Annotated in this window: 107 protein-coding genes and 4 pseudogenes (1 of these 111 running past the window's edge); 61 read left to right on the forward strand and 50 right to left on the reverse strand. The window is 39.7% G+C overall.

Annotated features, from left to right (window positions below; genetic code table 11):
- Positions 1-421: 421 nt before the first annotated feature.
- Complete coding sequence (locus tag PN471_RS15830; protein WP_193892857.1) at positions 422-1,099, reverse strand: response regulator transcription factor; 678 nt, start codon at positions 1,097-1,099, stop codon at positions 422-424.
- Positions 1,100-2,116: 1,017 nt separating this feature from the next.
- Here PN471_RS15830 and groES point away from each other — a divergent pair.
- Complete coding sequence (gene groES, locus PN471_RS15835) at positions 2,117-2,428, forward strand: co-chaperone GroES (RefSeq protein WP_271777672.1); 312 nt, start codon at positions 2,117-2,119, stop codon at positions 2,426-2,428.
- A gap of 102 nt (positions 2,429-2,530) precedes the next feature.
- Positions 2,531-4,168 carry a chaperonin GroEL gene (gene groL / locus PN471_RS15840; protein WP_271777673.1) on the forward strand — a complete coding sequence of 546 codons (1,638 nt, stop codon included), beginning with the start codon at positions 2,531-2,533 and terminating at the stop codon, positions 4,166-4,168.
- A 420-nt stretch (positions 4,169-4,588) separates the two neighbouring features.
- Here the strand turns inward: groL and PN471_RS15845 are convergent, their stop codons facing one another.
- From PN471_RS15845 to rph, 3 genes are all read right to left on the reverse strand, one after another.
- Positions 4,589-5,440, reverse strand: coding sequence for an alpha/beta fold hydrolase (locus PN471_RS15845; protein ID WP_271777674.1), 852 nt, complete (start codon positions 5,438-5,440; stop codon positions 4,589-4,591).
- A gap of 116 nt (positions 5,441-5,556) precedes the next feature.
- Complete coding sequence (locus PN471_RS15850; RefSeq protein WP_271777675.1) at positions 5,557-6,330, reverse strand: MlaE family lipid ABC transporter permease subunit; 774 nt, start codon at positions 6,328-6,330, stop codon at positions 5,557-5,559.
- 46 nt (positions 6,331-6,376) lie between these two features.
- The gene (gene rph, locus PN471_RS15855) at positions 6,377-7,120 is read right to left on the reverse strand and encodes a ribonuclease PH (RefSeq protein WP_271777676.1); all 744 of its coding nucleotides are present in this window, start codon (positions 7,118-7,120) and stop codon (positions 6,377-6,379) included.
- Between the two features lie 130 nt (positions 7,121-7,250).
- Here rph and PN471_RS15860 point away from each other — a divergent pair, with 130 nt between their 5' ends.
- From PN471_RS15860 to cobW, 6 genes are all read left to right on the forward strand, one after another.
- On the forward strand, positions 7,251-7,787 hold the full coding sequence (locus tag PN471_RS15860; RefSeq protein WP_271777677.1) for a P-loop NTPase family protein: 537 nt from the start codon (positions 7,251-7,253) through the stop codon (positions 7,785-7,787).
- 44 nt (positions 7,788-7,831) lie between these two features.
- Positions 7,832-8,413 (forward strand): dCTP deaminase, encoded by a 582-nt coding sequence (dcd, locus tag PN471_RS15865; RefSeq protein WP_442867161.1) that lies wholly within the window; start codon positions 7,832-7,834, stop codon positions 8,411-8,413.
- A 302-nt stretch (positions 8,414-8,715) separates the two neighbouring features.
- A complete protein-coding gene (locus PN471_RS15870) occupies positions 8,716-9,063 on the forward strand; it encodes a hypothetical protein (RefSeq protein ID WP_271777678.1) in 348 nt (115 codons plus the stop codon).
- Positions 9,056-9,448, forward strand: coding sequence for a hypothetical protein (locus PN471_RS15875; RefSeq protein ID WP_271777789.1), 393 nt, complete (start codon positions 9,056-9,058; stop codon positions 9,446-9,448). The genes PN471_RS15870 and PN471_RS15875 overlap by 8 nt, the downstream gene beginning before the upstream one ends.
- Before the next feature lie 80 nt (positions 9,449-9,528).
- The gene (locus PN471_RS15880) at positions 9,529-9,909 is read left to right on the forward strand and encodes a hypothetical protein (RefSeq protein WP_271777679.1); all 381 of its coding nucleotides are present in this window, start codon (positions 9,529-9,531) and stop codon (positions 9,907-9,909) included.
- A 50-nt stretch (positions 9,910-9,959) separates the two neighbouring features.
- Positions 9,960-11,021 carry a cobalamin biosynthesis protein CobW gene (gene cobW, locus PN471_RS15885; RefSeq protein ID WP_271777680.1) on the forward strand — a complete coding sequence of 354 codons (1,062 nt, stop codon included), beginning with the start codon at positions 9,960-9,962 and terminating at the stop codon, positions 11,019-11,021.
- 305 nt (positions 11,022-11,326) lie between these two features.
- Here the strand turns inward: cobW and aspS are convergent, their stop codons facing one another.
- Positions 11,327-13,114 (reverse strand): aspartate--tRNA ligase, encoded by a 1,788-nt coding sequence (gene aspS, locus PN471_RS15890; protein ID WP_271777681.1) that lies wholly within the window; start codon positions 13,112-13,114, stop codon positions 11,327-11,329.
- A 160-nt stretch (positions 13,115-13,274) separates the two neighbouring features.
- Positions 13,275-13,631, reverse strand: a complete 357-nt coding sequence (patD, locus tag PN471_RS15895; RefSeq protein WP_271777682.1) for a heterocyst frequency control protein PatD — start codon at positions 13,629-13,631, stop codon at positions 13,275-13,277.
- 291 nt (positions 13,632-13,922) lie between these two features.
- On the opposite strand from patD, the gene PN471_RS15900 reads away from it, so the two are divergent.
- Complete coding sequence (locus PN471_RS15900; RefSeq protein ID WP_271777683.1) at positions 13,923-16,196, forward strand: RelA/SpoT family protein; 2,274 nt, start codon at positions 13,923-13,925, stop codon at positions 16,194-16,196.
- A gap of 89 nt (positions 16,197-16,285) precedes the next feature.
- On the opposite strand, the gene PN471_RS15905 is transcribed toward PN471_RS15900, so the two are convergent.
- Together PN471_RS15905 and PN471_RS15910 are read right to left on the reverse strand one after the other, a co-directional pair.
- On the reverse strand, positions 16,286-17,644 hold the full coding sequence (locus PN471_RS15905) for a cysteine desulfurase-like protein (RefSeq protein WP_271777684.1): 1,359 nt from the start codon (positions 17,642-17,644) through the stop codon (positions 16,286-16,288).
- Positions 17,645-17,754: 110 nt separating this feature from the next.
- Positions 17,755-18,645, reverse strand: a complete 891-nt coding sequence (locus PN471_RS15910; RefSeq protein WP_271777685.1) for an ATP adenylyltransferase family protein — start codon at positions 18,643-18,645, stop codon at positions 17,755-17,757.
- Positions 18,646-19,089: 444 nt separating this feature from the next.
- On the opposite strand from PN471_RS15910, the gene PN471_RS15915 reads away from it, so the two are divergent.
- Entirely contained in the window at positions 19,090-19,701 is a 612-nt protein-coding gene (locus PN471_RS15915) for a Uma2 family endonuclease (RefSeq protein ID WP_271777686.1), read from the forward strand.
- Positions 19,702-19,766: 65 nt separating this feature from the next.
- Here the strand turns inward: PN471_RS15915 and PN471_RS15920 are convergent, their stop codons facing one another.
- Positions 19,767-20,270 carry a pentapeptide repeat-containing protein gene (locus tag PN471_RS15920; RefSeq protein WP_193893887.1) on the reverse strand — a complete coding sequence of 168 codons (504 nt, stop codon included), beginning with the start codon at positions 20,268-20,270 and terminating at the stop codon, positions 19,767-19,769.
- A 14-nt stretch (positions 20,271-20,284) separates the two neighbouring features.
- Here PN471_RS15920 and PN471_RS15925 point away from each other — a divergent pair, with 14 nt between their 5' ends.
- Positions 20,285-20,725 (forward strand): YraN family protein, encoded by a 441-nt coding sequence (locus PN471_RS15925; RefSeq protein WP_271777687.1) that lies wholly within the window; start codon positions 20,285-20,287, stop codon positions 20,723-20,725.
- Positions 20,726-20,777: 52 nt separating this feature from the next.
- On the opposite strand, the gene PN471_RS15930 is transcribed toward PN471_RS15925, so the two are convergent.
- Entirely contained in the window at positions 20,778-21,167 is a 390-nt protein-coding gene (locus tag PN471_RS15930) for a hypothetical protein (protein ID WP_193894038.1), read from the reverse strand.
- A gap of 162 nt (positions 21,168-21,329) precedes the next feature.
- Between PN471_RS15930 and queA the strand changes: the two genes are divergently transcribed.
- Positions 21,330-22,466, forward strand: coding sequence for a tRNA preQ1(34) S-adenosylmethionine ribosyltransferase-isomerase QueA (gene queA, locus PN471_RS15935; RefSeq protein WP_271777688.1), 1,137 nt, complete (start codon positions 21,330-21,332; stop codon positions 22,464-22,466).
- Positions 22,467-22,532: 66 nt separating this feature from the next.
- Entirely contained in the window at positions 22,533-23,663 is a 1,131-nt protein-coding gene (locus PN471_RS15940; RefSeq protein ID WP_271777689.1) for a tetratricopeptide repeat protein, read from the forward strand.
- A gap of 54 nt (positions 23,664-23,717) precedes the next feature.
- Here PN471_RS15940 and PN471_RS15945 read toward each other — a convergent pair whose 3' ends face one another.
- Positions 23,718-24,413: a potassium channel family protein gene (locus PN471_RS15945; RefSeq protein WP_027402359.1), complete on the reverse strand. Its 696-nt coding sequence runs from the start codon at positions 24,411-24,413 to the stop codon at positions 23,718-23,720.
- Between the two features lie 142 nt (positions 24,414-24,555).
- Between PN471_RS15945 and PN471_RS15950 the strand changes: the two are divergent.
- The 7 genes and pseudogenes from PN471_RS15950 (at position 24,556) to thyD (ending at position 32,680) form a co-directional block, all read left to right on the forward strand.
- A pseudogene (locus PN471_RS15950) lies at positions 24,556-25,029 on the forward strand (hypothetical protein).
- An 84-nt stretch (positions 25,030-25,113) separates the two neighbouring features.
- A complete protein-coding gene (locus PN471_RS15955) occupies positions 25,114-25,809 on the forward strand; it encodes a Uma2 family endonuclease (RefSeq protein ID WP_271777690.1) in 696 nt (231 codons plus the stop codon).
- A gap of 158 nt (positions 25,810-25,967) precedes the next feature.
- Positions 25,968-27,494: a CPBP family intramembrane glutamic endopeptidase gene (locus PN471_RS15960; protein WP_271777691.1), complete on the forward strand. Its 1,527-nt coding sequence runs from the start codon at positions 25,968-25,970 to the stop codon at positions 27,492-27,494.
- A gap of 481 nt (positions 27,495-27,975) precedes the next feature.
- The gene (locus tag PN471_RS15965) at positions 27,976-28,251 is read left to right on the forward strand and encodes a TM2 domain-containing protein (RefSeq protein ID WP_271777692.1); all 276 of its coding nucleotides are present in this window, start codon (positions 27,976-27,978) and stop codon (positions 28,249-28,251) included.
- Positions 28,252-28,760: 509 nt separating this feature from the next.
- Positions 28,761-31,178, forward strand: coding sequence for a heavy metal translocating P-type ATPase (locus tag PN471_RS15970; RefSeq protein ID WP_271777693.1), 2,418 nt, complete (start codon positions 28,761-28,763; stop codon positions 31,176-31,178).
- A 96-nt stretch (positions 31,179-31,274) separates the two neighbouring features.
- Positions 31,275-31,703 (forward strand): FHA domain-containing protein, encoded by a 429-nt coding sequence (locus PN471_RS15975; RefSeq protein ID WP_193896857.1) that lies wholly within the window; start codon positions 31,275-31,277, stop codon positions 31,701-31,703.
- 56 nt (positions 31,704-31,759) lie between these two features.
- Positions 31,760-32,680, forward strand: coding sequence for a thylakoid membrane protein ThyD (gene thyD / locus PN471_RS15980; protein WP_271777694.1), 921 nt, complete (start codon positions 31,760-31,762; stop codon positions 32,678-32,680).
- A gap of 380 nt (positions 32,681-33,060) precedes the next feature.
- Here thyD and PN471_RS15985 read toward each other — a convergent pair whose 3' ends face one another.
- Together PN471_RS15985 and PN471_RS15990 are read right to left on the reverse strand one after the other, a co-directional pair.
- Positions 33,061-33,282, reverse strand: coding sequence for a type II toxin-antitoxin system HicB family antitoxin (locus tag PN471_RS15985; RefSeq protein ID WP_193896828.1), 222 nt, complete (start codon positions 33,280-33,282; stop codon positions 33,061-33,063).
- Between the two features lie 5 nt (positions 33,283-33,287).
- Positions 33,288-33,503 (reverse strand): type II toxin-antitoxin system HicA family toxin, encoded by a 216-nt coding sequence (locus PN471_RS15990; protein WP_271777695.1) that lies wholly within the window; start codon positions 33,501-33,503, stop codon positions 33,288-33,290.
- A 255-nt stretch (positions 33,504-33,758) separates the two neighbouring features.
- Between PN471_RS15990 and PN471_RS15995 the strand changes: the two genes are divergently transcribed.
- Positions 33,759-34,940, forward strand: coding sequence for an aldo/keto reductase (locus tag PN471_RS15995; protein ID WP_271777696.1), 1,182 nt, complete (start codon positions 33,759-33,761; stop codon positions 34,938-34,940).
- A gap of 37 nt (positions 34,941-34,977) precedes the next feature.
- Here the strand turns inward: PN471_RS15995 and PN471_RS16000 are convergent, their stop codons facing one another.
- The 3 genes from PN471_RS16000 to PN471_RS16010 all read right to left on the reverse strand — a co-directional run bounded on the left by PN471_RS16000 (position 34,978) and on the right by PN471_RS16010 (position 38,694).
- Positions 34,978-36,045 (reverse strand): PstS family phosphate ABC transporter substrate-binding protein, encoded by a 1,068-nt coding sequence (locus PN471_RS16000; protein WP_271777697.1) that lies wholly within the window; start codon positions 36,043-36,045, stop codon positions 34,978-34,980.
- 64 nt (positions 36,046-36,109) lie between these two features.
- Complete coding sequence (locus tag PN471_RS16005) at positions 36,110-37,474, reverse strand: serine/threonine-protein kinase (RefSeq protein ID WP_271777698.1); 1,365 nt, start codon at positions 37,472-37,474, stop codon at positions 36,110-36,112.
- 203 nt (positions 37,475-37,677) lie between these two features.
- Complete coding sequence (locus tag PN471_RS16010) at positions 37,678-38,694, reverse strand: LysR family transcriptional regulator (RefSeq protein WP_271777699.1); 1,017 nt, start codon at positions 38,692-38,694, stop codon at positions 37,678-37,680.
- 167 nt (positions 38,695-38,861) lie between these two features.
- Between PN471_RS16010 and PN471_RS16015 the strand changes: the two genes are divergently transcribed.
- The 8 genes from PN471_RS16015 to dcm all read left to right on the forward strand — a co-directional run bounded on the left by PN471_RS16015 (position 38,862) and on the right by dcm (position 46,729).
- Positions 38,862-39,578, forward strand: coding sequence for an NnrU family protein (locus PN471_RS16015; protein ID WP_271777700.1), 717 nt, complete (start codon positions 38,862-38,864; stop codon positions 39,576-39,578).
- A gap of 576 nt (positions 39,579-40,154) precedes the next feature.
- Positions 40,155-40,535, forward strand: a complete 381-nt coding sequence (locus tag PN471_RS16020) for a thioredoxin family protein (RefSeq protein WP_193896818.1) — start codon at positions 40,155-40,157, stop codon at positions 40,533-40,535.
- Between the two features lie 388 nt (positions 40,536-40,923).
- Complete coding sequence (locus tag PN471_RS16025) at positions 40,924-43,008, forward strand: NAD(P)H-quinone oxidoreductase subunit 5 (protein ID WP_271777701.1); 2,085 nt, start codon at positions 40,924-40,926, stop codon at positions 43,006-43,008.
- A gap of 376 nt (positions 43,009-43,384) precedes the next feature.
- Complete coding sequence (locus PN471_RS16030) at positions 43,385-43,699, forward strand: hypothetical protein (RefSeq protein WP_271777702.1); 315 nt, start codon at positions 43,385-43,387, stop codon at positions 43,697-43,699.
- Between the two features lie 174 nt (positions 43,700-43,873).
- A complete protein-coding gene (locus PN471_RS16035; protein WP_271777703.1) occupies positions 43,874-44,113 on the forward strand; it encodes a hypothetical protein in 240 nt (79 codons plus the stop codon).
- Entirely contained in the window at positions 44,110-44,301 is a 192-nt protein-coding gene (locus PN471_RS16040; RefSeq protein WP_271777704.1) for a putative toxin-antitoxin system toxin component, PIN family, read from the forward strand. The genes PN471_RS16035 and PN471_RS16040 overlap by 4 nt, the downstream gene beginning before the upstream one ends.
- Positions 44,302-44,358: 57 nt before the next feature.
- Complete coding sequence (locus tag PN471_RS16045; protein ID WP_271777705.1) at positions 44,359-45,633, forward strand: hypothetical protein; 1,275 nt, start codon at positions 44,359-44,361, stop codon at positions 45,631-45,633.
- Positions 45,602-46,729 (forward strand): DNA (cytosine-5-)-methyltransferase, encoded by a 1,128-nt coding sequence (gene dcm, locus PN471_RS16050; RefSeq protein WP_271777706.1) that lies wholly within the window; start codon positions 45,602-45,604, stop codon positions 46,727-46,729. The genes PN471_RS16045 and dcm overlap by 32 nt, the downstream gene beginning before the upstream one ends.
- A gap of 47 nt (positions 46,730-46,776) precedes the next feature.
- Here the strand turns inward: dcm and PN471_RS16055 are convergent.
- The 3 genes and pseudogenes from PN471_RS16055 to PN471_RS16065 form a co-directional block, all read right to left on the reverse strand.
- Positions 46,777-46,944 (reverse strand): annotated as a pseudogene (locus PN471_RS16055) (element excision factor XisI family protein); the annotation flags it as partial.
- A 330-nt stretch (positions 46,945-47,274) separates the two neighbouring features.
- The gene (locus PN471_RS16060; protein ID WP_271777707.1) at positions 47,275-47,853 is read right to left on the reverse strand and encodes a hypothetical protein; all 579 of its coding nucleotides are present in this window, start codon (positions 47,851-47,853) and stop codon (positions 47,275-47,277) included.
- A gap of 668 nt (positions 47,854-48,521) precedes the next feature.
- Positions 48,522-49,241 carry a Crp/Fnr family transcriptional regulator gene (locus PN471_RS16065; RefSeq protein WP_027401051.1) on the reverse strand — a complete coding sequence of 240 codons (720 nt, stop codon included), beginning with the start codon at positions 49,239-49,241 and terminating at the stop codon, positions 48,522-48,524.
- Between the two features lie 372 nt (positions 49,242-49,613).
- On the opposite strand from PN471_RS16065, the gene PN471_RS16070 reads away from it, so the two are divergent.
- Positions 49,614-50,426 (forward strand): DALR anticodon-binding domain-containing protein, encoded by an 813-nt coding sequence (locus PN471_RS16070; RefSeq protein ID WP_271777708.1) that lies wholly within the window; start codon positions 49,614-49,616, stop codon positions 50,424-50,426.
- Positions 50,427-50,649: 223 nt separating this feature from the next.
- On the opposite strand, the gene PN471_RS16075 is transcribed toward PN471_RS16070, so the two are convergent.
- From PN471_RS16075 to PN471_RS16095, 5 genes are all read right to left on the reverse strand, one after another.
- Positions 50,650-51,492 carry a Cof-type HAD-IIB family hydrolase gene (locus tag PN471_RS16075; protein WP_271777709.1) on the reverse strand — a complete coding sequence of 281 codons (843 nt, stop codon included), beginning with the start codon at positions 51,490-51,492 and terminating at the stop codon, positions 50,650-50,652.
- 289 nt (positions 51,493-51,781) lie between these two features.
- Positions 51,782-52,381, reverse strand: a complete 600-nt coding sequence (locus PN471_RS16080) for a Uma2 family endonuclease (RefSeq protein WP_193896794.1) — start codon at positions 52,379-52,381, stop codon at positions 51,782-51,784.
- Positions 52,382-52,747: 366 nt separating this feature from the next.
- Positions 52,748-53,878 (reverse strand): CO2 hydration protein, encoded by a 1,131-nt coding sequence (locus tag PN471_RS16085; protein WP_271777710.1) that lies wholly within the window; start codon positions 53,876-53,878, stop codon positions 52,748-52,750.
- A 77-nt stretch (positions 53,879-53,955) separates the two neighbouring features.
- On the reverse strand, positions 53,956-55,452 hold the full coding sequence (locus PN471_RS16090) for an NADH-quinone oxidoreductase subunit M (protein WP_271777711.1): 1,497 nt from the start codon (positions 55,450-55,452) through the stop codon (positions 53,956-53,958).
- Positions 55,453-55,502: 50 nt separating this feature from the next.
- Positions 55,503-57,359: an NAD(P)H-quinone oxidoreductase subunit F gene (locus tag PN471_RS16095; protein ID WP_271777712.1), complete on the reverse strand. Its 1,857-nt coding sequence runs from the start codon at positions 57,357-57,359 to the stop codon at positions 55,503-55,505.
- 658 nt (positions 57,360-58,017) lie between these two features.
- On the opposite strand from PN471_RS16095, the gene PN471_RS16100 reads away from it, so the two are divergent.
- The 7 genes and pseudogenes from PN471_RS16100 to moaA all read left to right on the forward strand — a co-directional run bounded on the left by PN471_RS16100 (position 58,018) and on the right by moaA (position 64,032).
- Positions 58,018-58,326, forward strand: coding sequence for a carbon dioxide-concentrating mechanism protein CcmK (locus PN471_RS16100; protein ID WP_027401081.1), 309 nt, complete (start codon positions 58,018-58,020; stop codon positions 58,324-58,326).
- A 93-nt stretch (positions 58,327-58,419) separates the two neighbouring features.
- Entirely contained in the window at positions 58,420-58,764 is a 345-nt protein-coding gene (locus PN471_RS16105; protein ID WP_015080435.1) for a carbon dioxide-concentrating mechanism protein CcmK, read from the forward strand.
- A 6-nt stretch (positions 58,765-58,770) separates the two neighbouring features.
- Positions 58,771-59,076, forward strand: a complete 306-nt coding sequence (locus PN471_RS16110) for a EutN/CcmL family microcompartment protein (RefSeq protein WP_015080436.1) — start codon at positions 58,771-58,773, stop codon at positions 59,074-59,076.
- 157 nt (positions 59,077-59,233) lie between these two features.
- On the forward strand, positions 59,234-60,895 hold the full coding sequence (locus PN471_RS16115; protein ID WP_271777713.1) for a ribulose bisphosphate carboxylase small subunit: 1,662 nt from the start codon (positions 59,234-59,236) through the stop codon (positions 60,893-60,895).
- Between the two features lie 151 nt (positions 60,896-61,046).
- The gene (locus tag PN471_RS16120; RefSeq protein ID WP_271777714.1) at positions 61,047-61,856 is read left to right on the forward strand and encodes a transferase; all 810 of its coding nucleotides are present in this window, start codon (positions 61,047-61,049) and stop codon (positions 61,854-61,856) included.
- A gap of 100 nt (positions 61,857-61,956) precedes the next feature.
- Entirely contained in the window at positions 61,957-62,742 is a 786-nt protein-coding gene (locus tag PN471_RS16125; protein ID WP_271777715.1) for a BMC domain-containing protein, read from the forward strand.
- A 303-nt stretch (positions 62,743-63,045) separates the two neighbouring features.
- Positions 63,046-64,032, forward strand: a pseudogene (moaA, locus tag PN471_RS16130) (GTP 3',8-cyclase MoaA).
- 181 nt (positions 64,033-64,213) lie between these two features.
- Here the strand turns inward: moaA and rpsD are convergent.
- Positions 64,214-64,822 carry a 30S ribosomal protein S4 gene (gene rpsD, locus PN471_RS16135; protein ID WP_096668263.1) on the reverse strand — a complete coding sequence of 203 codons (609 nt, stop codon included), beginning with the start codon at positions 64,820-64,822 and terminating at the stop codon, positions 64,214-64,216.
- A gap of 325 nt (positions 64,823-65,147) precedes the next feature.
- Here rpsD and PN471_RS16140 point away from each other — a divergent pair, with 325 nt between their 5' ends.
- Complete coding sequence (locus PN471_RS16140) at positions 65,148-65,639, forward strand: hypothetical protein (RefSeq protein ID WP_271777716.1); 492 nt, start codon at positions 65,148-65,150, stop codon at positions 65,637-65,639.
- Positions 65,640-65,733: 94 nt separating this feature from the next.
- Here PN471_RS16140 and hetR read toward each other — a convergent pair whose 3' ends face one another.
- From hetR to PN471_RS16155, 3 genes are all read right to left on the reverse strand, one after another.
- Positions 65,734-66,633, reverse strand: a complete 900-nt coding sequence (hetR, locus tag PN471_RS16145) for a heterocyst differentiation master regulator HetR (protein WP_271777717.1) — start codon at positions 66,631-66,633, stop codon at positions 65,734-65,736.
- Between the two features lie 468 nt (positions 66,634-67,101).
- Complete coding sequence (locus tag PN471_RS16150; RefSeq protein WP_271777718.1) at positions 67,102-69,285, reverse strand: DMT family transporter; 2,184 nt, start codon at positions 69,283-69,285, stop codon at positions 67,102-67,104.
- Positions 69,286-69,784: 499 nt separating this feature from the next.
- Positions 69,785-71,041: an inorganic phosphate transporter gene (locus tag PN471_RS16155; RefSeq protein WP_271777719.1), complete on the reverse strand. Its 1,257-nt coding sequence runs from the start codon at positions 71,039-71,041 to the stop codon at positions 69,785-69,787.
- A 136-nt stretch (positions 71,042-71,177) separates the two neighbouring features.
- On the opposite strand from PN471_RS16155, the gene PN471_RS16160 reads away from it, so the two are divergent.
- Positions 71,178-72,239 (forward strand): class I SAM-dependent methyltransferase, encoded by a 1,062-nt coding sequence (locus tag PN471_RS16160; protein ID WP_271777720.1) that lies wholly within the window; start codon positions 71,178-71,180, stop codon positions 72,237-72,239.
- 515 nt (positions 72,240-72,754) lie between these two features.
- On the opposite strand, the gene patX is transcribed toward PN471_RS16160, so the two are convergent.
- From patX to queC, 3 genes are all read right to left on the reverse strand, one after another.
- The gene (gene patX / locus PN471_RS16165) at positions 72,755-72,991 is read right to left on the reverse strand and encodes a heterocyst-inhibiting protein PatX (RefSeq protein WP_228039358.1); all 237 of its coding nucleotides are present in this window, start codon (positions 72,989-72,991) and stop codon (positions 72,755-72,757) included.
- A gap of 107 nt (positions 72,992-73,098) precedes the next feature.
- Positions 73,099-74,886 carry an FAD-dependent oxidoreductase gene (locus tag PN471_RS16170; protein ID WP_271777721.1) on the reverse strand — a complete coding sequence of 596 codons (1,788 nt, stop codon included), beginning with the start codon at positions 74,884-74,886 and terminating at the stop codon, positions 73,099-73,101.
- 229 nt (positions 74,887-75,115) lie between these two features.
- A complete protein-coding gene (gene queC / locus PN471_RS16175; protein ID WP_271777722.1) occupies positions 75,116-75,811 on the reverse strand; it encodes a 7-cyano-7-deazaguanine synthase QueC in 696 nt (231 codons plus the stop codon).
- A 573-nt stretch (positions 75,812-76,384) separates the two neighbouring features.
- Here queC and PN471_RS16180 point away from each other — a divergent pair.
- The 3 genes from PN471_RS16180 to PN471_RS16190 all read left to right on the forward strand — a co-directional run bounded on the left by PN471_RS16180 (position 76,385) and on the right by PN471_RS16190 (position 79,372).
- A complete protein-coding gene (locus tag PN471_RS16180; RefSeq protein ID WP_271777723.1) occupies positions 76,385-77,467 on the forward strand; it encodes a Gfo/Idh/MocA family protein in 1,083 nt (360 codons plus the stop codon).
- A gap of 292 nt (positions 77,468-77,759) precedes the next feature.
- The gene (locus PN471_RS16185; RefSeq protein WP_271777724.1) at positions 77,760-78,905 is read left to right on the forward strand and encodes a ParM/StbA family protein; all 1,146 of its coding nucleotides are present in this window, start codon (positions 77,760-77,762) and stop codon (positions 78,903-78,905) included.
- 5 nt (positions 78,906-78,910) lie between these two features.
- Complete coding sequence (locus PN471_RS16190) at positions 78,911-79,372, forward strand: plasmid segregation centromere-binding protein ParR (protein ID WP_271777725.1); 462 nt, start codon at positions 78,911-78,913, stop codon at positions 79,370-79,372.
- Positions 79,373-79,559: 187 nt separating this feature from the next.
- On the opposite strand, the gene PN471_RS16195 is transcribed toward PN471_RS16190, so the two are convergent.
- The 6 genes from PN471_RS16195 to PN471_RS16220 all read right to left on the reverse strand — a co-directional run bounded on the left by PN471_RS16195 (position 79,560) and on the right by PN471_RS16220 (position 83,169).
- On the reverse strand, positions 79,560-79,793 hold the full coding sequence (locus tag PN471_RS16195; RefSeq protein ID WP_271777726.1) for a hypothetical protein: 234 nt from the start codon (positions 79,791-79,793) through the stop codon (positions 79,560-79,562).
- A 340-nt stretch (positions 79,794-80,133) separates the two neighbouring features.
- Entirely contained in the window at positions 80,134-80,586 is a 453-nt protein-coding gene (locus PN471_RS23500) for a CsbD family protein (RefSeq protein WP_442867162.1), read from the reverse strand.
- Between the two features lie 45 nt (positions 80,587-80,631).
- Entirely contained in the window at positions 80,632-81,102 is a 471-nt protein-coding gene (locus PN471_RS16205; RefSeq protein WP_271777727.1) for a BON domain-containing protein, read from the reverse strand.
- Between the two features lie 14 nt (positions 81,103-81,116).
- Positions 81,117-81,737, reverse strand: coding sequence for a general stress protein (locus PN471_RS16210; protein ID WP_193895130.1), 621 nt, complete (start codon positions 81,735-81,737; stop codon positions 81,117-81,119).
- Positions 81,738-82,043: 306 nt separating this feature from the next.
- Positions 82,044-82,226, reverse strand: a complete 183-nt coding sequence (locus PN471_RS16215; protein ID WP_271777728.1) for a CsbD family protein — start codon at positions 82,224-82,226, stop codon at positions 82,044-82,046.
- A gap of 43 nt (positions 82,227-82,269) precedes the next feature.
- Entirely contained in the window at positions 82,270-83,169 is a 900-nt protein-coding gene (locus tag PN471_RS16220; protein WP_271777729.1) for a DUF2382 domain-containing protein, read from the reverse strand.
- Positions 83,170-83,662: 493 nt separating this feature from the next.
- Between PN471_RS16220 and PN471_RS16225 the strand changes: the two genes are divergently transcribed.
- The 4 genes from PN471_RS16225 (at position 83,663) to PN471_RS16240 (ending at position 87,447) form a co-directional block, all read left to right on the forward strand.
- Positions 83,663-84,349 carry a hypothetical protein gene (locus tag PN471_RS16225; RefSeq protein WP_271777730.1) on the forward strand — a complete coding sequence of 229 codons (687 nt, stop codon included), beginning with the start codon at positions 83,663-83,665 and terminating at the stop codon, positions 84,347-84,349.
- A gap of 128 nt (positions 84,350-84,477) precedes the next feature.
- The gene (locus PN471_RS16230) at positions 84,478-86,229 is read left to right on the forward strand and encodes an ABC transporter ATP-binding protein (protein WP_271777731.1); all 1,752 of its coding nucleotides are present in this window, start codon (positions 84,478-84,480) and stop codon (positions 86,227-86,229) included.
- Between the two features lie 66 nt (positions 86,230-86,295).
- A complete protein-coding gene (locus tag PN471_RS16235; RefSeq protein ID WP_271777732.1) occupies positions 86,296-86,967 on the forward strand; it encodes a HupE/UreJ family protein in 672 nt (223 codons plus the stop codon).
- Positions 86,968-87,153: 186 nt separating this feature from the next.
- The gene (locus tag PN471_RS16240) at positions 87,154-87,447 is read left to right on the forward strand and encodes a hypothetical protein (protein WP_015083427.1); all 294 of its coding nucleotides are present in this window, start codon (positions 87,154-87,156) and stop codon (positions 87,445-87,447) included.
- Positions 87,448-87,565: 118 nt separating this feature from the next.
- Here PN471_RS16240 and surE (PN471_RS16245) read toward each other — a convergent pair whose 3' ends face one another.
- Together surE (PN471_RS16245) and PN471_RS16250 are read right to left on the reverse strand one after the other, a co-directional pair.
- Positions 87,566-88,246, reverse strand: a complete 681-nt coding sequence (surE, locus tag PN471_RS16245) for a 5'/3'-nucleotidase SurE (RefSeq protein WP_271777733.1) — start codon at positions 88,244-88,246, stop codon at positions 87,566-87,568.
- 111 nt (positions 88,247-88,357) lie between these two features.
- Complete coding sequence (locus tag PN471_RS16250; RefSeq protein ID WP_193895141.1) at positions 88,358-88,936, reverse strand: TIGR04376 family protein; 579 nt, start codon at positions 88,934-88,936, stop codon at positions 88,358-88,360.
- Positions 88,937-89,137: 201 nt separating this feature from the next.
- On the opposite strand from PN471_RS16250, the gene PN471_RS16255 reads away from it, so the two are divergent.
- Positions 89,138-90,019 (forward strand): aspartoacylase, encoded by an 882-nt coding sequence (locus tag PN471_RS16255; protein WP_271777734.1) that lies wholly within the window; start codon positions 89,138-89,140, stop codon positions 90,017-90,019.
- Here PN471_RS16255 and PN471_RS16260 read toward each other — a convergent pair.
- Together PN471_RS16260 and PN471_RS16265 are read right to left on the reverse strand one after the other, a co-directional pair.
- Entirely contained in the window at positions 90,002-91,111 is a 1,110-nt protein-coding gene (locus PN471_RS16260; RefSeq protein ID WP_271777735.1) for a glycosyltransferase family 4 protein, read from the reverse strand. The genes PN471_RS16255 and PN471_RS16260 overlap by 18 nt on opposite strands.
- A 63-nt stretch (positions 91,112-91,174) precedes the next feature.
- Complete coding sequence (locus PN471_RS16265; protein WP_271777736.1) at positions 91,175-91,957, reverse strand: PIG-L deacetylase family protein; 783 nt, start codon at positions 91,955-91,957, stop codon at positions 91,175-91,177.
- Positions 91,958-92,605: 648 nt separating this feature from the next.
- On the opposite strand from PN471_RS16265, the gene PN471_RS16270 reads away from it, so the two are divergent.
- The 4 genes from PN471_RS16270 (at position 92,606) to PN471_RS16285 (ending at position 95,661) form a co-directional block, all read left to right on the forward strand.
- Positions 92,606-94,399, forward strand: a complete 1,794-nt coding sequence (locus PN471_RS16270; RefSeq protein WP_193895148.1) for a WD40 repeat domain-containing protein — start codon at positions 92,606-92,608, stop codon at positions 94,397-94,399.
- Positions 94,400-94,595: 196 nt separating this feature from the next.
- Positions 94,596-94,877: a YiaA/YiaB family inner membrane protein gene (locus tag PN471_RS16275; RefSeq protein ID WP_271777737.1), complete on the forward strand. Its 282-nt coding sequence runs from the start codon at positions 94,596-94,598 to the stop codon at positions 94,875-94,877.
- A gap of 54 nt (positions 94,878-94,931) precedes the next feature.
- On the forward strand, positions 94,932-95,054 hold the full coding sequence (locus PN471_RS16280; RefSeq protein WP_271777738.1) for a hypothetical protein: 123 nt from the start codon (positions 94,932-94,934) through the stop codon (positions 95,052-95,054).
- A gap of 43 nt (positions 95,055-95,097) precedes the next feature.
- Positions 95,098-95,661, forward strand: a complete 564-nt coding sequence (locus PN471_RS16285; protein WP_271777739.1) for a Uma2 family endonuclease — start codon at positions 95,098-95,100, stop codon at positions 95,659-95,661.
- 156 nt (positions 95,662-95,817) lie between these two features.
- On the opposite strand, the gene pheS is transcribed toward PN471_RS16285, so the two are convergent.
- Complete coding sequence (pheS, locus tag PN471_RS16290; protein ID WP_271777740.1) at positions 95,818-96,810, reverse strand: phenylalanine--tRNA ligase subunit alpha; 993 nt, start codon at positions 96,808-96,810, stop codon at positions 95,818-95,820.
- Positions 96,811-96,933: 123 nt separating this feature from the next.
- Between pheS and surE (PN471_RS16295) the strand changes: the two genes are divergently transcribed.
- The 6 genes and pseudogenes from surE (PN471_RS16295) to PN471_RS16320 all read left to right on the forward strand — a co-directional run bounded on the left by surE (PN471_RS16295) (position 96,934) and on the right by PN471_RS16320 (position 100,690).
- Positions 96,934-97,731 carry a 5'/3'-nucleotidase SurE gene (surE, locus tag PN471_RS16295; RefSeq protein WP_271777741.1) on the forward strand — a complete coding sequence of 266 codons (798 nt, stop codon included), beginning with the start codon at positions 96,934-96,936 and terminating at the stop codon, positions 97,729-97,731.
- Between the two features lie 197 nt (positions 97,732-97,928).
- The gene (locus PN471_RS16300) at positions 97,929-98,798 is read left to right on the forward strand and encodes an MBL fold metallo-hydrolase (RefSeq protein WP_271777742.1); all 870 of its coding nucleotides are present in this window, start codon (positions 97,929-97,931) and stop codon (positions 98,796-98,798) included.
- Positions 98,789-98,899, forward strand: a pseudogene (locus tag PN471_RS16305) (Lin0512 family protein); the annotation flags it as partial. The gene PN471_RS16300 and the pseudogene PN471_RS16305, both read left to right, overlap by 10 nt.
- 119 nt (positions 98,900-99,018) lie before the next feature.
- The gene (locus PN471_RS16310) at positions 99,019-99,357 is read left to right on the forward strand and encodes a hypothetical protein (protein ID WP_271777743.1); all 339 of its coding nucleotides are present in this window, start codon (positions 99,019-99,021) and stop codon (positions 99,355-99,357) included.
- Between the two features lie 75 nt (positions 99,358-99,432).
- On the forward strand, positions 99,433-99,957 hold the full coding sequence (locus PN471_RS16315; RefSeq protein WP_271777744.1) for a hypothetical protein: 525 nt from the start codon (positions 99,433-99,435) through the stop codon (positions 99,955-99,957).
- Positions 99,958-100,009: 52 nt separating this feature from the next.
- Entirely contained in the window at positions 100,010-100,690 is a 681-nt protein-coding gene (locus PN471_RS16320) for an SDR family oxidoreductase (protein WP_271777745.1), read from the forward strand.
- A gap of 44 nt (positions 100,691-100,734) precedes the next feature.
- On the opposite strand, the gene PN471_RS16325 is transcribed toward PN471_RS16320, so the two are convergent.
- From PN471_RS16325 to PN471_RS16360, 8 genes are all read right to left on the reverse strand, one after another.
- The gene (locus PN471_RS16325) at positions 100,735-102,573 is read right to left on the reverse strand and encodes a bifunctional serine/threonine-protein kinase/formylglycine-generating enzyme family protein (protein WP_271777746.1); all 1,839 of its coding nucleotides are present in this window, start codon (positions 102,571-102,573) and stop codon (positions 100,735-100,737) included.
- Between the two features lie 503 nt (positions 102,574-103,076).
- Positions 103,077-103,808, reverse strand: coding sequence for a Uma2 family endonuclease (locus PN471_RS16330; protein ID WP_271777747.1), 732 nt, complete (start codon positions 103,806-103,808; stop codon positions 103,077-103,079).
- Positions 103,809-103,916: 108 nt separating this feature from the next.
- Positions 103,917-105,560 carry an acetolactate synthase large subunit gene (locus tag PN471_RS16335; RefSeq protein WP_271777748.1) on the reverse strand — a complete coding sequence of 548 codons (1,644 nt, stop codon included), beginning with the start codon at positions 105,558-105,560 and terminating at the stop codon, positions 103,917-103,919.
- A gap of 72 nt (positions 105,561-105,632) precedes the next feature.
- Positions 105,633-107,000 carry an NAD-dependent succinate-semialdehyde dehydrogenase gene (locus PN471_RS16340; RefSeq protein ID WP_271777749.1) on the reverse strand — a complete coding sequence of 456 codons (1,368 nt, stop codon included), beginning with the start codon at positions 106,998-107,000 and terminating at the stop codon, positions 105,633-105,635.
- A gap of 231 nt (positions 107,001-107,231) precedes the next feature.
- Positions 107,232-108,860, reverse strand: coding sequence for an adenylate/guanylate cyclase domain-containing protein (locus PN471_RS16345; RefSeq protein ID WP_271777750.1), 1,629 nt, complete (start codon positions 108,858-108,860; stop codon positions 107,232-107,234).
- 181 nt (positions 108,861-109,041) lie between these two features.
- Positions 109,042-109,923, reverse strand: coding sequence for a ribosome biogenesis GTPase YlqF (gene ylqF, locus PN471_RS16350; RefSeq protein WP_271777751.1), 882 nt, complete (start codon positions 109,921-109,923; stop codon positions 109,042-109,044).
- A 124-nt stretch (positions 109,924-110,047) separates the two neighbouring features.
- The gene (locus PN471_RS16355) at positions 110,048-110,455 is read right to left on the reverse strand and encodes a VOC family protein (protein WP_271777752.1); all 408 of its coding nucleotides are present in this window, start codon (positions 110,453-110,455) and stop codon (positions 110,048-110,050) included.
- A 158-nt stretch (positions 110,456-110,613) separates the two neighbouring features.
- Positions 110,614-111,210 carry a glyoxalase-like domain protein gene (locus PN471_RS16360; RefSeq protein ID WP_193898297.1) on the reverse strand — a complete coding sequence of 199 codons (597 nt, stop codon included), beginning with the start codon at positions 111,208-111,210 and terminating at the stop codon, positions 110,614-110,616.
- Between the two features lie 186 nt (positions 111,211-111,396).
- On the opposite strand from PN471_RS16360, the gene PN471_RS16365 reads away from it, so the two are divergent.
- The 4 genes from PN471_RS16365 to PN471_RS16380 form a co-directional block, all read left to right on the forward strand.
- Positions 111,397-112,026, forward strand: a complete 630-nt coding sequence (locus tag PN471_RS16365; RefSeq protein ID WP_271777753.1) for a sigma factor-like helix-turn-helix DNA-binding protein — start codon at positions 111,397-111,399, stop codon at positions 112,024-112,026.
- A 270-nt stretch (positions 112,027-112,296) separates the two neighbouring features.
- The gene (locus PN471_RS16370) at positions 112,297-113,367 is read left to right on the forward strand and encodes a tetratricopeptide repeat protein (protein ID WP_271777754.1); all 1,071 of its coding nucleotides are present in this window, start codon (positions 112,297-112,299) and stop codon (positions 113,365-113,367) included.
- Positions 113,368-113,603: 236 nt separating this feature from the next.
- A complete protein-coding gene (locus tag PN471_RS16375) occupies positions 113,604-115,073 on the forward strand; it encodes an efflux RND transporter periplasmic adaptor subunit (RefSeq protein WP_271777755.1) in 1,470 nt (489 codons plus the stop codon).
- 21 nt (positions 115,074-115,094) lie between these two features.
- Positions 115,095-115,343 carry the 5' end (the start) of an ABC transporter permease gene (locus tag PN471_RS16380; protein WP_271777756.1) on the forward strand. 969 nt of this gene lie beyond the right edge of the window, so 249 of the gene's 1,218 nt are visible here — the first part of the coding sequence; the start codon lies at positions 115,095-115,097; the stop codon falls past the right edge of the window.

A 115,343-nucleotide genomic window follows, 5' to 3' on the forward strand; every position in this document is an offset into this window, starting at 1 on the left:
ATGGTCGTTTGGGGATTTGAGATCGGCGAACTGCTTGCAGCAGCGCTTCGCTATCGCCACCTAAGATTTCGACGATTTTGTATCAAAATTATCATCAAAGGTATTCAAAAATCCGAAATTACCGATTGTGACACTGGGGGGTGCGGAATGTTTATAAGAATATATCTTAATTAATACAAAAAAACCGAGAGTTGAATGTTTCCGCCGCAATCAAGATGGATTTTGGGTATTACAGTCTTATGTAGGAGAAGAAACTTCATTTCAATTACACAGCATTAGCTTTGCGGGAACAATGAGACAACTTTATGAAGATGTAGATTTTCCGCAGCCAGCGTAATTTTCCCCAATCCACAATCAGAAATTTTGGACTTTAGACTTTAGATAAATCATCCAAAATCCAAAATCCAAAATCTAAAATTGTTTAAGCCATTTGATTTTCAATCGCCCAACGTGCTAATTCAGTACGGTTGTGGAGATTGGTTTTGCCCAACATATTGGACACATGGCTTTCAACAGTTCGCTGACTGACATTTAATTCTTCAGCGATTTCGCGGTTCGCTAAACCCCTAGCGACGAACTGGACTACTTTCAGTTCCGTTGGGGTTAACTGGACATCGAAAGGAACTTGGATACGACCGCCGCTGTCCCCGCCCTTGGTTTGATGTTCTTTCCAACGCACAGTTTGCTTGAGTGAGGATTCCACTTGGGCGACGAGTTCTTCAGGTTCAAAGGGCTTGATCATATATACGTCAGCGCCTTTATTTAACCCCTTAACTCGGTCTGCACTTTGACCTTTAGCGGAGAGGAAAAGAACGGGAATCCAACTAGTTCGTTCAGTCTTGCGGACTTCTTCGACAAAAGTGTATCCGTCCATTTCCGGCATCATCACGTCACAGATGATCATATCTGGAACTTCAGTTTCGAGAAGATCCAGAGCTTCTCTACCATTTGCAGCCGTGATGACTTCGTAGCCCCGGAACTCTAAGTAATCCTTCACCAGCAAGATGAGGTTAGGGTCATCATCAATAAGTAGAAGTCGTTTGTGGTCTTTCATGCTGGGTTCTTTCATAACAGTGGCACTTCTCGCACTTCGATCCATTAAGGTATTGATATAGTTATCCTGTATGGTGGATGACTTCAGATGTTGTCTTTTTTCCCACTTAACTTACTTTAACTCCCCGAAGTCTTAAAAGTGTTAGTTACTTTCAACGGACTTGCGAGTGAATGGAAAAAGTCTAGTAAGGATACGTATAGCAGTAGTCTTTATAATGCGCTATTATAGATCCATTTGAAAGTTGCAGGCTAAAAACCCTGATAAAATTATTGTCCTTGTGAATCACAAGTCAGTATTTTTTCAAGATGACCCTAGCTCGAAACTCGCCCGCGCTTTCATTGGTACACCGCTGCTTTACTTATCCTTCGGATGTTCAGCCTCCATTTGGAGGTAGAAAATCAACCGGGGAATGTTTTGGCCAAGCACGGTTAAAAATATAAATTTCTTCACCATACTCGTTACCAATCTACTGGTCTTTGGATGACCTACTCTAATGACTTCTGGATTTAATTGGCGATACCAGACCCCATCTAGGTAAACTACTATTATCGTTCTAGAACAACAAACACGCAAGTTTTTGACTTGGGCTGTGAAGATGCCTATGGAATAACTATGTGTTAACTGATGGGTTTGATCGCTCTCCCAGTCCTTGTTAACAGCATTACCAAGTTCTAGACTAGCCGATTTGTAACAGAATTGAGCATTTATCTGTTTTTTGAATGGGTAATTGGTAATGTTACCTATTACCTGTTCCCTTATCCCTAGTAGTTTTAGGGATGAGACGACTGTTTGTGGATCATTGTGATGTTACTCATTGAGTAGATCCCTGATTACAGTTCTATAACAATTTCCCAGGTTTGCAAATAAAGTTGTCCATATCAAAATATTCATTACTTACGCAACAAACCCTGACAACTAAAATAATTGGATATTTGCACTTAAGTGTCGCCACCCTCATCTTAGTTCGGAAACCCGTACACAAGCCATGATTGCTATTGTGTCCTAGATAAAGCTAAATTAGCACTCATGAGTCGAGAGTGCTAATTTAGCAAAAAATTTTGTATGGCAGCTGTATCTCTGAGCGTTTCCACCGTTAAACCCCTGGGCGATCGCGTTTTCATCAAAGTGAGCGCCCCCCAAGAAAAAACCGCAGGCGGTTTGTATTTGCCCGATAATGCCCAGGAAAAACCCCAAGTAGGCGAAATCGCCGCTGTTGGTCCTGGCAAGCGCAATGACGACGGAACTCGTCAAACAATGGATATTAATGTTGGCGATAAAGTGTTGTACTCCAAGTACGCTGGCACTGATATCAAGTTGGGTACAGATGAGTATGTACTCCTTTCGGAAAAAGACATTTTGGCGATCGTTAGCTAATTGGTGATAGGTAATGGGTAAAGACCTTTCCTAATTACCTGTTCACCACTCACCAACTCTTCGCCAAATTTAATTAATTTACTACCGGGATTTAGACTTATTATGGCAAAGCGCATTATTTACAACGAAAACGCCCGTCGCGCTCTAGAGCGTGGTATTGATATTCTCGCTGAAGCTGTAGCTGTTACCCTTGGTCCAAAGGGTCGTAACGTGGTTCTAGAGAAGAAATTCGGCGCACCACAAATCGTCAATGATGGTGTCACCATCGCTAAAGAAATTGAATTAGAAGACCACATCGAAAATACCGGTGTAGCTCTAATTCGTCAAGCTGCTTCTAAAACTAACGACGCTGCTGGTGATGGTACAACCACAGCTACCGTTTTGGCTCACGCGATCGTTAAGGAAGGCTTGCGGAACGTTGCTGCTGGTGCTAATGCGATCTTATTAAAGCGCGGTATTGATAAAGCATCGGCGTTTTTAGTCGAAAAAATTGCTGAACACGCTCGCCCTGTAGAAGATTCTAAGGCGATCGCTCAAGTTGCGGCAATTTCCGCTGGTAACGACGAAGAAGTCGGTAGCATGATTGCTCAAGCTATGGACAAGGTGGGTAAAGAAGGCGTAATTTCCCTAGAAGAAGGGAAGTCTATGACCACCGAATTGGAAATCACCGAAGGGATGCGCTTTGATAAGGGTTATATTTCCCCTTACTTCGCTACTGACGCAGAACGGATGGAAACCGTTTTCGATGAGCCTTTCATCTTGTTAACTGACAAGAAGATTGCTTTAGTCCAAGATTTAGTTCCTGTCCTCGAACAAGTAGCTCGTTCCGGTCGTCCTTTGGTAATTATCGCTGAAGACATCGAAAAAGAAGCTCTAGCAACCTTGGTAGTTAACCGTTTACGCGGTGTTCTGAACGTGGCTGCTGTGAAAGCTCCTGGTTTTGGCGATCGCCGTAAAGCTATGCTAGAAGATATCGCTGTCTTAACTGGTGGTCAACTCATCACCGAAGACGCTGGTTTGAAACTAGATACCACCAAGCTAGAAAGCTTAGGTAAAGCTCGTCGCATCACGATCACCAAAGACAGCACCACCATTGTGGCTGAAGGTAATGAAGCTAGTGTGAAGGCTCGTTGCGAACAAATCCGTCGTCAAATGGAAGAAACCGAATCTTCCTACGACAAAGAAAAACTCCAAGAGCGTTTGGCTAAATTGTCCGGTGGTGTAGCTGTAGTTAAAGTTGGTGCAGCTACCGAAACCGAAATGAAGGACAAGAAACTACGCTTGGAAGATGCTATCAACGCTACCAAGGCTGCTGTAGAAGAAGGTATTGTTCCCGGTGGTGGTACAACCTTGGCTCACCTCGCTCCTCAATTGGAAGTTTGGGCGCACAGCCACCTCAAAGATGAAGAGTTGACAGGTGCTTTAATCGTCGCTCGGGCTTTACCTGCTCCTCTGAAGAGAATTGCCGAAAACGCCGGTCAAAACGGCGCGGTAATTGCTGAAAGAGTGAAAGAGAAGGATTTCAACATTGGTTTCAATGCTTCTACCAACGAATTCGTTGATATGTTAGAAGCTGGTATTGTTGACCCCGCTAAGGTAACTCGTTCTGCACTACAAAATGCTGCTTCTATCGCTGGTATGGTGTTAACAACAGAATGTATCGTTGTTGACAAGCCAGAACCTAAAGATGGCGCTCCTGCTGCTGGCGCTGGTATGGGTGGCGGGGATTACGACTACTAAAATCTTTTCGTAGTTTTCCTAGTTTAAATAATGGCTGCTTCCGCAAGGGGGCGGCTGTTTTTTTTGCACGCAGAGGCGCAGAGGCGCGGAGAGAATATTGAGTTTCAATTCAACTTATATCCCACATTCCGCACCCCAAACTGTCACAGATCAAAAAAGCCCTTAGAGGATGTTTGAAAACTCATGATTGCTGTATCAAATGTTTTACCCCTCCCTAACCCTCCCCCTGTAAAGGGGAGGGAACTGGATTTTCTTGTTTCCCCCCAAAGCATTGGGGGGATTAAGGGGGGGTAAAATGTGATCAAAATTACGGGATACCACTTTTAAAACATCCTCTAATGTATTGACTTTACTATCCTTCTTCTTAAAAATACTTAAACAAAAGAAGGATAGCAGAGAACAAGAAATACTGGTTGATATTTAATTCGATTGGGAACGCCGGACAAATGGGAGTAAATCTTGTAAAATCACTTGATGATAATGTTCTTGGGGATAATGTCCGACATTATTAAGTTTGATTATTTCCCCATTGGGTACAGATTTTACAAAAGTTTCCGCCATATCTACAGATAACCAAGGATCAATCATACCCCATTGGACTAAAATAGGTTGTTGCCATTCTTTAAACCCATTTTCTATTTCTAGCATGGCTTTTTCTAGTTGGAAATTGCGAATTGTTGCTAGGAGACTTCTTCCAGGGGCAGAACTTTTCAAAAAGGGTTTTCTATAAATGTCTAAATCTTCATCTTCAATGCGGTAACGACTTCCACCTTCTAGGGTTCTATCAACTAATAAAGGATCTTGGGTAATCATATCTCCCGCAAAAGGTAAACCCATTTGTTTGATCTTCCAAGGTAATTTTGCTGCTGGAGAAATGGGTGTATTTAAAATAGCAATATTAGCAACTTTGTCAGGATAACGTAAGGCATATTGTAAGCCAACCGAACCTAAAAAACCTTGGACAACTAGGGAAAACTTTTCTAATTCTAAAGCTTGAACAAATCCTGCTAAAGCTGTGATAAATGCGTCGGGAGTATAAGCAAAATCCTGTTTTTCTGGTGTACCGGAAAATCCACAACCAATCCAGTCAGGTGCGATCGCTCTATTTCCCTGTGCTGCTAAACTAGGTATAATATTTCTCCAACTATAACTTTGAGCAACTATCCCGTGTAAAAATAACACAGGAATTAAATCAGTTCTCCCAATTGGTTCAGCTTCTCGATAAAACCATTCTAGAGAATCTACTGTAATTTTATGTTCTTGAATTGACACGCTATTTTCCTATTGACGACGGCAACAATACCAGACAAATGCTAATATCATCATCCTATAAATAGGTGATAGGTGAACAAATCCCATAACTACATATGTCTTTAGACCGGGGAGTGTCAAAGCAAAGGTTTCTCAAACAGTACCAAGGCTAAGATAAAATCCATAATGAAAATTGCCACCCAAGTAGTTACCACAGCAGTTGTCGCTGATTCTCCCACTTCCTTTGCGCCTCCTTGAGTTGTTAGCCCCCAACTACAGCCATTAACCGATACTATAGCCCCAAAAATCCACCCCTTGAGTAAAATAATTAAAATATCTGATGGTAATAAAAAATTTCTCACTGATTCTAAAAATGTTTCAGGACTAACCTGATAAAACTGCATAGCCGCAAAAGCACCACCCATAACACCTGTAACTACAGCAAAAATCATCATTACAGGCATCATTAAACAGCAAGCAATGACTCTGGGTAGGACAAGATAATCAACAGGGTCTGTTCTGAGCATATATAAAGCGTCAATTTGCTCTGTTACCCGCATTGCTCCTAATTCCGCTGCAAAAGCTGAACCTACTTGTCCGGCGATAATACTAGCAGTTAAAATTGGTGCTAGTTCTCGACAAAATGCTAAAGCAAATGCACCGCCAACGGTATCTACAGCCCCGAATCTGACTAATTCCCTAGCGGTTTGAATCGTGAAAATCATCCCCGCAAAACCGTTGACTAATAATACTGGAGGGAGGGAAGCAGGTCCTGTTGTCACTGTATGTTCTAATATCTTGCGATAGTAAGTTTTTCCGCGCAGGAAATGCAGTAAAATTTGACCGAACAACAGAAATACTGACAAACAGCGAATTATCCAAGATTGTTCTAAATTTCTTTTTGGTTGCAAGTTTACGGCCACTAATTAAATTTTTTTACCAGGAAATTATGAAAATTTAAGTTGCTACAAATAGAGTATTCCAATCACTAATAGCATTTCTTTGAGCAGTTAATAATTCCTGGATACCTTGTTCCGAAAAATCTAACATTTGATTCAATTGCTGACGACTAAAACTTCCCGCTTCCGCTGTTCCCTGAACTTCAACAATGTCCATTTTATGGTTCATGACTACGTTGAAATCCACATCTGCGGCTACATCTTCAACATAGTTAAGATCCAAAAATGGTTCACCCTGCAACAAACCTACAGAAACTGCTGCTATTTGTCCACATAAAGGCGATCGCTCAATAACCCCCTGGTGCAATAATTGAGAAATAGCATGAGCCAAAGCCACAAAACCCCCAGTAATTGCCATTGTCCTCGTTCCTGCGTCAGCTTGCAGCACATCTGTATCCACAGTCAATGTTAGTTCTCCCAGTGCCTCAAAATCCAAGGCAGCCCTTAAACTCCGCCCAATTAAACGTTGAATTTCCTGAGTTCTCCCCGACAATTTTATCAATTCCCGTTCCTGGCGTTTCTGGGTAGCAGAAGGCAACATTCTATATTCAGCAGTCAACCAACCCTTCCCACCACCAGTCAAAAATTTAGGCACTCCTTCCGCCACACTAACCGTACACAGAACCTGAGTATCACCAGACTTCGCTAAAACAGAACCAGGGGCAAACCGAGTGAAATTAGGATAAAAACTATGGGGACGGAGTTCACCAGGGGTTCTCCCGTCAGGACGTTGCCAAGTCATGGAAATTGCCTTTTGAATTTTTGCCTACAGCCTTTAGATTACCCCATGATGACAAAGGAATAAGGCTGCTTTACTAATAAATACTGCTGTATAATAACTATATGTTTTGCTATTAGCAAAAATTTGCATTATGGTTGCCCAACTAGAAACCCCAGGTCTAAATTCAACCCTCAGCTTACCATATTCCGTAGAAGGACTGGTACAAGTTTTTACTAGTTCCCAGCGAAGCTTTTTTACCAGTGTCATGGCACAAGCGCTGAGAATTGCCGGACAAGGTACACCAGTATTAATAGTCCAATTCCTCAAAGGTGGGATTCGTCAAGGACATGAACGACCTACCCAAATGGGACAACATTTAGATTGGATTCGCTGTGATTTACTCCGTTATATTGATAATTCCGAATTGGACGCAGCAGAAAGTCAAGCTTTGCAACAACTTTGGCAACATACCCAAAAGGTAGTTAATGAAGGTAAGTATTCTTTATTGCTATTAGATGAGTTGAGTTTAGCGATTAGTTTCGGTTTAATTCCAGAGACTGAGGTTTTAGAGTTTCTGTCTCACCGTCCCCCTCATGTTGATATTATCCTCACAGGTTCTCAGATGCCCCAGTCTCTTTTAGATGTAGCAGACCAAATTACAGAAATTCGTCGCAGTCATCAACCTTAAGTATTAAGATATCTTAGTAAGTTGGTTGAATTATCTGAGAACCTGTGATTAAAAACGACATCTGGATCACCGAAATGGCTCGAAAAGGCATGATTTCGCCTTTTGAGTCGAGTTTAATTCGTCATTCTGAAGAACTACCCGTAATTTCATTTGGACTTAGTAGCTTTGGCTATGATATCCGACTATCAGCAGAAGATTTCCGTATTTTCAAACATATTCCCGGAACTGTGGTAGATCCTAAGCATTTTAATCCTGAAAACTTGGAAGCAACAAAACTCCATCAAGATGCTAATGGCAGCTACTTCATCCTGCCAGCACACTCCTATGGACTAGGGGTTGCACTTGAAAAGCTAGAAATACCCGATAATATTACAGTGATTTGCATAGGAAAAAGCACTTATGCGCGTTGTGGTATAATTGCAAATGTAACTCCTGCTGAAGCTGCTTGGCGCGGTTATTTGACTTTAGAATTATCTAATGCCTCAAGTGCTGACTGTCGTATTTATGCCAATGAAGGAATAGTGCAGTTAATGTTTTTAGAAGGAGCGCCATGTGGTGTTAGTTATGAATCACGTCAGGGTAAATATCAAGACCAATTAGGTGTTGTCACACTGGCTAGAGTTTAAATGTAAAACATAAACTATCATTTTGCTTTCTCTACATTTTCTTTGGGAAGGTTTTGTACTCCCTGTTGCTGTAGAGGCTGTACAATTTGGACTACAGTTAAAACTATAGATTTCCTGCCAAACCACCTGCTTTCTCATACTCTTCTCTATCATCCACCACTGTTTTATTACTACCGTCCAATATAAATGGAATAACACTCATAAGTTTTACAATGTCTGAAATACTGCGAACTAATTATACAATAAATTATCTGTTTCAACCTCATCATTACTTGAATCTTACATTATATACTTAAAGAAGTATGTCAGAAAAAGAACCAAGTCTAGACCCATTTCTAATACAGCTATTGGAAGGGTATACTTTAACAGAGGTGGCTGAGATTGAAAAATATATGATTGAGTGGGATGCTGCTACATATAGCAGTGTTGCTCAGAGTATATTAGATCATGCTGAGAGAAAACAAACTGACCCTTTAAAGTATTTACGTAAAGCTTATAATTTTAATAAAAGAGGAGCAGTCAGAGTTCCAAAAACTGGATATCGTGGAGATAGTTCAGCAGTATATCGTAAAGGTAATGAATATCTGATTGTCAGACCAGACAAATATGGTGGCGAAAAGATAGTTACTTATGGAGTTAATGATGACTGAAGCCGTTTTAGATCAGCAAGAAGTGACAAAGAGAAACATTAGTCAATTATTGTCACAATTGACTAATACCTATCAAAATACACGCAGTGAAAGAAAGGAAATTGTTATTCAGTTTCCTCCAGATAATGAAGAGTTTTCACTATTAGAAGAAATTGAACTTTTAACAGTAAATTTAAGAGGTTATGCTAGTCAAATCGCAGCTACAGGTCAAATAATTAATAAAGAGCAGGTGATTTCTCAATTACAAGCAATGCGAGTTTTTAGTGTTTCCCCAATTGGTCAATTCTACTTTAGCAATAATGGCAATTATGAACAAATAAAAAATTATATTAGGATGTTGGATTACTTGCGGTTACTATTGTTAGAATATCTGCAATCTCTTTAAAATTTGAAAATCAAGTTATATTCTTTTTTAACCCAAATTCCGCACCCACACTGTCACGTTCTTTGAACGGAGATGATATTATGAGTCGCTCCCGAATTATTCAGCCTGGTCAAAGTTATACTTTTAGTAAATACTTTGAGTTACCATTTTCTCCAGAAGATATTTTGGCCGAACTTGGTTGTGGTTATCAACGTGAAAGGCTAAAATTACCAACGACAGAATCAACACCTCGCTATATTAAAGAATTACACCGAGTAATTGAACGTAACCTCCAACGAGTTAAATTATTAAGTGAAGATGCTCGTAAACAAGCAATTATAGCGCCGATTCTTTTAGAAGTTTGTGAAATTACAGAAACTCAATTGAATATTGAATATCCTATTAGTGTCAGTGACCAATTAAAAGGTAGTTTAGACTATTACTCTATTTCACGGTATTTGAGTCACCAATTACCCCTGTGAACGGTTACGGTAATATATGGTAAAATTGAATTCAAAACTACACACAAAACATGGCTACAAAAATCCCCGTTACTGTCATCACAGGCTTCTTAGGAAGCGGTAAAACCAGCATTATCCGTCACCTCCTCCAAAACAACCAAGGACGACGCATAGCAGTATTAGTCAACGAATTTGGCGAACTGGGGATAGACGGTGAATTATTGAAATCCTGTCAAATTTGCCCCGAAGATGAAATAGAAGCAAATCCAGAAACCCCAAGTAATAACAATATATTTGAACTGACAAACGGCTGTTTATGCTGCACCGTTCAAGAGGAATTTTACCCGACAATGCGGGAGTTAATTAAACGCCGAGATAGTATTGATTATATTATCATTGAAACCTCTGGTTTAGCATTACCAAAACCCTTAGTTAAAGCCTTTCGTTGGCAAGAAATCCGCAATGCAGCTACAGTAGATGCAGTAATTACAGTAGTAGATTGTGCCGCTGTTGCTGCGGGAACATTTGCCAGTGATTTAGATGCGATCGCAGCCCAACGTCAAGAAGATGATAGTCTAGAACATGAAACACCATTACAAGAATTGTTTGAAGATCAACTTGCTTGCGCTGATTTAGTAATTTTGAATAAAACTGATTTAGTTGATGCCCAAACACAAGCACAAGTTCTAGAATTAGTCAAGAAAGAACTACCTAGAGTTGTGAAAATTGTCTCTAGTGATTATGGTAAATTAGACCCATCTATATTCTTAGGATTTGCAGCCGCAGTAGAAGATAATTTAGATGATCGTCCTAGTCACCATGATACAGAAGAAGAACATGATCATGATGATGAAATAAATTCAACTCACGTGATTTTAGACCGGACATTTGACCCCGAAAAGCTACAAGCAACATTAGAAAAACTGGCACAAGAACAGGAAATTTACAGAATTAAAGGTTTTGTGGCTGTTGCTGATAAACCCATGCGGTTAGTTATGCAAGGTGTGGGTAATAGATTTGATAAATTTTATGATCGTCCTTGGAAACCAGAAGAAGCAAAACAAACCAGTTTAGTTTTTATCGGTCGTAATTTACAATCTTCAGCAATAGAATCTCAATTAGTAGCTTTGTAATTGCGACCAGAGAAGCAACTGACTTAATAGCTAGAAACCGGACGTTTAATGGTAGTGCTTGAATGTTTCTACATTCATAAACATTATATCTGTTTGGGGTGGTAATTGATAATTTTTCTGGGGGGGAATATTGGTAGAGCGATCGCATCATCAAAGTTAAAGCAAAGTTGTTAATTTACATGAGCCATAAAAGGACAGAAGGTACTGCTGAATGTGGGTCAAAAAATTGTGTATGGGAAATTTATCAACCAAAATTAAACCCCCTACTAAAACTTAGCAGAGGGAATAATATAACATTGAATTACTTAAACCTTCGGTTTAAAAGTGGAAGCAACGTGCAACTCCTTCAATTGTTTTACGTCCACATTTGCGGGAGCATCTGTTAACAAACAACGAGCTTGTTGAGTCTTAGGAAAAGCGATTACATCACGAATTGATTCCTCTCCAGACAACAACATTACAAAACGATCTACACCGTAAGCAATACCACCATGGGGAGGAGTACCATATTCAAAAGCCTCCAACAAAAAGCCAAATTTGCTTTGTGCTTCTTCCGTTGATAAACCAATAGCTGAAAACACCTGTTCTTGAACTTCTCGCTGATAAATTCGCAGACTTCCCCCACCAACTTCAAACCCATTTAAAACTAAATCATAAGCTTGAGCGCGGGCGGTTTTCAAATCGCTGATATCCTCAGGATGGGGGGCTGTAAATGGGTGGTGTAATGCTTCCAGACGTTTTTCATCTGCATTCCATTCAAACATGGGGAATTCTGTCACCCAGAGGAAGTTAATTTTGTCTTTTGCAATTAACTTAAATTCCTTAGCCACAAATTGACGAATTCTGTCTAAAGTTTTATTCACAGTCGACCTATCAGCCGCCCCAAATAATAACAGATGTCCAGCTTTTGCGCCTGTTCTTGTTAATATTTCTTGCTTTTGTTCCGGTGTCAAATTATCTTTAATTGCGCCAATGGTGTCAATTTCGCCATTTTCCCGGACACGAATATAAGCTAATCCTTTCGCACCTGCTTCTGCGGCTTCTCGGAAAATATCACCACCTGGTTTAATGCGAACATTAGAAATTGCATCGTTACCGTTAGGAATGGGCAGAATTTTGACGATACCACCGTTAGAAATTGCCTCTCGAAAAACTTTAAAACCGGAATCTTTTAAAACGTCAGAAACATCAACTAATTCTAAACCGTAGCGGGTATCAGGCTTATCACTTCCATAACGGTTCATAGCTTCCGCGTAGGGAAGACGAGGAAAAGGACGATGTAAATCAATTCCTTTCACAGTTTTGAAAATATGACAAACTAACTTTTCGTTGAGTTCAATAATTTCATCTTCAGACATGAAACTCATTTCCATGTCTAATTGGGTAAACTCCGGTTGTCTATCGGCGCGTAGATCTTCATCCCGAAAACATCGCGCTACTTGATAGTATCTATCCATTCCCGATACCATCAATAATTGTTTGAAAAGTTGGGGAGATTGCGGTAAAGCAAACCATTCACCTTCATTCACTCGACTGGGAAGAATATAATCTCTCGCACCTTCAGGAGTCGAACGGGTGAGAACTGGGGTTTCGATTTCGATAAAACCTTCTAAGTCTTCCAGGTAGCGCCGCATGGCTCTGATGACTTGATGACGCAATTGCATATTTTGCGCCATGCGTTCCCGTCGTAAATCCAAATAACGATATTTTAACCGCAAATCTTCTCTGACTGTTTCCGTGTCTGCGGTGGAAACTTGGAAAGGTAACTGTTTGCGGACGGCGTTGAGTAGTTCTATTTTATCCGCGTAGATTTCCACTTCGCCTGTAGGAAGTCGAGGATTTAGGGATTCTGGGGGACGTTGGGTAACTCTACCGGTGATTGCTACAACGTATTCATTTCGCAGTGAGTTAGCCTGTTCGTAGGAGTCTGGGGTGCGCTGGGGGTCGCTGACGATTTGGACAATACCAGAGCGATCGCGCAAGTCTAAGAATATCACACCACCGTGATCGCGGCGACGGTCTACCCATCCGTAAAAGGTAACAGTTTCACCAATATGTTCTTTTCGGAGTTCGCCGCAATAGTGAGTTCGCATAGTTATTAGTTCTTTGGTTCCGGGCTAGGTTGGGTAAATGTCAAGGCTTTCCCATTATCTAGTATCAACAGTCATTGTAGTAGTTTTAGTTGAAGAAAAATCAGTTATTTTCGCCTTGGCGGTTAGAAAGCGCCTCCGCGTCTGTGCGTGAAACAAATTCCTACTTTGATTCCTGCGATTTCCTAGGCTGGGTAATAGCTTGAGAATACCCAATTAAAGTATTAATGCGTTCTTCAATAGTTTTTAACCTAGCTTGTAATGTTGTTGATTGCTTTGCTCCTTGGAGAAATATCATATCTACTTCCAATAGTCGCAACTGCTTACTTATTTCAGTTTTATAGGATTGTTCTCGTGAATTAGTATCAACCAAAGGAACAATTTGCTGGCTAAAAAACGCCTGTAACTTGGCTAAATGTGGACGTAACTCCCCCGCACTGAGTTTACCTGCTGTTACATTAGTCCGAAACTCATCTAGAAATGTTGCCAATTCCTGATATTTATCACAATTAAAAGACATCTGTTGCTAGTTAAGATAGTATTAATGTCAAGAAAATTTTCTTATATCCCCAAGCTTTCCATTGTTCCTGTTCAAAATCACAGGTCTCAAATCTTATTTTGAGGCTTGGTTTACCGTCAATAGGTTTTTGATTATGTTTGAAACAAACCTACAATGGATGATGACCACAGGCAATTAGGACATCATCTCTCCAACCTTGTCTTTAAACCTTCAGTCAACAGCATCTATTTATAGAAATGCTGTCATTTTTGCTTATCTCTTAACCTATCCACAAATTACCTTTTTTATTTTATGAGTAGTGTAGCCGTCAAACCCCCTGTTGATGTTGTTCTCCCCGATTGGCTTAACAAATGTTTAATCGCACCGCCAGCGCCTATCCTTACAGAGGAAGAAGACCGAACGTATAACGGTAATGCCTTAATTTGTCGGGCTTTTCAGTTTGCATATCAACTACATGGTGGTCAAATTCGCAAATCGGGAGAACCTTATATTGCCCATCCTGTTGCTGTAGCGGAAATACTCCGTGAATTAGGTGGTAGTCCTGCCATGATAGCAGCCGGGTTACTTCATGATGTAGTGGAAGATACAGAAGTTACAGTTGAAGATATAGAAGCACGGTTTGGTCCAGAAGTCAGACTCTTGGTAGAAGGTGTTACCAAGCTGTCGAAAATTAATTTTACTAGCAAAACCGAAAGTCAGGCGGAAAATTTCCGGCGAATGTTTTTGGCTATGGCACAAGATATTCGGGTGATTGTGGTGAAACTGGCGGACCGTTTGCATAATATGCGGACTCTCCAATATATGTCAGATGCTAGTCGTCAACGCAGCGCCCAGGAAACGCGAGATATTTTTGCCCCTTTGGCGAATCGCTTAGGGATTTGGCAAATTAAGTGGGAATTAGAGGATTTAGCATTTAAATATTTAGAACCAGATGCTTATCGAGAAACTCAGAAATGTGTGGCGGAAAAACGCACGGCACGGGAAGAAAAGTTACTCAAAGCTACGGATACTTTGCGCCGTCGGTTACTCAAAGCGGGAATTAATTGTTTAGAAATTAGCGGTCGTCCTAAACACCTTTATAGCATTTATCAAAAAATGCAGCGGCAGCAGAAGGAATTTCATGAAATTTACGATTTGGCGGCGCTGCGAATTATTGTCCAAACTAATGAAGAATGCTATCGGGCTTTAGCTGTTGTTCATGATTCTTTTCGTCCTATTCCTGGTAGATTTAAGGATTACATTGGCTTGCCGAAACCAAACCATTATCAGTCTTTGCATACGGGGGTAATTGGCTTGACTGGCCGCCCGTTGGAGGTGCAAATTCGGACTTTGGAAATGCACCATATCGCCGAGTACGGAATTGCTGCCCATTGGAAGTATAAAGAAACTGGGGGTTCTGAAAATACTCCTGTGACAAGCACTGATGAAAAGTTTACTTGGTTAAGGCAGTTGCTAGATTGGCAAAGTGATTTAAAAGATGCTCAGGAATACTTAGATAGTGTTAAGGATAATCTATTTGAAGATGATGTTTATGTCTTCACCCCAAAGGGGGATGTTGTTCCTTTAAGTCCTGGTTCTACAAGTATTGATTTTGCTTATCGGATTCATACGGAAGTGGGAAACCACTGTGCGGGGGCGCGAGTTAATGGGCGGATTGTGCCTTTGTCAACGCGATTGCATAATGGCGATATTGTGGATATTATTACTCAAAAGAATTGTCATCCTAGTTTGGATTGGTTAAATTTTGTTAGCACTTCAGCGGCGAAGTATCGAATTAAACAGTGGTACAAGCGATCGCGCCGGGAAGAAAATATCGCCAGAGGACGGGATTTATTAGAGAAGGAATTGGGGAAAACTGGTTTTGAGAGTTTGCTTAAATCAGATGCTATGCACACTGTCGCGGAAAGATGTAATTATCATAGTGTGGAAGATTTACTCGCTGGTTTGGGTTATGGGGAAATTACCTCGAATTTAGTGCTGAACCGTTGGCGAGAAGTTGTCAAAGCTAGACAACCGGTGAGTGATGTTGTCCCATTTATCCCCAAAGAACCAGCGCCAAAATCCTCGCGGGATACATCACTAATTACTTCCCGTGCTAGTGATTCCCCGATTATTGGTATGGAGGGTTTGGTTCATCATATCGCTGGCTGTTGTACGCCCATTCCCGGTGAAGCAATTGTGGGTGTGGTGACAAGAGGAAGGGGAATTTCTATCCATCGCCAAAGCTGTCATAATGTAGATCCTGTTGAATATGAGCGTTTAGTACCGGTGCGCTGGAATTCGGCTATGGAAAACCGTGGCCGTCCTCATACTTATCCGGTTAATGTGCAAATTGAAGCTATGGACAGGGTGGGAGTATTGAAAGATGTACTATCACGCTTGAGTGATCAGGGTATCAATGTTCGTCATGCTCAAGTGAAAACTTCTCTGGGACAACCTGCGTTAATGGATTTGGGAATTGATGTCCGCGATTGTTCTCAGTTGGAACATTTATTTGTGCAACTCAAGAAAATGAGTGATATTCTCAATATTCGTCGTGTTTGTGAGGCGGAGGATTGCGGTTAGTGGGGGATTACAGCTATTTTCATTAGCTCACGCAAAGGCGCAAAGGCGCAAAGAAGAAAATATATGAAAATGGCTGTGATTTAAGGTTGTTACGCGATTTCATTGAGGGTTTGTAGAAGTTGATCTATTTCTGCGGCTGTGTTGTAATGGGCTAGTCCTATTCTTAATAGGCCGCCTGATGTTTCTACGCCCAATTTTTCGGTGAGGTTGGTTGCATAGAAGTTTCCGTACCAAGCGAATATTCCCTGTTCTCCTAATATTTTGGCTATGGTTGCTGGTGTTTTTCCTGTTATGCGGATAGAAACTGTGGGTGTGCGCCATGTAAATTGGCTGGGTTCGGTAATTCCATAGAGGCTTAAACCGGGGATTTTTAATAATCCTGAAATCAATTTTTTACTTAATTCTCTTTCGTATTGTTGAATGGCTGACATGGCTGCTAATAATGCGGCTCGACGACTATGATAAGCTGATGCTAATTCGTGGTTTGGTTGTTCTGTTTCAGTTAAGAATCGAGGACAATGGAAGGTGGTTAAGCCTTCTCTATCGGCTTCTATTAAGGAGGAAAGTAATTCGTTATCTAAGGTTGGGGATACATGACAACCTAATTTTGCTAAATAATTAATTGCTGCTACTAATCCGGCTAAACCTTCATGATTTAATGTTCCTGTTTCCCATCTGGAAGGGACTTCTTCTGATGCGGGTTTAACTTTATAAGGGGAAAATTTGGTTAAATGTTCTCTTTTTCCGTAGAGGATTCCTACATGAGGCGCGAAGAATTTGTAGGCGGAACAGGCGAGAAAATCACAGTCTAAATGATGAACGTTTATCGGTGCATGGGGGGCATAATGGACGGCATCAACATATACTAAAGCCCCAAATTTATGGGCGAGTTTGACTATTTTGGCAATATCATTAATTGTGCCAACGGCGTTGGAAGCGTAAGTTACTGCTACTAGTTTGGTGCGGGAATTTATCTTTTTTTCTAAATCGGTTATATCTAATGTACAGTCGGCAATATTAATATCAACTGTCCGAATAATTACACCCTTTTCTTCTAAAGCATACCAAGGAGAAATGTTGGCTGCATGGTCTAGGTCTGTAACAATGATTTCATCACCGGGTTGGAGTTCTCTACCGATAGCGCGACTCACGGAGAAGGTGAGGGTGGTCATATTTGCGCCAAATACTACTTCATCATGATCACATCCCAGGAAGTCAGCGATCGCCGCCCTGGCAGAAATAATCAAGGCATCGGTTCGCATACTGGTAGCAAAAGCACCGTGGGCGTTAGCATTTGACCTGACTAAATAATCACTAATTGCGTCTAATACTCCACCGGGTACTTGTGTTCCCCCAGGTCCATCAAAGAAAATCGCTGGTTTTCCGTTGATTGTTTGTGTGAGTGCGGGAAACTGGGAACGAATCCATTTTATGTCTAAAGATTCCATGATTTTTCCTCTTTTTGATGATTTTTGTTTCGCGCTAGGACGGATTAGATCCCCGACTTCTTATATTAATTCATAATTTGCTCAGACGATAAAAAAGAAGTCGGGGATCTTCATTTTTTTTGTAGAGGAAAAGCAACATTATTTAAAAGGTTAATAGGGCTAATATTTTTTAATAGTTGCATTTGTTGTTGGTTTTTGACTAATAATGCCCCTGCAAACCCCAATGAGTTCACAGAAATTTCTGCAAATTCTTCAAATTGTCGGGGAACAATTAACATCCATTCTCGCGTTATTAAGAGATTATATGCTCCTGATTGCTTATGATTTTCTAGGGGTTTAATTCCCAAAGTTTGTAGTAATGTATGATATTTTTTGTAGGTTATTTCAGCACTTTCTCCCAAGTTAATTTCGGTGAAAGCGTGTACAAAGGTAAATTCTGGGATAGTTCCCAGGGAATTATCTAATTTTGCAGCTTTTACAAGTGGTGAAATGGGAATATCTGTTTCTGCAAAAGGGACAATTTGTAAATGTTTATGTGGTTGACTCGCACCGGCAAGTTTACCACCGTTATAAAATACTAACCCATTAAATTCTGCTAAACAAGCCCACATAGCTGTAAAATCTTCTAGGGTAAGTAGGCTTTCCTGTGGTTCAAAAGCGCGGGTAATTATCAAAAAGTGATAATCAACAACATTGAATTTATTTAAAATACAAACGTGAGTAGGAGAGATATCCGCCACAAATAAAGCTTCTTCATAAGGTAAAAAAGGATTAAATTCTTTACCAGTTTTAGAGGGTGTTTGATTTTGTTTTTCTTGATCAGCTTTTTTGCGATTGATATTTTCTAAAATTCTGACAACAAACTTGATTCCATCTTGTTCAAAAATTTCCACTTCTGTGGGAATAGATTTTAAAGCTCCAGATTTTAAAGCCAGTTCGGTGGTTTTTTTGAGATTTGTCCATAATGTACCGGGTTTAAGTCGGATTTCCTGCTGGTGCATATTTTATAGGATATAACTAACAATTTTATATCATAAATTGGTTACATGAAATCAATAATTTCGGCTCTACCGTTCCCTTTATGTAAACATTTATTGTACTTTGGGTTGACGCAAGAAAACCAAAAAAATCTTACTATCTTAAAGCCAATGTTGGATTTTACTTCATTCAACCCAACCTACAAAAATTAAATTAATATTCTTTTCCATAAGAGGTTGTTTTAAAAGTGGTATCCCCCTTTCCCTTGTGAAGGGGGGATACAATAAAAATCTAGTTCCCTCCCCTTTATAAGGGGAGGACTAGGGAGGGGTAAAATATTTGATACAGCAATTATGACTTTTTAAACACCCTCCAAGGGGAGTATTAGAACCAAAATTTCCTGTAATATCAGATTTCTATATAGTATAATTAAAATCAGCAAATTATCACCATTCAAGAGGTGAATCATGGTTCAAACCTTAACCAAATCAGTCAGCTTTGAGGAGTTTATCCAATCCTATCCAGAAACAGGATCACGTTATGAATTACACAATGGAGAAATTGTAGAAATGAACCCACCAGTAGGAGATCATGAATTCGTAATTGGTTTTTTAGCCCGTAAGATATCAGGAGAATTAGATAGAATTAATCTTTCTTACCTCATACCTAAAACAACATTAATCAAAACACCAAAATCTGAATCTGCCTATTCACCTGATATTTTATTACTTAATCCTGCTAACTTACCTAATGAACCTTTATGGAAAAAAGAATCAACCATTACTCAAGCCGCTTCAGTTCCTTTAGTAATAGAAATTGTTAGTAGTAATTGGCAAACAGATTATACTCATAAAACCAATGATTATGAATCAATGGGTATTCCTGAATATTGGATAGTTGATTATGGTGCTTTCGGTGGTAAAAGATTTATTGGTAATCCTAAACAACCAACTATTTCTATTTATTCTTTACTTGATGATGAATACATAGTTAATCAATTTAGAGGTGATGATTTAATTATATCGCCATTATTTCCAGAACTCAAATTAACACTTTCACAAATTTTACAAAATATATAAATACTGTAAGCGTCGTCAGCGTCAGATCCCCGACTTCTCAAAGAAGTCGGGGATCTGATCTGAATCTAAGAACAATATAAAGTATCTCTTGTCTCCCTTCCTGTCACGGGATTAGTACCTTTTGCTACGTTACATAGTTTCTTTTGTTCATCTCGACGCAGTAGGACATCAGTAAAATCTGCACCCTCTATTATAGCACCATCAAATCTGGCACTAGCCGCAAATGCTCCTTCTAAAATGGCGTTGGTTAAATCGGCTTTAATTAACCGCGCTGAATCAAGTGTAGCATTAGTTAGGTCTGCTCCCTGTAAATTTGCTGATTCTAAATTGGCGGCGAAAAAACTCACTCCTCTTAAGTTAGAGTGACTGAAATTACTGTAGCGAAGATTTGCTTTAGTAAAACTAGAATCTGTTAAATCACGTCCCGAAAAATCAGCACTGATAAGAATTTCTTTGTTATATTCCAGTGCTACAGCAGAAGGGACAAAAGTTGCTAAGGCTGTGGTGGAAATCATCACCCAAAGTAATAAACTGAGTATACTGATCCAATTGGGATGCTTAGTATTCATGGTATTGTTAATTAATGGCTAATCCTTCTCCATTTAATTATGCAGATATTGGTAACATAGGTGAAGACCTGGTAGCCAAATGGTTACAATCTACAGGTTGGGAAGTTTTGCAGCGGCGCTTTTGTTGTCGTTGGGGGGAAATTGATATTATCGCTGAATATCAAGACACAATGCTGGCGTTTGTTGAAGTGAAAACCCGGAGTTCTGGTAATTGGGATGAAGGGGGAAAAAATGCCATTAATCCCCAAAAACAGGCAAAAATCTGGCGGACGGCGGAAATATTTTTAGCTGAATATCCACAAAAAGCCGATTATGCTTGTCGCTTTGATGTGGCACTTGTTCATTATCAATTACAAAGTAAAAGGACTATTGGCAAAGAATCTTTAGAGCGTTTATCTATATCTGGATATGAATTTAAGCTGCTACAATATATTGAGGCAGCTTTTGAACAGTAATAATCATGATTGCAAAATTATTTTTACTTTGCGATACTTAATTGAGAATTGTTTAAGCAAGTGTTTCTGGACAGTAGCCTAAACCGCGAACAAATTGTTGTCTAAATGCTTCAATTTCTTCTCTTTCCGGGCTACCATGAGAAACAACTGCTACTTGGTAACGACGCATTACGTCTATGGGTGTTTGTCCAGATTCTAAACTCCAAAATGCCATTTGGACTCTCATTGGTGGCTGATAGCTAATTCCCAATTCACTCAAGAAAGCTCGAAAATCACCATCTTGTTGATCTGAGACTGTTTCTTTGAGTTTAATTCTGACTACCCAACCATCAATTTGATGAATCACGCTCACAAAGGACACGGGAAGTTGCGGTCTACCATGTAAGTATTGAACGATTCTCAGAGTGAGGGTGGCATTGCCTAGATAGTATAAGTATTCCATCATCATGTTATGGGATTAAATTTAGTTCTACATATCTATCTTCGTTAATAGGGTGGGGTTCTGGGTAGGGTAAAAGCACCCGTTGTTCTATGGGGAGATTTACCCAATCTGGGCAGGGGGCAGGGAGAAATAATTTTCCCAATTACCAATTACTTGATGAATATGAAGCGACAAATAATACAAGATAAAGCGAAAACACAAAATGTTAATTTAGATTGTTCGTTGTCTAGTTATGACTACGAACTTCCACCAGAACTAATCGCCCAAAACCCTGCTGTTCCTAGAGATAGTTCTAAGTTATTGGTGATAAATTCTCCCGAAACGGCTAAGACTATACCACCTCTACATCACATTTTCCGTGATTTGTCGGAATTGCTGAAAGCGGGTGATCTATTGATTATGAATAATACAAAGGTAATTCCCGCTCGGCTATATGGCTGTAAGGATACAGGTGCGGGGGTGGAGGTGTTGCTGTTGGAGGAACGAGGGCATAATTGCTGGTTGGCTTTGGTGAAGCCTGGAAAGCGCTTTAAGGTGGGTAGTGAGATTATTTTTACAGCGGGAGGAGATGGGAATAAACAGGAATTGAGGGCGACAGTTGTTGAGTCAGATCTAGAAACTGGGGGGCGATTATTACAGTTTGATTTGCCCCCAGCAGTGCCTTTAGTGCAGGTGTTAGGGAAGTTTGGACAGATTCCCCTACCTCCTTATATTACGGCTTCTACTGCGGCTGATGAACAGTATCAGACGGTGTATGCGGCTGAACAGGGAGCGATCGCCGCCCCAACGGCAGGATTACATTTTACACCGGAATTATTAGAAAAGTTGCGTAGTAATGGCATTAATCAGGCTTTTATTACTCTCCATGTTGGTATCGGTACTTTCCGCCCAGTGGAAGTAGAAGATGTCACTACCCACGCCATGCACGAAGAATGGATTGAAGTTCCTGCTGATACCGTTGAGCAAATTCGGGCTACTCAGGCTGCTGGGGGACGAATTATTGCGGTAGGGACAACGGCGGTAAGAGCTTTGGAAGGTGCGGCACAATCTGGGGATTTACAGCCCTTTGTCGGGAAGACAAATTTGTTTATTTATCCGGGGTATAAATGGCAGGTTGTGGAGGGGTTAATCACCAATTTTCATTTACCCCGTTCTAGTCTATTGATGCTGGTTAGTGCTTTAATTGGTAGAGAAAGATTATTGGATCTTTACCAGCAAGCAATTAGTTCTGAATACCGCTTCTACTCTTTCGGTGATGCTATGTTAATCTTACCAGAAGGGAAAAGTATTCAATTATGAATTTTTAATGAAGTGATGGATAATCTAATTTAGATTAGATTCAGTATAACTAAAGGGTAGTAAGCCATGTATCAAAAATGTCATAAATATCCGTCTTTTAACATAGCTAAGGCTACATATAAGCAAGTTTTAATGAGTATCCTTTCTACTTCTTCTGCATTCTTAATCTTGACTTTACCTGCAATTATTAATTTTCCCAACAGTCAGGTATCAGCAGCAGAAGTTGTTTCCCAAGATTTAGAAGCAGCGATATCTTTTCAACAGGGAGTAACATTTTATGGTCGTCAAGATTTTCAAGGTTCAGAAATGGCTTTTCGTAAAGCCTTAGAACGAGATCCTAATATTGGTGCAGCCCGAAATTATTTAGGGAATATTCTTTTACAACAAAATCACTTAGATCTAGCTATCCAAGAATTTGGAGAAGCCATTAGATTAAATCCTAATTTGGGATCAGCTTATTATAATTTGGGTGTAGCTTTACAAAAACAGGGACAAAAAGAAGCCGCTATTACAGCTTATCGTCAAGCTTTAGTGGTAACTCCCACATTAGCTGATGCCCATTATAACTTGGGAGTTTTATTTTATGAGCAAGATCAGCGTCAAGATGCTATTTCTGCTTATGAACAAGCAATTAATTTAGATAGAAATCATGAAAATGCTTATTTCAACTTAGCAATTGTTCAACAACAAGAAGGTCAAGTAGAATCGGCGATTTCCGCCTATCGGGAAGTTCTAAAAATAGATCCGGAAAATTCTGTAGCCTACAATAATTTAGGTAGTCTTTTAGTAAATCAAGGTAAAATTGCTGAAGCAATTAATATTTATAAAGCAGCAATTCTGCAAAATCCTAAAAACACCTCTGCTCACTATAACTTAGGAGTAGCTTTATATAATCAAGGTGTTTTTCAGGAATCCGCTCAAGCATTAAGACGCGCTCGTCAACAGTATATAACACAAGGAAATACTGAGCAAGTTGCCAAAACTGAACAAATCATCCAGCAAATTACCCAAATTTTAGCACCCAAAAAACCGCCTGTAAATCAACCCGGTAGCGCAACAGCAGTTACTACTCCACCAGTTGAACAAGCGCCCGCAAATCTTCCCCCGGTTGAAGACTTACCTGCAAATACTTCGACAACTGAGAAAACTACTTTACCGAATTCGACACCAGATAAACAAATCACAAATCCAAAATAATTAGTCATTGGTCATTGGTCATTGAGGAAATTATTATTCCCTATTCCCTATTCCCTATATTGGTAAACGATTAATATCTTTATTACAACCAATTACTACCATTGCAGAACCTTTTTCTAAACGTTTAGTTGGCTCGGGATTAATGATAAATTTACCATCATGACTGACAGCCAACATATTTAAACCGTAGCGGTTACGCAGTTGCAGTTCAGCAATAGTTTTCCCATGAAATTCATCAGGGACAATTAACTCCACAATACTGTTATCTGGGTCAAGATCAAATCTTTCTAAAATTCCCGGTTTAGTGAGTGTTCGTGCTAAAGCACAACCAGCTTCATATTCAGGAAATACTACATGATCTGCGCCCACTCGTTGTAATAATTTGCGGTGAACTTCACTAGAGGCTTTTGCAACTACGTGAGGTACACCACCTTCTTTCACATTTAAGGTAGTAATAATACTTTCCTGAACGTAGTTACCAATGGCGACAATAACGGTATCAAATTCAAAAATTCCGGCTTCTTTCAGGGCTGCTGATTCAGTTGAATCGAGTTGCAAAGCATGACCAACAATTTCTTCGTTCAATGCTTCGGAAACCCGTTTTTCATCAACATCTGTAGCTAATACTTGATAACCTAAATTATGCAGTGTTGAACAGACAGAACGACCAAAACGACCTAACCCAATGACAGCAAATTGGTGGTTATCTTTACGTAAACTGCGAAGAAATTTTAAGGATGAAAGGTTCATAATTGGTGATTGGTGATTGGTGATTGGTAATTGGTAATTGGTAATTGGTGATTGGTAATTCGTATACTAAATACGGAATGAATAATTCATGTCCATAATGTAGTTAATTCTGATACTACTAAATAAACAACCTGAATCAGCTATGCAAATAACTAACAGCGAAATCCAAAGTATGCGGGAATTAATGCCTGATTATACCCCCGGACTGGAAGCAATGGATCATTTAGAAAAGCACAATGGCGATATGGAAACGGCTTTTCAAGATTTATGGCAAGAAAAAAATGGTCAAGCTATGATGGGAGGAGATAAGTCACTTTTACAAATCACCCTCAAAGCCTTGCGAAATGAACTTTGTGGTCATGACGGGTTTCGTGGCCAAATCAAAGAATACACCAAAAATCCTGGCAGTTCTCCTTTACTTACAGGTGTAATAGTTTCCTTAGTAGGTTTAGCTTCATCTAGTGGTTTACCTCTTGATCCGGCGATAGCGTAAGCGCTGACCGAAGGTATCGCCACTGTGATAGTTTTATATATCCTGAAAATAGGGGTAAATATCTTTTGCGATTACACAGAACCACCGGCTGCTAGTGGTGGAACTTTACCCCCAGCCAAATAATTTATGATGTAGGGGTGGGGTTTCCCCGCCCTTCATGGGGTTTTCTCTACTGATTGTGTAAATTAATTCTTGGAGGTATAGCAAATGGTAATGCAACGGCCACAAACTAACCCAACTTCTCAAATTCTACCATTAGAAAATGGCGATCGCTTATCACGCCATCAATTTGAACGTCGTTATGCTGAAAGTCTCGATATTAAAAAAGCTGAATTAATCGAAGGAGTAGTTTACGTGGCTTCACCTTTACGCTTTCAACGTCATGCAGAACCCCATGCTAAATTGATGATTTGGTTAGGAAATTATCAAATTCATACCCCCGGAATTAAATTAGGAATAGAACCTACCATCAGATTAGATCAAGATAATGAACCTCAACCCGATGGAGTTTTATTAATTGATGAAAGTTTGGGTGGAAAATCTCGAATTACCGATGATGATTATATTGAAGGCGCACCGGAATTAGTCGCGGAAATTGCCGCCAGCAGTGCAGCTTATGATTTATATGATAAGAAAAAAGCCTATAAACGTAACGGCATTCAAGAATATATTGTTTGGCAGAGTTTAGAAAATAAATTAGATTGGTTTGGGTTATATGACAGTGAATATATATTACTGCAACCTGATACAGAGGGAATTATTAAAAGTCAAGTTATGCCCGGATTATGGTTATCTGTAACGGCATTATTAGCAGGAGATATGGTTAAGGTTTTAGAAGTATTGCAAACAGGATTAAATTCACCAGAACACACAGAATTTTTACAGCGTTTATCAGGTTTGTGATATAATTTAAGTCAAATATTCGTAACCGTTCAGGGGGGGTAGAAGAGCGATAGATCTAATCTAAGCTACTTTTTTTAAATTTTAATTCCATCCTGTGGTACTGGCTTATAATTACCAAGGGGCTGATGCTCCTGTACTTATAAGTCCAAGGGGGATAGATGACAATTAAACGGTTGCTGTTAATTGGGCTAACTTTGTTAGCGATAATGTTGTCAGGGTTGTCTTTATTAAGTAGCTGGCAAAAACCTCAGTTCCAGAGTCGTCTAGAATTGTACCAAACGAATATTGTCTTACAAGCCCAAGCATGGCAACCACAAGACAGTAGCGACGAAAGTATTCAAACACTTCAAGAATCCATTCTCGGCGCTAATCCTCAGATGAGTGCGACAAAGCAATATCGGGAAGCGAGTGAATCTGTCAAAACTAGTTTAGAGGCAACTAAGAAAAAATTAGCAACCCTGCAATCTTCAGCAGCTACTCTAGTTTCCGCAGCAGGAAAAAGTTTACAAAAATCTATCCAACAACAAGAAAAATTATTGGCAGAAGTAGATTTGCGACTGGGAATTTTACAAGCACAGCAACAGGAAACAGACAACGCTATTAAAACTTGGAATCAATTACAGCAATCATCGAATATCAATTCTAAATATCAAGAAACTGCTCAAGTATTAAGTGGAATGTGGAGTCAACCCCCTCGTTTATTTCCCAAAGCTGAACAACTAATTCAACAAAATTTAGATGGTTGGTTTCGTTCTACGGCCTTAGAACAATTGTATCAACTCCAACAACGTCAAGAAGCCCTAGCAGCCCTGAAAATTGCCCAACAAGCAGCGGCAACCCAAGCATTGTTAAAATTAGCGGTAATTGCGACTATCCCTACCTTAACAGCTTTTTTAGGGTTAATTCTGCTGATTTCCTTATTGGTTCAAAGATTTCTTAAAGGTCGAGAATCCATATTAGCAACAAATGGCGGTTTAGTTTGGTCTACTCCTTGGAATTGGGAAATAATTATTCAAGTTTTTGTCCTCGGATTTTTCTTAATGGGACAATTATTTATCCCCGAATTATTATCTATTTTGCCTATTCCTCGTGGTACAGGAAATGCCAGAATTGAAGCTTCTGTGGTTTTAATTAGTTATATGTTAGTGGCTTTTGGTTCTTTGTCAGTTCTATATTTTTCCATTAGGCGTTTTTTCCCCCTTCCTGACAACTGGTTTCGCTTCAATTTCTTCAGTAATTGGTTTTTGTGGGGATTCGGTGGCTATTGTACGGCTTTACCGATTGTGGTAGTAGTATCACTGATTAATCAGAAATTGTGGCAGGGACAGGGTGGCAGTAATCCACTTTTACAAATGGCACTAGAAAGCCGGGATAATACGGCATTGGGGATATTTTTCTTTACCGCAGCTATAGCTGCACCATTGTTTGAGGAGTTTCTATTTCGAGGGTTTTTATTACCATCTCTAACTCGTTATACTTCGGTTTGGGGGGCAATTTTCATCAGTAGTTTGTTATTTGCGGCTGCTCACCTGAGTTTATCAGAAATACTCCCGCTGACAGCATTAGGAATGGTACTAGGAATAGTTTACACGCGATCGCGCAATTTACTTTCTTCTATGCTTCTCCATAGTCTCTGGAACAGTGGCACGTTAATCAGTTTGTTTCTTTTAGGTGGCAATAATTAAGTTAGGGAACAGGGAATAGGGAATAGGTAATCGTTTTGATCCTAACTTCTCAGCTAAATAGTTGGAAAAAATTAATTGCACATTTTAAAAATCCCTAAACCAATTAATTGTGTAGGGGCAAACCCCCTGTGGTTGCCCCAAATATCGGGGTAGAAGGGCGCTACCCCTACATTAAATCCAAATCTTTTATCTAGTTAATTTTGCTTGCCTACTTCTTAAAAAAATCTTCCGGATTTGACAATAATAGATATGTAGACAAATCAATAGTGTTGGATATTTACTGATTTCAAGGTTAATTATTACCTAAAATTTAGTGAGTATTCAGCACAATATTTTTCTGATAATTTTGTTATGTTTGAACAAAAAATTTAGTATTTTGATGATTGCTTGTTATAAGCATCTTATCATCATTTAATTCATATATAGGATTACCAATAAATAATTATTACCAATTACCAATCACTAAGGAGTATCGCTCAATATGACTAATATCAACCCATCTCACACTATGAAACAACTGTTAGCTGGTTATGCTGGAATTATTTTTGGTGGATTTGGGCTACATAAATTTATTCTTGGTTATACTTTAGAAGGTTTTATTATGTTAATAGTTTCTGTTATTGGTGGTTCTTTTTCCTATGGATTTACACTAATAGTTATGCAGCTTGTTGGTTTAATTGAAGCTATGATTTACTTAAATAAATCTCATGAAGAATTTGTTAATACCTACTTTGTGAATAAGCAAGGTTGGTTTTAGAAAGTTTGTCATGTCCAATTAATATGCAGTTTCTCAAATATGTTTCTTAAATATAAACAGATGCACTTCCTTGTCTTGCTAATAATGAGTACGGGATATTTTAGTATAGTATCAGACTGGGACATTAATTATTTCTGTAAAAGCCTAATTTTGATGTTACCAGTACAATTAACTGCTGTAATTTACACGGCTAAAATTAAACTATGATTTTTGTAATTTGGATATGAGTTTTAGTCTCACGCAAAGGCGCAAAGACGCAAAGGTAAGAGTTTTAAGAACAGGGAACAAATTGGTGTGTACTTCATTAGACTGGGAAACGCTATATCAATTCAATTCTTGCTGATAGCTGTTCGCTGACGGCTGAGGGTGAGAGTGATTTAGATGATTTTGGGGGGTTGGGGAAACTTAATATTGTTCACTTGGTGAAAGTGACAGATTTCGCTTAACCTCAAAGTAGAGACGCTGGTTATTAAGCGTTAAACTAACAAAAGCGAACCTCAAAACTAGCCATGCAACTGATCCCAAAATCTGAAATACTTATAGAATCTGTACCCCCCACAAAAATACTTAACTCAGAGAAAATTATTTTGGATGTTGGGGGGATGAAGTGCGCTGGATGTGTGAATGCGGTGGAAAAACAGCTTATTCAGCATTCGGGAGTGAAAAGCGTTTGTGTTAATCTGGCAACGGAAGTTGCAGTCGTAGAGGTAGAAATTGGTACTGTAGATGTAGAGGCGTTGGTTCAGGGATTAACGGCTACAGGGTTTCCTAGCCAATTACGGACGGCTAAAGGTACTGGTGATAAATCTGCAATCCCGAATCCAGAAGCAAGACAACGCCAGGAAATGCAGGGGATAGTTAGACAGTTAGGAATTGCTGGTTTATTACTGCTTTTATCAGGAATTGGTCATTTTGGCAATATTGGATCTGTTATTTTTCCGTTTTTAAATGATATCTGGTTTCATTGTGGATTGGCGACGATCGCTATTATGATTCCTGGTAGACCAATTTTAGTGGAAGGTTGGCTAGGTTGGCGACGGGGTGCGGCGAATATGAATACTCTCATTGGCTTGGGAACGCTAACAGCCTATATTGCAAGTTTAGTGGCGTTATTGTTTCCCCAAATGGGTTGGGAATGCTTTTTTGATGAACCTGTGATGATGTTGGGTTTTATTCTGTTGGGGAGGACTCTAGAAAAACAGGCTAGAGGACGGGCTGCTAAAGCATTTCGCCAATTGTTGGCTTTAGCCCCCCAAACAGCCCGGTTAATTATTAACCCAGAACCGGAAAAATTGATTGCTGGGGCCAATATTATGGAAATTCCAGCGGAACAGGTGCGTGTGGGTGAATGGTTGCAAGTGTTACCAGGGGATAAAATTCCGGTAGATGGTGAGGTGCGGTTTGGACAAACTACCATAGATGAGGCGATGCTGACAGGGGAAGTAGTACCTGTGATGAAGCAACCGGGAGATGCTGTGACTGGGGGAACTTTAAATCAATTGGGAGCGATCGCTATTCAAGCTACCCGCACCGGTGATGATACAATTCTAGCCCAAATTGTGGCTTTGGTAGAAGCTGCCCAAACTCGCAAAGCCCCGGTCCAAAAATTAGCTGATACGGTGGCTGGGTATTTTACCTATGGTGTCTTAACTGCGGCTGGTTTAACCTTCCTATTTTGGTATTTATTGGGAACTCACCTCTGGCCAGATGTTACCATGTCCGGGGCGATGGCAATGGCTCATAATATGGGACATGATTCCCAAAATTTAGTCCCGCATACTCAATATTCTGCCCTGTTAATTAGTTTAAAATTAGCGATCGCTGTCATGGTAGTTGCTTGTCCCTGTGCTTTAGGATTAGCTACCCCGACAGCGATTTTAGTAGGAACGGGTATGGGTGCAGAACGGGGACTATTAATCAAAGGTGGGGACGTTTTAGAAAAGGTCCATAAACTAGACACGGTAGTTTTTGATAAAACCGGAACTCTCACCACAGGTAAACCCACCGTCACTGATTGTATTGTTATTGAAGAATCAACTTTACCATCATCCCTCATTCAACTAGCCGCCGCCGTAGAAAGTGGGACTTATCACCCCCTAGCTACAGCCATTCAGCAAGAAGCCAAAACCAGAGAGTTAATCATCCCTCATGCGGTAGACTTCCACACCGAACCAGGTATGGGCGTATCCGCTGTCGTCGAGGGCAAAAAAGTGCTTTTAGGTAACTGGGAATGGTTTCATCACCACCAAATCAAGATTCATGAAACAGCCCAACAACAGGGACAAAGACTAGCCTCAGCAGGAAAAACCGTCATTGGTGTGGCGGTAGATGGAACATTAACCGGATTAATTGCCGTTAGTGATACCCTGAGACCAGATGCGAAAACCGCAGTGGATAAACTCCGCCAAATGGGTTTGCGCGTCATGCTCCTCAGTGGTGATAGATTAGAAGCAGTGCAGGCGATCGCTCAACAACTAGGAATCGCCAACACCGACATCATGGCAGGTATCCCCCCAGCCCAAAAAGCTGCCACCATTCAATCTCTTCAATGTGGGAAAATCAACACATTTGTTGCTATGGTAGGAGACGGCATCAATGATGCTCCGGCCTTATCACAGGCTGATGTTGGTATCGCCCTACATTCGGGAACAGATGTCGCTATGGAAACAGCGGAAATTATTTTAATGCGAAATTCCCTGACCGATGTTGTAAAGGCGATTCAGCTAAGTCGAGCCACTTTTAACACCATCCGTCAGAATTTATTTTGGGCTTTTGCCTATAATACGATAGGTATTCCCCTCGCGGCTGGTATATTATTACCTGTCTGCGGTTTCGTTCTAGGACCCGCCAGCGCAGCAGCATTAATGGCTTTTAGCTCCGTTAGTGTTGTTACCAACTCAATTTTATTAAGGAGGTTTGTCCCCTAGCAGTACAAAGTCAAAGTTATAGCACGAGTCAGGAGTCAGGAGAAAACCTCTTTGGTAACAAAAGTGTGACTGTTAATTGATGGGACAATCATGGCAATGGAAGCAGCAAAAAATGAAAACCATCTACTGATTATTGAAGATGACCAAGGACGGAAAGAATTTTTTTTGGAAAACCCCGTTTATTCTATTGGTAGAGATCGAGATTGCAATATCCGTCTATTCTCCCAGTTTGTTTCCCGTTATCATGCCACATTAGTAAGATTACCGCGCCCCAATAGTCAACGCTATTATTATCGAATTGTAGATGGTGATGCCAAAGGAAAACCCAGTTCTAATGGTTTAATGATCAACGGGCGAAAAATTACCGCTCATAACCTCCGCAATGAAGATGAAGTTATTTTCGCGCCTCAAGTTCGTGCTATCTATTATCTGCTGCAAAATACAGAGATTTTTTCCTCAACAGATGCGATTGAGTACGACATTACATTAATCAATCCTGGCATGACTGAAGATTCAGAAGCTTGACAGAATCTTGATTTAATTCCCATTTTTCAGTAGACAACAAACAACACACGGTATCAATGAAAATAGCAATTAGTGGTGCAACAGGATTTGTGGGTAGTCGGTTAGTAGAAAGACTACACACGGAAGGTCATAGAATTTTGGTATTAACCCGCAATCCTACCTTTGCTCAAAAGGTATTTCCCTCCCCAGCATTTCCTAACTTAGAAATTATTGCCTATACTCCTACTGTATCCGGCACTTGGCAAGATGCTATAGCTGGTTGCAAGGGAGTCGTGAATTTGGCAGGAGAACCCATTGCTGAGGGACGTTGGACACCAGAACGCAAGCAGGAAATCCTCAACACCCGCAAACTGGGAACACAAAAAATTGTCGAAGCTATAGCTAAAGCCAATCCTCGCCCCAGTATCCTCGTCAACACTTCGGCTATTGGTTACTACGGAACTAGTGAAACGGCCAGTTTTAATGAAGATAGCGCCTCTGGTAACGACTTTCTCTCTCAAGTCTGTCGAGAATGGGAACAGGAAGCTACTAAGGTAAAAGATACCAGTGTGCGGTTAGTAATTTTACGCTTTGGGATTGTTTTGGGCAATGGTGGCGCTTTAGGGAAAATGATCACCCCCTTTAAACTCTTTGCCGGTGGACCTATTGGTAGTGGTCAACAGTGGTTTTCCTGGATTCACTTAGATGATATTGTCGGTTTAATTATCCAATCTCTAACTAAATCAACAATGGAGGGAGTATATAATGCCACTGCCCCTCAACCAGTCCGTATGAATGATTTAAGTACAACTATGGGTAACGTCATGAATCGTCCCTCTTGGTTGCCTGTGCCGGGATTTGCCATAGAAGCTATATTAGGAGATGGGGCAAAGGTAGTTTTAGAAGGACAAAAAGTGTTACCCAAACGCACTTTAGAGTCAGGTTTTGAGTATCAATATCCGAATTTGCAATCAGCATTAACGCAGATTCTCACCTAATTCTTAGTTGATATAGCGGTATGCACTTGAATGAGATACAGAATTTACCTAAAAAACCTAAGTAGGGTGGTATTGCCTACCCTGTTCTGACCTACCCGATAGGGAGGTGATGAGATGAATACGCGTGAGTGAAGAATTGACCAACGAGCAAAATTGAGCATAGCGAAATCAGCAATATTGGTCAATGAGGAACGAACACTTTTTTTGTTTTTCTCGTGGTAGGTGTAACCCAAATTAAGTGCTGAAAAGCAGCCTATTACAAAAGTTAAAAATTATCTCCAAAAGTCACTAGGACATAGGGCTTTAAAGCTCAGTTAATGTCTTCAAAGAAGAGTCCCTCAGAAGCCCACACTCACCTGCAAGGGAGTGTGTGGAGTATGTCACGAAGCAATTTGTAGTGTGTTTGGTTGAGGGATAGATTCACCTTCTATTTTCCAAGCTTCTAAGTACATTTCAATTACTTCCTCACCGTTATCAATTGCTTGTTGACGGGTTTTGCCATGAGTGCAGGGCATGATCACAAGATGACTAAATTCTGGAATAGTTACTAAGAAAAGCTGATCTTCATCTGACCATTGAACAATCATACTGTATTGATTCATAAGTCCTAATTCTCCCCTAACTCTTTTAGTTCAGCTAATAACTTTCCTAATTGCTTTTCTAGGTAGGTTGGCACATCATCCCCATCTTTACCTGGAATTGTTAGTGTTTTTCTAATCAAAGGATGTCTCCATCTCTCATGACTGCCTTTCCCTCGTTTTGGTAGATATACAAACCCTTTTTGTTTAATCTCAGCGTTTAATTCCCGAATTTTTCTGGGCATTAATTTTGCCTACTTCTTTGTCCTTATAATTTTATATGAATATGGGACTTACGCGCTATACAAATTAGACATGATCTGCATCAACCGAAATTAATCATTTCCAGCTTTGTTAGTAGGGTGCGTCAGATGGAAAAATATGGCTAATGGTAGTAAAATTATTGGGTCTAACGCACCGTAGAAGCAACGAAAAAACGGAACATATACTTAGTAAAGTTTGTCAACAAGTAAGTCCTAAGATAGTTTAAAAATTCACAAATGCTATACAAACGTTTTGGTCGGACAGAATTACAAATGCCCGTTTTCTCCTGCGGGGGAATGCGCTATCAATATAAATGGCAGGATGTCACACCGGAGGAAATTCCCACAGATAATCAAGAAAATCTAGAAGCTGTAATTCGTCGTTCCGTAGAATTGGGAATTAATCATATTGAAACTGCACGGGGTTATGGAACATCAGAAATGCAGTTGGGAAAAATTCTGCCTCAGTTTCCCCGTGAAAACTTAATAGTGCAAACGAAAGTTTCTCCTGTTGCAGACCCTCAAAAATTTCGCCAAACCTTTGAAAAATCTTTGGCTTATCTTCAGTTAGATTATGTTGATTTATTTGGGTTACATGGCATTAATAATGCGGAAACTTGGGATTATAGTATTCGTGAAGGTGGTTGTTTAGAGGTAGTAAGACAGTTACAGTCTGAAGGTAAAATTAAATTTATTGGCTTTTCTACTCATGGTTCCATAGATATAATTTTGCAAGCAATTAATAGTAATCAATTTGATTATGTGAATTTGCATTGGTACTATATTAACCAATGGAATTGGGCTGCTATTGAAGCTGCAAATAAATTAGATATGGGTGTATTTATTATTAGTCCTTCTAATAAAGGTGGGTTATTATATCAACCTTCCCAAAAGTTAGTTGATTTGTGTGCGCCTTTGAGTCCAATGGTGTTTAATGATTTATTTTGTTTGAGTCGTCCTCAAGTGCATACTTTGAGTATAGGGGCAGCAAAACCAACTGATTTTAATGAGCATTTAAAGACTTTGCCATTGTTAGATAATGCGGCAGAAATTTTACCACCAATTATTTCTAGATTGGAATCGGAAGCGGTCAATATTTTAGGAGAAGATTGGGTAAAAACCTGGGAAACGAATCTACCAACTTGGGAAGAAACGCCAGGAGAAATAAATATACGGGTGATTTTGTGGCTGTTGAATTTGGCTTTGGCTTATGACATGATTGACTATGGGAAAATGCGCTACAATCTCTTAGGACAGGCTAATCATTGGTTTCCTGGTAATCGGGCTGATAAGTTAGGTGAATTAGATTTAAGAGAATGTCTTGTTAATAGTCCCCAATCTGAAAAAATTATTCAGATGTTAACGAAAGCCCAGGATATATTAGGAAGTGCAGAGATAAAGCGTTTATCTCAGCAGTAGGGAACAGTGAACAGATGACTTTTATAGCGGACGCTAATTATTTGATTCTGACAAATCCGGCTTTTTCAATCAGTTCTTGTCCTTGAGGTGTTACTAACCAATTAGCGTAAGCTTCTCCTGCTTGTTGATCTGTTTGACCATTTTGTTTGACAATCACAAATAAATTGCGGGTGATTGGGTAGTTACCAGTGCGAAAATCTTGAGAATTCAATTGGTTAGGCTTGTTGGCACATTCAGATGGAGTTGTTTCTGGTTGTTGATAGGGTGCTACTAATTGGTCACTTGTCCGCCCTATTGGTAGGGATTTAATTGTGCATTGGGGGACAATTTCTGGGGCAGAACCATAATAGATTGCTCCGGGAGTAATGGCTACTTTTCTGATAGCTTCTGTGGTTGTACCAATATAATTAATATTGCTGCCAAATTGATCTTTATTGAGAACGTTTTCGACAAAAAATTCTACTGTACCACCGGCTTCTTTACTGCGAGATAGGGGAATAATGGGTAAATTTGTACCACCTAGTTGTTGCCAATTGGTGATTTTGCTGGTGTAAATGTCTTTGATTTGGGCAACTGTTAATCCGGGGATATTTAAGTTATGATTAACTGCGATCGCAATCCCATCAATAGCGACAGGAATTTCTTTTAAACTAAATCCTTTGGCTTGGGCTGTGGCGTTTTCTTCTGGTTTAATGGAACGGGAAGATTGAGCAAAAGCTAGTTGACTGGCTATCAACATTTTAATCCCGGTTCCTGAACCTGGTTTTTCGTTAATGGGTTGGGTATAACGTAAATCAAATTGAGGACAATTACTTTTTAATACTGAATCCACGTCCCGACGAATAGGGGCCCATGTTGTACTACCACCATAATTAAATATGCCCTGTGGTAAATTGGGGATGTTGCAATTGGTGGCTGGTGGATTAGGATTGATAACGTTGTTACTGATGCTCTGAGTGGGAGAGTTTGTGGGACTAGGATTGTTGGGATTTTGCTTTGTAATTTGCGCCCAACGTTCCATTAAAAACCATAAGCCAGCAAAAACTAAGCTAATGGTCAGAATCAGAGATAAAAGTAGGGGCAGGGTTTCTTTTTTTTGAGACATAATGTGGTTTTGTTGATACTATTTGATTTCTGAAATATTATTAGTTTTCTGGGCATTGCCAAACCTACAATATTGAAGATATTAATTTATAAATAAGTCGAAATAATGTTGTTATTGCTGTGGAGATTAATGCAGCTACCACTGCCAAGATAATTAGTGATTCAATGGCAATATTACTTCGTAAATAAGGGATACAATAGATGATTACAAAACTGATGACGGCAAGAATTAGTAAGTCATATTTTTCTAGCCAGCGTTTAGTTTGAGCAAAAATTAGAATACTCAAAATCATAACAGAAATGGCGAAAGTAATAATCGGGTTTTTGAATAAATTAAACAGAGCGATCGCTATTAAAGCCCCTTCAAATCCGCTAAAGGCAGATGCAACTAATAATTCCCAAGTAGCAAAAGCTGGTATTGATTGCTGAATTGCTGGTAAATTAGGTGGTGGATTTGGTGGCAATACTGTGGGTGCAACGGAGGAAGGAAAAAGAGCTTCTAGGACTTCCCTGGCTGACTGGAAACGTTGACTGGCAGCAGATAGGAGCATTTTATCTAAAACATCTGCTAGTCGGGGGGTGACGGTGATTTGAGATCGCCATTGCCACTGATCAGTATAGCTATCAAATAGCTTATCTGGTTCTTTGCCAGTAAGTAATATTAACAGGGTGACAGCTAAAGTGTATAAATCTGTGGAAGGAAATACTTGAATACCTTTCATTTGTTCTGGGGGTGCAAATCCGGCAGAATAAATTCCTGTAGAATTAGCAGAACTACCAGGGGAATTAGCAATTTGCTTAACCGCACCAAAATCTAATAGAAATAATCTACCATCATAATGACGCATGATATTAGAAGGTTTAATATCTCGATGGATAATACCTTTATCATGGATGAACTGAAGAACTGGAAGAATCTCCCTAAATATTTTCAGCACTTTTTGCTCAGAAAAATTGCCCTGTTCTTTTAATTCTTCTTCTAGAGTTTGTCCATCAATATATTCCTGAACTAAGTAAAAAAACTGCTCTGAGTGATTTATTTGTAAACTGGGAACTGTGATCGTAAAAAAAGCAAATAAATTAGGTATTTGCTGATGTTCATTACCAATTTCTTCTAAAACACCTGCTTCTTGTGCAAAGAGAATTTTGGCTTTCTCCAAAGCTTCTGCTGTTAACTTCTGACTGGGTTGAAACTGCTTAACTACACATTTTTTTATTTTTGGACTATCACGATCAATTGCTAAAAAAGCAGCCCCAAAACCCCCAATTGCCAAAAGTTTAATTGGCAAATATCGGTCACGTAAAATCAGAGGCATACCGCAGTCAGTACAAAACTTTTGCGATACTGTTTTTAGTGTCGTAATATCATCTAAATCGGGGAAGAAATTTTTGGGACGTTGACAGTAGGGACGAGTACAGTAGACTTCCATATTAGTTGTTAGTCAGAGGAGTTACTGGTAATTAGCAATTTGTTGTTATACTCAAAACGGTTTGATTATTTGATTCTAACGGTAGGGGTAAAGCATGAGCTAAACCCCTACTACTACACATCTAGTTTCTTTGTCATTTCGCAAAACTTTATATCCCACCCGTGTTTAGTATAGCTAATGACTTATACTTGGTAACAAGATGTTTAGCTGGCATCAGAAGAGCTAGATGTCGCTACATCTAATGTACTATTGATCACCGGATTCATCTGTGACATTTTCAACATATCCTGAGTCCAGCCAGGATTAGCAAACTGAGGTAATATTTCTTGGCTAAATGCTTCTGCGGCTTTGGATCTATAGCGGTTGGGGTTAAATATCAGCCAGAGTATGCGCTTCACCACAACTCCTTCGATAGGGGTGCGGTGCAGGACACCCATTTGTAACTCTTTAGCGATCGCTGATGTAGAAACAAAGGCAGCACCTAGGCCTGATTGGACAGCGTTTTTAATAGCTTCTATGGAATTTAGTTCCATCTCAAACTTAAACCGTCTGGTGTCAATATCACAACGGGCTAAAACCTGATCAATGACTTTGCGGATAGTTGATTGGGAGTCAAGAGCAATGAATTGGAGTTTATATAGGTCTTCTTTTTGGATGGTTTCTAATTTGGCAAAGGGATGGGAGGTAGGTAAGATGAGCGCCAATTCATCTTCAGCATAGGGAACAGTTTTTAAAGATTCCCCTAATTCTGTGGGAATTTCTCCGCCAATAATCGCCAGATCAACCTGGCCATTAGATACACTCCAAGCGGTGCGGCGGGTGGAATGGACGTGCAATTGCACAGTCACTTCTGGATATTTTTGTCGAAATAAACCGATCATTTTCGGCAGAAGATAAGTGCCGGTGGTTTGAGATGCGCCTACAATTAATGTCCCTCCTTGAAGATTTTGCAGGTCTTCAATCGCGCGGCAGGTTTCCTGACACAAGCTGAGGATTTTGTCTCCGTAGCTGAGGAGTAAATGCCCAGCTTCAGTTAATTGAGCGCGACGACCACCTCGATCAAATAGAGGGACATCCAGTTGCCGTTCTAGGTTTTGAACTTGTAAACTGACTGCGGGTTGGGAGACGTAAAGGCTATCAGCCGCCCGTTTGAAACTCCCTTCTTGGGCGATCGCTTTGAGAATACGTAACTGATCTAAGGTAAAAGGAAGGTCAGACATAAGGCTTAACCCATAAACTGGGGTGCATGAGTAACTTTAAAAATAAATCGAAATGAATAGTTTGGTAACTAAGCATGATTTATGGCATTGTTAACATTTAAAGAACCGTGAATTTTGACTTTGCTTTGCGGTACTAGCTGATTTGAATTTTGAATTGAGTTGTATATATGATGCCCAATCATTGGTTTACCTCCAGTCATTTTGTCATACTAGGGTTACAATTAGTTTTTGCGATCGCTCACAGCGGAGGGGCAGCTTTACGTCCTTGGGCAGAAAAATACATTGGATCTAGGCTTTATCGCATTATCTTTGCATTAATTAGCCTCTCTTTGGCTGTGATCTTAATTGTTTACTTTTTTAATCACCGTTATGATGGACAGCAACTTTGGCAAGTACAGGACATAACAGGCGTAAGCACATTAGTTTGGGTACTATCAGCTATATCCTTTTTATTTTTATATCCTGCTACCTTCAATCTACTAGAAATTGCTGCCATTCAAAAGCCCCAAGTTCATCTTTATGAAACAGGAATTATCCGTATTACCCGTCATCCGCAAATGGTGGGACAAGTTATTTGGTGTGTAGCCCATACCTTGTGGCTAGGTACTAGTTTTACCCTTGTCACCTCCATTGGGTTGGTACTACATCATCTATTTGGAGTATGGCATGGCGATCGCCGTTTAAGTCAACGTTATGGAGAAGCCTTTGAACTTGTCAAACAGCGAACTTCCATTATCCCCTTTCAAGCGATTATTGATGGTCGTCAATCCTTACACTGGCAGGAATTTCTCCGCCCTGCTTATTTAGGAGTTGCCATTTTCACAGGTCTATTATGGTGGTCTCACCCCTTGTTATTAGTGGCAACAAGTATGATAATGTGGTAGTTTAGTGTGATCCCCAAGATCAACAAAACATATAAATTTAACAAAATTTTGTCCTGATCACTTGCTACCAAAACAATGTACGATAAACTCAAACATATATCATTAGATTTTTTCCCCTGGGATCAGAAAAATAATTTACTCATCAGGTTTCAGTGGGCTTTATACTCGTAAACAAGAAATAGTCATCCACCAAACTGGAAACAGGCAATAAATAGCAATGTAGAGACTGCAATAACCCGCACTCTCAGCATTGTCAAATTTTTCCCAGGCAGTAGCAATCAATAGCAATCAAGATTGAAAATGTAGAACAGCCAGCGCGGTGTACACGGTGGCTATTTTGTCAGCAGGAAACATCAAAATCTTTAATAGCAGGAGTCAGGAATCACCGAGTCAGGAGTAAAACCCTGTTGTCGGCTGAATTTCATCAATACCTATGGTGCGTTAACACGAAACAATTGATATCCTCCGTCTTGTCTGTTGCTAGAAAATTTAAAATTCAAAATGGTATAAATTACCAATTTGTTCCTGCTGACAACCAACTTTTGATATAAAAACCTTATAATCACAAGAGGCATCATGGTGTTGTCGGTTAATGAACGGACATTTACTCAAGAAGTTTTAGAATCCCCTGTTCCCGTTTTGGTGAATTTTGAAGCTCCCTGGTGTGGGCTTTGCCGCATCATTCACCCGCTGTTATCACAATTTCAGACTCAATGTGGTGATGACCTTAAATTGGTGGGAGTTAACGCTGATCAAAATTTCAAGCTATCAAATACTTATAGACTGAAATCATTACCAACCTTACTGTTGATAGAAAAAGGTATAGTTAGACAAAGACTGGAAGGTTTTCGGAGTAGAGACGATTTACGTCTAGCCTTAGAAGCAATTAAACTCGCATATACAAATCAGGAAAAAATAGATACAGCAGGAGTCAGGAGTCACCGAGTCAGGAGTTAGGAGTTAGGAGGTAAGAGGCGGGGGAGTAGGGGAGTAGGGGGCAGGGGGCAGGGAGCAGGGAGAAAAGATTTGCCACTGACAACTGACAACTAACAACGAAGCAAATCTAAAACCATGGTTAACACCCCACCCAAAGGGTATCGGGTGGGGTATTTTATCCTCAAGGGTGTGTGTCACAATTATGAGCAGTTGGTGAAAATTTTCAGTTAACTGAAGTTTGAGGTGGGAAAATTCAAGCTAACTTGAAGGTATTGGGCTATTAAAAGCAGTAGAGATTAGTAAATAATTTCTAGTCTTTCATTCCCAAACACAAACCCTCACCCCATTGAATTTTGATTTTTTCATCTTCTCATTTGTTTGTACAGAATTCTAAAAGTAGGCGTTAGTGATGGAAGTAATCTATCAGTATGCCTGGCTGATTCCAGTATTACCTCTTTTGGGAGCAACACTGGTCGGTCTAGGGCTAATCTCGATAAATCAGGTGACGAACCGCTTGCGACAACTAAATGCTATAGTCATTATCTCCCTGATGGGGGCTTCTATGGCGCTGTCGTTGGCTTTACTGTGGAGTCAAATTCAAGGCCACGCGCCTTATCTTTGGACTTTGGAATGGGCATCAGCAGGTAATTTTCACCTGACGATGGGCTACACTATTGACCACCTGACATCTCTAATGCTGGTGATTGTCACAACAGTAGCCGTTTTGGTGATGATTTACACCGATGGCTATATGGCACATGATCCAGGTTACGTGCGATTTTACGCCTATCTCAGCTTATTTGGCTCTTCAATGTTAGGTTTGGTGGTCAGTCCTAACCTAGTACAAGTTTATATTTTCTGGGAACTGGTGGGAATGTGTTCCTACTTGCTAGTGGGCTTTTGGTATGATCGCAAAGCAGCGGCGGATGCTTGTCAAAAGGCATTTGTCACCAACCGCGTCGGTGACTTCGGGTTACTATTGGGGATTTTGGGGCTGTTCTGGGCGACAGGCAGCTTTGATTTCATGATTATGGGCGATCGCCTATCCAACCTAGTAGAAACCGGTTCTATTAGCAATTTCCTCGCCATTCTGTTGGCAATTCTCGTCTTCCTGGGACCTGTGGCTAAATCTGCCCAATTCCCCCTCCATGTCTGGCTACCAGATGCAATGGAAGGGCCTACACCTATTTCTGCCCTCATCCATGCGGCGACAATGGTGGCGGCGGGTGTATTCCTCATTGCCCGGATGTACCCAGTATTTGAAAATGTCCCAGCCGCAATGAACGTCATTGCTTATACTGGGGCATTTACAGCGTTTTTGGGGGCTACCATCGCCATTACCCAAAACGACATCAAAAAGGGTTTGGCTTATTCCACCGTTTCCCAACTGGGTTACATGGTTATGGCTATGGGTGTGGGCGCTTACAGTGCGGGATTATTCCACCTCATGACCCACGCTTATTTTAAAGCGATGCTGTTCTTGGGTTCTGGTTCGGTAATTCATAGCATGGAATCAGTTGTTGGTCATGATGCTGTATTAGCCCAAGATATGCGGTTAATGGGCGGACTGCGAAAATATATGCCGGTGACAAGTTTCACTTTTTTGATTGGTTGCTTGGCCATTGCAGGGATTCCTCCCTTTGCTGGTTTCTGGTCAAAAGATGAAATTCTCGGTGCGGCTTTTGCTGCTAACCCTTTCCTGTGGTTTATTGGTTGGGTGACAGCAGGGATTACAGCTTTTTATATGTTTAGAATGTATTTCTCAACATTTGAAGGTAAATTCCGGGGTAATGACGAGAAAATCAAGGTAAAACTCAAAAATGCGGCTGCTGCTTTGGCACAGAAATCAGGGACAGTAGAACTAGCTCCTAATTTTGGTCCTGGGGCGATGAAAAAGGGAGAATTGGCTAGTCACTCCCATGACTCCCACGGACACAGCCATTCGCCCCATGAGTCGCCTTGGACGATGAGTTTACCGTTGGCGGTGTTGGCTATTCCTTCAATGTTGATTGGTTTGGTGGGAACTCCCTACGCCAATTATTTTGAGCAGTTTATCTTTTCTCCTAACGAAACTTTAGCAGAAGTTATGGAAAAGGCTGCGGAGTTTGACCCCCATGAGTTTTATGTGATGGCGGGTAGTTCTGTGGCGATTTCTGTGGTGGGGATTACTTTGGCGGTGCTGATGTATTTGGCTCGTAAAATTGATCCGAGTGCGATCGCTAAAAACATTCAACCGCTATACGATCTATCTTTGAACAAGTGGTACTTTGATGACATTTATCATCGTGTCTTTGTTCTCGGTTTGCGTCGTGTGGCTAGACAAGTTATGGAAGTTGATTTCCGCGTTGTTGACGGCGCTGTTAACCTCACGGGTTTCTTTACTCTTGTCAGTGGTGAAGGTTTGAAATACTTGGAAAATGGTCGGGTTCAATTCTATGCCTTGATCGTTTTTGGGGCTGTTTTGGGCTTAGTGATTGTTTTTGGTGTTACCTGATTTTAATGGGGGCGGTTTGTCCGCCCCTGGATTGTTTTTTTTTGCACGCAGAGGCACAGAGGACACGGAGTTAATGAAGCATACTGTCTGAATCAGGATTTCCAGGATTTAAGGATGTTCAGGATGTAGAAAAAAACTAATCTTTAAAATCTGAAATATTTCCAGATAAATATTCATATAAAATCCTGTTAATCCTCCAATCCTGGGCATCCTGATTCTGACAATTAAGAATTTTTAGAAAAACTAATCTTTAAAATCTGAAATATTCCAGATCAATATTCATAAAACTAAAAATGCTCCTTTACCATAATTTATATCTCAGGCAAAGGAAGAGAAATGTTATAAAATGTATATAGGTCAAATACAACCATAAATTATGACTACTCAAATTAATGCTCCTCCTGCTGTTGATTATGCACCTCTGGAATTACAAGGGGAATTAACGGTTATGCAAGAATTGACGATTGAGGAATTATTAAATATTGCTCAAGGTCAAGTTCCAGAAAGTCAGCAAGAATTACATTTTCAACTGCTAGAAAAAAATCAAAATAATCAATTAAGTGAATCTGATAGATTATTGTTGAAATCTCTGCGAGTGAGTGCTGATTATTTAATGCTGAAAAAAGCTTATGCCTATGCACTTTTAAAGTGGAAAGGTTTTTCTCTTCCAGATTTTGAACAACTAGTATAATACCAGTGTCATCTATTTCTAAATCAGTTCGTCAACAAGTTATTAATGAGGCTTTAATGATGGATATTTTTTGGGTTTTTTATTTACCGCAATCTCTCTTAGAGATCCCGAAGGGTAGACCCAAAGTAAGAAAAGTATCCTAAAATATATATAGGATAAATAGCAGAATAAATTATGAATGCTTACAAGACTTATATCACCATTGAAAACCCTAAGCAGGTAGTTTTATCTGATTTACCTTTTCAGGTTGGACAGCGTGTGGAGATTATTGTTTTAGCTGAAGATAACCCGCAGGATACAATTAGTAATAAATTGCGGAATTTATTTGATAAAACTCAGGCTATTCCTGGTGTGGAAGAGGTTACAGATGAGGAAATAGCGGCAGAAATTGAAGCTTATCGGCGTGGAGAATGAAAGTTATTATTGATACTAACGTTTTAGTTTCTGCTGTTCTCAAGGGGAGAGAACCAAGGGATGTAATTCAATTTGTTGTGGATAGTCCTAATTGTGAGTGGGTTGTTTCTGAGGAGATTTTAGCAGAGTATCAGAATGTTTTAAGTCGGAAGAAGTTTAAGTTGACTGATGAAGTCAGACAAGAATAGGTAAAAAACATGAATATTCATTATATAATAATTAGTAAATTATTTATTTAAAGACCAATGGAACATAATCAGGATGATTCTGTTAAGGTTGATGAAATAGCCAACCTTTTAGCAAGAGTTAAACCCCTAGAAGTCTATCCCCACGAAGAAGTATTAGCAACAATTCTTATTCAGCAAGCTCTCGATAATGCAAAACTAACTGCTACTGCACCTGGACTATCAATAGCGGCTGCATTTGATTTAATTGTCGCTGCTGAATACTATGGAAAACTCGCTAATAAAGGATGGCTGTACTGTCCAAATGATAATTCTTCGCTTTTAATTTATCCATATACTAATGCTTGTCCAAGATGTATTTTGGAAGGAAGGTTTTCTTTTCATCATGCAAATAAGCCTCCATCTGGAACAATTGGCAAAACAACAAGTCGGTTATTATGTGTATTTTTAAAGCTATTATTTAAAATCAATTCCCAAGATTTAAAAATCTATCATGGTATTGAACCTATTGATGTCATAATTTATGACGAAAAAGAGAATATAGTCTTATTTTCAGAAGTTAAAGCTGCTCCACTTACTACTATGCCTTTAGCAGTACCTGTTGAAATACAAACTGAATTGGGAGAGGAAGGTGAATTATTATCTCGTTCACATTCATCTACAGATAATTCTTTTCTTAGTTCATCTAATTTGCATATTATTCTTCCTCAGTTGAAAGATCAGGTATATAAATATGAACTTATAAATTTAGGAATTAGGGGAAATAATAATTCCTCCGTATGGATATATGAGCAAATGGGAGCAGCTTTTAATAAAGATAATCAACTGTTCTCTCGTTATTTCCAGTTTTGGAGTATTGCTTATTCTGCATATAATAAAGCTGCTAGGGGTAAGGGAAATTTACCAGAATCTGTTTATTGGTTAACTAATGCTTGCGGACAACCTATTCCTAGACCAGTAAATTGGCCTCAAAGAAAAAGTGGTGAAGGGTACGAATCTATTTCTGATAGTAAGTCTAGTGTGGGTATGGATAGAACTGATGATATTAAAAAAGGAATTTATCAAGTTTTAAAAATTGCTGCTTCGGAAAAGCCAAAGCATAGTAAAATAACAGTGAAAACTGCTCTGCTTTCTAATATTCATGCTGTACGTCACTATAATGATTATTTGCTTGAACTTCAAGATATTGTATGGACAATAGATGAAACAAGACAAGCAAAAATAGTTGCCGATTTACCACCAGAAAAAGAAATTTTTAATCTCTTTGATGGTATAATAACCTTTACGGAAAGTCATATAAGAGATGAATGGATTAACCAAAAATTTAGATTTTAATATTTCTTTAGAAGTGATTTCAAATCACATTGCAAGACGAGTAGGAGAGGATGTTCAAAAAAGAATTAATGCTCTGAAAATAGGGCAAAAAATGCAAGATTTACCTGAAGAACTTTGGCACGAAAGTTTTAAATTCTATGTAAAACATGATCCTAACCGACAAGGTGGACCAAATTTAAGAATGATTCGTCTTGATCCTGATAAACCTTCATTAACAGTTACAGGTTATATTTTTAACAAGTTTGTTCATCCCTATCAAGACAGATTTATTACTGTACGTGAAGCGGCTCGTTTACAAGGATTACCTGATGATTTACAGTTGCAGGGAACTTTAACCAGTAGTCAACTTCAGGTTGGTAATGCTGTTCCAGTTCCACTTGCTAAGGCTGTATTTCAACAATTAGTTAAACAAGCTAATTTATTAGGATTTGAAAATCGTTCTTTGACTGGAATGAGTTTATTTAGTGGTGCGGGAGGTATGGATATTGGTGCTGATATAGCAGGGATAAAAACTAAAGTAGCTGTTGATAATTGGGGTGATGCTTGTGCAACTTTAAGGGGTTATTTTGGCAATTTCATTCAAGTTATAGAACAAGATATTTCTCATATCACAGATCCGTTAAGTTTCTGGCAAAATATTTCTGGTGAAATCAATAAACCTGATATTATATTTGGTGGACCACCTTGTCAGCCGTTTAGTCAAGCTGGTAAACAAAGAGGTTTGCAAGATAAAAGTGGTGGGATGATTTATGAGTTTTTAAGGTTTATTGAATGTTTACAACCTGCTTTTTTCGTAATGGAAAATGTATCTAATTTAAAGGGTCTAGGAGGTGGAAAGCTATACCAAGAAATTTGTAATAATATGATTAATTTAGGTTATAATGTTTCATGTGGTGTACTTTTAGCGGCTGACTTTGGGACTCCTCAATTAAGAAAGAGATTGTTTTTTATTGGTTGTAAAAAAGATATGGGTAGTATTAATTTACCGTTACCTACTCATAGTCCTAAATTTGAATTATTTGGATTATTACCTTATTTAACGGTACAAGAAGCATTTGCTAATTTACCAGAAGCAGAATTTAGTCGGTGTAGATGAATATTTTTGATTTTGCGCCAAGGTTTTAAAGCACGAACTCAAAAAATCTAAACCGATGCAAAATCAGTAAACTGTCTCATATAAGGTTGCTTAAAACCTAAAACTATATCTGTTTTTGGTACTCCCAAATCTACCAACTCACTAGCTACCCCTTCCTCTGTAATATCTCTCTGAATTCAAATTTTTCTATCTCTAATATCTACATGAATAATTGTCCATAAACGTAACTCACATTAATTCATGAAATTAAATTTTATCAATTTTGGTGCGTTACGCTTCGCTAACACACCCTACTGTCAGAATCAGGATTTAAGGATGTACAGGATGTAGAAAAAAACTCATCTTTAAAACCTGAAATATTCCTAGATAAATATTCATAAAAAATCCTGTAAATCCTCTAATCCTGAGCATCCTGATTCAAACAATTAAGCATTTTCAGGATGAAGAAAAAACTCATCTTCAAAACCCGAAATACCCCCAGATAAATATTGGTAAAAAATCCTGTAAATCCTCTAATCCTCAGCATCCTGATTCAGACAATTAAGTTAACTGCATCCTTCAATATATTCTACTTCTGGTAGTTTACCTGCTCTATACCTAATTACACGCTGACCATCTGTTTCAAAAACAATGCGATAGTTTTGTTCAGCTTTATTTTTGGGGATAAAAGTTAAATAATTTCCCTTTATATATGTATGGGGTGTAACTTTAATTTGTCCAGGGTAAAGTGATTTAATTCGCGCTTCTGTATCACCAATTTTTGCTCCAGAAAGAGTAGTAATTTTGGAATTATCTACATCTACCCTGGCAATAACATCGCTGGTAATATATTGAAGACGACTCTTAACATCATCTTTTGTGACCATAAATGACACACCTTTGAGTTCTCCTTCTGTTTGCAGCGAGTAACAACTATCACTTCCAGCATAGCCAACATATAAACGAGTATTAGCCGCAGCAGCAGCTTCAGGAAGATTCATACCTATTTTTACTGGACCAATACTATTAATAGTTACTTTGGCTTGACTGGTGAGTTTTGTCTGTGCAATCACTGTTCCGACAGTAACAGCAAAAACCGTGATAGTTACAGATGCAAAAGTTAGTAATTTGGCTTTGTGATTCATTTTTTTCTCTATTTATCCTGGTGGGATTTGGATGATATCGCGTAAATTTCTACTACCAGAATCAGGATATACAGGATTTAAGGATATTTAGGATGAACAAAAAAACTAATATTAAAAATCTGAAATATTCCCAGATAAATATTCATAAAAAATCCTGTAAATCCTCTAATCCGGGACATCCTGATTCTGACAATTAAGCACTTTCAGGATGTAGAAAAAAACTCATCTTTAAAATTTCAAATATTCCCAGATAATTATTTATATAGCGGTATGCACTTGAATGAGATACAGAATCTACAGTAAAAGCCTGATGGTAAGAGATTCTTAACTCCTGAATCCTGACTCATGCTGTATTATACAGCCAAGATCAATAATTGGAACCAGGTGGGTGGCCCCAATTTGCCGATCTAGCGTTATTAGTGCTGCATTCGTAATGAAGGCACTAGAAAACCTTTTGTCCCAGATAGCTGACATTTCATACCCGATTACCCAAAATCTGCTTGTGGTGGTCAAACAGATTGGTGAAAATGAGGAGCAGGTTCACAGAACTAATTACCCAACTTGGACTAGTTAGAATCCGCTGATACCTGCCATTGGTGTGTCCGAGAGTGGCAAGCTCTCAGTCAACATCTATCAATCTACTGCTCATTAGAGATTTGAACTAGGTCCTAGCTGGCTCTGTTGATAGATTCAGCGGGTAAGCAAATCAGATTATCTCCTTGGGTAAGGATTAAGCCACGTTGACGTAATTTACCCATTAAACGAGTGACAGTAACACGGGTTGAACCAATGGCGCTGCCAATTTGGGCATGGGTAAGGGGGAAGGGTAAGCAATAACCACGAATGACATCAGGATCAGTTTCGCTCATTGAAGGCTCTCCATATTCCTCAATCAGTAGGGTGAGGAATCCTAGGAGGCGGTCAATTGTGCGACGTTGTCCTAAAGCACTCAACCATAACAACTTGCGCTGGTGCTGATATCTAAAAGCATCCATAACTTCACGGCGGAAGTGAGGCCAGTTGTCGAGGTCATGCCAGTACATCCACAGCACGGCTGTTTGGTCAACGTGGGCGTAAGACTGGAGGGTGAATGGAGATTGAGCAACAATTTCAAAAGGTTGTCCTGCTCCCACAAAACCCAAGAAGGCTTCTTCGGGTGTTCTGTTAATGCGTCTAGATGTTAACTGACTAGCAGTAGCACTGACTTGGGCAGTTCCTACCATGCGGATAGCACCTCTTTGGACTAAATAGAGCAAACCAGGTCTAGCTGGAATGCGCTCGTCTTTACTGAAGGTGCGGCAGCGGTAGTGTTCTTGGGCCCAGTCAAGAATACGTTGCCAGGTTAAGAAAGGACGGGAAGCTTCGGAAAAGGAAGATGGAGATTGCATAGGTAACAAAGAGCTATTGGCTGAAAACAAAGACTTGATAAGAAAAGTGCAAGGAGTGTCTTTGTGTTAACGGGGTAGGCATAACGCCTAACAGCGCCAGCCCTCCAATGGGATAGAAAGCTAAATTGCTCTCTATTTTTTCTTATACTTCCTACTGTACAACAAGGGTAGTAAAGATTACCCATTTTTTATACATTATTCATCAAATTTCATCCTACTCTCATTTTTCCCGACATCAGTAAACTTCTATCTCAAGGTAGATGGAACAGGATAAAATGATGCACACCATAATTTTTTACAAAAGGATACGTGTCGCATAGACTACTTTCTGGGCAAAATAAAGCAATTAAACAGTTAATAGCTAGGTATTTAATGTCTTCCCTCAGTATTTTTACTGATAAGGAGGAAATTACAGGCATAAAAGGGATAAAAGTTCCTCTCTACCAAGGAGGATATAATCAAAAAATTTTATATATCTCTGGTGTGGCTATCAGAATATCAAAATCTCAGAATTTACCAGTTATGGAGGGTGCTGGAGCTATCGCCACGCTTGCCGAAAGCATTGCCGGACATTTATCCCAAAACAGTGATAGTTTATTTAGGGTGAAAGTAGTTCCCCCCGGTGAGATTCATATAGAACTCATGGACTCTACTTTAGCTGCTTGGTTACAAAATTTAATAGTTGCCAAAAAAACTAGAGATTTGGTGAATAATTTTTTAGATGACCAATTACCAACTTCATTAAGTTCATCAAAGGTTTTTGCAATTCAATATGCTCATTCCCGCTGTTGTTCTTTGCTGCGCTTAGGACAGAATGAAGGATTGATTGAACTTGATAGGACAGATTTCAATGGTTTTATAGCTGTTAACTCTATACCTTTGCTAAATTGTGAGCAGAAACTTCTTCTTGACCACTTTGATGAGAGTTTTCTAATTTATCAATTAGTTAAGGTGGTAGATGATTTGGTTTGTGCTGATAGTAGTTCTATTGACTGGGAAAAGGCAGGTGGGAATTTAAGTCAAGCTTTTGAGCGGTTTTGGTGTAATTGTCGGATTTGGGGGGAAGTGAAAATTCATGATCCAGAATTGGCTCAAGCTCGCTTGGGATTGCTGATAGCAACTCAGTTGGTTTTAAGGTGTGTGTTAGAGGACAAGTTGGGAATTGTTGCACCTGTGGAACTTTAAGCGGTTATCGCGAGGATGCAATGCAATCGAGGGCGCAGTCCCTGCGCCCCTACAGGTTTTGCGATTTATTGATATTCACACAAACTTTACAAAATCTTTGAGAAATTATCTTGACAAAATAAATATCTCCGCATAGAATCGCAGGTGTGTGAGGAGCGAAATTAGGAAGGACACCGAGACGAAACACGGCCAGTCGTCGGTGTCTTTTCTTATGTGTAGAGTTTTAATTAAGTAAGAATTTTTCCATTGCGATCGCTGCACCATCTAATTCTACACTAGGTGCTACCCAGTGAGCGATCGCTTGCACTTCGACTGGTGCCTCACCCATAGCGACACCAATGCCAGCATAACTGAGCATTTCTACATCATTGAAATTATCACCAATAGTCATGACATGATGACTTTCTAAACCTAGTATTTCTTCCGCTAGATAGCGGACGGCATTGCCTTTATTAACATGAGTATTAGCTGCTTCCAAGAAAGTAGCCACAGATGTTGTCATATATAATTCTGTGGGTTGATATCTGCGGCGTAAATTAGCCAAAAGTTGTTGAATTAAGTTTGCGTCATCACATAAAGCTAAAATTTTAGTGGGTTCATACTCTAATAATTGACGTAAATCACCGACGGGAATAGCATTTACACCACAGCGCTGTTGATAATTTTCCGTTTCTTTGGTAATTTCTCGGACATAAAGCTGGTCGTTGATGTAAAAATGCACGGAGAGGAGCGATCGCAAATCTGGCTGTTCAAAGTATTCTAGTAATTGCAAGGAAATATCTCTAGATACAGATAAATGACGATGAATTTTCTGAGTATTGGGATCTTGAATCCAAGCGCCTTGATAAGCTACTAAAGGCATTGTAGAGCCAATTTCCTGGTGAAACCGCAAAGCCGAACAATACATTCTTCCTGTTGCTATAGCAACTTTAATTCCCTTTGCTTGTACAGCAGCAATTACTTCTTTGACAATATGACTAAGAGTATTGGAATGTCCAGCAATTGTCCCGTCTATATCTAAAACCAACAGTTTAATATCACTCACTTCAGCAGGTGCTTTGTGCATAAATTCCCCAAAATTGAACTTCTAGCAAAAAATTAACAGTAGAGACTTACTTGCGTAAACTTGATTATAAGGGAAATGGTCAAAACTATTGAAGGTACTAAATGATAATTACAAGAATTACAGCAAAACCAACCTGATTAATTTATTTTAGTATTTTATTTTTCACTCTATTTCAGAAACAGAAATGGTTTAACAGATAAAATCATCCGTTCTAACTCAGTGATACCTACTGATTCTTCTATGGCTACGCCACGCAAGCTATCAAAAATCAAATAGGAGTCCTATATATCTAAAAAGATAATTCTCGAAATAACTCTATCAAAGGCAAATTAAAATTAGGAATAACATCTTCTCCATCAAGACTATCTTCCAATTGCAAAAGCTGGGATGGCTTAGGTTTGTGATAAACTAATACACATTCTTCATCTGGCAAAATTACCCATGCTAAACAAGTTCCATTTTCGAAATACTCGACTAATTTATTATGAATTTCTTCAAAAGTATTATTAGGAGAAATAATTTCTACAGCTAAATCAGGAGCGCCATCAAAAAAACCTTTGGGTAATCGTTTTAAACCTTTTAACCTTTCCTTAGAAATAAAAGCAAGATCAGGTGATCTTTTGTTACCAGTTTTCATCTTAAAAGCAGTGCTAGAATCACAAGTTATTCCGAGTTTATGATCACGGACAAAGCCCGTTAGGAAATATCCAATAGTTAGAGCTAAGTAGCCATGTTCTACACCTGAATTTGCCACTATAATTAGCTTTCCATTCACATATTCATAAAGATTATCATTTTCCGGCAATAACATAAATTGCTCATCTGTTAAAGCCTGATGATTAGCTAAAGGTTGAATTAATTCTAAATTTGTGATTGCAGCTTGTGTCATTAGATTTAACTCCACAGATGAAACTAATATCAATGATTATACAGTTAATTTTCAGATCCCCGACTTCTAACACTAATTCATAATTTATTGACATCACTCAAAACGACTTAATCGTTCGATTCTATCGGTAGGGGTAAAGTAAAAGCTTATTGGTGTCAACTTAAGCTGAAATCCCTACCACATCTCGTTTCTAATCTCTGACTAGAAATGCAGTTGATCATGGTGATTGAGGATTGATCATAACAAAATCCTTACGGGAGAAGGGTTCTAAACAATCATCGCCATACTTTCAATGAAATGCCCACACAATAAGCCTTCCCATGATTTTGAACCGGGTTTTCCATAAAAAGAACCGAAGAACCCACTTTATTTATTCACTTCTAATAACCGGGAATTCTCTAATCTTGACATCCACTTTTCTAAATAAACTTGATTATGTTTTTGCTCAGATGAATCTTGACTATCTAGAGGATAAGGTAAAAGTCCTAAAATTGCGGCACTAGTGACACAAAACATAGACTTTTGGAAACTCATACAAATTTGTACTCGCAAATCATCTTCACTCCTGAGACTGCGGCGATAAATATTATGTAAATATTCCGGCAAATAATGACGCATATCCTGCATTAACAAAGTGGGAGGAATACCTGCACTACCAATAGGTAAAGGATCTGCGTATAATGCACCATATTGGAAACGAGATTGATCTGGGGGAACTTGATACGCTTGGGCGTTTAAGGAAACTGTTCCTAAAAATGGTGTACCTCTAAAAAATACTGATTCTACATAGGGAATTGCGGTATCTACAAGGAAGGTTAAACCAACTGATTTGGGAATCAGATCATAAACTTTATCGCCGATTTTAACACTATATGTAATTGGTTTCATGGCATCTGCAACTAAAGCCAATTTAATATGTTCGACGACTTGGGGAATTGATTTAATTTCACCGTTGTCATAGGGATCTGATAAATTGAGAAACATATCCGCCATGACTCGCCAAAATTGACCTAATCCAGTGTAATAAGCAGAGACTCGTAACTGTTCTATTAAAAATTCGGGAAACAGTTCATTGAGTCCCCATATCAGGGGATTATATTTAAATTTAGCAGCAATAACAGCTTTAGCTCTATCGTGAAATTCTGGAGTATCTAAGTATGCGTCTAAACCGCCGCCACCATGCCACATCATGGTTTTCATGCAATATTCAGCATATTCAAAATTAATCCGATCATGCCATAAATGGCGGAATAATTTAGCAACAGAAATATCGCCATCAAAATATTTAAAGAAGGGAAAAAATACTAAAAATTGATGTTCAGCAATGTAGATAAGATTTTTAGAATAGGCATCTAAAACTACACCATAACTTTTGAGAATACCAACAACTTCTAGAACGTTTTCGGGACTATCTTTCAATAATGCTCCACCAGTTTGTAAGCGGTGAATATATTCAGCTAGGGGGTTGTAAGGGGGATTTTTTTCAGTTGTGATCATGTCAATTCTCCTGGGATGCAAATGTCTGAACTATGATTTTTGGGATTTTTTTGATGTCTATGATGAGCTTATTGTGGTTAAGAATCCAAGAGTTCCCGATTTGCGACTAGATGATGACTATTGGTGTTTACCATTGTGGTAATTGTGGCTTGGGTATAATGGACTAACCAATTGGGTTGAATGCCGAAAATAACGATCGCTACTGCTAAAATGATGGCAGGGATGCGATCGCTCCAATACACACGAGGTAGGTTAGTAACTGCTGCTGATAACCGTCCGAAAAAGGCCCGATTTAAGAGAATTAGGAAGTAAACCGCCGTTAAACCATTTCCCAGCATTGCTAACAATGTTTGGACGGGAAAAACTGCAAAACTGCCTCGAAAAACCACAAATTCGCAGATAAATCCCACCATTCCCGGTACACCAGCACTAGCCATGACGGCAACAATCATTAAGCTACCAATCACTGGTAAACCTCGTTCTGGGTTCAGTAGTCCCCGAATGACATTTAAATCCCGACTACCAGCTTTTTTGTAGACAACTCCCACCAACAGGAATAACATGGCGGATATTAACCCATGACTAATCATTTGCATGACTGCACCCAAGACGCTGAGGGGTGTGGATGCGGCGGCTGCTAATAAGACATAGCCCATGTGACCGATAGAACTATAGGCTACCATTTTTTTCATGTCAGTTTGGGCGATCGCACAAGATGCCCCAAACAAAACGCTAACTACCGCCCATGTGGCTAACCAAGGTGCTGCATAAGCCCAAGCATCTGGTAACAAGTTCATCCCAAATCGCAGTAAGCCATAAGTCCCTAATTTTAATAATATCCCAGCCAACAGCACAGATATGGGTGTGGAGGCTTCAACGTGGGCATCTGGTAGCCAAGTATGGAAGGGAACGAGGGGAATTTTAATCCCAAAACCTACCAAAATTCCGACAAGGAGTAAAATTTGCGTTGCTAGGGGTAGAGATTGGGCATTTAATGTTGCTAGTCCAAAACTGGGAGAACCACTCAACCAAACCATCCCCAGGAAACTAGCTAAAATGACGATTCCTGAAAAAGCTGTATAAATCAGAAATTTTGTGGCTGCATAACCCCGTTTTTCTCCCCCCCAAATCGCAATTAGCAAATATAGAGGTATTAGTTCCAACTCATAAAACAGGAAGAATAATAATAAATCCTGTGCTAAAAATGCCCCGGTGACTCCAGCACTTAATAGCAAAATTAGAGAGTAATAAAATCTCGGACGTTGTTGGGATTCATCACTACTATAAATCGCAATGCAAGTCAATAATCCATTGAGAATTAACAACGGTAAAGATAAACCATCTATACCCAGATTGTAGTTTAAGCCAATAGCATCTACCCAAGGCAATGATTCAGCAAACTGTTGACCAACTTCTCCAGGATTAAACTGAATTCCTAGAAAAATACTCCATAGGAAAATCATCATGCTAAAGAAAAAAGCGATGATTCGCGTTAATTTACCAGAGATGGTAAAAGGATAGAAACCAATAAAAGCCGCACCAATTAACGGCAGTAAAATCAATGTACTGAGCATGAAAGTTAGGTGACAGGGTACAGGTGACAGGGTACAGGTGACAGAGTTCCCTAAAAAGGCAATTTATCGAATAAACCTAATGAGAAACTAATGGCAAAACCCAGGATGCTAATAACGATGAGGATTGTGAGCATATAGCCTTGGGATTGACCAGAAATGCTGTATTTTAAACTTTGTCCGCTAAAAATCGCCGCAAAGCCGACTAAGTTCACTAGACCATCTACCAAAAAGCGATCGCTCCACGCGGATATCCGAGATAACATCGCCACAGCACTTACAATCGTTAAACGATAAATCCGGTCTATGTAAAAATCATAGCCTAATAGGTCTTGGATAAATCTCCAAATCAAAATTCTCGATCTTGACCAAGCCTTGTGCAGATAAATTGTTGCGCCAATAGTCACCCCAGCAATAGTAGAAGCTACTAAAGATCCGACTACATACCAATCTAGGCTTTCCCAACTAGGTAATAAATACCATTGCTGTAGCATTAGGGGTAATAATAGCGTCAGGATAGTTAAAGTCACCATTGGTAATGCCATTGGCCAACCAACTTCTGGAGCGCGGCGGGTTTTTGGTTGCGGTTGTCCCCAAAAAACTAACCGGAATACCCTAGTTAAATTCAAAGCCGTTAAGCCATTAACTAAGATTAAAACCACAATTACCCAAGGGCTAATCTTCACCAAGCCGTCAGCCCAAGCTAACATTGCCCAAAAACTGCCCAGTGGTAGTAGTGTCACCATACCTGCCGAACCGACTATAAAAGCTGTGGTAGTAGCTGGCATTTTTGACCACAAACCCCCCATTTCCGTTAAATCTTGGGTTTGGGTAGTATAGATAACTGAACCAGAACTCATGAATAATAAGGCTTTGGCAATAGCATGACTCAGGAGTAACATTAACGCCACTCCACCTTGTTCCAAGCCTACCGCCAAAAATACTAATCCCATGTAAGCACTGGTGGAATGGGAGAGCGATCGCTTAATATCAATTTGGGCTAGAGATACCAATGTCGCCCCCACCGCTGTCATTATCCCCACAACCACCAAAGTATTTAAGGCAATAGGGGACAAATATAATAATGGTTGGACTTTGTAGAGGAAATAAGCACCCCCGGCTACCACCAACGAATTCCGCATCACCGAAGCTGGGTTGGGTCCCTCCATTGCCTCATCTAACCACAAATGCAGGGGAAATTGAGCGCACTTACCAGCAGGACCGGCAATTAAACCCAAACAGAGCAAGGTTGATGTCACAGGGTTTAAATCAGCGGTTTGCGCCCACTCATACAAATCCGAAAAGTTTAAGCTACCCGCTAAAGTAGAAAGAGTCACCACAGCCATTAGCAGCAATAAATCACCTACCCGCTTTGTTAAGAAGGCATCTCGCGCCGCCGTCACTACCAACGGTTGAGCATACCAAAATCCCACCAGTAAATAAGTCGAAAGGGTGAGAACTTCCAGCAAAGCATAGCTGAGAAACAAAGAATCACTAATTGCTAGACCACTCAGAGCAGCTTCAAAAAATCCGACTAGACCAAAAAATCTGGCTAAAGACCAATCTTTTTCCATGTAGCCTAGGGCGTAAATTTGCGCCAATAGACTTAATCCAGTAATTAAAACTGTCGCCCCAACACTGACTACGGAAATTTCTAAAGCAAAAGATAATTGAAAATCAGCAGCTTGAAACCAAGTAATTACTAAATTTGCCTGTTCTCGATTCCAGATATCTTTAAATACTAATAAACTATGGACAAACCCTAAGATGGTAGTCAATAAATTCAAGTACGCCGCAGGTCTAGGTCCCGTACGCTGGATGATGCCTATACTCCAAGGCAATGTCAAAATTGCCCCTAGTAAACTATAAAGAGGCACAAAGCAACTCGTTAAAAATAGAAACTCATTCATCTAATATTTTCCTTGACAACTCAGTTCCGATTCTCTTAAACAGCCTTTAAATAATCATTTGATCAAAAAGCAATATCTTTGCGAAAATCTATGTTTTCTTAACTTTTTTTAGCTCAATATGCCTAAGCACATTTACTTTAGATTAGCCTATTATTGAGCCATTAAATATAATTTAACATCTTAGATGTGCTAATAATTTTTGAACAACATTTTTTTTATTTTTCTGCTTCTTTTAAATTTGTTTTTTAAGTACGTTGGTAAAATTTGCAGATTTTTACCCACTATTTATGGCAATAGCGAATTACAGGAAAGATATGGCCAGTAGCCCGTCCGTCCCATATATAGCACTCACCAATCCTCCCCATCAAAGAATTAGCTTGGACTATGAACTATAGTAGTTCTCAAAGTGATAAAGAAATTATAAAGCATAAGTTGTCACTCTAGGGATCAGTGAACTTTAATCTTATAAAAGACCGTATGAACTTTTGTTAACTTTTTTTAATATATTTTATTACAAACTATTATAGTAATTTATGTTGCCAGGGATGCCAAGGTTTCATAAGCTTAAATGTGGCAGTATTTTCGGATCAGGATGAGCATCCCCGTCCAAAATTTCCACCCATAGTTCTAATTCGATTAAATTTTGAGGAGTTCTGCGATGCCAATTGCAGTTGGAATGATTGAAACTAAAGGCTTTCCCGCAGTAGTAGAAGCTGCTGACGCAATGGTGAAGGCTGCCCGTGTGACTTTAGTAGGATATGAAAAAATTGGTAGCGCTCGGGTTACAGTTATTGTCAGAGGAGATGTTTCTGAAGTTCAAGCTTCAGTAGCAGCCGGCATTGAAGCAGCTAAAAGAGTCAACGGTGGTGAAGTGGTATCTACCCACATCATTGCTCGTCCTCATGAAAACCTAGAATATGTCTTGCCAATTCGTTATACAGAAGCTGTAGAACAGTTCCGCGCTTAGTCTAATTACTGTTTAAACGAAAAACATTAACGGGGCTGCTGGCTTGAGTTTAAATCTGGTACAAGTAAAAATTTAATTTAAGGACAAAAACAAATGTCAATTGCAGTAGGAATGGTAGAGACTCTAGGCTTTCCAGCCGTAGTAGAAGCTGCTGATGCGATGGTAAAAGCTGCTCGTGTTACCTTGGTTGGTTATGAAAAAATCGGTAGTGGTCGGGTAACAGTTATCGTTCGTGGTGATGTTTCCGAAGTTCAAGCTTCCGTAGGTGCTGGAGTAGAATCAGTTAAGCGCGTTAACGGTGGACAAGTGCTATCTACCCACATTATTGCTCGTCCCCACGAAAACTTGGAATATGTCCTCCCCATTCGTTATACCGAAGATGTAGAACAGTTCCGGGAAGGTGTTAACACAATCCGCCCTTTCGGTAGAAGACCATAATTAATAATGCAAATTGCCAGAGTTCGTGGCACAGTAACTAGCACTCAAAAAGATCCCAGTCTGCGGGGTGTGAAGCTACTAATGTTGCAATTAATAGATGAAAATGGCAATCTCCTGCCAGTATACGAGGTAGCCGCCGATAACAGTGTAGGGGCAGGAGTGGATGAGTGGGTACTTGTCAGTCGTGGCAGTGCTGCTCGGCAATTATCAGGTAATGAACAACGACCCTTAGACGCAGCAGTAGTGGCAATTATAGACACCATTTACGTTGAAGATCGTGTAATTTACAGCAAAAAAGACCAGTATAGATAGTCAGGGAATAGGGAACAGGTGACAGGTGACAGGTTACAGGGAACAGGGAACAGAGAAGAAGTAAAAACTGACAACTGACAACTGACAACTGACAACTGACAACTAACAACTGACCACTGACCACTGACAAAAAGCTTATTTCAGGAGGAATCTCGCAATGGTAGTCCGCAGCACGGCGGCACCCCCAACCCCATGGTCAAGGAGTTTAGCAGAACCAAAAATCCATGAAACTGCGTTTGTCCACTCTTCTTGTAACCTCATTGGTGATGTCAATATAGGTGCAAATGTCATCGTTGCTCCCGGTACTTCGATTAGAGCAGATGAAGGAACACCTTTTTGTGTTGGTGAAAATACCAATATTCAAGATGGTGTCGTCATTCACGGGTTGGAGCAAGGCCGAGTCATCGGTGATGATGGCAAGGAATACTCAGTATGGGTTGGCAAACGTGCTTCCATTACCCACATGGCACTAATTCATGGACCCGCTTACGTTGGCGATAGTTGTTTTATCGGCTTCCGTTCTACGGTATTTAATGCCAGAGTGGGCGCAGGCTGCATAGTGATGATGCACGCCCTAATTCAAGATGTGGAAATCCCACCGGGTAAATACGTAGCTTCTGGATCAATAATTACTACCCAGCAGCAAGCGGACAGGTTGCCAGATGTACAAGCACAGGATCAAGAATTTGCTCACCATGTAGTAGGGATTAATCAGGCTTTAAGGGCTGGTTATCACTGTGCTGCGGATAGCAAGTGTATTGCGCCGATTCGGGATGAACTTAATCTTCCTGGTGCTAAATCTTATACAAGTATTGAAGTTGAAGAGTTAGAAAGGAGTAGTGACGTGGCGAGCTATAGCTTGGGTGCAGAAACAGTAGATCAATTACGTTATCTACTAGAACAAGGATTTAAAATTGGCACAGAACACGTAGACCAAAGACGTTTCCGTACAGGTTCTTGGCAAAGTTGTCAAGCAATTGAAACTCGGTCTTTAGGTGAAGCTGTTGCGGCTGTAGAATCTTGTTTGCGAGATCACAGTGGCGAATATGTGCGCCTTTTTGGTATTGACAACAATAGAAGACGGGTATTAGAAACTATTGTTCAACGTCCTGATGGTGTAGTTGCTGGTACATCTAGCTTCAAAGCTCCTGCGGCTGCATCTACCAGTAGCTACAACGGTAATGGCAATGGTAACGGTGTTGGTAGTGCCAAACTGAGTGCCGAAACTGTAGATCAAATCCGTCAACTTTTGGCTGGTGGTTTCAAAATTGGTACAGAACACGTAGATGAGCGCCGCTTCCGTACTGGTTCTTGGAATAGTTGTGAACCAATTCAATCTAATTCCACTCAGGCAGTTGTTTCTGCTTTGGAAGAGTGTATAGAAACTCATCAAGGTGAGTATGTACGTTTGATTGGGATTGATACCAAGGCTAAACGCCGTGTCTTAGAAACAATTATCCAAAGACCAAACGGACAAGTAACATCTTCTGGTAGCACCAAATCATTTACCAGTACAGGTTCAAGTTCTGCAACTGCTACGGCGACAGCTACTAGCACCAGTTTAACCGCGGAAATAGTAGGTCAATTGCGCCAACTGTTATCAAGTGGGGCAAAAATTGCGGTTGAACACGTAGATCAACGCCGCTTCCGTACAGGTACTTGGACAGTTGCAGGTCAAATTCAGGCTACATCCGAAAGAGAAGCGATCGCTGCCTTAGAAGGATACGTATCTGAATACCCAGGCGAATATGTACGCTTAGTTGGGACTGACCCCAAAGCCAAACGCCGCGTCTTAGAAGCAATTATCCAACGTCCATAAGAGGCAGGAGGCAGGGAGCAGGGAGCAGGGGAGAAATTTTCTTCATTCTTCATTCTTCATTCTTCATTCTTCATTCTTCCTTCTTCCTTCTTCCTTCTTCCAAGTAACCACTGACAACTGACAACTTCCGGCTTCCGAGGTAATAAATTCCATGTCTGTATCGCTGCTACGCCTGGGCGATAGATTTGATGCTCATATTCATGGCGACGTAATTATTCATCCCAGTGCAGTCATAGCTCCTGGGGTAATTTTACAAGCAGCTACTAACAGTAAAATTGTAATTGGGGCTGGAGTATGCCTGGGTATGGGGTCAATTCTCCAAGTAAGTGAGGGTATTCTAGAAATAGAAGCAGGAGCAAACCTGGGAGCCGGTTTCTTGATGGTTGGTGAAGGCAAAATTGGGGCTAATGCTTGTATTGGTTCAGCTACAACGGTTTTTAACTGTTCCGTAGCACCAGGACAAGTTATTCCCTCTGGTTCAATTTTGGGAGATACTAGTCGGCAGATTGTGGAACCGTCAGCAGTCCAACCAGAATCTACCAATTCTCAACCAGAGAAACCAGAGGAAGCAGCCGAAAACCTAGAATCTTCTCATTTTCAACCACAGAAACCAGAGGCACAGGAAAAAGCATTTTCCTCAACTCAACTCTCGGTTGCAGCTTTTCTAGAGTTTAAACACCAATCCACGCCTGTATCGCCACCTTCACCTACACCGAAAAGCCAGTCTCCACCAGAGTCAGAAACGCCTGTGGCTAGTAATTCTACGCCCATTCAAACCCCGCTACCAGAGTCTCCAGAAACCACTTCCGAAGACTTAGAACCTGGCGATTCTGATCTAGAAACTCACAACATTTTTGGTACGCAAATCTATGGACAAGGTAGCATAAATAGGCTACTGAGTACATTATTTCCCCATAGACAATCCTTGGGTAACGAAAACTCTCACAATTCTTCAGGTTAGGTGTTAAGTATGAAGTATGAACGTAAGTCCATATTGAAATGCTAGTTTTCATTCTTCTGTGATTGAAGACGCTATACGAACCTTATCCCGGAAAATTTAGATGGAAACATATAATCAAAGTGCTTTGAGTAATATTCATGCATCCCGTCGCCGTGATAGCCTCAAAGACACTGCTTTAGGTTTAGTCTCGACTCTCAGTTTTCCCGCTATAGTTGGCACGGCTGACATGATGTTAAAGTCGGCTGGAGTCCACTTAGTTGGCTATGAAAAAATTGGTAGTGGTCATTGTACAGCAATCGTCCGAGGTGGCATTGCTGATGTCCGTTTGGCTGTGGAAGCTGGTGTACAAACGGCTGAACAGTTTGGACAGTTGGTTTCTAGTTTGGTAATTGCCCGTCCTTATCCTAATTTAGATATAATTCTACCTATTAACCGTCTGACTCGATTTATGGGAAATGGTGGATACAGCCGTTTGAGTAATCAAGCGATTGGGTTGGTAGAAACTCGCGGATTTCCCGCTATGGTGGGTGCTTGTGATGCCATGCTTAAAGCTGCTGATGTCCAGTTAGCATCTTATGAAAAAATTGGTGCTGGTTTGTGTACGGCAATTATTCGCGGTTCGGTGGCTAATGTGGCTGTAGCTGTGGAAGCGGGGATGTTTGAGGCGGAACGCATTGGTGAGTTAAATGCCGTAATGGTGATTCCTCGTCCTTTAGATGAGTTGGAAGAAACTTTGCCTGTGGCTAGTTGCTGGGTGGAAGAACGCCAACCAGTTAATATACCTATTAATATTAAAGATAAAATAACAGATGTGGAAGCGGTAGAGTTGCCTGATTTGGCGAAACTGCCTGTGAGGGTTAAGGAAGAAATTTGGAATGATGAATAATATCTAGGACTTACGCACTGTACAAATTAACCATCATGTGGATGAACGAGATTTGGTCGTTTCCGGTTTTGCGGATGAAGTCTAGATAAATAGCGATCAGCCTTGATTTGTAGATTGGGTTGTGGAACGTAAACCTATCCCTGCGGGACACTGGGTGAACGCCAAGCAATTAAGTAGTCGGACAAAATTAAATTCACTCGTTGAGAGAGGGAACTCTTAACTCTTAACTGGGAACAGAAAAATCAGTTGTGTAATTAATTCTGTTCCATTACTTAAAATGGAGTTATGACAACTAGCGAAATTATCACCAAGGTGGACTATCTCCGCATCAGTTTAATTGATCGCTGCAATTTTCGTTGTCAATACTGTATGCCATCGGATACAGAACTTGATTATATTGTCAAGGAACAATTGTTGACTGATGAAGAACTGCTTACCCTCATTCAAGAAGTATTTATCCCTGTCGGTTTTACCCGCTTTCGCTTAACTGGTGGTGAACCTTTACTCCGTCCCCACTTAGTTGATTTAATTGAAAAAATTGCTCATTTTCCCCAAACTGAAGATATAGGAATGACTACAAATGGATTTTTACTCGCTCCCATTGCCCAAAGTCTTTATGATGCAGGTTTAAAAAGAATTAATATCAGTTTAGATTCTTTAGATCCACATATATTTGAAGAAATTATCGGTAATCATGGGCGTGGACGTTGGCAATAAGTATGGCAAGGTATCCAAACCGCGTATGATGTAGGATTTGACCCGTTAAAATTAAATGTAGTAGTAATTCCCGGCGTTAATGACCATGAAATTTTAGATTTAGCTGCTTTAACTATTGATAAACAATGGCACGTTCGATTTATTGAGTTTATGCCGATTGGTAACGGAGAATTATTTGAAAATCGCGGTTGGATATCTTCAGCCGATTTACGTCAATCCATCCGACAACGTTGGGGCTTGACAGAATCCCAAATTCGTGGTAATGGACCTGCCGATGTATTTCAAATTCCTGGGGCTAAAGGTACAATAGGATTTATTAGCCAAATGTCAGAATGTTTTTGCGATCGCTGTAACCGGATGCGTCTGAGCGCCGATGGTTGGCTACGTCCCTGCTTATTAAACGAAACAGGTCAAATTGACTTAAAAACAGCTTTACGTACTGGTATTAGCACCACCGACCTACAAATACAAGTCAGAGAAATTTTAAATATCAAATCAGCAATAAACTTTAAGCAACGCGACTCTGGTACTGTCGGCACATACACCCGTACCATGTCGCAAATTGGCGGCTAGTACCGCAAGGCGGAAGTCAAAAATCAAAAGTCAAAAGTCAAAAGTAATATTGAGCAAGCTTTTTGACGATTAAGAATGGCTGGTTTATTTACTCCGTGCTGTAGGAGTCATTAGTCAGTTGTTCGTTGTCAGTTGTTGCTTTTTTAATAACCACTGACCACTGACCGCTGACCACTGACTATTACGCTTGACGTGAGTAGTATTCCACCACGAGTAGTTCATTAACTTGTAATGCTACCCATTCCCGTTCAATTACACCATTGACCTTACCAGCCAACTTAGTTTTATCAAACTCTAAATGACTAGGAAGGTTAGCCAAACCGGGATATTGCAAGTTAGCTTCCACCAACTTCTTAGAAGCTTCTCTGTTTCTCACAGCGACTTCTTCACCAGGACGACATTGATAGCTGGCAATATTTACTGGTTTGCCATTAACAGTTACATGACCGTGATTTACCAATTGACGGGCGGCGGGGATTGTCGGAGCCATACCCATGCGGAAAACAGTATTATCCAGGCGCATTTCTAACAATTGCAGCAACACCTGTCCTGTAGAACCAGATACTCGTCTAGCTTTACGGACATAACGCAGCATTTGTTTTTCAGTTAAACCGTAGTTCATGCGGAGTTTTTGCTTTTCCTCTAAACGGATAGCATACTCAGAGCGCTTTTTACGGTTTTGACCATGTTGTCCAGGGGGATAAGCACGTCTAGCACTCTTCCGAGTTAAGCCTGGTAATTCGCCTAAACGACGGACAATTCTGAGGCGGGGTCCTCTATATCGGGACATGAGTTTCCTTAATTTAATCCTTCTAAAATTTTATTCAGGCCTACCATTATGGCATATTTCCCAAAAGCATGGACATTTTATAGCTAAATTGTCTTTTATTCACCGCTAATATTCACAAGCAATCAATCCGTTGAATTCACCACTTTTCGGTGAATTTTTGGGGAAAAGCACCGACATTCCTAGATGGTAGAAAATTGGGACTAGATTCTACGGTAGCATAACCTTGGTGGAATCGAAACCGGTTATGTTAACAAGCGAAAAAAAAATGAGTCACTTTGGGAACAAAAAAAACAATTATTCCTTCAGAGGATTTACAGCATCATTTATGACTATAGGTGGATTACTAATCGGTAGTTTACCTACTCTAGCTGTTACCGATTCCTACAATAATGACTATCGAGTTTGTGCTGCTCAACTATTGAGTGTAGGAGTCACAGCTACATCAGCATCTCAAAGTTGTGCCTCAACAATCCGCCCACGAGAGTTATCTTCATGTGTAGTAAAAATTCATAAGCGTACACAAATCACACCTGTGGATGCCCTTTCTTCCTGTCGTCAGGCTCGCAATCCACAGGATTTAGCAACCTGTGTAGTTACCATTAGTAAAAGTTATCAGGATCCAGAAAATGTAGCTACCTTAACATCCTGTGGTCGCAGTTTGTTACCAGTAACCTTTGCTGAGTGTGTAGTTGGTTTACGTCGGGAAATTGATTTGAGTCCCGCACAGGCATTAAATACTTGTATTAGTGCCAGTGAAGGATCTAGTGGTTTTGGTGCTGTGTCTACAAAGCCATTGGGTTTTAACCCCAAACCGTAGACTTTCGCCTTGACCCTCAACTCCCATGAGTAAATAGATTTACAACGTAGGGTTGGTAAATATGCCACCCTACGCAACATAAAAATTTTGTTTTCTATTCATCTTTATTACCAACAACCATCTGTAATATCATTGGGACTCCGCCTTCTTTGTGATATTTATCACCCCAAGACCGAATAATTTCATCTAGTTCCTCCATTGCTGGCTCAATCCAATCAGGTGGAATATCCAATTCTTCCACAGCCCGCATTGTGTTTGGCTTGCGCTCTGCCCAATATTTCATCATGCGGAAATACCGGGCCGTGTCCTCGACCATTGTGTATGTACGTTCTTGGTCATCGGCTGGAGCATAGAACGGACGGGTGAGAGCATAAAAGGGCATTCCCCAGGGACAATCAATGCGTGTTACCGTTCCTGAATACAGTAGACGACGCTTAATATGTTCGGCTAATGCTTCACTTAAGGGCATCTGATGGCCAGGGGGTAGGTCTTCCTGCGATCGCTTATGGAGAAAGTCAATTAACTCCATAAATTCAAATGAGGTAACTAATTTGGCATCAGGAAGATTGGCTGGGAGCTTTTGCTCAATTTGTTTTTTCTCGTCACTGGTCAAACTTGTACCGGGGACGCGGGATCTTCCTGGTATCCAAGGATACTTTTCCATCCAGACATAGGGAAGTTGAATCAGATAGCGCGGTTCTTGTGAACCTAGCATTTTGAGCAGTTTGCCTTCAGTTAAAGCAAGTCTGACTTCTTCAACAATGATTTTTACTCGTTTTGGCTCAAGATGGTGCAAATGACCGGTCATTCGCAGGTTTTGTCCTTGCTCTAGATAGGTCATGTAAATTGCACACTTGGCTGCTGTTGCGGCTGCATCTAAAAATGCTCCATGCCTATGGCCACTTGCACGCATAGCACTAAAGGCCAGATAAAGCATGATCTGATCCATCGCACTAGGTCCAAGACGCTTGATCAGATCGATGTCGTTGGTCATATTCTACAGACGGATAAATGGCTTGTTTACAAGTGTGATATTGAAATCAAACTACGGATTATACACCCAGTTGGATACAAATATTTTAAATCTAAACCTAAAATTACTGTTTGACTCGGGAATTTTTAGGCGGTAAATATTGAGGGTGTAAATTGACAGTTTCTCCTATCAGACTAGCTAACCCCTTCCCCTGGTATGACTCAAAGACTTTAGATACTCAGGGTGTTGGGATGCAGGGGGTATAGCATAGGACGGAGGAACGTTAGATGATTTTCGTTTTGTATCTAAGGACTCATTATAACTGCCTATTCCTGAAATATCTATATATTTTTCCAAGAAGTTTTCCAGAAGTTTTTTGCTGATAACTCTATATAACAGGAGTCAGAAGTCAGGAGTCAGAGAAAAAAGAAAATTCCCCACTCCCCTCCCTACTCCCCCAACCTCCTCCACTCCCCCAACTCCCCCTACTCATTTAGATGGTTGTAGCTGATTAGGTGTTTTTTTCCAGCCAATACTCGCTGCACCAAGGGTCACTAAGATAACTCCGATGACTTGGACAATATCTAGAGATTCTTGCAGCAGGATCCCGGCGAAAATTACCGTTAAAATCGGGACTGTAGCTCCAATTAAAGAGGAGAATGGAGACCCTAGTTTACGAATGCCAAAATTATTGAATAAGTAACTGCACAAAGTTAAAACACCTAATATAAACGCACTTAATACCAGTTCAAGGACATTAGATGAGCTAATTGCTAAACCTAAATTACCGGGTAATGGAATTATTAAGCAGATAAAACTTAATAACAACATGGTGGTGAAGTTAATTAAAGTCAAAGATACGGGATGTAACTTGAGTTTAGTAGCACATATCCTGGTGAGAATGACGTAAATTGCAAATGATACCCCGGATAGAATGGCTGTGGTGCTGCCTAATGAGGTGTTATTCACCCCTGTAGACTGACTACCTAAAACTAATAATTCACCGCAAAAAATTGCTGCCATTGCTCCAGTAACTAGTAGATTAGGACGTTCCTGAAATAGAAACCAGGACAGAAACACGCTCATAACTGGATAGATAAAGAAAAGAGCGATCGCCATTCCTGTTCTGACTTCACCAATAGCAATGTAAATAAATACCTGGGATAAAAATAATAAACAACCGCTAATTACTGACAAAAATAGAGTTTGTTTAGTTTTGTTCTCAGTAGGCGTTGCATTGGCTTTGAACGAGGCAAATAAATTTTCTAATTCTTGCCAAATAGGAGGATGTAATATAGGCGATGAAAGTAACATTAATGGCACAACCACTAATAAACGTAGCATCAAAATCAAGAAAATATTCCCCAATGTCGGAAAGATTAACTGCTGTGTTGGCAATCCTCCCAAAGGATTAGAAGCCGTAAAGAAAATCGCTTTAATTGCTACGTTGTAAAGAGACGAAACCACTGTAGATAAAGCAATAAACAGGAAACCTATCTGCAACTGTGACCAATTAGGAAATGTCCGGGATCTTTGTTGTTTGGGAGTTATTTGTTGTTTAGGTATGATTGGTTGTTTAGGTGTTGTTGCTTGTCTAGGAGTTGTTTCCCGTCTTAATTTTGGTGTTGGCGGTCTTCCTGTGGGTAAATTAGGAGTTAAAACAGAAAGTGGTTCAGGTTTTGCATCTCCCAGAGAAGGTGCTGTTAATACCTTAGAAGTCAAAATAGCACCAAGTTCAGAATTTGGATCTTCTGATGATCTATCTGAACTTACGAAAGAACTAGATTCAGATGTTTTGTTGTCCGGTATAACTGTTGGTAAATCTGAACTTACGAAAGAACTGGGTTTAGGAGTGTTATCTATTGGTGAAGATAATATAACCGCATTGGCGGCTGATGTAGAATCACTGGGTGCTGATTCATGAGGAATCAAAGCCACCGGTTCAACCATGATTCTTTGTGGAGATTTTTCCGAAGAACCATTTTGATGAGTTATGGCTTCGCTACGCAGATTTTCAGATAGTTGTAAAACTGTAGGTGCGCCGCCTGTTGTTGTTTTGACGGAGTTAGCATCTGGATTTTTTTCTACTTCACTTCGCAGACGACTGACAAATTCTGCTAGTATCGCTTCCCCTTGCTGCTGTTGGCTATACATCCGTGACAACTGTTGGGAAAGATCACCTTGATAGTTTTTAAGTTCTTGTAATAGTGAATTAAAGGCAACAGTTACCGTATCATCCAGACTGCCTAGCATATTAGTGACATTCTGTCCGATTTCATTAATAGCATTATTGTTTAATTGAGTATTTTGCAGCGCAGATGGATCAGAGGAGTCATGCTCTAGGGCTTGAGTAGCTAAAGTTTTCAGTGAGGATTGTAATTGGGAAGATATATGTTTGGCTAAAACTTCTGCTAATTGGCGGATTAATACCTGCTGTTCAGTAATTTGCCGTGATTGTTGGAGATTTTCTTTTTCCTCAATTAACCTTTGAATATCGCCAGATAAGCGATTTTTTTGAGTTTCTAGCCGTTTTACGTCTTCCTGCAACGACCTCAGCAGATTTTGTTGAAGATTTTCTAGATCTTCAACTACATCCCATAGAGCATTTTCTGCGGCTCTGGATAGCTCACCTCTAATGCGTGGGTTTTCTGGTCGCTTCTCAAATCGCCCCATCGGTTTCTAGCCTCTAACACCTTGATGATTAAGTTACTCAGCACTCCGTGCGAACAACACCTGTATTAAGTTTCCTTGAGAAAAGACAGGAAACTGAACAATTTCACTCAACTTATCAATTTAATTAACTTATAAAAGCCTTACAAATGAATACCTAACTACCAGCATCAAATCCGTGCGGAATATCAATTGCTTGATAGTTACCATCATGATGGGAGACTATTAACTTATAGAAGGGAACAGGGAATAGATTTTGGCAGATTCCCCTGTTTGTTACATAACATATTTTGTTTTTTCATGTCCACCTATCTAGTACATCACGGCGTAAATAAAGCAACCATATTCAATCGCCAAAAAGCCTACTGTACATTAGTTTTGACTTTTGACTTTTAACTTTTGACTTCCGCCCTGCGGTACTAGTGCCGCACGGCGTAAATAAATCAACCATTCTTAATCGCCAAAAAGCTTGCCCAATATTGCTTTTGACTTCACGGCGGTACTAGTGCCAGTTTAGTGCTTTGAAAATTCCGATAATGGTAAAAATAGTGGCACTCAGGGCGACGCTGATGGGAATGGTAATCAACCAAGCAGCGGCGATATTTTCGATAGTGGCAAATTTTATTGATTTGATGTTTTGTACCAGTCCAATGCCCACAACTCCACCGACAAGGGCATGGGAGGTGGAAACAGGTAAACCTAAGTGGGAAGCTAATAAGATAGTGATGGCTGTGGCTAGTTCGGCGCAAAATCCGCTGCTAGGTTCTAAGGAAATAATGTTTTCGCCGATGGTGGTAATAACTTTTCTACCCCAAACTGCTAATCCTGCCACAATGCCGATCGCACCGAAAACCAGAATCCACAGGGGAATGGGGAGTTCGTCGCGGGGAACTTGACCTTGGTGGTTAATGTAGGCAATTACTGCTAGAGGAGCGATCGCATTCCCAACATCATTAGAACCGTGAGCAAAAGCCACAAAGCAAGCACTCAGCACTTGAAATCTGGCAAATAATCCTTGAATTTTATTTTCAATTTGACTATTTACCAATTGTCGCCAACTGATCAAGGTTAGGGACAATATGGCGATGCCACCGATAAATAGGGTAATGTCGTGGGCAGGAATATTAATTTTTCCCTCTGTAAGTAAGAACTGGCTCAAAGGTTGAGTGATTGTTGGCAGGACAATAATACCAAATACACTCAATAGCAATGTACTTAACCAGGGAATCCATTCTTGTAACTGAGAGAGAGGTTGGGGTTGGTTAAAAATCCATTGTTGAATCAGACTATACAAACTAGCGGCGATCGCTCCAGTAATTATTGGTGTTAAAATCCAGCCTATGGTAATTAAACCAATGGATGACCAATCTATTGCTTCTACTCCCAATGCTACCCAACTAAAGCCAGCGATCGCTCCCACAATGGCATGAGACGAAGACACCGGTAAACCCCTAGCTGTGGCAATTTGTAGCCAGATCCCAGCCGTGAGCAGTACCGAAATCATCCCCATCACTAAAGTTTGTGGTATCGTCGCAAATAAAACCGGATTCGCAATTTTCGTGCCGAGGGTAGACGTTACCTCTTGTCCAAACAAGACAGCACCAAGAAACTCTAACACCCCAGCAATCATGATCGCCTGTTTGAGAGTAATAGCCCCAGAACCCACAGAAGTTCCCATCGCATTAGCAACATCATTTGCACCCAAATTCCAGGCGACATAGAAGACTAAAAGAGCGACTATCGCAGTTTGCAGTTCCATAAAATAAACCATTCACACCTGTTAACAGGTAAAAATTGTCATGAATGATTTACATTTTCCATTTTTTTGGCTATAAAAATCTGGACGAGCCATGAAACTCGACACAATCAACAAAACCTAATTTTATCTTTTATCTATGTTTGATATTTTCACAAAATCAAGCTACCAAGCCCTGCAATCAGGGAAGAATTACTTTGCTTTTGCTCACAAAACCGTAAGTTCACAGATCAAAAACCTAATTTATCCATCACTTCAGCCAAATATCAGTCCTTTATCCCCGAAATTGCTCACACAACTCCAAGACAGCATCAACCAGTTATTGGCAACAGACTGGGAAGATAGTCAAGCAGGTGTGTATCCACAAAATTTATTATTTGATAATTCTTGGGAAGATTTCTTCCGTTACTATCCATTAATATGCTTAGACCTACCAAATATCTGGGAAAGTATTAAAAACCGGAGATATCAAGAATTTTCCCAGGAAATAGCCACAGATAACTATCCCAGCTACTATGTACAGAACTTCCATTATCAAACAGATGGCTATTTGAGTGAACTGTCCGCCAATTTATATGACTTACAGGTGGAAATTCTGTTTGGTGGCTCAACTGATGCCATGAGAAGACGCATCCTCTGTCCTCTCAAATCCCAACTGACAGCATTTGACCATATTCCCCAGGCACAACTCCGAGTCATAGATATTGCTTGTGGTACTGGACGAACACTGAAGTTAATCAGAGCAGCTTTACCAGACGTATCTTTATTTGGTATAGATTTATCCCCAGCCTATTTGCGGAAAGCCAACGAACTATTATCCCAAATTCCTGGAGAATTACCGCAACTCGTACAAGGGAATGTCGAAGAATTGCCCTATCGAGATAATTATTTTCATGGTACAACTTGTATTTTTCTGTTTCATGAGTTACCAGCGGCAGTTCGTCAAACTGTCATTGCAGAATGTTTTCGGGTCACAAAACCAGGAGGCATTTTTATTATCTGTGATTCTATCCAGGCAAATGATGTACCGGAGATGGAATTAGTTGTCAAAAACTTCTCAGAGACTTTTCATGAACCTTATTACAAGCATTACATTACAGATAACCTGGTAGGGCGGTTAGAAAAAGCGGGATTTGAGCAAATAGAAACCCAAGTTCACTTCGTAAGTAAATATTGGATTGCTCACAAGCCAAGTTACTAGAGATTCAGCATTCACAATGACGGTTGATAACTAAGAAAAGTTTTCTGTACCCTCACTTCCGGTAATTATTATCACCTATTAACGTCCAATGTCTACCGGACGCGATTACCACAGGTGAGATGGGTAGTGTATTAGTGCCTTGGTCACCAATACACGCCAAGGTTTGAGCAATTACCAGATGTTTTGATGAAATATTCAACAATTTTCGAGAGATGAAGTGCTGTAACTGTCTATGTTTTTAGCAGAGAAATGGCAATACTGATAGCTTGCGTGATGACGCGAGAGCCATGCAACTGATTAAAGATATAGTGCTTGTAACTATCTATATCTGGTGTCAGTCAAAGAGAAATTTACAAACGATAAAATCAAACAAGTGTAGTGCTGTAACTGCCTATATCGTTTCAATTCAAGAAGTGGTATGTAGGATTTAAAAGATCCAATAATCCGGTAACATCATTTCTGGGTTGGCAGGTATTGCGCTCCAACGATTGAATAACAGAACTGAAATTGCCAACTTATCCATCTAATCCTCTACGACCACTACCTCGATGAGGATTGGGCTTTTCGGGTTGATTGGGGCTAGGTTTGGAGTTATCAGCCAGGTCGAAACTCTGGTTTAACACCAAAGGTGACAGCTGGTAATCGGACTTAGCCATTGACAGAGCGGAAAAATGAGTCTGTACTGCTTCGCAGTTAAAAGCTAAGGAGCCAAATACCAGACTCGATACTAAAAGTGAAATGGCAGCACGCATAGTAGATGTCTATTTTAGAACTCTCTACTTCACTAATACTTAACTCTTATATGTCTATCCGGAAAATTTGCAAAAAAGTATTGTATTTTACTGAATAAATGTTCATTTTATACTTCTTCAATATATTCAACAAGTAACCAATTCCCAGACAAATTTGGCCGCCCCCAAATCTTAAGTATCTTTTCCGGGGGTAACCCTTGTATTTGCTGATCTATATCAGGTATCAAAGTCACAATCTGCCAATTTGTTGTAGTAAAATTGGTTTCGTTTGTAATATTAAATTGGTAATTTTGCTCACCTAGTCGTTGGAATTTGCCTGTAAAGCAGTTGAGGTTTAATTTATTATCTGGTCTCACCACAATACCAGGGCAGTTACCATCACCAGGATAAGCTTCTGGATGGTCTAAATAATAAGTTTGCCAGTACAACCAATCGGAATGATTAGTTAATAAGTTAAACAAGGGAACAATTACGCTAGGTGCATCGTCATCCGTCAGTAATGCAGCCTGCAAACTCTTCACTGGTAAATCCCTGGGCTGACATTCTAGCATAATACAAAGACAAGCTGCCATACCTGCCGCTTGTCCAATTCCCATGACTACTGGTTGAAGTCTGGTAGCGCCGTTGGCGATGTGGGAAACGGAAATGTTTTTTTCACAAACTAGCAAACCATCTATGGTGGCAGGGACGATAGCGCGATAAGGGATAGTGAAGGGTGTTCCTGTCCATCTTCCACCCCAACGGATAGATTTAGGTTGCAGTGGGAACCCTACACCGGGATAATGGTGATCGTTGGCATAGTTACCGACGGCGATGGCATCATGAAAGGGTAATGCGGTTTTGCTGTTGGCTAAGGGCAAGATATCCCGTTCAGAAACAGTTGTCAAGCCCACTAGGCGGCGACTTTCCCGATAATAGGGATGGAGAGCAAAGGCGGAGTTAACATGGGGAAACAGGTTTTCTGCTAATCCGTAACGCCTACCTAACTGACTTTGAATGTGATGGGCGAAATTCTGACTATGCCAATAACATTCTTGCATAAATTCGCGCTTTTTCTCCCCTACATCTAACAACCGATTGGCATTTTGGCAGTAATCGTTGCCCGCAATAGGCCAGTTAATCATAAATTGATCTGCTGGTAAGCGTCCATAGTTCAAGAATTTTTCTGGACCATAGTTGTCCCAAGCTCCTATGAACTGGGATGGATTATAGTTGGGGGCGGGGAGAATTTCTGGGGCGGTATTTTCGCCAAAGTCTTGCATGACTACTACCCAGGTTGGTGCTTGGACTGGATAGGTTTGGGTGAGGGCGTTAAAATTTGTTGGTGCGCTGGGTTCTTGCCATTCTGATTGTAGTTCCCAACCCCAACGATGAGGGATTTCTCCTAAAGCTAATAGGTCTCCTAATTCTGTGCCGTCGAGAATGATTTTGGCGTTGATGGTAAAGTCTGCAAAGCGTACACCTGTGATCCTGTCTTGGGTTCGCAATACTTCTAAGGGAACTTGTCCAGAAATCCATTCCAGGTTAGGTGATTCTCGTACCCAGTCGGCAAATATTTCTGCACCTATCCGCGGGTCATAAGTAAAAAAACTGACCCAACTATTATCTAATCCGCCCGGTTGTCTGCGCCGTAATTCTTGTAAGAAAGCCCCCCATAGTCCTGTTTGCCAGGCTTGTAATTCGTTGCCGTCTGGCGCTGATACACCTGCTGAGGTGAGCATTCCTCCTAACCAGGGAAATTCACTCACGAGGATAGTGTTTACACCTCGTCGCGCTGCTTGGATAGCCGCAGCAGTTCCGCCGGTGCCTCCGCCAACGACTAGGACATCGGTTGTATAGATTTGATTCATAGGATTAAGTAGGGTTTGCTGATAGCGAAGCGTGGCGTAAGCCATAAAAGTTGTCTGTGAGGGCTAGGAGTCAGGAGTTCAGGAGGAAGAAGAAAGAAGAAAGAAAAATAGTTTTTCACCTGTTCCCTATTCCCTGTTCCCTGTCACCTGTTCCCTATTCCCTATTCCCTGTTCCCTGTCACCTGTCACCTATTCCCTATTCCCTGTTCCCTATTCCCTGTTCCCTGTCACCTGTCACCTGTCACCTGTTCCCTATTCTCAAATGCGTGACAGCTTAAACATAATCAATGGGATCTTCTAAACCTAATTCGGCAAAGGCTGCTAACCGCAATTGACAGGAATCACAGACACCGCAGGCTGAATCACCACCGGCATAGCATGACCAGGTGATTTCCCAAGGTACTGCTAATTGATTACCTAGCTGGATGATTTCTGTCTTTTTCAAATTAATTAATGGGGCGATAATTTCAATAGCTTCTCCCTCGCGTCCTTGTTTTGTCCCCAACTGGAAAACTTGCTGCATGGCTTGGATATAGTCAGGACGACAATCTGGGTAGCCGGAATAATCTAGGGCATTAACGCCAATATATACTCTTTGGGCGGCGATCGCTTCAGCATAGCCCAAAGCAAAACTTAAAAAGATGGTATTCCGGGCAGGAACATAGGTAACAGGAATATTATCTGCCATTTCGTTAAGCGATAGCGAAGCACTCCGCAGGAATCGCCCTGCCGGTAAATCAATCTTGTTGTCTGTTAGCGCTGAACCACCCCATTGTCGTAAATCAAAATTGACCACCTGATGTTGAACTACTCCAGCCGCCTTAGCGACCATAGAAGCAGAATGCAACTCTTTGCTATGACGCTGTTGATAATTAAAAGAAATAGCGTAACATTCACAGCCATCAGCCTTTGCTTGGTAAAGAACAGTAGAAGAATCTAAACCACCAGACAACAAAATTACAGCTTTCATATTCAGAAGAGGAAATGGGAGATCAAGAAATAGCAGGAGGAGAGGGAAATTTTCGCAATTACCAATTCCTTCATAAATTGCATCCAAAAGATGGGAAAATTAACAAAATACAACCAACAAAAATTAAATATGTCCAAAAAGACTCTCAGAAATGAGAACATTAATTGTATAAATCGCCTAAAACATTATACTCTGAGTATTAACTATGTAATGACTTGTAATTTTACTTATAGAAAGGGTGATTAATTTACCGCTATAAAAACCAAGTATGTATTTAATTTAGTTAATTTCCTAAATACATACCTGACAATTTCTGTCAAGGGTTACAAAAATTACAGAGTTAAAGAAAAAGCACATTATTTTGCTAATAGATGAATAAAAACAGGATAATTAACAACTGTTAGCGGAAAAGATTACCAGATGGCGGGAACTGAACCCAAACTTTGAAATTCTTCATAAAGATAATCACTATGTTACCATCTGGATGGTTTAAGACAAATCAAACCTGGCGTTTAAGTATAAAGGCCAACGACCGTAGCGTCTCTAAATTTGGTGGTTGAGGAGAGAACAATAGTGCAAGATAGCATATCAGTGTCAGAGCCAAATCTTTATTCACAGCGCAGCCAGCCGCACCATATTCGCATAGGCGTAATTGGGGTTGGTAACATGGGACAACATCATACCCGCGTACTGAGTTCCATGAAAGATGTGGAATTAGTCGGCGTTTCCGATATTAATGTCGAACGTGGGCTAGAAACTGCCAGCAAATACAAAGTCCGGTTTTTTGAAGATTACTGCGACTTACTACCCCATATAGATGCCATCTGTGTGGCTGTACCGACACGATTACATTATGCAGTGGGTATAAACTGTTTGTTGGCAGGAATCCATGTTTTAATTGAAAAACCGATAGCAGCTAGTATTTCCGAGGCAGAATCTCTAGTTAATGCTGCCGCTGAATCCCAGTGTATTTTGCAAGTTGGTCACATAGAACGATTTAATCCCGCCTTTAGGGAACTTAGTCAGGTCCTCAAAACCGAGGAAGTTTTGGCTTTGGAATCTCACCGGATGAGTCCTTATTCAGCGCGGGCGAATGATGTTTCCGTGGTGCTGGATTTAATGATCCATGACATTGATTTACTGCTAGAATTAGCCGCCTCACCAGTGGTGAAACTGACTGCTAGTGGGACTCGTTCTTTAGACTCAGGTTATTTAGATTATGTAACGGCTACCTTGGGTTTTGCGAATGGGATTGTTGCTACCCTCACAGCCAGTAAAGTTACCCATCGGAAAATTCGCCGTTTAGTTGCCCATTGTAAAAATTCATTGACAGAAGCAGATTTTCTCAATAATGAGATTTTGGTACATCGGCAAACTCCTATCAACCCTCTGATTGACCATCAAAAAGTCTTATATAGACAAGATGGTTTAATTGAAAAGGTTTATACCACGAATGTTCAGCCTCTCAGTGCAGAGTTAGACCATTTTGTCAACTGTGTTCGCGGTGGCAATCAGCCTTCTGTCGGTGGTGAACAAGCTCTCAAAGCTTTACGCTTGGCTAGTCTAATTGAGCAAATGGCTTTAGAAGAGAGAGTTTGGAATCCATTAGAGTGGTCTTCGGAATCAAGAGTCCAATCTTTAACATCAACCATTTAGCAACATTTAGCTAAAACTGGTAGTGGGGGAAAATTAATAATTTTTCTCCCACCAATATGAGAGGTTAGGAGTGGTAGGGGCAACCCCCTGTGGTTGGATGTCAAGAGGAGGAAGAAAAAAGAAAAGCTTGACATTTCCTAAAACTGACATCAGAAATACTAAATCATAAAAAATTAATGATCGCCTGTTATGAATTTTGACGTATTTCTAGTTACACTTAACCCAACCTAAAATTTTTTGTAGCTCACCTTTTTGTAAGATGGGCATGATAACTTTTTACAGAGGAGATTTCATGACAGACCAACCCTCCGCAGCCACTCCAATGAATGCCGCTGCCATTCCTATGAACCGAGTTACAGCATCCACACCCATGAATACTGCATCTTCAAAGCCAGGCAATGTTTCGGGTAAAACTATTCTCAGTGTTGATTTAGGGAGAACCTCCACAAAGACTTGTGTGAGTCGTGAACCCGCAAATGTGGCTTTTATACCTTCTAATGTCAAGCAAACATCAATTGAGCAAATTCGCGGTGGTGTGTTTGAAGCTAAGGCTACTGACCCCCTGATGGATTTGTGGCTGGAATATCAAGGTAGTGGCTATGCTGTAGGTCAATTAGCTGCCGATTTTGGAGCTAATCTTGGCGTTGGCCAATCTAAGGTAGAAGATGCTTTAGTCAAAGTTTTATCATCTGCGGGTTACTTTAAGCTCAAGGATGAAATTTACGTGGTTCTGGGGCTGCCTTTCTTATCTTTGGAACAATTTGAAAGAGAAAAGGCACAGTTAACTAGCTTGGTAACTGGGCCGCATATAGTAAATTTCCGGGGTGAATCCATAACTTTGAATATTGCCAAAGTCTGGGTAATGCCCGAAGGATATGGTAGTTTGCTGTGGTCAGAAACTCAACCTAATAAAGCAACAGCAGTTCCTGATTTCACGAAAATATCTGTGGGGATTGTGGATATTGGCCATCAAACCATTGATATGATTATGGTGGATAATTTCCGCTTTGCCAGGGCTGCTTCTAAGAGTGAAGACTTTGGGATGAGCAAGTTTTATGAACTGGTAGCTGCGGAAATACAAGGTGCTGATAGTCAATCATTGGCACTGATTTCTGCGGTTAATAAGCCTAAAGGCGATCGCTTTTACCGTCCCAAAGGTGCTAGTAAGCCCACCAATTTAGATGATTTTCTGCCTAACTTAACAGAGCAGTTTTCCCGGGAAATTTGCTCTCGTGTGTTAGCGTGGTTGCCAGAGCGGGTAACTGATGTGATGATTACAGGTGGTGGTGGAGAGTTTTTCTGGGAAGATGTCCAACGTCTACTCAAAGAAGCTAAAATCAACGCTTACTTGGCTGCACCTTCTCGGCAAGCTAATGCTTTGGGGCAGTATATTTATGGAGAAGCGCAATTATCTGCTGCTGTTCGCGCTAGGTCATAAAACTGATGTTCCAATGGTCAAAAAAGGTAGTTAAATCCGTTACATTCAATCCAGACATTGCTGATGAGAGTTTGTTAGCGCAGGTGGAAAACTCCTTAGAGACACAGCCAGATAAAACTTTCAGTGACCTGTGTAAGGAGGCTCTCTGGAAATTCTTGTGTGTCCCAGAACCTGTACAAACAGCTTCTAAGACAGCAAATATAACTACGGTTGAACAAAAAATCGGTGAGATACAAAATCAAATGACTGGTTTTGAGGAACGTTTTTTGGCGAGGGAGTCTCATCGTTTGGAGGCGATAGAAAGTCAAATGATGCAACTTACTCAACAAGTGGCAAAGTTGGCAATTATCCTGAATCAGCAACCACCTACTTATATTCCTCCTGATAGCGTTAACGAGGCGCAAGCCATACCTCAAGAAATAGACCCTGTAATTAATCGCATTAGTCAGTTTCTTGATGATTTTTAAGAAAAGACTCGGTTTTTCTTGGTTTTGACTTTAAGAAAAACCCTTAACTAAACTACCCTAAGTCCCACCAATAAGGCCGAAATAGCTTATGGGTGGGATATTTTGTGTAAAAATTAAAAGCATTTTCGTAGTAACAAGATTAGAATAAGCTTGTTCTAAATTTTATTGGCATTAGTAGCACCTAGAGCTACTCTAATAGTTTATCATCAGGACTATAGGCGATCGCTCTCACAGCACGAGAATGTCCGTCAAATTCCTGCCAAAATTGCCCCATATTCACATCCCAGAGCCTCACCATATGAATCCCCATAAATAGGGCTTGCTGAATAAATGCAAGACCTATATATATCAAAGGTTTGAGTCTGCTAAAAAAGAAAATAGGTGTAAGATTGTTGAAGGAGATAGTCCCAAAAGCGTGCATTTTGGGTTGAATAAATCACAAAATTTAGGGATAACAGATAGCCCAAACTCTTGCCTCTTGCCTGCCCTCACAGACAACTTTTTCAGCAAGCCCTAAATAGCAATGAATGTTAAAAATAATTGTATTTCTGGTTAATTTACAGCAACTATAGGAATCCGGTTTGATTCTGTGAATTTACTTGTGTGGTCAGGGAACGGGGAACAGGAAAGACAGAATTGACATCTAATGAGTCTTGTATGGCTACGCCACGCAAGCTATCCAAAATCAAATAGGAGTCCTATAGATCCTAAAAATGTTGGGTTTCCTTGCGTCAACCCAACCTATAAGTTTTAATTCAGGATTACTTAAAAGTATTGCGAACCTCTTCTTTCATTTTATTTGCTGGGTTACGAGATTCACTTTTTATATCATTAGTTTTTCCACTAGGTAGATAGTTGGGGTTGACAATACTATTATCTATGGCTTTTTCAGTTTTAGCTTCAATCTTTTTGGTCGCCGCCTTTAATTGTTGTTGCCGAGTCGCATCTTTGATATCTTCAACTGCGTTACGAACTTTACTTTCAGCTTGCTTGGCTTTGCCCATGAATTGATCTTTTTTGTTTCCTGTTACATTACCTAAAGTTTCTTGAACTTTACCTTCAACATTTTTAGTTGTGGCTTCGACTCGATTCATAGTTGTGGCAATTTGAGTCTGGGCAAGACTAACCTCAGCAGTAAAAGCTGCGAAAATTCCCAGACAGAAAACTAAACTAATGATGAGAAAAAACTTGCGAAATTGTGAAAATAGATTCATGAAATTCTCCTCATTTATAGGTTGTTAATTAATAAATACTATCGGTTATAGTTTTGGAGTGGGTACGGCTGGAACAATTTTGACTACAACTTTGACGCTTCTGACACCTTTGATTGCTTTGGCAAGAGAATTAATTTTATTTAATTGTTCCTGAGTCTGGACATTTCCCACCACGACAACCGCCCCATCTTTAGCAGCCACAGTTAATTGACTAGAGGGGATATTCGCCTCCAACTTAGAACGAACCTCACTGGCAAGATCACTATTAGCGCGAGTTGCATTTCCTCCAGTGACGTTATTGCGTTGCTCACGGGCGCGAATATCTGCGTTGAGTTGATCTCGACGAACTTGGCTAGTTGCGTCTTTTTGATTGGCTAGAATTGTTTTGTCTGTGGGAACTTCACCAGTTTTATCAAGAGTATCTGGCGCACTGCTGCTAGTTTTGGCTTTATTGTCACAAGCAACCGTTCCCAGAAGTAAAATGCTACTGAGGACAAAAGGCATAATTGCTTTCATAGTTTGCAACCCTTTTACACACGAGAGACAACAGGGTTGGCAGAACGGCTGATAGTTGGACTATTGTAAACTTCCCATTCACGCATTCCCCTGTGTTTGAAAATGGTTTCTGCTCTGAGGATTTCCGCCTCTGTGCCATCTACAATTACGAGATAATCTCCATCAACTACATAATCGTGGTAGATTTGCGCCCGATGTTCAGGGATTCCTAAACCTACTAAACTACCAATTAAACCACCAACTGCTGCTCCGATAGCTCCACCGGCTAAAGTAGTAGCGATCGCTGTAGCTGCTGCTCCGGCTAACATAATTGGACCAATCCCTGGAATTGCTAGAGTTCCTAACCCAATTAGTAACCCTGTCAGTCCCCCAACTGCTCCTCCTGCCTCGACTCCAGTTTTCGCGCCTTCCTCTACACGGGTGGTTGCATGAGTTTCCGTTGGTTCTTGAACTATTTGTGGTTGAACTTGTGTTTCACCAATTTGGTATCGCTGATTTAGGTCTTCATCGTGTTTAGCAATCACAGATACCTGATTCATGTCAAATCCGTTATCTCGCAGTTCATTCAGAGCATCTTCTACCTCTTGGTGACTAGAAAATACTCCCACTGCTCGTTTATTATTAATCAAGGTCATTTCTTTATCCTCTCAAAAGGGAATCAGTGGCAGGTAACGAGGTAATTACAGCGATTTCCAATCATATAAGGTACATCTTAGCCCCCTCATCGCTTGCGGGGAAGGGGTTGGGGGTGGGGTTTTTGTTCCGGGTTTGATGACAACTTGCTGTAAGAATTAGTTGGAAAGATCAAAAAGCCTTATTTCCCTCGCCCCTGCCTAGTACCGCAGAGCGGAAGTCAAAAGTCAAAAGTCAAAACTAAGACAGTATAGACTTTTAACAATTGAGAATGGTCGGTTGATTTACGCCGTGTTGTACTAGTTCATCTACTCGATCATTTCTTTGGCTTGATCCTTCACATCTTCAACGGCGTGGCGAGTTTTGGCTTCTGCTTGTTTTTCCTTGCCTTCTGCTTGAGTTTTTGGATCTCCGGTTAAATCACCTACAGCTTCTTGAACCTTACCTTCAATGTTTTTGGCAGTTGCCTTAGCTCTATTTTTCATACTCATAATCTGTTCCTAATGGAAAATTTACTACTGCAAAATCTGGGTTTTATCTTCTTTCCACATTCGGATGTTCTTGGGTATTAACATCCAATTCTTCTCGGCGTAGAGTTTCTTCCGCTTCAATAGTTTCGTGATCTACAACTTTATCAACTCTGACTTCTTCTCGTAAGAAAGCTTCTTTATGAATATCCGCAGTTTCTTCATAAAGTTCTATTCGACTCACTTCTGTAGTACCAAAGCTGTCGCTACCTAAAGTCACCGTTTCTCCAGCATTTGTAGGAGTAACTCGCTCAATGACAATTCTTTCTTTATCTATGGGGACTGAAACCCGCGCCTTTTCTGTTTCCGTATGTTTCCCAACAATAACTTCTCCTGTTTTAGCGCGGACTTTGTTAGCAATTAATCGTTCTTGATATAGTTTGAAAGTTTGATGATCCTGATTATTCAAGGCATATAAATTAGGTTCTTGTTGATAGTCATAGCCGCTACCGTTACCTGACTTTCTTGGTGGGGCTATGGGAGGGGCTACCATAGTAGCTCCCGCAGGTCGAGAACTGGCTGCATCTACAGAACCGGAACTTTCTAAGAATGCTTCAGAACGATATACTCCTCTGACTTGTTCTTCATAGTTATAATCAATTTCTTTGTGTTCATTAAATTCGGGTAAATTCTCCGCTTGTTGTTTGGTCATTCCCACTGTATAAATCCGTTCTAAGGTATGATCAATGCGCGAACGACCAACTGGCAACAAAACTTTTTTCCCAAAAATCCATAAGCCTAAATCAACAACGAAATAGCGAAAATGTCCTTGTTCATCTACTAAGATATCGCTGACTGTGCCAATTTTTTCATCTGCGGTTGCATAGACACCCATTCCTTTGATGTCTTTGCCTTCAAAACTTTCTCGATAATTCGGATCAAATTCTTTGATTTTCAAAAGAGACATACTATTTTCCTGCTGTTGTAGTTTCACTATTAGTTGATGTCATCAAATATCAAATTATTCTCAACATTAGAACCTGGTACAATTGGATTATGAGTTTTTCTGTTCTATTAGTTCTAATATGTACACATTAGTTATTTTTATGATTAAGACCGTCCATCAAAGGGTTGATTATGACGGTATGTCAATAGACAGAGATTCTTAACTGAGTGGTAGAAAAGTGCCAGATCCCCGACCTCTTCAAGAAGTCGGGGATCTGCATAATCTATATTGGTTTAAAATTGTATAAGTTCGTTTATAACCAAATAATTTAAAAATTCCTCTTAGGGAAAATCGCAAATAATACACTCAGTGTCAAAAAATTGCACTAAAATCACTACGGCGGTAATCTTTGGGTGTGAGGTTCGAGATATTTTTAAGTCAGCTTGACGATAAAATTAATCCACTTCCTGCGGCCTTGAGGCTGACTGCGCTAAAAAATTTAGAGAGTTAATTTATGTTTCAGTTGTTAAGCCGGGTTTTGCTATGGCTCTTAATTGGTGTTGTAGCCTTTTCTTTGTTTCAAAGATTCTATCCATCAGTAACTTTTGTCGGTAGATTTCTTTTAGGGTTGGTCATAGTTGTTTTAGCTTTAGCATTCCTCAATCCTAGTGAACCAGCGGTGGCTTCGTTGTGGCGATTTATCTCCTTCCCACTCAAGCCCTTGGGTGCTTCGGTTTTAATGTTGTTTTTAGCTGCTCAAAAAATCAAAGGCGGTGGTATTGATAAACCGGGCGGTTTTTTATTAGGATGGGCGTTGACGGTTTTGCTTCTGTCCAGCACACCAGCGATCGCTTACTTCCTCGTCAGATCACCAGTTGCTACAGTTGAGGGGATGAACATCAATCGGCCAACTGCCCCATCTACCTTAGTGGCCTTTGATCTGGCAAATCCTAATTTCACAATCTCAGATATTGGGCAAAATATCATCCCACGTAAGGTAGAGATAAATTCTCCGACTATAGCTTTCAATAGTCTGACTGCGAATATCCCTTCCTATCTCCTCCAAAATCCTCAAGCAATCAGCACCCGCGGATTACGGGTAGAAGACTTTGTTCCTAATGCAGAAACCCTGCAACTTACTACCCAAGTATGGGAAAGTTATCTCAATCAGATTTATGTTTTCTTACGTGGTCGCACGTAGAAGAGGCAGGGGGCAGGGGGCAGGGGAGAAAATTCCTCTTTCTTCTTCTTTCTTCTTCTTTCTGACTCCTTGACTCCTGACTCCTGACTCCTGACTCCACAACACAAAAAAGTTAGATAATTATTGGCATGGCCAAATCTCACAGACTTGATAAAATCGCTGCTTATTTACGCCCCTATTGGCGCGAAACCGTCTTCGGTATTATTGCTTTATTAGTTGTCAATGGGCTGGGTGTATATATTCCTTTGTTAATTCGTTCAGGGGTAGATACTCTGTCTCAGAATTTTAGTTTTCCCCAAGTGATCCATTATGTAGTTCTCATCGCCCTACTTAGTTCCGCTATGTGGATGATGCGAATGGCTTCTCGGATGTGGATCTTTGGTGTGGGAAGACAGGTGGAATTTGATTTGAAACAGCGAATTTTTCAACACCTATTGCAATTAGAACCTGCTTATTTTACGGTTAATACTCCTGGGGATTTAATTAGTCGCGCTACCAGTGATGTAGACAATATTAGACGGTTGCTAGGGTTTGCTGTGTTGAGTTTGGCAAATACTTTATTTGCCTATCTTTTGACACTACCCGTCATGTTGTCTCTGAATGTGGAACTGACATTGGCATCATTAGCAGTGTACCCGTTCATGTTTTTGATGGTGCATTTTTTTAGCGATCGCTTGCGTAACGAACAAACCGCCGTCCAAGAACAACTTGCAGAAATTAGTGAACTGGTACGGGAAGATATGAGCGGTATGGCGCTGATTAAAATTTACGCCCAAGAAAACAATGAGCGCCAAGCATTTAACAAAAAAAATGACCAGCTATTAACCGCTAACCTCAAATTGGCGAAAACTCGCAATACCCTATTTCCCCTAATTGGTGGATTAGCAAGTTTGAGTTCTTTGATCATTATTTGGTTAGGTACAGCCAGAATATCCTCTGGAACTCTGGCCATTGGTGATTTTCTGGCTTTGCTAATTTATGTAGAGCGATTAATTTTCCCTACCGCTTTATTAGGATTCACTATTACTGCTTATCAACGGGGGGAAGTGAGCATTGACCGCTTAGAAACTATTCTCAGCGTGACTCCGAAAATTCAAGACACACCAGACGCTATTCATGTAGAACCCAGCCAAATTAAAGGGGAACTGACAGCAGTAAACTTTAGTTACACTTACCCCGGTGTAAATACCCCAGTTTTAGAACATCTGAATTTTCAAATCGCACCTGGGGAAGTAGTAGCTATTGTGGGTCCGGTTGGTTCGGGAAAATCAACCTTAGCGAATGCTGTCCCCAGATTATTGGATATTCAGCCTGGACAGTTATTTTTAGATGGGTTGGATATTACAAAAATAGCTGTGAGTGATTTACGTGGTGCGATCGCCTACGTACCACAAGATAGCTTTTTATTCAGCACCACCGTCAAAAATAATATCCGTTATGGTGATCCCCTCTCCGCCGAAGCAGACGTAGTTTACGCCGCCAAAATGGCGCAAATTGACGCAGAAATTCAGAATTTCCCCCAACAGTATGAAACCTTAGTGGGGGAGCGAGGAATTACCCTTTCTGGTGGACAAAGACAACGCACAGCTTTAGCCAGAGCAATGTTAATTGATGCCCCCATCTTGCTGTTAGATGATGCCCTATCCAGTGTAGACAATCAAACTGCTACACAAATCCTCACCAATTTGGCTACAGGGACAAAAAGAAAAACCGTAATTTTTATTACTCACCAACTTTCTGCTGCTGCCACATCTGACCGAATTTTGGTCATGGAACAGGGGAAAATCGTGCAAACAGGTAATCACTCAGAACTGGTAGAACAGCCTGGAATTTATCAAAATTTGTGGAATCAACATCAAGTAGAAGAACTATTACATTGAACCAAAATGGATTAATTTTTGTAATAATTAACAGTAGTATTAATCACAAACTAGCATAATTTAAAGATGTTTAAAAATTCACAGTTAGTAGCTTCTGAGTTCAGTAACTTATTAACATCTAAACAGCAGCGTCTTTTAGGAGCGATCGCCCTTTTAGTCATCATTAGTTTACTGACTTCAGCCGGTGGATCACCCATTGAACATAATGTTTCCAGCACCTGGGAAGGTTTTATTTGGGGCATAGCCGATCCAGTGATTAGTTTAGACCGTTTTGCAGGGATTGTAGCATTAGGTTTATGTTCCCCTAGATTTACCCGTGGTAATTGGCTAAATATCACTTTTGTTATTGCTGCTATCTGTGGACAATTGATTAATTTATCTCCAGTGATCTTACCCGCACCAGGAATAGCGATCGCTATTTGTACCATTGCATTAGGAGTAATGTTAGTTACACCAATTCCTATTCATTGGTTAGCAATAGCTTTATTAAGTGCTACTGCTGGGATATTTCAAGGTTACTCCGATGCTACATCCATCATCGGTACAGAAACATTAACTATGATTATCTTTGTAATTAGTGTTGCCTTTACCCAAACAGTAATTATCATGAGTGCCAGAAAAATAGGTGTAAATTTTGGCATCAATGAAATTAATCATATCTTACCTAAAATCACCCGTTTTGCTGGTTTGGTATTCTGTGCAATTGGTATCGTATTTTTGGGCTACTCAATAATTTAACGGAGGAATTAGGGAGGCGGGATTGGGATTAACACCGCTTGGCGGAAGTCAAAATTCAAAAGTCAAAACCAAGAGGAATGATGACAAATTACTGGATTTATTAATAATGCTGATTATGAAACTATGGAATGAATATTTAGGAATATTGCTGTGATGATTTTTTCTCAAGATTGGAGCAGGCCAGAAATGATTGCAACTGGAATAGAAACAAGAATCAGTCGCTTAGAATCTATTGTTGAACAAATTGGAGACGCTGTACTCTCGACAACTGAGACAATTGAACGTCTTGCTCACAGAGTTGATGCTCTGAGTCTACAAATAGAAGCTCAAGGAAAACAAGTACAACAGCAAGGTTATCAGATTTTTGCTTTATGTGACGCTGTGCAAAGTTTGGCTGACTCGCAGAAGGATTCTATGGAACAAATCACTCAATTGTCACAAACCTTGGATGGACTTGTATCCTTACTACAAGATGAATAATGATGGGAGGAGTTGGTCACCGAGTCACCGAATCACCGAGTCAGGAGTATGGCTAACGCCACGCTATCAGGAGTCAGGAAGAAGAAAGAAGAACCTGAATTATTAAGTCCTAATTACCTTAAACTCTTAACTTTGTCACTGCGATTTTGCCCGAAAAACATATATCAACATCACTATTAGGAGTCCGTTCCCGTTTACTATATTCTCCTGTATAGTAAAAATCATCACCTTCCATTCGGTAATTAACAGGTAAAGGTTTCGTACAAGGTTGACAAAATACCACTTCTGGATCTGCTTGTTGCGGTAACAGGTGCGGTAAATTGACATTCCAAAAACATCCAAGTTCTAGGGGAAGTTCCATCAAATTATCTAACAATGCAGATGTCCATCTAATAGCCGCATCCCAATCATAATCACGTTTACCTTGACGATACTGAGAAACAGCAATTCCGGGAATCCCGTGCATTGCAGCCTCTCTAACAGCAGCCACAGTCCCAGAAATATACGCATCAACTCCCAAATTTCCACCAGCATTAATGCCTGAAATAACATACTTGACATTTGGAGCAATATGTGAAACGGCAACTCGGATACAATCAGCAGGAGTACCGGCGATCGCATATTCAAAATCAGAACGACGTTGCAGATTAATCGGTTGACGGGTAGTAACTTGATGTCCGCAACCAGATTGATGCGATCGCGGTGCAGCAATAATTACCGATTTATTATTTACTGCTTTGAATAAAGCTGCAATACCCGGAGCATCAATACCGTCGTCATTGGTGATAATTATCGTCATACTATGTTTTTTTAAAATTCCTTCCCTGTAACCTGTAACCTGTAACCTGTAACCTCCCCTCACAGACAACTTTTATGGCTTACGCCACGCTTCGCTATCAGCAAACCCTACTTATTTTCCCATGTTGCGTTTGAGTTTTTCTAATTCATCTTGGGTTTCCCAGCGGCGAAATGTATTTTCTAGGTCATCAAAGTCACTGTAAGAATTAGTAGCTGTATTCCAGCCATGAGTTTCAGTTTCTAGTCTTTGTTGGGTTTGTGCTTTGGTTCTTGCTGTTTGTAACTCAGCTGCTTTAGTTTTTACTTCTTGACGACGTTGTTGAATTTTGCGGAGTAGTTCTTGGGATTGGCTAATGCGTTCTTTTACGCCTTGCATCTGTCCCCACATCTGATTTCCTTCTCGCAGTAGTGCTGCTTCTCGTTCTTGGGCTGGGGTGGTTAAATCTTGTCTACCTGCGGCTTGGGCTTTTTGAATACGGATATGCCATTTTTGAATTTCTTGGGCTGTGGAGAGGATTTCATCTTGCGATCGCTTCTCTTGTAATTGTAACTCGGCAATTAATTTTAATGTATCTTCTTCTTGTTCCCGCAGCTGTTCTAAAAGTGCTTCTAACTCTAAATGAGGGTTATTCCGCAAGAATTCTTCTAAACGACTTTCTAAAAAGCGACTTAAATCATCAAATAAACTCACTGTTAATACTCCAAATATTTAGATATATGTTTATTTTATAACAGGGAACTCTTAACTGAGAACATAATCTGTTTATTTGCAGAATTTATGTAGTCTGACGCAGCCTACCAATGTGCCAGTTGGGTAAGTCCTGATAAAGTAGCTATGGACTGATAGAATGTGTTCACTTTCATAGCTAAGTTGCTTGTAAACGGGGTATTTATGAATCAAATTCATCGGGTGGCGATTGTCGGCGGAAATCACGGTAATGAGTTAACGGGAGTTTACTTGGTGAAAAAGTTTCAGCAATATCCCCATTTAATTCATCGAGGCAGTTTGGAAACTTTATCATTACTTGGTAATCCTAAAGCTATTGCTGCCCGGACAAGATATATTGATACGGATCTGAATCGTTGCTTTAATCAAGATAAATTATCAAGTTCAAAAATATCAAGTTATGAAGAATTAAGGGCGCGAGAAATTCAACAGATATTACAACCAGAAAATCAAGAATCTGTAGATACAATTATTGATGTACATACGACTACTGCCAATATGGGATTATGTATTATTCTGGGAAGTTGGCATCCTTTCCTGCTCAAATTAGCTGCTGATTTGAGCGCAGTTAATCCTTTGGTGAAGGTTTATATTCATGAACAACCTCAAGGTAGTGGGTTTCTGCGTTCTTTGTGTGATTTGGGTTTTGCGATTGAAGTTGGTGCTGTACCTCAAGGAATTTTAAATGCGGAATTATTTCAACGAACTGAACAACTTATTTATAGTATTTTAGATTATTTTGAAGACTATAATCAAGGAAGAATCTTGTTAAGAAATCATACATTAACAGTTTATAAATCAATTGGTGTGATTGATTATCCGAGAAATGAAGTAGGGGAAATTCAGGCGATGATTCACCCCCAACTTCAATGCCAAGATTATAAACCTTTACATCCTGGTGATCCTATTTTTCTGACTTTCACGGGAGAAGAAATTTTCTATCAAGGAAATTCTACTGTTTATCCGATCTTTATTAATGAAGCTGCCTATTATGAGAAAGGAATTGCGATGCACATTAGCGAAAAGGAGTTAATTAAGATTGGCTAATTCTCTGGTTTCCATGACTCTGATGATATTGTCTTTTCTCATTAATTCACGATATACACTTAGTGTTTCTTCATTCACTCGTGCGGCACTAAATCTTTCTAGATTTTGCTGGGCGCGGAATTTCCACTGATCTAAAAGTTGGCGATCGCTCAATAATTGTGTCAAAGTACTAGCTAGGGTTGGAATATCCTTGGGTGGCACTAAAATCCCGGCTTGACTATCATCTAAGGTCTCAGGAATACCATCCACATCACTGGCTACAATTGCACAACCGGCTTCCCGCGCTTCCGTTAGCACTAAGCCAAAAGATTCGCAATGTGAAGCCAAAACAAAGATATCCGTTGCTAACATATAGCGTTGCGGTTCTGCCTGAAATCCTGCAAAATGAATGCGATGGCTAAAAGTTGTATTTTGCACCATTTTCTCAAACATGAGCCGATCTGGTCCATCTCCTACCAAATATAAATGTGCTTGCGGAAAGTCTGTGGCAACTATTTTAAATGCCTCAATTAACTCATAAATACCTTTGCGGGTATACATCCCAGCCACAGTAGTTATAGATGGATGTGGCATTTCTACTGGTTGATAATCTGCCAGTTTTTTATGCCGAGGACTTCCTAAAGTCCCATTACTAACTACTCGTAACTTTTGAGGTGGAATACCCCGTTTAATCATGGAATTAGCTACGGCTTTACTAACTGCAATTACCTGATCAGCTAATCCCATGAGGATAGCACTATGTTGAAATTCATTATGGACAGTAGAAACTAAATGATATTCTCGATTCTTGCGGAAAATACCTGCTAAAATTGCCCCTGTCATCATGTGTACATGAACAATATCCGGTTGAAACTCCTTAATAACTTGCCGATAATGCCCAGCAGCCTTAATCAGATTTAATGGTGTCCGACATTGATTGAGATGAAAATGTTCAACACCGTGATCTGCTAATAATTTTTCATATTCTCCACCAGCAGAAGCTACAGCAATATCCAGACCACTTTTTGCTTGTAAACAAGCTAAATCTACAGCAACATTAACAATTCCATTACCGATTTTTTGAACATGATTAGTAATATGTAGAATCCGCATTTAAATTTTCCCCAATGTAATTATTTATAGCAAATCTTCAGATGCGTTTCCCCTGTTCCCACCTTACTCGGATTTAAAAAATATTTCTTCCGAATATAAAAATCGGTTAATAAATCCCCGAGGTAACATCTCAATCTGGGAAGGATAGGCAGCAATAGCTTTTTGTTTTTTCTCTTTTACTGATGTGACTGATAAGCGATAAGCCGCTGCAATATCTTGTAACTTCAACAGAATAAATAATGGCGATCGCCAAAATACCCAAATAGGATATTGAAGTATTTCTGTATTAATTTGTGATTGGATAATTGCCTCTTTCACTAAATTATAAGTAGCTTCATGATCCTGATGACAGTCTTTACGGTGAGGCACATAAACCTCTCCCGGTTGATATAAATTTAGTAGTTCTGAAATTTCAGTAATTATCTGTTGCCTTTTCTCTATATTCAAAGCAGCTAAACTACCATCTTGGTGATTTAAAAAATGAATCTCTGAAGGGTTTACCCCGAGAATATTTAACGCCATCAAAGATTCCTGTTGACGAATCTGGATAACTTGACTTTGCATAAGTGGATCTAAGCCATGAGAACCTCTACCGTCAGTTAAAAAAGTTATACTTACTTGTATTCCTTGTTCTCTCTTACGGGCAATCATCCCTCCACAACCAAAGGTTTCATCATCTTGATGAGGAGAAAAAACCATTGCTGATTTTTCAGAAAATTTTAAAGGCTGACTTCCCCAATGCAAAATCCACCATGAAACTAAACTACAATGAATATATTGTATCTGACTTAACAATTTATTAGGAATTATTTTTTCTAGTGAGGTTAGGTTTTTTTTATGATTCATAAATTTAAAATTGATTCCAGACAAAATTCCAGTCTTGTAGCTAACAAATATTGATGCTTCCCATAAATCAAAATAACTATTTTTATAATAGTCACGCCCTAGATAAAAGTATTTATTTTTTTAATAAAGTTATGCTGAACATATCAATAAGAAAGTGTAGAAAATCAGATAAGTGGTAAAAAAAACTCTCAGTAGTATGGACTAAAGATGGGGACTAGCAAAGAATAAATTTGAATTACCTATATTTTATAAACAGCTGGATTAGCTGACGACTAACGATTGAATGCTTACTATTTTTCTACCCAGAAGTGTTTCTATAGAAACAGTAAATCATTAGTTAGATTAGTTAGAATTTATGGAAACCATCGAAATCTCCATAACCTACTATATGGCGGTATGCACTCTTTGTGAGATACAGTCAGCAAATCCTCAAGCCTGTAGGGACATGGTTTCTCGTCTCTGGATTGTATTGCTATATAAAGTTAAGCAGTGCTTAATTACCGTAGGAGTTGATGTTTACCCTTAAATTCAGCTATTTTTTGGATTCTGGAGGACTGTAATGATTACTAAATTTTAGCTGAAGTTATAAATTGAGTAATTATTGTATTAGTATAAGTTATCTTGGGTATGCAATGGTGTGCCACTATCATGCAGATGAATTGGATTAGTTTACTAAAAGCGCAACAAACTGACTTCTTAAACCGGGTGAAAAAACCGAAAACGGCGGATCTTTCTCTGTTAGAAAGTCGAGTTAAAGGTTATCACAGTGAGGTAATGGCATTTGCGGGGGATTCATTAACGAAAATTCTTGAATGTTCTCGTCAGCAAGCTGAAATCCTCGCCAAAAACCCTCCACCGATACCACCTGAATATCCTGAATATCCTGATTGGATCATTCCCTTTCCGACCTATTTTCAACGTCAAGCAGAAGAGTATCTTGTCCGTGAACAAATTGTTGATTGGATGATTACAGAACGGTTAGGAAAATTGGTGAGAAAAGTGCCACAAGACACTTTAGACAACATGGTTTTGGATGATGAGGGAAATTTACGTGGTGAAAGTAAGTTTACTTATTTGTTAGCCAATAACCCGAAGGTGAGTATTCAAATTCACGTAGCAGATGGGGAAAGTTTTAACGGCATTAAAAAAGATAAAATCCGTTGGTCTGTGAGTCAAGAAGATATCAATAACCACCAAGTATTGATTTTTTTGTGTTTGTTTTATCCAGGAAATACCCAGTCAGGATACCACAAACAAACAGTAATTACTGGTTTTTTACCAACAAATCAACTAGATTTTTCAGACTCAAAGATTCATCTAACTCCTAGTAGTCTACTATATGCAGGAGGATTAAATTGGTATTTACAGTCTCTGGGTGGTAAGTCAGATGATATGCCAATCACTGATGAGAAAATGCTGGTAGAAACCATTCACACCTTACCATCAGATCATCCCAAAAAGAAGATTATCGGTGATTGGGAATGCTGGCAAACATTAAAAGGACATACCAAAGGTATTAACTGTTTAGCCTATGCTATCAAAACTTTAGTAGTCCAAGATGCCGGAACTAAAAATGTGAAAACAATTCCGATGTTAGCTAGTGGTAGCAGGGGAGAAACAAAATTATGGGACTTATCAAAAGGTGAATTAATCGAAACATTATCAGAATATCCTTGGGTGATTTCTACCAAAGTAGATGAAGTTAATTCCCTGGCTTTTAGTACCGATGGACAAACATTAGTAAGTGTAGGTGCAGATTCCACAGTTAAAATTTGGCATACTGGGGCGTTGGATTTAATTGATATTCTCCATAAACATCATGGAGATGTCCGTTGTGTGGCGTTTACACCCGATGGTAAGATGTTAGCAACGGGTGGTCATGATCGCCAGATTTTGTTTTGGAATTTGCGCGATCGCCAAGTCGAAAATACCCTATCTTTAGATGATACAGCAGCCCATTCAATGGTGTTAAGTCAAGATGGCAAAATTTTAATTACAGGTAGCTATCGCAAAATCAAAGTTTGGGAAACATCCTCAACACTCAATCACAAAAATTTGCCAGATATACAACCAATATACACCCTCATGGGTCATTCTCATATTGTTAGTTCCCTAGCCATGAGTGCTGATGCTAAATTCTTAGTCAGTGGTAGTCAAGATCAAACTATTCGAGTTTGGAATTTGGCGACTGGGGAATTAGTTCACACTCTTAAAGGACATCAAGATAGTGTGAATACAGTTGCTTTAAGTCCTGATGAACAAATTATTGCGAGTGGTAGTGCTGATAAAACTATCAAATTGTGGCATTTACAATCTGGAGAATTATTAGGGACATTTACAGGTCATGCTAATACAGTTACAGCTTTATCCTTTACTGCTTCTGGAGAAATGTTAGTCAGTGGGAGTTTGGACAAAACAATTAAAATTTGGCAGCGAAGTTAGATCAAAACTGCGATTGTCTCTATAAGTTTGTGCCACTTATAAAACTGGTACAAATTTTTTATTAATAACTGCTTTATTTACTGCCCTTTTCGTGATTTTAATTAAGTACAGTTACGGAACTGGTAAGTTACTATCACCACATTTTTTACTAATACATACAATTGTGTTGTTAGTAAGTAATTAAAAGGTGAGAAATATGCAAACATTTAATCAACAAAAAGATAGTCCTGCTTGGATTTTTCAAACATGGGCAGCCTTTATTCTATCTATTTCTATGACTACTTTTGGGATTATCAATTTACCGGCAGACAACTGGATTAAAGGATTTATGGGTATGGGTTTAGCTTTTTCTGTTGGTTCTACTTTTACTTTGGCAAAAACTACCAGAGATTTGTATGAAACCAAACGATTAACTTCCCGCATTGAAGAAGCTAAGGTAGAAAAGTTGCTTTCTCAACATGATGTGATTTTGAAATAAGAAATTTTGTCTGATAACTGGTTTAATAAAATAGACGAAATTAGGGGTTTATGAATGATAAACCCTTCTTTAATTGCCAATAATTCGATGCGAGTAAATTACATCAATCCTAAATATTTGGAAAAACTAGAGTTTTTATTACCAATTACCCATTACCAGCCTCAACAAGATAACTAGCAACTTGAGTTAATATAATAAATATGCTTTCTAGTTACCAATTATGACTATAGCCACTGAACGCCAGATTACACTAGAAGATTTTGTCAAGTTACCGGAAACTAAACCAGCATCAGAATTTATTAACGGGGAAATCCTGCAAAAACCTATGCCACAAGGTGAACACAGCTTAATTCAGACTACTTTCATTGAAGTTGTCAATGGACTCACTAGAAGTCAAAAAATTGCCATAGCCTTCCCAGAACTACGTTGTACTTTTGGTGGTAGTACCATTGTGCCTGATATTGCGGTGTTCCGGTGGGAAAGAATCCCCAAAACTGAATCTGGGAGAATTGCTAACCGTTTTGAAATTCATCCTGATTGGATAATAGAAATTCTTTCTCCTGAACAACCACAGAAAAAAGTATTAACGAAATTATTGCATTGTTCCCGAAATGGAACTGAATTAGGTTGGTTATTAAACCCAGAGGAAGAAAGTGTATTAGCTGTATTTCCTGGACAAAAAATAGAAATATATGAAGGTGATGATAAATTACCAATTTTGGAAAATATCAATTTAGAATTAACTGTTAAAGAAATTTTTGGTTGGTTGAGTTTTGGTTCATGATTATGGCGGGGAACAGGGAATAGGGAATAGGGAATAGGAAATAGGGAATAGGGAATAGGGAATAGAGAATAGGGAATAGAGAATAGAGAATAGGGAATAGAGAATAGAGAATAGGGAACAGAACTTTATCAAGGGCGGGGAAACCCCGCCCCTACGTTAAAATTGTTGTAAGAAGCGTAAATCGCTGTTATATAAACGGCGAATATCATCAATTTGATGTAATACCATAGCAAAACGTTCTACACCAAAACCGGCGGCAAAACCGCTATAAACTTCGGGGTCATAACCGACAGATTTTAAAACATTGGGGTCAACCATTCCACAACCCATAACTTCTAACCAACGTCCTTTCCATTGTAAATCTACTTCGGCTGAAGGTTCAGTAAAAGGGAAATAACTAGCGCGAAAACGAATTGGTAAATCGCCAAATATTGATTGTAAAAATATCTTGACAGTTCCTTTCAGGTCTGTAAAAGTTAGTCCTTCATCTATGGCTAAAAGTTCGATTTGATGGAAAACTGCTGAGTGGGTCGCATCTACATCATCTCTGCGATATACTCGACCTGGGGCAACAACTCGAATGGGTGGTTCTTCCTTTTCCATGTAGCGAATTTGCACTGAGGAAGTATGAGTCCGCAATAAATTACCATCTGGTAAGTAGAAGGTATCTTGCATATCACGGGCTGGATGATCTGGGGGGGTGTTAAGAGCTTCAAAATTGTAGTAGTCTGTTTCCATTTCTGATCCTTGGGCAACGGTGTAACCCATGCCAACAAAGATATCTAGGGTTTGGTCAATAATACCATGGAGGGGATGAATCCGACCTTGGGGACGGTAAATGCCGGGCATGGTGACATCTATGGTTTCCGCCTCTAGCTGTGCCTGAATTTGAGCAGATTCCAGGGTTGTGCGTTGCTGGTCAAGGCTGTTTTGAATAGCTTCTTTGACAGTGTTAGCGATCGCCCCAATTTTAGGCCGTTCTTCCGCGCTCATTTGCCCCATACTTCGCAATAGCGCCCCCAATTGCCCTTTTTTGCCCAAATAGTTGACTCTAAGTTCTTCTAGGCGTTCGAGGGTATCAGCAGAGGCGATCGCTGTTTCTCCTTCTTGCCGTAATGCTAAAAGTTGGTCTTCTAAATTGCTGGTCATTAGTTATTGGTAATTAGTCATTAGTCATTAGTCTATAGCAGGGAACAGGGAACAGGGAACAGGGAGTAGGGGAAGCGGGGAGAGGAATTTTACTGATGACAACGAACAACTGATAACTGACAAATGAAATTACTAATTAGCAACGATGATGGAATTTCTGCTTTGGGGATTCGCGCCCTAGCCAACACCTTAGCAGCAGCGGGTCATGAAGTAACAGTAGTTTGTCCAGATCGAGAGCGATCGGCAACAGGACACGGATTAACTTTACTGCAACCAATTCGCGCAGAAATAGTAGAATCTGTTTTTCATCCTCATATTCAAGCTTGGGCTTGTGATGGTACGCCTTCAGATTGTGTAAAATTGGCATTATGGGCTTTGTTAAATTCTCCACCCGACTTAGTGCTATCTGGAATTAACCAAGGTGCAAATTTAGGGACAGAAGTTCTCTACTCTGGAACTGTTTCCGCAGCAATGGAAGGAGTGATTGAAGGTATTCCTAGTATTGCTTTTAGTTTAACTAGTCATACTCATAAAGACTTTCAAGCAGCAGCTAAATTTGCCGAAATCCTAGTTGCTAAAATTGCCGCCCAACCACTGCCAGAATTAATGTTACTGAATGTTAATGTCCCCCCCTTGTCTTGGGAAGAAATAGCTGGAGTTACTTTTACCAGACAAGGGGTACGACGTTATGTGGATGTTTTTGATAAGCGAACTGATCCCAGAGGTAAAACTTACTACTGGTTAACTGGAGAGGTGATCGAAGATATAGAACCACCGATAGAATTAAACTTACCAACCCATATTCCTCTGGATGTTCATGCCATTCAAAAAAAATATATCAGTATTACTCCATTGCAATATAATCTGACTTATGGCTATGGACTGAGTCAACTATCTGAGTGGGAATTTAAATTTCCGTAGATTTAGGCATCTTCGTCTCAGCTAGAAAAATTATTTTCAGTCACTTTACTGAATTTTAAGCCAAAGTGCTTGCAAATTTCAAGGCTAATTATGTTGTTTCCAGCAATGAAACTTGTACAACAGCATACACTTAAATAAATAAGAAGTCGTGTGTTTTCATGATCCTTTTGCTCAAGTCTAGCCAGCCAAAAATACCCATGTCCAGGATAGAAAACCAATTTAATGTGCAGTTTTGGGGCGTTAGGGGCAGCATTCCCAGTCCAGGGCTAGATACAGTCCGCTATGGAGGTAATACTTCCTGTGTTTCCATGCAGGTGGGCGGTAAACGGTTAATTTTTGATGCGGGGACAGGATTGCACATTTTAGGTAAATCCTTATTGTCCCAAATGCCTGTAGAGGGGCATTTATTTTTTACCCATTCCCACTGGGATCATATTCAAGGATTTCCCTTTTTCGCCCCAGCTTTTATTAGTGGGAATAAATTTGATATTTACGGAGCGATCGCCCCGGATGGTTCTACCATAGAACAGCGGTTAAATGACCAAATGCTCCATCCTAACTTCCCTGTACCATTACAGATTATGCAGTCTAATTTGACCTTTCACAACATACAAATCGGACAGCCTATCAATATTGATGACATTATTATAGAAACCGCCCATTTAAATCATCCCGGTGAAGCAGTAGGATATCGAGTGAGTTGGCAAGGTGGTGCTGCTGTTTATATCACTGATACTGAACATTATCCTGATCATTTAGATGAAAATGTCTTGTGGTTAGCCCGCAATGCTGACGTACTCATTTATGATTCTACCTATTCTGATGAAGAATATAGTCATCCCAAATTCCCCAAAATTGGTTGGGGACATTCCACTTGGCAAGAAGCTATAAAAGTTGCGAAAGCTGCCAATGTGAAAACCTTAGTAATTTACCATCATGACCCAGCCCACAATGATGATTATTTAGATCGTGTGGGTGAAGCTGCTTGTGCGAGTTTTCCCGGTGCAATTATGGCTAAGGAAGGACTAGTTATCCCAGTTACTACAACTGATGTTACCTCTTCATAGAAGCGGGAGGAATGGTAGTTGATGGTTTAGCAATTGCTTCTCTCAAGAATAAAAATGATGAAATGTTGATAGCTGTAGCCGCAGTTACAGTTTTTGTATAAATTGCATAATTAACTTGAAAATATTGATTTTCCCTGGATTTTTTGAGCTAAAATGAAGACAATGGGATTATCTCTGGCAGTAATTTTTTAAATTATACATCTACACAACTCCAGCGAAAATGTCTCAAGATCCTCAACAATCACCTCAAATCCAAGAAATCATTGGGCTAAAAGCACAACACTTTGCTGATTTAATCAGAACTGCACAATTAGTTTTTGATCCGACTGCGGGAGTTACCGGCAGAAATATCAAAATTGATTGGGAAGATTTTGGTATTCCTCGGAATATCGAGGATAATCTCAGAATTATTGGCGAAGAGTTTCAATATGCTTCTCCCCATGTTCCCGTTGATGTTATCTGGGGTAAATTAACCACGGAAACTCGCATTTGGTTCCTAGAAAAGAAAGATCAATTGTGGCAATTTGAAGAATTTTTACCTGCACTTGATGAAGATTAACTATTGCCAAAAATACTTTCTTCAAGTAGGATATGTACATTTTGTATCCTACTTATTTAATAGAAAATAAAGTTGATGAAAATTATAAATTCCCAGTTTTTATTAGTTTCAGTTTCTTTGATATTGCCGATAATAACTCCGGTTTTCCATAAGTCTAGTATGGCTTTACCTGCAAGGAGAACAAATTACGATCAACCTATTAATCAGCAAATAGTTGTTAACAAGAGTGAATTTGGCGTAAAGATAGTTAACCCAGAAGGGAAAGTCAATTTTTTTCCAACAACTACAGTTCCCTTAAAAGAAGGTGATGCTTATGGTTGGAGAATTACACTTGATAATTATCAAGGTAAAGTCAAATGGCGCGAAGTTTTAACTTTACCACAAGCCCCTGAAACTTGGACAACAGAAAATCATAAAAATTTCTCCATATCCAAAGATGGAAAAACGGCAACTTCCACGCGCACAGTAACACCTGTGAATGGTATAATTGAAAATTTTTGGACTATTGCTGCTGGAGATCCTTTGGGTAAACATCAAATAGAAGTCTATATTGATGAACGTATAATTGGTACTTTTGTCTTTGAAATAGTTCCATTCTAAAATGACAGTTTTGTGCTAAATGTAAGTATAGCATCTTTTTTATAGACTAATTATGTTAATCTCATCTTCCATTTTTCTAGCTGGTGCTAGTCGGGGTGTTGGCCAAGAAATCGCTAAATATTTGATAGCACAACAAATTCAAGTTAAAGCCCTGTTGAGAACACAAGCCGCTGCTGTGGCAGCAAAAGCAATGGGTGTTTATCCAATTCTAGGAGATGCCTTAAATGTGGCTGATGTTGAACAGGCAATTTTAGGAAACGAACCGATTCAAGCCGTCATCAGTACATTAGGTGGTTTACCTACAGATAATATCAAACCTGATTATATTGGCAATAAAAACCTCATTGATGCCGCAGTCAAAGCAGGGGTAAAAAAGTTTATTCTCGTGACTTCCATTGGTAGTGGTGATAGTGTGGTGGCTTTACCGCCCCAAGCTTTAGCAGCACTCAAACCAGTTTTAATTGAAAAAGAAAAAGCAGAACAATATTTAATTTCCAGCGGACTTAACTATACAATTATCCGTCCTGGTGGTTTAAAATCAGAACCAGCAACCAACAACGGAATTATCACCGAAAATCCTCAGATTGTAGGTACTATTCATCGTGCAGATGTGTCCCAATTAGTTTGTCGCTGTTTAAATTCTGATCATACTAATAATAAAATTTTCTCAGCCATAGATCGGAATATGGTATATCCAGGATTACCGGAATTTGTGGAATTTAATTTAGATTAGTTGTTGTTAACTTTGAGGACTAAAGTCCTCACTACTAACTAAATTTAAGGTGAAAATACTACTCGAAACCCACACATTCTTAAACCACCGTCTGCTTCATTCCAACTTCTACTAGCGCTGCGACAAAGTTCTGCACCAAAATTCCATGCACCACCCCTTAAAACGCGACGATGTTTATCACCTCCATCTTCCCAGACACCACCATTTGTAGGTGCGCCATGATAGTTATTATGCCAAGGATCTGCACACCATTCCCAAACTAATCCGTGCATATCATATAAACCAAAAGCATTAGCCACTTCAAAATAACCAACATTAGTTGTTTCTTTGCGAAATCTACTTTTTGGTTCTAAAGAATAGGTATCGCTACCACTACAGTTAATTAAATCAGAAGTAATTGTTTCTCCAAAATGAAAAGATGTGGTAGTTCCTGCCCGACAAGCATATTCCCATTCAGCTTCACTAGGTAAACGATATTCTCTCCCGGTTTTCATTGCTAATCTGGCACAAAATTCTACAGCTTCATACCAAGAAACATTTTCGACAGGCAAATTTGCACCTTTAAATTTGGATGGATTAGGATGTAATTCTTGTTTAATTGGCGGTAAAGCTGCTATAGTTCTCCATTGTAATTGGGTAATAGGATATTTACCCATAAAAAAGGGTGGAATTATAACTTGATGTTGGGGACGTTCATCATCATCACCTTCACAACTTAAAGAACCCATAATAAAAGTTCCATTGGGAATTGATACCATTTCCAAGGTTGTATTCCTGCCTAATTCTTCCTTGAAATATTTAGTCTTCCGTCTATCACGGTTAACTTCCCTACCAGAAGTATCTACGGTAATGACATAAAAATCAAAGTTGTATAAGGGAGGTAAGGGAACAGGAACTTTTTGAGGAAGTGGTGGTGCTAATGGTGGTTTGGGAAAGGAAGAAAATTTGAGGACTACAGGAGATTTAGGAAAGTTTAAATCATCTAAAACATCTAGTGCTGATTGATATCTATCACTAGCAAAATGTTGGAGTAATTTATTTAAGATTTGCTTTAATTCATCACTAATAGTAATGCCTTTAAGGCGTAAACGTTCTTCCCATAACCATTTAGCATTCATGGCATCATAAAGATGATCTTGCAATTGTCCATAATCATTTTGTAATGGTATATCTTGGGTTAATAACCGCACACAAGTGACACCCAAGGCATATAAATCACTTGCTTGACAAGCAAATCCAGCCATTTGTTCTGTTGGGGCATAACCTAAGGTATAAATAGCTGTTGCTTGTCTAGCGATACTGGTTTGAGTAACTTGTTTTGCACCTCCAAAATCAATTAATACAGGTTTTTGATCACTATCTCGACGCACAATATTTTCTGGTTTAATATCGCGGTGAATTACATTATGTTTGTGAACAAAATCTAAAACTGGTAATAAGTCAGCTAAAAGTTGTCGAACTTGGGTTTCATCATAGGCTTGATTTTGTAGTTCTTCGAGAAGAGTTTTGCCAATGATAAATTCCTGGACTAAATACAAACTAGAACCTTGTTCAAAGTAAGCTAAAAGTCGGGGAATTTGGGGATGGTTTTCTCCCAAATCGTACAGCCTAAAAGCTTCTTCTTTGAAAAATTCCGCTGCTTTAGCACGTTGTCCAGTTCCTTGAAATTGGGGGAAAAATTGCTTAATGACGCAAGGTGCATTGAGTCTATCTACATCTTCAGCAGCGTAGGTTCTGCTAAATCCACCTTCACCTAATAACCTCAAAACCCGGTAACGGTTTCGCAGCAGTTCCCCAAAGTTACTTTCTTGACAACTCAGACAAGATTTAGCAGTTTTCGGGTTGAAGGGGTTAGAACAATTGGGATTTTGGCAAATTTGCATGAATGTTGAGAAAATAGCATCTTTTCAAAATTCAGTCCCAATATTATTAAATTGTCAAAACGATATTTATTCCTGTTACAAAAAATTAGTCAAACTCTAAATCAGTTTATGTGGGGAAACTGAAAAAATTGCAGAATTAAAAGTTTAATAAGTTACAAAACTGACTCTATATACGCGCACGGATTCCCATTCTCAATTGTCAGAACTATAATGTATTTACTTATAAATAACACTATCAGTAGAAAAAATCTGTAATGTTTGTTGCACAGATTCTGACTTTTTCCCTTCCTCTACGGACTCCGTACTGAGTACACTACTGATAATTGCTAGAAATATGTATCATTTTATAACTATCTTCACAACTTCCTAAAATTTTTGATTGACTTTAAATAGTATAAAGCTAAAATTAACAGTAACCCAAAAAAATAAATTGCTGTCTAACATTGTGGCATAGGCTTCTAGCCCGTCCAGATTTAAGGGCAGGCAAGATGCCTACCTCACCATTAGTCAATCGGCAAATTATTGGGGTCAATTCCCTGCGATCGCAAATAAGCTATTAGCCGTTCTTTTTCCTGGCGTTCTTGTTCAATCAGTTCTACAGCCCAAGGTAACAAATTACCTGATTGATCCCACCATCGCAACCAATAGCCAGTACGACCTTCCTTTGCACCTTGCCAAGTTCCTAAAAATAGTCCCATTGTCTCAATCCAATGACGACCATTTTCGTCTGGTTGCTTTAATTCATAACGGCCATTTCCTAGTTGATAATACTCTAATAATCCTCCATCTGGGTCAAAAATGATATAGATAGGAACTTGTAAAATTTGTTCATAAAAAAACCATTTTCCCGGCGGATAGGTACGCTTGAATGAATATTCGCCACCCTCTTTATCTGATAAAAATTCCATCACCACAGCCGGTACATCCCCTTCTAAATTGGGTGTATAGCTTTTCCTTTCTGGTAATATCTCTTTAACTGAAGTTATATATAGCCAATCAGGTGCTTTCGCCACAAATTGCTCATTTAATGTGGCACATAGCCCAAAATTGGCAGCAATTAACATCTGTGGTTGAATAAATCCACTGATTTCTAAACTTTCAGACAAAGCGCCCGCTAAAAGTGGTTGTCCTGTATTGTCCACTGGTTCATCCTCTAACTGAAAATCATCGGGTAAGGCTTCCCAAGAGATGACCAGTCCAGTCTGTGATTTGGTTTCACTGAGTAGGGTTGCCATAAACGCTACCTTTGGTTGATTTATTCTGATTTTATCATCATTCAGGAGTGAGAATATTTATTAAAAAACAAAGATTCAAGGGTGGGGAAACCCCGCCCCTACGGATATTTAAACTTGACAGTTTAATTCGCCGGCTTTTTTGGTGAAACGACGGTTTTCTCGATAATCTACTCGACAATCTATCACGGCTGGGACATCTTGGGCGATCGCTTCTTTGAGTAAGGGAATGAAATCGGCAACAGATTCGACTCGATAACCTTTTAGTCCCATACTTTCGGCTAATTTAACAAAATCAGGATTACCAAAATGGACAAAAGATGAGTTACCTGGACCAAATTGATTTTCTTGTTTCCACTCAATTAAACCATAGCCACCGTCATTAAAGATCAAAGTTACAAATGGTGTTCCGACTCGCAAAGCTGTTTCTAATTCTTGACAATTCATCATAAAACCACCGTCACCAGTGGCAGCGACAACTTTACGATCTGGGTGAACTAATTTTGCGGCTAATGCACCGGGAATGGCAATACCCATAGCAGCAAAACCATTGGAAATAATGCAAGTGTTGGGACTATGACAATGATAATGTCTAGCAATCCACATTTTATGTGCGCCCACATCAGAAATGACAATATCATCTGGTCCCATAACTTGCCGCAAGTCATAAATTAATTTTTGCGGTTTCATGGGAAATTCATCATCTTTGGCATATTCTTCGTAATCAGCACGAATGTTAGCACGCAAGCTAATAGAATAGGGATTGGGTTTATTGTGTCTTTCTGCTAATTTCAATATTTCATTAAGAGAATCAGAAATATCACCAACTGTTTCTACTTGAGGAATATAACTACTATCAATTTCCGAAGAAGTAGCCGCAATATGAATAATAGGAATTGTTCCTTCGGGATTCCATTTTTTTGGGGAAAATTCAATTAAATCATAGCCAATTGCTATGACTAAATCTGTATTATCAAAGCCGCAGGTAATGAAATCTCGTTGTTGTAATCCCACAGACCAAAGTGCTAAGGGATGAGTATAGGGAATGACTCCTTTCCCCATAAAAGTATTAACAACGGGAATATTCATTTGGGTGGCAAATTGCGTGACTGCATCACTAGCATGGGCGCGAATTGCCCCATTTCCGACTAAAATGATGGGATTAACGGCTTGGGAAATTGCTCCAGCAGCGGCGCGAATACTGGCAAAGGAAGCATAGGTTTTTTCGCTATTATCCTTATTTAAAGGTTTGCCTTCCACGGGCATGGCGGCAATATTTTCTGGTAAATCAATGTGAACTGCGCCGGGTTTTTCTGTTTGCGATCGCTTGAAGGCTTTTCTCACAACTTCGGGTGTAATACTCGGTCTGACAATCTGTTTATTCCACTTTGTAACTGGGGCAAACATGGCCACTAAATCTAAATATTGATGGGATTCAATGTGCATTCTATCTGTTCCCACCTGCCCAGTAATTGCCACTAATGGCGCACCATCTAAATTAGCATCTGCCACTCCAGTCATTAAATTAGTTGCCCCTGGTCCAAGGGTGGAAAGACATACTCCGGCTTTGCCTGTTAATCTCCCATAAACATCAGCCATGAAGGCTGCACCCTGTTCATGACGAGTGGTAATAAATTGAATTGATGAGTTTTTTAAAGCTTCTAAAACGTGCAAATTTTCTTCACCAGGAAGTCCAAAAACATATTGAACTCCTTCATTTTCTAAACACTGTACTAACAATTCTGCGGTATTCATTTACTTTCCTCAAAAGAATAATTAAAGGACTAAGAATATCCCTATTCTTTATTCCCTCTTACCTGTCACCTATTACTTCACCCAGACAGTCTTAATATTCACAAATTCATGTAAGCCTTGAATACTCAACTCCCTACCGTAGCCAGAACGTTTAATACCACCAAAAGGTAAACGGGGATCGGATTTAACCATGCTGTTAATAAATACTGCACCGGCTTCAATTTCTTGAATTAGACGATGTTGTTCTGCTGTATTGGTTGTCCATGCACTTGCACCTAAACCAAAGGGACTATCATTAGCTAATTTAATCGCGGCATTGATATCAGGAACTCGGAATAATAATGCCACAGGTCCAAAAAATTCCTCTTGGGCAATGGGTGTATCTACAGGAATATCTATGATAATTGTAGGCGGATAAAAGTTCCCCGACATTTCTGTTAAAGGATGTCCACCTGTGAGAACTTTACCCCCACTTTTTACGGCATTTTTAACTTGTTCGTCTAATTCTTGGAGAATATCAGGAGTTGCCAATGGTCCCAAATCTGTATCGGCTGCCATGGGATTGCCAACTTTCAAAGCTTGAAATTTTGCTAACAGCAGTTTTTCAAATTGATCAGCCACAGATTCAGTAATTATAAAGCGTTTAGCCGCAATACAAGATTGCCCATTATTTAACATTCTGGCTGTGACTGCGGTGGTAACTGCTGTTTCTAAATCGGCACTTTCTAAAACAATAAATGGGTCACTACCCCCCAATTCTAAAACAGTTTTTTTGATTTGTTTCCCACATGCAACCGCGAGGGAGATACCTGCTGGTTCACTACCGGTTAAAGTAGCAGCTTCGATGCGATCATCAGCCATCAAATTGGCAACTTGGGCAGCACCAATTAACAATGTTTGAAATACACCCTTGGGAAAGCCGGCACGGTGGATGATATCTTCGATCGCCAGGGCGCACTGTGGCACATTAGAAGCGTGTTTGAGTAGTCCCACATTGCCCGCCATGAGTGCTGGTGCTGCAAACCGAAAAACCTGCCAAAATGGAAAATTCCAAGGCATGACGGCGAGAATTACCCCTAAAGGTTGATATTTTACAAAACTATGACTTGCATCAGTTTTAACAGTGACATCAGCGAGAAAACTCGGGGCATTTTCGGCGTAATAGCGACAAACCAGGGCGCATTTTTCAACTTCAGCGATCGCCGCTTTTAATGGTTTACCCATTTCCAGGGTCATTAATTTCCCTAAATCTGCCTTTTCTTGGTCTAAAATAGTTGCTGCTTGTTCTAACCAGTGCGATCGCTCTACAAAACTCGTCTGCCGATATCCTGCAAAAGCCTTTCCTGCTAAATCCAACTTGGCGAGAATTTCTGTATCTTTCAGTGGCTCAAAAGTTTTGAGCGTTTCCCCAGTAGTGGGATTAATAGTAGCTATAGCCATAACCTGACCTCCCATTAAAAAATAGTTTGAGGTAGTTTACCAGTCTTACACACATTCATTACAGAAGTTAACACGAAAATTGAGTTGGAGAGAAAATTATGAAAAATTATTTTTATGAAATCAATACCTCGCCAATTTGCCAAATAGTATGTCAAAAAGCTGGCTCAATATTACAAAAGAAGGGAACAGGGAACATTTTAATTTTTGACTTCCCCTTGGCGATACTAGCACCTATAGTTGACACATTTTAGTTTGATATAGATTAATTGAACGATCAATTCCTTTAAAACGATAAGCTCCGATATCAAAAAAATCTGATTTCTCCGACAGCATATTATAAGTAACTTCACTAATTACACATTCTCCAGGAGAACAACTAGTTTCCATCCTGGCTGCCAAATTAATTGTCGTTCCTAAAGCAGTATAATCTACCCTTTGAGAACTACCAACATCACCAACCACAGCCTTACCACTGTTAATAGCAATGCGTAATTGTAAAGGTTCTTGCCAAAAATTATTGGCATTGAGATGTTTTAACCGAGTTAGCATTCCCTTCGCTGATGCAACTGCCCTATCCGCATGACTTGGATCTGGGTCAGGAGCGCCAAAAAATGCCATGATACAGTCACCAATATATTTATCTAAAGTGCCACTATGCAAAAATACTTCTTTCAACATTTCTTCAAATAAATTGTTTAATAATTGAGCAATTTCTCTAGGTGTTAATCGTTCAGAAATTGCCGTAAACCCGACCAAATCCGCAAATAAAATACTAATTTCATTTTCTCTAGGCGCTAAACGTCCATTGGGAGAACCACCAACAGCTATCAATTGCTGGACAACAGCCGGAGAATGGTATCGTTCTAAACGATGACGAATTACTTCTTCATTTTTGAGTTTGTCTACTAACAACGAACGTTGCACACTAGAAGCTACAATATTAGCTAAAGCTGAAAAGAAGCTGAGTTCTTCTTCCCCTTCACTTTCCCAATGAGATGAAGACAGACTAGCATCAGCATAGAGAACTCCAATTACTTTGTGTTCATCCCATAATGGGACAGCCATAGCACTACGAATACCTTTAGCTAAAATGCTTTTCTCCCTAGAAAAACGTTGATCTGATTGAGTATCGGCACTTTGAATAGCAATTTTTTCTGCAAATACTTTTTGACAAATACTGCGGCTAATCCAGCTACCATCTGTAGCTAGATTTTCTTGTTCAGAAATATTTCTAGTGGCAGAACTTATTAACTCTAAATTACCAGAATCGTCAATTTTTACTAATAGGGCTAATCGGTCAATACTATCAAGATAACGAAAGACTACTTGTTGTACTTGGAAAAAAATTTCCTCAATAGATGCAGCAGCACAAAGATTTCTAGCTATATCTACCAAATCTTTCAGCCTAGCAATAGTTTCATTTTGATTATTGTTATTGCTATTAATAGTATTAGCACTGATCCAGTGTTGTTGGAGTTGCTCAACATTCCGAAAAATTATTTTCTGTGGTTGAGTATTAACTTTTCTTAAAAATCTATTAGTGGTACTATTTGTATTTATATTTTTGAATTTTACTAATAATTTAATTTTGCCCAAGGAAATTACATCATTATTAGCTAATTCTTGGATATCCGTGATCAAATACTGGTTAACTTGCGTACCATTTTTACTACCTAGATCCTGAATAGTCCACACATGATCTGCACTTTTGACGATTCGCGCATGATTGCGAGAAATTCCTTCAAAGGGTAACACCATATCGCATTCTGGCAACCGTCCGATAATAAATACATCTTTATCTACTAGAACTAATTTTTCGGTATGTCCTTCTTGTTGGAAGAGGAGGGTGAGTTGATTCATGACTGTTATATCAGGCTCGAAGCTAAGGGCGCAAGTATCAGTGTAATTAAATAAATATAGCGTTTATATTTATCAGCAGGTATTAGATACCAGACGTTTATCTGCTATTTGTGTTGCTAGTTGTTCAACAGAAATCGGCTTAGATATACCATAATTTACTGTGCAAGTTCTAATATTATAGTTAAAATGGTGGTAATTCTAAAGAGATATTACCCAGAAGTCCTTTCCGAAAATCGGTGATCATTTGTCTGGCGGCACGTTCTACATCACCTTTATAACGATGTTCTGCTAAGACTTGTAAATAGTCTTCTCCCGTGTAAATGATGGAATCTATCTCATACCGTGTCAGTAGTGGATGTGGTGGCAATGAATGAGAATGTGTTTCCTGAAGTTCGTTAAGTATATCTACGAATGCTGCTGCTATAAGTTGATTATCATAAGCTGCTTCGCCAATATCATCACAAATAGCTAATTTGACGGCTGCGGCTTGGCTGTCCAGTCTGGCGGGAATGACACCAGGGGCATCTAGTAATTGTAATTGATCGGAAATTCTCACCCACCGCAGTTGTCTGGTAACACCGGGACGGGCGGCGCTTTCTACGACTCGTTTTCCTGTCAATCTGTTAATTAGGGCTGATTTACCGACATTGGGAAAACCAATGACGACAGCCCGGACGGGACGGGGTAACATTCCTCTATCCGTACGGCGTTGGTTAAGTTCAATACCTGCTGCTTGGGCGGCTTTGGCTATGGCGGTGACACCTTGACCATGTTGGGCGTTGGTAAAATATGGAACTTCACCTTGATTTTTAAACCACTCTATCCAGCGCGATCGCACCTGTGGCAAAATCATATCTACCCGGTTGAGCACCAATATCCTGGTCTTCGTCCCCACCCATTCATTCATTTGGGGATGATTTGTAGTTATAGGAATACGAGCATCTCTTACTTCTAAAACCACATCAACCCGTTTTAGCTGTTCTTTGAGATTTTTCTCAGCTTTGGCAATGTGTCCGGGATACCATTGAATCAGATTTAATTTGTAATTTTGTGTGATTGACATTTATTAGTTGTCCGTTGTCAGTTGTTAGTTGTTAGTTGTCCGTTGTCCGTTGTCATTAATTCTCTCTCTTGTCTATTCGCTGTTCCCTGTCACCTGTCACCTGTTCCCTGTTCCCTGTCACCTGTCACCTGTTCCCTGTCACCTGTTCCCTGTCACCTGTTCCCTCTGAATGAGATTGATGTAAAATTAAACGGTTGCCGTCGGGGTCGTAGGCATAAATTTCTTGTCCGTGAGAAGCTATAGAAATTTCTCTTTGTGAGGTACAGCCTAAAGATGTCAGGTGAGATATGGCAGTTTGTAAATTATTCACTTCCAAGCATAAACTGAGCGGACTTTGGGAGTTAAGGACAAATTCTGGCTCGTTTGTTGATTTAGGTTTAAAAATACCTAACTTTAACCCAGCAATGTGAAACTCAGCATAGATATGGGGAATGAGTTTCTGTGGTTTTTGTTCTAGTAGTTGAGTATAGAAGCTGACTATATTATCAAAATTAACTGTGGCTATGGTGACGATGACACTATTATATTGCATATTTATTTTTACCATAGATTTGTCACAAGAAGTCATAACCCAACAAATGCCTTGGGTTGCGCTGTCGCTTAACCTGACTTACAAATAATGGACAAGGTGTTGATAATTGAAAAATAATATTCAGGGTGCATTAGGAAAACCCAACACACCGATAATGACTAATTAGCAACTTCAGCCATTTCAATGACACGCCCTTCATAATCCTTAACTAAAAAATTCAAAGGCTTTTGGTTGCGAATTTTGAACTTTAAACCCCTGACTTCTACCCGCATTAAAATTAATTCTAGACAATCATGATCAAAGCAAACATGACGATGCTGATCTTTTTTGCCCAAACTTGCACCAGTGATAATATGTAATTGAGTATTTTTCTTGAGTTGATACCACAGACCGTCACTACCATTATTCATGGTGTTATTAGACCAACTGGGACTAGGGGACATATACAGCGGGTCAATACCTGTTGCACCAATGGTTTGCTCGTAGTTGTAATAATAGTGCAAAGGGACTTCTGCTACTGGCAAATCTAGCAATCCCTCATATAATTGTCGGGCAACTTCTAAATCCGATACCATGACAGTATAAACTTTAGGGGCGCTGCTGAGGAACATCCACATAGCGCCAGCGTAAGCTGCCAATAACATAATCATAATCCCCTGGGTGGAGAATAGGCTATCCAAGGGCAGGGAAGGTAAGAACGAGCCGAAAGTGAGTGGACTGAGCAGGAACATTATGGAACTAGCTTCTATAACCATGAACAAACAGAATCACAATAAAGGAGGGGCTTTGAGTATTGTCAGTTAAGACTAACATTAAGTCTTTGTTGCTAGTTTATCAATAGTCTAGTGGTCTGACTTTACAAACTTACTGACTTTCGGATATTATTAACCGTCGCATCACCATTCCCTAGTATATTTTAACAGTTATCTAGTTCAGAGATTGTGCAAATTCCTCACTTTCCCGAAGCTAATCACCCATTGGTGAAGTCGCTATTTCATCACAGTGATCAAGAACTACTGAGTTTATTTCAGCGATATCCTGATTATGGCAAGTATTTTACGGTGATTTTTTGCCGTTATAGTCCCATAGTTTACACCTTAATTCGGCATTCGGCGCGATCGCCTGTGCAAGCTGATTATTTATTTGCTCTCATCTGGCGAAATATCTATTATGAATTAGGGGGACTGGACTTAAATCAAGCATCCACAGAGACGGAATCCTTAACCTTACAAAATTGGTTAATTAACATCACCGCATTCCATATTAACGAGATTAAGCTTCCACCTACAGAAGCTATTCATTATTCCCTTAAAGATACATCACCACCGCTATGGTGCTATGTAGAACAGGCATTAGATCAACTACCACCAATATTACGATTAATCGTCTTAATGGCGCAAACCTTCCACTGGAGTGAAACCAGAATTGCTGCCTATTTGCAAGCTGAAGGAGAACAAATTTCCCCTGCGGAAGTCGCAAGTTCTCTCCAAGAAGGTTATCAGATGCTAGAAGATAAATTACCTGCTGATATTCGGGCTATTTACTTAGGTGAACCTGGGACTTCGTCCTAACTTTAGCTATAATAATCACAGTCGCCCATTTACGGCACAGAACCATAGAAAAAATCCCTCTCATTAGTTCTTGGCTTGCTCAGACAAAACTTGTCTTAGAGACTTCCAAATAAAAATATGTCCCAAAACTAACGCAAAAACTCTCTCTATTTCTTCTCTCTCTGTGTTCTCTGTGCCTCTGTGGTTCTTTTGTTCATTTATTGGGGTAATTTTTTTCTTGGAAGTTCCTTATACCATCTATTTACAGCCGGAATTTCCCGGTTAGAGATTATGAAACAACGGCATTTACTATCAGGAAATCTAATTAATATCAGCAATTTCTTAAAATTACCATTTTTGACTTTTTATACGGTACTACTCACCTGTTTATTGACAACTACAGGTGTAAAAGCAATTGATATTACCCAACAAATTCATCGTCCTTTAAATAATCCCGCAAATAAATCATCACGCAATGTAGCTGATAAATTACTCAGACAAGGTAGACAGCAATTATTTCAAGGATTTCCCCAAAAAACTCTAAAATTATCCCTAGCAGCTTTGGAAATTTATCACTCATTAGGTGATTTAAAAGCCCAAGGTTTAACTTATGATTTATTAGCTAATACCTATCTGCAATTAAATGATATCAATAATGCCGAAGATGCCATTCGCCGACAGTTAGCAATTTCCCGTGATAATCAAGATTTTCAAAATCAAATTTTTGCCCTAAATAATCTAGCTACCTTGTTTCTCCAAAAAGGCGAAAATATTGCCGCCCAAGAAACTCTAGAAGATGCTTTAGTCGTGGCTCGTAATGTGACTAACCTGGAAGGGCAAGGGCTATCTTTAAGTAATTTGAGCTTGGTTGCTATCCGCACAGGTGATTACGATAAAGCCGTTAAAATTGGCGAATATGCCTTAACTTTTCGCCGCCAAATTGGTGATACTGTTGGTGAAGCTAATACCCTAAATAATCTTGGTGATGCTTATTTAGCGATGGGGGATTATCAAAAGACTATTGGTAGTTATAGTTTGGCAATGCAGTTAGCGAAAAAGAGTTTTGAACGTGCCAATCAATTACGAGCAATTGATGGTTTAGTCACAGCCAATACTGCATTAGGTCGTTACGATTTAGCTTTGAAACTATTAGAAAATCGGGTGAAACTGACTGATTCTATTAACAATCCCGCAGAAGCTCTAAAATATTTATTTGTCTCCGGGGAAATTTATGAGAAAATGGGCAACTTTACCAAAGCTAAGGATTTATATACACAAGCTATTTCCATAGCCCAGAAATTAGAAGATAGTAAACAAGAAAGTTTATTAGTTTATAAACTTAATGAATTAAAAAACCGTTAATAACAAAATACCAGATCCCCGACTTCTCAAAGAGGTCGGGGATCTAAATGATCTAAATAAATAGGAAATAAGTCGTGATCACGAATCAAAGGAAAATGTGTTAATATAGCTAGGACGGAGATAGAAAACTATACAAACTGAAAATTCACCCAATCACATTGATGAATTAAATGATTATCATAGATTCTCAACCATAAAAGATTCTTGCTAACTTCTATTCCTAACCTTTTTTGATCATGACTTTTTACATAGAAATTCCCCTAATTGGCAAAAAAGTTAAATATCCATGGCGGTGGTTAATGGGTTTAATCGCTGGTGGTTTCTTAATTGTGGGAACAACAGTTACAATCAAAACCATTCAGCAAAGAAATAAACCCCTAGATATTAGTAAATTAACTGTTCCGGTAGAAGCAAAAAGTGTAACTGTCCGCATTACTGCTAGTGGCAAAGTTCAACCAGTTCAAAGTGTGAATATTAGTCCTAAAAGTCCAGGATTGTTAGCAGGTTTAAATGTTGAACAGGGAGATACTGTCAAGCAAGGACAAATAATTGCTCGCATGGATAATTCGGAAATTAAAATGCGAATTCTCCAATACAAAGCTAATTTAGACCAAGCAAAAGCACAATTAGCAGATAGCGAAGCCGGCAGTCGTCCCGAAGAAATTGCCCAAGCCAAAGCCCGTGTAGACCAAGCACAGGCACAATTGGCGATTATTAGAGATGGGAATCGGTTACAGGAAATTCAACAAGCACAGGCTCAAGTTGACTCGGCAAAAGCTTCTGTGGTACTTACCCAATCGAGAGTCAAACGTTATCAAGATCTAGCTAAAGATGGGGCTATTTCCCAAGATAGTTTAGAACAATATGTGAGTGAAAATAGTAAAGCTAAAGCTAATTTAGAAGAAGCACAACGCCGATTATCTTTACTAAAAGTGGGCAACCGCAACCAAGATATTCAAAAGCAAGCAGCAATAGTTAATCAAGAAAAGGAAGGATTACGAAAATTAGAAAATGGCAATCGTCCCCAAGAAATTGCTAAATTAAGAGCAGCAGTAGCTAGTGCTGAGGCTCAGTTAAAACAACAACAGGTGCAACTGGAAGATACCATTATTCGCGCTCCTTTTTCGGGAATTGTGACTCAAAGATATGCGACAGTAGGGGCTTATGTGAGTCCGGCTATTTCCGCTTCAGATGATGCTTCAGCGACATCTACTTCTATAGTTGCTTTAGCTAAAGGTTTAGAAGTGCTGGCTAAAGTTCCTGAAGTGGATATTCCCCAAATTAAACAGGGACAAAAAGTGGAAATTGCGATTGATGCTTATCCTGATGAAGTTTTTCAGGGACGAGTGCGGTTGATTGCTCCTGAAGCGGTGGTTGAGCAAAATGTCACATCTTTCCAGGTGCGGGTAGCTATTGATGAGACAGCAAATAAACTGCGTTCGGGAATGAATGTCAGTGAAGTGACATTTATTGGTAATAATATCCAAAATGCGCTGTTAATACCTCAAGAGTTAATTGTTACTCAAAAGGGAAAAACTGGTGTGTGGTTATTGGGTGAAAAAAATAAACCCCAATTTAAGTTAGTCACAATTGGGGCAAATATTGATAACCGAATTCAGGTTTTAGAAGGCTTAAAAGCAGGCGATCGCATATTTATTGATCTGCCTAAAACCAAAGGTAAAGGAAATAAAGAACCGGACAAATAAAATCATAATTAAACACAAAATATGGACATTTTAGAAAGTGTGAAAATGGCGACTACTACCTTATTAGCTAATAAGTTGCGAAGTAGTTTAACCATGTTAGGAATTATTATTGGTAATGCTTCGGTAATTGCCATGATTGGCATTGGCGAAGGCGCACAAACACTGGCAACTAAACAATTTGCATCATTGGGTCCCAATACCTTATTTATTATCCCTGGGAGTCCAGGAAGCCGGGGAAGGGTGACAACAATGCCGAGAACTTTAGTTTTA

This window comes from Aphanizomenon sp. CS-733/32, from assembly GCF_028330045.1.
Taxonomy (GTDB): Bacteria; Cyanobacteriota; Cyanobacteriia; order Cyanobacteriales; family Nostocaceae; genus Dolichospermum; species Dolichospermum gracile.

Coding starts and splice junctions, on each gene's coding strand:
- PN471_RS15830 (WP_193892857.1), bottom strand. CDS start 1,099: ATGGATCGAAGTGCGAGAAGTGCCACTGTTATGAAAGAACCCAGCATG.
- groES (WP_271777672.1), top strand. CDS start 2,117: ATGGCAGCTGTATCTCTGAGCGTTTCCACCGTTAAACCCCTGGGCGAT.
- groL (WP_271777673.1), top strand. CDS start 2,531: ATGGCAAAGCGCATTATTTACAACGAAAACGCCCGTCGCGCTCTAGAG.
- rph (WP_271777676.1), bottom strand. CDS start 7,120: ATGACTTGGCAACGTCCTGACGGGAGAACCCCTGGTGAACTCCGTCCC.
- PN471_RS15860 (WP_271777677.1), top strand. CDS start 7,251: ATGGTTGCCCAACTAGAAACCCCAGGTCTAAATTCAACCCTCAGCTTA.
- PN471_RS15870 (WP_271777678.1), top strand. CDS start 8,716: ATGTCAGAAAAAGAACCAAGTCTAGACCCATTTCTAATACAGCTATTG.
- PN471_RS15875 (WP_271777789.1), top strand. CDS start 9,056: ATGACTGAAGCCGTTTTAGATCAGCAAGAAGTGACAAAGAGAAACATT.
- PN471_RS15880 (WP_271777679.1), top strand. CDS start 9,529: ATGAGTCGCTCCCGAATTATTCAGCCTGGTCAAAGTTATACTTTTAGT.
- cobW (WP_271777680.1), top strand. CDS start 9,960: ATGGCTACAAAAATCCCCGTTACTGTCATCACAGGCTTCTTAGGAAGC.
- aspS (WP_271777681.1), bottom strand. CDS start 13,114: ATGCGAACTCACTATTGCGGCGAACTCCGAAAAGAACATATTGGTGAA.
- patD (WP_271777682.1), bottom strand. CDS start 13,631: ATGTCTTTTAATTGTGATAAATATCAGGAATTGGCAACATTTCTAGAT.
- PN471_RS15900 (WP_271777683.1), top strand. CDS start 13,923: ATGAGTAGTGTAGCCGTCAAACCCCCTGTTGATGTTGTTCTCCCCGAT.
- PN471_RS15905 (WP_271777684.1), bottom strand. CDS start 17,644: ATGGAATCTTTAGACATAAAATGGATTCGTTCCCAGTTTCCCGCACTC.
- PN471_RS15910 (WP_271777685.1), bottom strand. CDS start 18,645: ATGCACCAGCAGGAAATCCGACTTAAACCCGGTACATTATGGACAAAT.
- PN471_RS15915 (WP_271777686.1), top strand. CDS start 19,090: ATGGTTCAAACCTTAACCAAATCAGTCAGCTTTGAGGAGTTTATCCAA.
- PN471_RS15920 (WP_193893887.1), bottom strand. CDS start 20,270: ATGAATACTAAGCATCCCAATTGGATCAGTATACTCAGTTTATTACTT.
- PN471_RS15925 (WP_271777687.1), top strand. CDS start 20,285: ATGGCTAATCCTTCTCCATTTAATTATGCAGATATTGGTAACATAGGT.
- PN471_RS15930 (WP_193894038.1), bottom strand. CDS start 21,167: ATGGAATACTTATACTATCTAGGCAATGCCACCCTCACTCTGAGAATC.
- queA (WP_271777688.1), top strand. CDS start 21,330: ATGAAGCGACAAATAATACAAGATAAAGCGAAAACACAAAATGTTAAT.
- PN471_RS15940 (WP_271777689.1), top strand. CDS start 22,533: ATGTATCAAAAATGTCATAAATATCCGTCTTTTAACATAGCTAAGGCT.
- PN471_RS15945 (WP_027402359.1), bottom strand. CDS start 24,413: ATGAACCTTTCATCCTTAAAATTTCTTCGCAGTTTACGTAAAGATAAC.
- PN471_RS15955 (WP_271777690.1), top strand. CDS start 25,114: ATGGTAATGCAACGGCCACAAACTAACCCAACTTCTCAAATTCTACCA.
- PN471_RS15960 (WP_271777691.1), top strand. CDS start 25,968: ATGACAATTAAACGGTTGCTGTTAATTGGGCTAACTTTGTTAGCGATA.
- PN471_RS15965 (WP_271777692.1), top strand. CDS start 27,976: ATGACTAATATCAACCCATCTCACACTATGAAACAACTGTTAGCTGGT.
- PN471_RS15970 (WP_271777693.1), top strand. CDS start 28,761: ATGCAACTGATCCCAAAATCTGAAATACTTATAGAATCTGTACCCCCC.
- PN471_RS15975 (WP_193896857.1), top strand. CDS start 31,275: ATGGAAGCAGCAAAAAATGAAAACCATCTACTGATTATTGAAGATGAC.
- thyD (WP_271777694.1), top strand. CDS start 31,760: ATGAAAATAGCAATTAGTGGTGCAACAGGATTTGTGGGTAGTCGGTTA.
- PN471_RS15985 (WP_193896828.1), bottom strand. CDS start 33,282: ATGAATCAATACAGTATGATTGTTCAATGGTCAGATGAAGATCAGCTT.
- PN471_RS15990 (WP_271777695.1), bottom strand. CDS start 33,503: ATGCCCAGAAAAATTCGGGAATTAAACGCTGAGATTAAACAAAAAGGG.
- PN471_RS15995 (WP_271777696.1), top strand. CDS start 33,759: ATGCTATACAAACGTTTTGGTCGGACAGAATTACAAATGCCCGTTTTC.
- PN471_RS16000 (WP_271777697.1), bottom strand. CDS start 36,045: ATGTCTCAAAAAAAAGAAACCCTGCCCCTACTTTTATCTCTGATTCTG.
- PN471_RS16005 (WP_271777698.1), bottom strand. CDS start 37,474: ATGGAAGTCTACTGTACTCGTCCCTACTGTCAACGTCCCAAAAATTTC.
- PN471_RS16010 (WP_271777699.1), bottom strand. CDS start 38,694: ATGTCTGACCTTCCTTTTACCTTAGATCAGTTACGTATTCTCAAAGCG.
- PN471_RS16015 (WP_271777700.1), top strand. CDS start 38,862: ATGATGCCCAATCATTGGTTTACCTCCAGTCATTTTGTCATACTAGGG.
- PN471_RS16020 (WP_193896818.1), top strand. CDS start 40,155: ATGGTGTTGTCGGTTAATGAACGGACATTTACTCAAGAAGTTTTAGAA.
- PN471_RS16025 (WP_271777701.1), top strand. CDS start 40,924: ATGGAAGTAATCTATCAGTATGCCTGGCTGATTCCAGTATTACCTCTT.
- PN471_RS16030 (WP_271777702.1), top strand. CDS start 43,385: ATGACTACTCAAATTAATGCTCCTCCTGCTGTTGATTATGCACCTCTG.
- PN471_RS16035 (WP_271777703.1), top strand. CDS start 43,874: ATGAATGCTTACAAGACTTATATCACCATTGAAAACCCTAAGCAGGTA.
- PN471_RS16040 (WP_271777704.1), top strand. CDS start 44,110: ATGAAAGTTATTATTGATACTAACGTTTTAGTTTCTGCTGTTCTCAAG.
- PN471_RS16045 (WP_271777705.1), top strand. CDS start 44,359: ATGGAACATAATCAGGATGATTCTGTTAAGGTTGATGAAATAGCCAAC.
- dcm (WP_271777706.1), top strand. CDS start 45,602: ATGAATGGATTAACCAAAAATTTAGATTTTAATATTTCTTTAGAAGTG.
- PN471_RS16060 (WP_271777707.1), bottom strand. CDS start 47,853: ATGAATCACAAAGCCAAATTACTAACTTTTGCATCTGTAACTATCACG.
- PN471_RS16065 (WP_027401051.1), bottom strand. CDS start 49,241: ATGCAATCTCCATCTTCCTTTTCCGAAGCTTCCCGTCCTTTCTTAACC.
- PN471_RS16070 (WP_271777708.1), top strand. CDS start 49,614: ATGTCTTCCCTCAGTATTTTTACTGATAAGGAGGAAATTACAGGCATA.
- PN471_RS16075 (WP_271777709.1), bottom strand. CDS start 51,492: ATGCACAAAGCACCTGCTGAAGTGAGTGATATTAAACTGTTGGTTTTA.
- PN471_RS16080 (WP_193896794.1), bottom strand. CDS start 52,381: ATGACACAAGCTGCAATCACAAATTTAGAATTAATTCAACCTTTAGCT.
- PN471_RS16085 (WP_271777710.1), bottom strand. CDS start 53,878: ATGATCACAACTGAAAAAAATCCCCCTTACAACCCCCTAGCTGAATAT.
- PN471_RS16090 (WP_271777711.1), bottom strand. CDS start 55,452: ATGCTCAGTACATTGATTTTACTGCCGTTAATTGGTGCGGCTTTTATT.
- PN471_RS16095 (WP_271777712.1), bottom strand. CDS start 57,359: ATGAATGAGTTTCTATTTTTAACGAGTTGCTTTGTGCCTCTTTATAGT.
- PN471_RS16100 (WP_027401081.1), top strand. CDS start 58,018: ATGCCAATTGCAGTTGGAATGATTGAAACTAAAGGCTTTCCCGCAGTA.
- PN471_RS16105 (WP_015080435.1), top strand. CDS start 58,420: ATGTCAATTGCAGTAGGAATGGTAGAGACTCTAGGCTTTCCAGCCGTA.
- PN471_RS16110 (WP_015080436.1), top strand. CDS start 58,771: ATGCAAATTGCCAGAGTTCGTGGCACAGTAACTAGCACTCAAAAAGAT.
- PN471_RS16115 (WP_271777713.1), top strand. CDS start 59,234: ATGGTAGTCCGCAGCACGGCGGCACCCCCAACCCCATGGTCAAGGAGT.
- PN471_RS16120 (WP_271777714.1), top strand. CDS start 61,047: ATGTCTGTATCGCTGCTACGCCTGGGCGATAGATTTGATGCTCATATT.
- PN471_RS16125 (WP_271777715.1), top strand. CDS start 61,957: ATGGAAACATATAATCAAAGTGCTTTGAGTAATATTCATGCATCCCGT.
- rpsD (WP_096668263.1), bottom strand. CDS start 64,822: ATGTCCCGATATAGAGGACCCCGCCTCAGAATTGTCCGTCGTTTAGGC.
- PN471_RS16140 (WP_271777716.1), top strand. CDS start 65,148: ATGACTATAGGTGGATTACTAATCGGTAGTTTACCTACTCTAGCTGTT.
- hetR (WP_271777717.1), bottom strand. CDS start 66,633: ATGACCAACGACATCGATCTGATCAAGCGTCTTGGACCTAGTGCGATG.
- PN471_RS16150 (WP_271777718.1), bottom strand. CDS start 69,285: ATGGGGCGATTTGAGAAGCGACCAGAAAACCCACGCATTAGAGGTGAG.
- PN471_RS16155 (WP_271777719.1), bottom strand. CDS start 71,041: ATGGAACTGCAAACTGCGATAGTCGCTCTTTTAGTCTTCTATGTCGCC.
- PN471_RS16160 (WP_271777720.1), top strand. CDS start 71,178: ATGTTTGATATTTTCACAAAATCAAGCTACCAAGCCCTGCAATCAGGG.
- patX (WP_228039358.1), bottom strand. CDS start 72,991: ATGCGTGCTGCCATTTCACTTTTAGTATCGAGTCTGGTATTTGGCTCC.
- PN471_RS16170 (WP_271777721.1), bottom strand. CDS start 74,886: ATGGCTTACGCCACGCTTCGCTATCAGCAAACCCTACTTAATCCTATG.
- queC (WP_271777722.1), bottom strand. CDS start 75,811: ATGAAAGCTGTAATTTTGTTGTCTGGTGGTTTAGATTCTTCTACTGTT.
- PN471_RS16185 (WP_271777724.1), top strand. CDS start 77,760: ATGACAGACCAACCCTCCGCAGCCACTCCAATGAATGCCGCTGCCATT.
- PN471_RS16190 (WP_271777725.1), top strand. CDS start 78,911: ATGTTCCAATGGTCAAAAAAGGTAGTTAAATCCGTTACATTCAATCCA.
- PN471_RS16195 (WP_271777726.1), bottom strand. CDS start 79,793: ATGCACGCTTTTGGGACTATCTCCTTCAACAATCTTACACCTATTTTC.
- PN471_RS23500 (WP_442867162.1), bottom strand. CDS start 80,586: ATGAATCTATTTTCACAATTTCGCAAGTTTTTTCTCATCATTAGTTTA.
- PN471_RS16205 (WP_271777727.1), bottom strand. CDS start 81,102: ATGAAAGCAATTATGCCTTTTGTCCTCAGTAGCATTTTACTTCTGGGA.
- PN471_RS16210 (WP_193895130.1), bottom strand. CDS start 81,737: ATGACCTTGATTAATAATAAACGAGCAGTGGGAGTATTTTCTAGTCAC.
- PN471_RS16215 (WP_271777728.1), bottom strand. CDS start 82,226: ATGAGTATGAAAAATAGAGCTAAGGCAACTGCCAAAAACATTGAAGGT.
- PN471_RS16220 (WP_271777729.1), bottom strand. CDS start 83,169: ATGTCTCTTTTGAAAATCAAAGAATTTGATCCGAATTATCGAGAAAGT.
- PN471_RS16225 (WP_271777730.1), top strand. CDS start 83,663: ATGTTTCAGTTGTTAAGCCGGGTTTTGCTATGGCTCTTAATTGGTGTT.
- PN471_RS16230 (WP_271777731.1), top strand. CDS start 84,478: ATGGCCAAATCTCACAGACTTGATAAAATCGCTGCTTATTTACGCCCC.
- PN471_RS16235 (WP_271777732.1), top strand. CDS start 86,296: ATGTTTAAAAATTCACAGTTAGTAGCTTCTGAGTTCAGTAACTTATTA.
- PN471_RS16240 (WP_015083427.1), top strand. CDS start 87,154: ATGATTGCAACTGGAATAGAAACAAGAATCAGTCGCTTAGAATCTATT.
- surE (WP_271777733.1), bottom strand. CDS start 88,246: ATGACGATAATTATCACCAATGACGACGGTATTGATGCTCCGGGTATT.
- PN471_RS16255 (WP_271777734.1), top strand. CDS start 89,138: ATGAATCAAATTCATCGGGTGGCGATTGTCGGCGGAAATCACGGTAAT.
- PN471_RS16260 (WP_271777735.1), bottom strand. CDS start 91,111: ATGCGGATTCTACATATTACTAATCATGTTCAAAAAATCGGTAATGGA.
- PN471_RS16265 (WP_271777736.1), bottom strand. CDS start 91,957: ATGAATCATAAAAAAAACCTAACCTCACTAGAAAAAATAATTCCTAAT.
- PN471_RS16270 (WP_193895148.1), top strand. CDS start 92,606: ATGCAGATGAATTGGATTAGTTTACTAAAAGCGCAACAAACTGACTTC.
- PN471_RS16275 (WP_271777737.1), top strand. CDS start 94,596: ATGCAAACATTTAATCAACAAAAAGATAGTCCTGCTTGGATTTTTCAA.
- PN471_RS16280 (WP_271777738.1), top strand. CDS start 94,932: ATGATAAACCCTTCTTTAATTGCCAATAATTCGATGCGAGTAAATTAC.
- PN471_RS16285 (WP_271777739.1), top strand. CDS start 95,098: ATGACTATAGCCACTGAACGCCAGATTACACTAGAAGATTTTGTCAAG.
- pheS (WP_271777740.1), bottom strand. CDS start 96,810: ATGACCAGCAATTTAGAAGACCAACTTTTAGCATTACGGCAAGAAGGA.
- surE (WP_271777741.1), top strand. CDS start 96,934: ATGAAATTACTAATTAGCAACGATGATGGAATTTCTGCTTTGGGGATT.
- PN471_RS16300 (WP_271777742.1), top strand. CDS start 97,929: ATGTCCAGGATAGAAAACCAATTTAATGTGCAGTTTTGGGGCGTTAGG.
- PN471_RS16310 (WP_271777743.1), top strand. CDS start 99,019: ATGTCTCAAGATCCTCAACAATCACCTCAAATCCAAGAAATCATTGGG.
- PN471_RS16315 (WP_271777744.1), top strand. CDS start 99,433: ATGAAAATTATAAATTCCCAGTTTTTATTAGTTTCAGTTTCTTTGATA.
- PN471_RS16320 (WP_271777745.1), top strand. CDS start 100,010: ATGTTAATCTCATCTTCCATTTTTCTAGCTGGTGCTAGTCGGGGTGTT.
- PN471_RS16325 (WP_271777746.1), bottom strand. CDS start 102,573: ATGCAAATTTGCCAAAATCCCAATTGTTCTAACCCCTTCAACCCGAAA.
- PN471_RS16330 (WP_271777747.1), bottom strand. CDS start 103,808: ATGGCAACCCTACTCAGTGAAACCAAATCACAGACTGGACTGGTCATC.
- PN471_RS16335 (WP_271777748.1), bottom strand. CDS start 105,560: ATGAATACCGCAGAATTGTTAGTACAGTGTTTAGAAAATGAAGGAGTT.
- PN471_RS16340 (WP_271777749.1), bottom strand. CDS start 107,000: ATGGCTATAGCTACTATTAATCCCACTACTGGGGAAACGCTCAAAACT.
- PN471_RS16345 (WP_271777750.1), bottom strand. CDS start 108,860: ATGAATCAACTCACCCTCCTCTTCCAACAAGAAGGACATACCGAAAAA.
- ylqF (WP_271777751.1), bottom strand. CDS start 109,923: ATGTCAATCACACAAAATTACAAATTAAATCTGATTCAATGGTATCCC.
- PN471_RS16355 (WP_271777752.1), bottom strand. CDS start 110,455: ATGCAATATAATAGTGTCATCGTCACCATAGCCACAGTTAATTTTGAT.
- PN471_RS16360 (WP_193898297.1), bottom strand. CDS start 111,210: ATGGTTATAGAAGCTAGTTCCATAATGTTCCTGCTCAGTCCACTCACT.
- PN471_RS16370 (WP_271777754.1), top strand. CDS start 112,297: ATGAAACAACGGCATTTACTATCAGGAAATCTAATTAATATCAGCAAT.
- PN471_RS16375 (WP_271777755.1), top strand. CDS start 113,604: ATGACTTTTTACATAGAAATTCCCCTAATTGGCAAAAAAGTTAAATAT.